Origin of the sequence: Ectopseudomonas alcaliphila, from assembly GCF_900101755.1 — a bacterium.
Taxonomy (GTDB): domain Bacteria; phylum Pseudomonadota; class Gammaproteobacteria; order Pseudomonadales; family Pseudomonadaceae; genus Aquipseudomonas; species Aquipseudomonas alcaliphila.
Window position 1 is genome coordinate 55466 of record NZ_FNAE01000001.1, and the last position, 115343, is coordinate 170808.

A 115343-nucleotide genomic window follows, 5' to 3' on the forward strand; every position below is an offset into this window, starting at 1 on the left:
TGTCCAGATAAGGCGGGAAGTGATAACCGCCGACACGCACCTCCTGCACCGCAACGGCAGCAGGTACATGCAACAGTGAAAGACAGCACAACAGGCAAAAGGCTAGCGCGCGCAAACTCGACCTCTCGTCACGGATCACCACCTGGGTGCACCCCAGCGCCCGTGTTCGAGCCGAAAACCGGCAGTTGCTCCTATCCTAGCCGAATTCGCTCAGGCTTCCTTGCACACCAATGACAGCGCCTCCTCGGCCAACTGATCCAGCGTCATCGGTCCCTGCGAACGGAACCAGGTATTGGTCCAGCTCAGCGCACCGGTGAGAAAGCGCCGCTGGATGAAAGGGTCGCCCTTGAAGTAACCGGCATCACGCGCCTCACTCAGCACCGCCAGCCAGATCTGCTCGTAGGTATCACGCAAGGCCAGTACCTGCGCCTGGCCGTCTTCTGACAGCGAGCGCCATTCGTAGACCAGCACCGCCATGGCCTCGCCAGTACCGCCCATGATCGATTGCAGCTCGCAGCGGATCAGCGCCAGCAACCGCTCACGGGTGCCCTGCGCCTCGGCCAGCGCGGAGCGCATCAGGGCGGTGTTGTAGATGATGGTTTCCTCCATCACCGAGCGCAGGATTTCGTCCTTGCTCTTGAAATGATGAAAGATGCTGCCCGACTGAATACCAATGGCCGCAGCCAGATCACGCACCGTGGTGCGCTCGTAACCCTTGCTGCGGAACAGGTGGGCGGCCATCTGCAACAGCTTGCCACGGGCGCTTTGCGGATCGGTGACCTGGCCGTTGTCGACCAGCTCCTGCATCACGGCCTGGGCTCTGTGTTCGTCCACGCTGACTTCTCCCCTGATTGCCCTGCACGGCGATTGTTCTAATGAATTCTCTATGCTGCCGGCAAGTGCTTGTCTTGCTTGACGAAATGTATGCGGCAGCAGCTGACCAAGCAAGCGCTTGGCCGCACTTTTGGCTGAATTGCCCTCTTGCGCCACTTTTCAACCAAGCGCTTGCTTGGTAATGTCGACCTACCTTCTCAATGTGTGACGGGCCAATTCCAATGAGCAAAACCGTACGCATCGGCTGCGCCTCCGCGTTCTGGGGCGACACCTCCACCGCTGCCGCCCAGCTTGTCCGGGGAATCGAACTGGATTACCTGGTGTTCGACTACCTGGCCGAAATCACCATGTCGATCATGGCCGGCGCCCGCATGAAGAAGCCTGACGACGGCTACGCCCGTGACTTCGTCGAAGTGCTCGCCCCGCTGCTGGGTGACATCGCCACGAAGAAGATCCGCGTCATCAGCAACGCCGGCGGGGTCAATCCGATGGCCTGCGCCGCCGCACTGAGCGCCGCCTGCGAGCAGGCCAACGTGCAACTGAAGATCGCCGTACTGCACGGTGACAACCTGCAGCCCAAGCTCGGCGAGCTGGTCAAGGCCGGCACCCGCGAGATGTTCACGGGCGCCGCGCTGCCGCCCTTCTGCGTCTCGGTCAACGCCTACCTGGGCGCGCCGGGCATCGTCGCCGCACTCGAGCAAGGCGCCGACATCGTCATCACTGGCCGTGTGGTCGACAGCGCAGTGGTCAGCGCCGCGCTGGGACACGAATTCGGCTGGGCCTGGAACGACTACGACAAGCTGGCCCAGGCCGCGCTGGCCGGGCACATCATCGAATGCGGCGCACAGTGCACCGGCGGCAACTTCACCGACTGGCGCGATGTGCCGGACTACGAACACATCGGCTTTCCCATCGTCGAGGTCGAGGACGACGGCCGCTTCGTCGTGACCAAGCCGGAGGGTTCCGGCGGTTTGGTCACGCCTTTTACCGTCGGCGAGCAGATGCTCTACGAAATCGGTGACCCACGCGCCTACTTGCTGCCGGATGTGGTCTGCGATTTCACCCAGGTCGAGCTGAGCCAGGTCGGCGACAACCGCGTGCAGCTGCAGGGCGCTCGCGGCCTGCCGCCCACCGACCAATACAAGGTCAGCGCCACGCACCCTGACGGCTTTCGCTGCACCGCCAGCTTCCTGCTCGCCGGCATCGATGCGGTGGCCAAGGCCGAGCGCGTCAGCGAGGCGATCATCAACAAGACCGAAGAGATGTTCGCCGAGCGCGGCTGGGGTCGTTACCAGGAGGTCAGTGTCGAGCTGCTCGGCAGCGAAGCCACTTATGGCACCCGCGCCCAGCGCAATGACTGCCGCGAGGTGGTGGTGAAGATCGCTGCACGCCATGCCAAGAAAGAGGCGTTGATCCTCTTCTCCCGCGAGATCGCTCAGGCCGCCACCGGCATGGCGCCTGGCCTGACCGGCATTGTCGGTGGCCGCCCCACCGTCTACCCGGTGATCCGTCTATTCAGTTTCCTGGTGGACAAGAGCGTCTGCACTCTGGAGGTGGAGATCGATGGCGAGCGCCAGCCAGTCGTCCTGCCCCAGGTCGATGCCTTCGACCCCGAGCGACTTCTTGCGCCAGCAGCGCTGCCCGTACCGATGGGTGAAGCGGACGCTGCCGTGCCGCTGATCCGCCTGGCCGTGGCCCGCTCCGGCGACAAGGGTAACCACAGCAATATCGGCGTAATGGCCAGAAAGCCCGAATACCTGGCGTGGATAGCCGCTGCGCTGACGCCCGAAGCCGTGGCCAACTGGATGACGCATACCCTGGACGCCGAACAGGGCCGCGTCAGCCGCTGGTACCTGCCGGCCAGCCACAGCCTCAACTTCCTGTTGGAGAACGCGCTCGGCGGCGGAGGCGTCGCCAGCCTGCGCATCGACCCACAGGGCAAGGCCTTCGCCCAGCAACTGCTGGAGTTTCCGGTGCCGGTGCCCAGGGCGCTGGCGGATCAACTGCACGACTGATTTATGTGGGAGCGGTCGGGCGGCGTAGCGCTTCAGCCGCGATGCTCTTGCCCTAGCCCAATCGCGGCTGAAGCCGCTCCTACGGCAACCGATAAGGACAATAAGAACAATGAGCTACGACTCCGTATTCAAACCTGGCCTTTTCGCTGACCAGACCATTCTGGTCACCGGCGGTGGCAGCGGCATCGGCCGCTGCGTGGCCCACGAACTGGCCCATCTGGGCGCCCATGTGGTGCTGGTCGGGCGCAAGCAGGAGAAGCTGGAGAAGACCTGCGCCGAGATCATCGAAGACGGCGGCAGCGCCAGCTTCCAGGTCTGCGACATCCGTGACGAAGAAGTTGTAAAGGCCATGGTGGGCGCGGTGATTGCGCAGCGCGGACGCATCCATCACCTGGTCAACAACGCCGGCGGCCAGTTCCCCGCACCGCTGATCGGCATCAACCAGAAAGGCTTCGAGACCGTGGTGCGCACCAACCTGGTGGGCGGCTTCCTGGTGGCCAAGGAAGTCTTCCTGCAGAGCATGAGCAAACATGGCGGCGCCATCGTCAACATGCTCGCCGACATGTGGGGCGGCATGCCCGGCATGGGCCACTCCGGCGCGGCGCGGGCCGGCATGGAGAACTTCACCAAGACCGCTGCCTACGAGTGGGGCCACGCCGGCGTGCGGGTCAACGCCGTGGCGCCCGGCTGGATTGCCTCCAGCGGCATGGACACTTACCCCGAGTCGATGAAAAACATGATCCGCAACCTCAAGGATCACGTGCCCCTGCAACGCATCGGCAGCGAGTCCGAGGTGGCGGCGGCCATCGTCTTCCTGCTCAGCCCCGGCGCCAACTTCATCAGCGGCAACACCATCCGCATCGATGGCGCCGCCAGCCAGGGCACCCGTGCCTGGACGCTGGGCAAGGCGAAAAACAGCGAGCCCTACAATGGTTTTCACCGGGCCTATGTGCCCGACGTCTTGAAAGATCAGGAGTAAGGCGATGCCCGTGATTCAATCGGAAATCGACGTGCATGGTGACGCCTTCGCGCAGAACCGCGAGGCCATGCTGGCGGCTATCGCGGCCTTCCGTGATGTCGAGCAGAAGGTCCTGGACAAGGCGTTTGAGGCCAAGGCCAAGTTCGACAAGCGCGGCCAGTTGCTGCCACGTGAGCGCATCAACCTGCTGCTCGATGCCGGCGCGCCCTTCCTCGAGCTGGCCTCGCTGGCCGGCTACAAGCTGCACGACGACAAGGACGGCAGCCAGGCCGGCGGCGGCCTGATCGCCGGCATCGGCTACATCGCCGGCGTGCGCTGCCTGGTGATCGCCAACAACAGCGCGATCAAGGGCGGCACCATCTCCCCCAGCGGCCTGAAGAAATCCCTGCGCCTGCAGCAGATCGCCTTCGAGAACAAGCTGCCGGTGGTGACCCTGGCCGAGAGCGGCGGCGCCAACCTCAACTACGCTGCCGACATCTTCGTCGAGGGCGCGCGCGGCTTCGCCAACCAGGCGCGCATGTCCGCCATGGGCCTGCCGCAGATCACCGTGGTGCATGGTTCCAGCACCGCTGGCGGGGCTTACCAGCCAGGGCTGTCAGACTATGTGGTGGTGGTGCGCGGCAAGGCCAAGATGTTCCTGGCCGGCCCGCCTCTGCTCAAGGCCGCCACCGGTGAGATCGCCACCGATGAGCAACTCGGCGGCGCCGAGATGCACGCCCAGGTCGCCGGCACCGCCGAGTACCTGGCTGAGAACGACGCCGACGGCGTGCGCCTGGCGCGCGAAATCGTCGGTATGCTGCCGTGGAACCAGCAGTTGCCGGCACGTGAGAAACGCACCTGGCGCGAGCCGCTGTACCCGGCCGAGGAACTGCTCGGCCTGGTACCGGCCGACGCCAAGAAACCCTACGACGTGCGCGAGATCATCGCGCGCATCGCCGATGGCTCGGCGTTTCTCGACTTCAAGAACGAGTTCGACAGCCAGACGGTCTGCGGTCACCTGCAGATCGAAGGCCAGGCCTGCGGTTTCATCGGCAACAACGGCCCGATCACCCCGCAAGGCGCGGCCAAGGCGGCGCAGTTCATCCAGCTGTGCGAGCAGAGCAACACACCGATCCTGTTCTTCCACAACACCACCGGCTTCATGGTCGGGACGGAATCGGAACGCAGCGGCGTGATCAAGCACGGCTCGAAGATGATCCAGGCGGTGGCCAACGCCACGGTACCCAAGCTCACCATCGTCGTCGGTGGCTCCTACGGTGCCGGCAACTATGCCATGTGCGGTCGTGGCCTCGACCCGCGTTTCATCTTCGCCTGGCCCAACAGCAAGACCGCTGTGATGGGCGGCGCGCAGGCCGGCAAGGTGCTGCGCATCGTCACCGAGGACAAGCACGCCAAGGAGGGCAAGGAGCCCGACCCGAAGATGCTCGACATGCTGGAAACCGTCACCGCGCAGAAGCTCGACAGCCAGTCCACCGCCCTCTACGGCACCGCCAGCCTGTGGGACGACGGCCTGATCGACCCGCGCGATACGCGCAAGCTGCTGGGCTTCTTGCTCGATATTTGCGCCGAAGCCAACCTGCGGCCGTTGAAGAAGAGCAGCTTCGGCGTCGCGCGTTTCTGACCTCAATACAAGATCTGGTGCACACAGCGCACCCTACGGAGAACAACAATGATCTTCACCCAGGAACACGAAGAACTCCGCCGTACCGTACGCAACTTCGTCGACAAGGAAATCAACCCGCACGTCGATGAGTGGGAAAAGGAAGGCCGCTTCCCCATCCATGACATCTTCAGGAAGGCCGGCGAGCTGGGCCTGCTGGGCATCTCCAAGCCGGAGAAATTCGGCGGCATGGGCCTGGATTACAGCTACTCGATCGTCGCCGCCGAAGAATTCGGCACCATCCATTGCGGCGGCATCCCCATGTCCATCGGCGTACAGACCGATATGTGCACCCCGGCACTGGCGCGCTTCGGCTCCGACGAGCTGCGCGAAGAGTTCCTGCGCCCGGCCATCACCGGCGAGATGGTCGGCTGCATCGGCGTCTCCGAAGTCGGTGCCGGCTCCGACGTGGCCGGCCTGAAGACCACCGCGCGCAAGGACGGTGATGACTACGTGATCAACGGCAGCAAGATGTGGATCACCAACTCGCCATCGGCCGACTTCATCTGCCTGCTGGCCAATACCAGCGACGACAAGCCACACGTCAACAAGTCGCTGATCGTGGTGCCGATGAAGACCCCGGGCATCAGCGTCAGCCCGCACCTGGACAAGCTCGGCATGCGCAGCTCGGAAACCGCCCAGGTGTTCTTCGACAACGTGCGCGTACCGCAGCGCTATCGCATCGGTCACGAAGGTGCCGGCTTCATGATGCAGATGCTGCAGTTCCAGGAAGAGCGCCTGTTCGGCGCGGCCAACATGATCAAGGGCCTGGAACACTGCGTCGACACCACCATCGACTACTGCAAGCAGCGCCACACCTTCGGCCAACCGCTGATCGACAACCAGGTCATCCACTTCCGCATGGCCGAGCTGCAGACCGAGATCGAGTGCCTGCGCGCGCTGGTCTACCAGGCCACCGAGCAATACGTGAAGGGCCGTGACGTGACCAAACTGGCGTCGATGGCCAAGCTCAAGGCCGGGCGCCTGGGTCGCGAAGTGTCCGACGCCTGCCTGCAGTACTGGGGCGGCATGGGCTTCATGTGGGACAACCCGGTATCACGCGCCTACCGCGACGTGCGCCTGGTCAGCATCGGCGGCGGCGCCGACGAAATCATGCTCGGCATCATCTGCAAGCTGATGGGCATCCTGCCGGGAAAGAAGAAGGGCTGAGATACGCTGATGGTTCCCACGTCGAGGCGTCGAACCGTCCGCGTGGGAACCCATAACGGGACGCAGAGCGTCGCCAAATGCATTCCCACGCGGAGCGTGGGAACGATCTAAAGGTGCCCCCATGAGCAACCTGCCTCATTGCGAAACCCTGCTGCTTAACCTCGATGCCGGCATGCTGCATATCACCCTCAACCGCCCGGACAGCCGCAATGCCATGAGCCTGGCCATGGTCACGGAACTGCGCGCAGTGCTGGAAGGCCTGCATGCAGACCCAAGCGTGCGCGCCATTGTGCTGCGCGGCGCCGGTGGGCATTTCTGCGCAGGTGGCGATATCAAGGATATGGCCGGCGCGCGTGCGGCGGGTGGTGACGCCTACCGCAGCCTTAACCGCGCCTTCGGCAGCCTGCTGGAGGAAGCGCAGAACACGCCGCAAGTGCTGATTGCCGTGCTCGAGGGCGCCGTGCTGGGCGGCGGTTTTGGCCTGGCCTGCGTCTCGGACATCGCCATCTGCCAGCAGGACGCCAAGTTCGGTCTGCCGGAGACCACCCTGGGGATTCTGCCGGCGCAGATCGCCCCCTTTGTGGTACGGCGCATCGGCCTGACCCAGACCCGGCGCCTGGCCCTGACCGCCGCCCGTTTCAATGGCAGCGAAGCCGAACGCCTGGGTCTGGTGCACTTCAGCGAACCCAGCAGCGAAGCCGTCGACGCCCGCTTGCAACAGCTAATCAGCCAGGTGCGCCTGTGCGCCCCCGGCGCCAACGCCCAGACCAAAGCCCTGCTGCTGGCGGCCGAAAGCGAAGCACTCGGGCCACTGCTGGACCGCGCCGCCGAGCAATTTGCCGCAGCGGTAACCGGCGCCGAAGGCGTCGAGGGCACCATGGCCTTTATGCAGAAACGCGCGCCGAAGTGGGCCCAATGATGGATTGGACGAACTGACACTACGGCCAAACCCGTAGGGTGGATGTCGTTTTTTTACATCCACCAATGTAATCAAGGACTCCAAGCGGTGGATCGATAAAGCGCGATCCACCCTACGTAACCAGAGACCGTAGCCCGGATGAAATCCGGGAATCGACTCACAGGAGCACATAGATGCCCGCCTTTAACAAGATTCTGATCGCCAACCGTGGGGAAATCGCCTGCAGGGTGATGCGTACCGCGCAAGATTTGGGCTACCGCACCGTCGCCGTTTACTCGCAGGCCGACGCCGACGCACGCCATGTGCAGCAAGCCGATGAAGCCGTGTGCATTGGCCCGGCCCAGGTGAATCAGTCCTACCTGCGCATCGACGCCATCATCGAGGCCGCGAGCAAGACCGGCGCCGATGCCATCCACCCCGGCTATGGTTTCCTCTCCGAGAACGCCGACTTCGCCCGCGCCTGCGAAGCGGCTGGCATCGTCTTTATCGGCCCGACCGTGGAAGCCATCCACCTGATGGGCAGCAAGCGCCTGTCGAAGATCGCCATGCTCGAAGCCGGCGTGCCCTGCATCCCCGGCTATGAGGGCGCCGCCCAGGATGACGAGACCCTGGCCAGCGAAGCCGAACGCATCGGCTACCCGCTGATGATCAAGGCCAGCGCCGGCGGTGGCGGCCGCGGCATGCGCCTGGTACAGGAATCCTCCGAACTGCTGGGACAGATCCGCACCGCCCGCTCGGAGGCGCAGAATGCCTTCGGCTCCGGCGAGCTGATCCTCGAGCGCGCCGTGATCCGCCCGCGCCATGTGGAGATCCAGGTATTCGGCGACCAGCAAGGCAATATCCTCTACCTCGGCGAGCGCGACTGCTCGGTGCAGCGTCGCCACCAGAAGGTGGTCGAGGAAGCACCCTGCCCGGTGATGACGCCCGAGCTGCGCCGCGCCATGGGCGAGGCGGCGGTGAAGGCAGCGGCTTCGGTCAACTACGTCGGCGCCGGCACCGTGGAGTTCCTGCTCGACGCCAGCGGCGAGTTCTTCTTCCTGGAAATGAACACCCGCCTGCAGGTGGAACACCCGGTCACCGAGCTGATCACCGGCCAGGATCTGGTGGCCTGGCAGATTCGCGTGGCTGAAGGTCAGCCGCTGCCGCTCAGGCAGGACGACATTCGCCTCACCGGCCATGCCATGGAAGTGCGTCTGTATGCCGAGGATTCGGCCGCCGGTTTCCTGCCGCAAACCGGCACCGCTCTGCGCTGGGAGCCGGCGCTGCGCGAGGGCATCCGCATCGACCACGGACTGGTCGAAGGTCAGGCCATCACCCCGTTCTACGACCCGATGCTGGCCAAGGTCATCGCCTATGGCGCCACCCGCGAAGAAGCGCGGCGCAAACTGGTGCGTGCGGTTGAGGATTGCGTGCTGCTGGGCGTCAACGGCAACCAGCGTTTTCTCGCCAACCTGCTTAGCCACCCCGAGTTTGCCGCCGGCAATGCCACCACCGCGTTTATCGCCGAGCATTTCGCCAGCGACCCGAGCCTAAGCCCGCAGGCACCCAAGGCCTGCGAACTGGCAGCCGCAGCCGCCCTGCTGTTCCAGCAATCGGCCAATGCCCGCGCGCACCAACCGGGCCTCTCCGGTTGGCGCAATGCCGGCAGCGCGCCCTGGCGTTTTCTGCTCAAGCTGGGTGAGCAACAGTTCGCGGCAGAGCTGGAAGTGCAAGCCGACGGCCCACAGCCCAGCCTGCTGGCCACGATTGGCGAGCAGCAGGTCAGCCTCAAGCTGCTGGCCAGCGATGGCCGCTGGGCCACCCTGGAGCTGGACGGCATTCGCCAGCGCCTGGCCTATCACCTGGCCGGCGACAACCTCTGGCTGTATGGCCATAACGGCAATCTGCAGCTGACTGATATCACCCATCTGCCGGTCAGCAGCGCCACCGGCGCCGGCTCGGGCAGCGTCAAGGCGCCCATGGACGGCGCGATTGTCGAGGTACTGGTCGAAGCCGGTAGCCAGGTCAGCAAGGGCCAACTGCTGGTGGTACTGGAAGCGATGAAGATGGAACACCCGCTCAAGGCCAGCATCAACGGTGTGGTACGGCGGATTGGCGTCAGCCGTGGCGATCAGGTGAAAAACCGCCAGCTATTGGTGGAGATCGAAGCCGCCGACGCGTAGTCGCATAAACGCTGATCGTTCCCACGTCGAGGCGTCGAACCGTCCGCGTGGGCATACAGGCAGAGACGCTCCGCGTCTCATGCGGCGCGGAGCGTCCCCGGGTCGGTTCCCACGCCGGAGCGTGGGAACCATCAAACGAATAACAACAAAATCACGGAGAACTCATATGTCACTGCAAGGCAAAACCCTGTTTATCACCGGCGCCAGCCGTGGCATCGGCCGTGAAATCGCCCTGCGCGCCGCCCGTGACGGCGCCAATATCGTGATTGCGGCGAAAAGCGCCGAGCCCCACGCCAAGCTGCCCGGCACCATCCACTCGGTGGCTGCTGAAGTTGAAGAAGTGGGCGGCAAGGCCCTGGCCCTGCAAGTCGATGTGCGTGACGAAAACGCGGTGAAAAACGCCATGGCCCAGGCGGCCGAACACTTTGGCGGCATCGACGTGCTGATCAACAACGCCGGGGCGATCAAGCTGGTGGGCGTGGAGAAGCTCGAACCCAAGCGCTTCGACCTGATGTACCAGATCAACACCCGCGCGGTGATGGTCTGCAGCCAGGCGGCCCTTGCCTATCTGAAAAAAAGCGCGGGCGGGCACATCCTCAACCTCTCCCCGCCGCTCAACCTCGACGCCAAATGGTTCGCCCAGCACGGCCCTTACACCGTCACCAAGTACGGCATGAGCATGCTCACCCTGGGCATGAGCGAGGAATTCAAGAAGTACGGCATCAGCGTCAATTCGCTGTGGCCGAAGACCATGATCGCCACCGCCGCGATCGAGTTCGAACTGGGCAGCCGCGACGCCTTCAAGCGGGCGCGCACCCCGGCCATCATGGCCGATGCCGCCCATGCGATCCTGGCGAGCGAAGGTCGCAGCATCACCGGGCGCCTGCTGATCGACGAGGACATCCTGCGCGAACAGGGCGTCACCGACTTCGAGCAGTACCGCTTCGATCCCGCGGGCGGCAGCCTGGTGCCGGATCTGTTCGTCGATTGAAGCCTCGGATGCGTTGGTTTCGTAGCCCGGATGCAATCCGGGTAAATTGGCGCGCGGGATCCCCGGATTGCATCCGAGCTACGGGCGCCTCGATCCGTAGGGTGCGCCGCGCGCACCAAGACGACCCGCGGATTTACGCCTGGCTCGGTGCGAACAGCGCAGCCTACGACATGCCGCGTATTTGCCGATCTGCCCGCCGCTGAGCGCACCAGAGCCATGGCTGGTACGCGCCGGTCTGACTAGAGTCAGGGCTCGCCTCCAATTCATAACATCCCAAGTGCGAGCCCCATGAGCCAAGCCGATCTGATTTCGCCCTTCCGCTTCCTGGCCCACCTGCCGCAACACCTGCCACGCGTGCCGCGCATGCTGCGTGGCCTCTACTACGCCGGCATCCGTAATCGCGAGAAGAACCTGTCGCTGGCCTGGGCCCTGCAGCGCGCAGCCGAACGCCATCCCGAGCGTCCGGCGCTGATGGATGAAAACCGCCAGCTCAGCTACCGCGCGTTCAATGCCTGGGCCAACCGCCTGGCCTGGGCGTTCAAGGCCGAGGGTGTCAGCCACGGCGACGTGGTTGCGGTAATGCTGGAGAACCGCCTGGAGCTGCTGGCGATCCTCGCCGCCCTGAGCAAACTGGGCGCGGTCGGCGCGCTGATCAACACCACCCAGCGCGGCAAGGTACTGGCGCACAGCTTCAACCTGGTCAAACCCGGATTCCTGGTAATCGGCGACGAACTGCTTGGTGCCTTCGACGAAATCGCCGATCAGTTGCATGACCTGCAGGCATGTCGCTACTGGATCGCCGACCAGGACTGCCTGGGCGATCCCGGCCAGGCGCCGCAGGGCTGGAGCAACCTCATGCAGCTGGCCGCCGGCCAGGCCCAGGACAACCCACCGGACAGCCAGCAGGTACGCATGAAGGACGCCTGCTTTCTGATTTACACCTCCGGCACCACCGGTCTGCCCAAGGCCTCGATCATGAGCCACGGCAAGTGGATCAAGGCCTACGGCGGCTTCGGCCACTCCGGCCTGACGCTGGGCGAGCGCGACGTGCTCTACCTCACCCTGCCCTGCTACCACAACAATGCCGTCACCGTGTGCTGGAGCGCAGCGCTGGCCGGCGGCGCGGCCATCGCCCTGCGCCGCAGGTTCTCCGCCAGCGCCTTCTGGAGCGACGTAGCACGCTATAACGCCACCTGCTTCGGCTACATCGGCGAACTGTGCCGCTACCTGCTCAACCAGCCCGTGCATCCTGCGGAACAGGGCAACAGCCTGCGCTGCATGATCGGCAACGGCTTGCGCCCGTCGATCTGGGCCGAGTTCAAGCAGCGCTTCGGCGTCGAGCAAATCACCGAGTTCTATGCCTCCAGTGAAGGCAATATCGGCTTCACCAACGTCTTCAACTTCGACAACACCGTCGGCTACACCCCCGCCACCTACGCCATCGTCCGCTACGACCTGGAGAATGACCGACCGATCCGTGGCAAGAAGGGCTTTGTACAGAAGGCAGACAAGGGTGAAGCGGGCCTGCTGATCAGCGAGATCAGTGCCAAATGGCCGTTCGACGGCTACACCGATCCGGCCAAGAGCGAATCGGTGATCCTGCGCGACGTGTTCAAGAAGGGCGACGCCTGGTTCAACAGCGGCGACCTGATGCGCGACATCGGTTGCAAGCATGCGCAGTTCGTCGACCGCCTCGGCGACACCTTTCGCTGGAAAGGCGAGAACGTTTCCACCACCGAGGTGGAAAACGTGCTCGGCGCCTTCCCCGGCGTGGAAGATGCCGTGGTCTATGGCGTGGAGATTCCCGGCACCAATGGCCGCTGCGGCATGGCCGCGCTGCGCCTGACGTCAGGTTGCGAACTGGACGGCACCGCCCTGGCCGCCCATCTCGACGCAGAACTGCCGGCCTACGCGGCGCCGCTGTTCGTGCGCCTGCTTGGCGAGGTGGAAACCACCGGTACCTTCAAGTACAAGAAGACGGATCTGAAGCAGGCCGGCTACGACCCGAGCCAGGTCGAGGGCCCGCTCTACGTGCGCCTACCCGGCTCGAACGGCTTCCAGAGGCTGGATGAGGATGTGCACAGGGCCATTGAGCTGCTGGCTTATCGTTTCTGACACAGAGTTCAGGCAGGCGAGTCGTCGCTCTCGATCGCTCGCCAGCTCTCAAGATGACGGCGGTCCAGACGCTGCCAGTGCACGGCATCGCTGAGTTGTTCGGCGGGCAACCAGATGCTGCCACTGCGGATCAGCATCTGCCTGGGCAACGCCAGCAGCGCCTCCATGCTGATCAACTGTGATTCCTGCTCCGGGCTGCTGACGTGCAACCCGGTCTCATCGAACGCCTCGAAGCACGGTATTGCAGCCAGAGGCTGTGCGCAATGACGCAGCGTATGTTCCTGGGTATCCAGCAGCAACAGGTGCCACTGCTGGGATTTTTCGTCGATCACCCGGCGACTCAGCGCCAGATAGCGCCCGCTCGCCGACCAGGCCATGGCAGGCGCCAGATTCGCCACGCCACAACCGGAAGCGGTGAGCACACAGCCGCCCCCTGGCGCCAGTTCCTGCCCTTCGCTCACGTCACGATCCAGCCCGAACAACCAGGCGGCGTCGTCTGCGCCAGGTGCGGCGAGCAGGTAATCACCCTCCTCACTGGCGGATACGGGGCGCCACTCCAGGCGCCAGTTGGGCAGCACGCGCAATGACCAGGCATCGACCGCCACCCGCGTGCTTCGATGCTGCAGCCGGCCAGCGGCGACGAAGGCATCGGCCTGCTCCGCCGCCGGCGCCAGTGCGTCGAGACGTGGCACTGGCCCGGTACCGGTAGCGCTGGCCTGTCTGCCGATTATCTGCTGCAGGCTGAGCACGCCACCCTCGAACGCCTGCAGCCCAGCGACCAGCAGAGGCTCATCGAGCTTCAGCAAGCGCCGCGCCAAAACGTCCGCAACCACCAACTGATGAGGCACGGCAGGCGCCTCGGCAAAGGCGATCAGCGCCAGGTAACGCCCACAATCGGAAAGACGCTGATCGAGACACCACAGCCCCGGCAGCTGCCAGGCATCGATGTGACAAGCCAAGGCATGGCGGCGACCATCGCGACTCTTGCGCACCAGGGTCATGCAGGGTTGCGCATCTCCCTGCATCGATGGCAGCTGCAGCGATATGGCGCCTGCCCGCTCCCCTTCCAGTTCGATGCATAGGGTCAGATTGATGCAACGCTCAGCTTGCGTCACGGACATCTGTGCCTGATAGAAGAGACGCCCACCTCCCAGTCGGCAGGGTGCGCCCCATTCAATCACGGGCTCATCGGCAAGCGGCTGCCAGGGTTCGTCCAGCGGACGCCAACCGGAGGTCGCTCGCCATAGCCAGCTTGCAGTTTCCCCCACGGATTGGCTCTCGGCACGCGCGCGACAGACGAGCATCTGGCCGTCCTCGCTCCAGAGCACCGAGGCGTCTTGCTCGAGCAGCAGCCCCGTGGGGTTGTCGTCCAACCACAGGCTGTAAGCGGACCCGGCCTTGCCGTCCGCCACGCTGAGAGGCTCGCCTCGAAGAATATGCTTGCCCTGCGGTGATGCGCAGATAAGGTGCCCGTTGCTGTCGACCTCGCCCCGAGATTGCTGCCCCTGAGCCACGGGACTGACGGCGGCTGGACGCTCGATTGGCGAAGATGCCTCGGCCGTGCGGATAACGAGACGTGGTGACGACCACTGATCGACTCCAACCTGGAGCTGTTGAGTCACTCGACCGTCTATGGCCCAGGCGAAACCATCGGTGGATCTGTCCTGCCAGGCAGTACCAAATTTCGGAAGGTAGCGTGAGCGAGGGGCGACCACTAACGGCGGTGCTTCCCCCTGAAAGCGCAGACTGAAACTGTGCTTGGCGCCGTAGCTATCGAACCCGAGAAACTGCGTCCACAGCATCAGGTGGATGCTGCCAAACAGGAAAACGAAAAGTCCGACGAAAAAGCCCAGCCAACCGGAAACCTCGCCCCATAGCTGACATCCGAAGCCAACAAGCAGCATGAACAGAGGTGCGGGCAACTGCTTGGCCACTTCCGGGTATCCCGAAAGCGCGATGATCGCGATGGCGAAGAACATCGACACGATCAGCCACAGCACGCTCCACCACGGCAGGAAGATGCCTGAGAGCAGGGGAACAATGAGCGCCAGCAAGGCGAACACCACCCTATCCTGGGCAGGGCAATCGTATTCATCGGTCTTGGCAGACATTCGGCACTCCTTTGCCAGTGGTTCAGGTCAGAGGCCGCCATCATAACAACACGCCGTGCGAGGAGATTTGAGGCAGCCTGCAATCCGCTTCAAGCATGGCTATCCGAGATGATCGCCGCCCTGGTGAGCTACTGCTTGAACTCGAACTGCAGCTCAGCCCCTTCGATGGAGTCCCAGTAGTCGTCCACCCGCTCATTGCTGATCAGCCGACCACTGATCTGGAACGGGCTCTGGACTTCGGATTTCTCACCGAACAACGGCGGCAACAGAGGCGAAAGATCCTCGCGGGTTTCGCTTTGCAGCGCCTGCTCGAACAACTCCTGCGGCACGCTCAGATCCAACGCCTGTTTCGGCTCGGGTTCTACCGGTTTGGGCTTTGGCGCCGCAGCAGGCTTGGGCTTGACGGCGACCGGCGGCTTGACGGGGGCAGCCACCGACTTGTCCTCGACAACGTTGATCGGCGTTGCCGGCTCAACAGGTTCTGGCTTGACCACAGGCACCTCGACAGGCGCGGCGACCGCTGCCGGCTCTGACGGAGGCTGCTGCGCGACAGACTCTGGTGCACGTTCGCAGGCACTCAACCAACCCAGGCACAGCAACAGGAAAAAAGACTTACGCATCATGGGGCATAGGTAACTCGATCAGTAACGCGCCCATGCTCCTCCGCCTGGGCGCGCCTGACAAGGCGACTTACACGACTTTTACCTGGTGCCTCATTCACTCGGCGGCTCGGTGGCCAGATGAGCGAGTTCGGCTTCGATATCCAGTTGCGGATAATCGGCCTTGAGCTGCTCCAGCAGCCGCTGCGCCTCTTCCTGCTCGCCCGCCTTGCGCAGCTCCAGCAGACGCAACAGCGCCTCGCGCGGCTCACTCTGGATCACCAGCTCGGCCATAGGTGCCAGCGCTGCGCTACTGGCCATCGGTGCCTCAGCCATATCGGCAGAGGGTGCCTGGCGTGCCATGGCCTGGCTTCTCATACGCTCCTGTGGGGCCGCCATGGGCGCAGCCGCCTGTTCCTCTGCGGCGCGTTTGGCCGCCATCGGCGCCGGTGCAGCCGGGCTCATGGCAACGCTGGGTGGTACAGCATCGAAGGCATCCGGCGTCTGCTCCAGCGTGCGCCAGGTCAGACTGACGCCAATGCCAACACAAGCCAGCCCGGCCACCGCCACCGACCAGCGCTGGCGACCGCTGCCGAACAGCCAGTGGTGCAGGCGCTGCGCCCAGCCAGGCTCGGCCTCGGTGGTGTCGGACTGGCGCGCTTCACGCGCTGCCATGCTCGCCGCCGCCAGGATGCGGGTATCCAGCTCGGCCGAGGGCTCGCCGCTGCCATGGGCACGGAAATGCGCCAGCAGCGCCTGTTCGTGCTCTAGAGGTTCTCGTTCATCTTTCATGCGGACAACTCCTCGGTGGCCAGCAGCCGGCGCAGTTTCTGCAAGGCATAGCGCAGACGGCTCTTGACCGTCTCGGCCGGCGTACGGGTCAGCTCGGCAATCTCGTTCAGTTCCAGATCACCATGGGCGCGCAGCAGGAATACTTCACGCTGGTCTTCCGGCAGATCGGCCAGCGCCGCCTGCAGCCGCTCACTGTCGCGACTCAGCCCCCAGTGCTGCTCCGGGCCAGGTTGCGGGTCGGCCTGGGCATGCAGGCCTTCATCGTATGGGTCATGCCCGGCCTGATGGCGCCCCGTCTTGCGCCAGTGGTCGATCAGACGATTACGAGCGATCTGGTACAACCAGGTCTTGAACAGCACAGCCTCGCGCTGCTCGCTCTGGCTACGCACCAGGCTCATCCAGGTTTCCTGAAACACTTCCTCGGCCAGGGCGTGATCGCCGCACAGGCCGAGCAGAAAGCGAAACAGGCCCAGCCGATGGCGCTGGTACAGCGTATTGAAGGCCGCGGCATCGCCGCGACGGTAACGCCGCAACAAGGCGGCGTCGTCATCCGTGAGAGGTGCGTTCACTGCTGAGCTCGTGCAGGGGTTGAAGCCGAAGTGTGCAGGCTCTGGGCAATTTCGGCCAGTTGGATGAACTCGCCACGTAGCCCGAAGCGATCCTCGCCCTTGGCCGAACGCGCCAGCGCGATGCTCTGCGCGAGGTCGAAGTCGCCCGTGTAACGTCCGTCCTTGAGCTGCTGGGCAAAGGCAGCTACCGCAGCGGCGAAACGCAGGTCCTCGCTCGCGGCCGCAATCGGTTTGGCCTCGGCGCGCGCGATGGGACGTTCCAGCAGACGGCTGCTCGCCTCCCCGGGGGCCTTATAGCGAATCCGCAGCCAGGCCAGCTCGCCGCTCTTGCTCGTGGGCTGGGCATTGGTCTGATAACGCAGTGGCTCCAGCCAGCCCTTGCCGCCCGCCGGAACGATCTCGTAAAGCGCGGTGACCGTGTGCCCGGCGCCGATATCACCGGCGTCGACCTTGTCGTTACTGAAGTCCTCGCGCTTGAGCGCCCGGTTCTCGTAGCCCAGCAGACGATACTCGCTGATTTCGCTCGGGTTGAACTCCAGTTGCAGCTTCACGTCGCTGGCCACGGTGGCGAGGGTGGACGCGAGCTGATCCACCAGCACCTTGCGCGCCTCGCGCAAGTTATCGATGTAGGCGTAGTTGCCGTTGCCAGCATCGGCCAGTTGCTCCATCAGGCGTTCGTTGTAGTTGTCCACGCCGAAACCCAGGGTGGTCAGCGAGACGCCTGTCTTGCGCTTGTCCGCCGCCAGTTGCTTGAGGCTGTCGAAGTCGCTGATGCCGACGTTGAAGTCGCCATCGGTGGCCAGCAGGATGCGATTGATGCCGCCGTCGATCAGGTACTTGCTCGCCTGCTGGTAGGCCAGCTGGATGCCCGACTCGCCAGCGGTGGAGCCACCAGCGCTCAGTTGATCGATGGCCGCGCGGATCTTCGCCTTGTCGCTGCCAGGCGTGGAATCCAGCACCACCTGGCTGTCACCGGCATAGGTGACCAGCGAGACGCGATCCTGCGGGCGCAACTGCTCGACCAGCAGCTTGAGGGTGCCCTGCACCATCGGCAGGCCTTCGCGGCGGTGCATGGAACCAGACACGTCGACCAGAAATACCAGGTTGGCCGGCGGCAGTTCCTCGACGCTGCGATCCGACGCCTTGATGGCGATGCGCAGCAAGCGGGTTTGCGGGTTCCAAGGGGTCACCGCCAGCTCGGTGCTGACACCGAAGGGCGCGTCACCCTGAGGCAGCGGATAGGCGTAAGGGAAGTAGTTGACCAGTTCCTCCAGGCGCACGGCATCCTTCGGTGGTAGTTGCCCACCGTTGAGGAAACGGCGGACGTTGGCGTAGCTGCCCGTGTCCACGTCGATGCTGAAGGTGGATACCGGCGTCTCGGCGACCGCGAACACCGGGTTATCGGCGTAGGTCTGATACTGCTCGCGCGATTCGTCACGGTAGCCCGGCGGCAGGACATCGGCGATGGGAGACGGCGCGTAGGCCAGGGTCGCCAGGCGCTTCTGGCTGGTCTCGGCACGCATCTCGGCGGCCGCAGGCGCGGCCAGGCGCTCACGTACGAGCGGTGACGCCGGTGCCGGGCTGGCCTGTACTTCCGGCTCCGGACCAGAGGCGCTGCAAGCGGCGAGCAGCAACAAGGCGCTGGCCGAAAAACCAACGGCGAAGGGACGAACGAGCAACAAGGAATAAGCGGACATGGTGCACCTCCTGAGCAATGGCAAGAAACCTTCACTCAGGTAGACGCTACCCTTCGAACAACCGGGTTAATCCATGACGCGTTTTTTCAGCCCTCCCACGAACCGCCCGCCTCCTGACACAGCTGGGTGGCCAGCATGCCCAGGGTCATCAGCGCCCTTTCGGCTTCGCGATTCCACGGGATGCCGCAGTTGAGCCGCACGCAATGGTTGAACTGCTCGGTGTTGCTGAAGATCAGCCCCGGCGCGATCGAGATGCCCTGCTGCAGCGCGCGAACGTGCAGATCCTTGGTATTGACCCGCGCCGGCAGGCTGACCCAGAGAATGAAGCCGCCCTTGGGCCGGGTCATCTGCGTACCGATCGGGAAATACTGCTGCACCGCCAGCTGGAAGGCGTTGAGGTTCTTGCGATACTCCTGACGGATATGCCGCAGATGGCGATCATAGCCGCCATTTTCCAGGTAGGCCGCCACCGCCATCTGGGTGACGCTGCACGCAGAATGGGTGGAAAACGTCTGCAGCCGCTGGATCTCGTCCTGATACTTGCCAGCGACGATCCAGCCGATGCGCACCCCCGGTGACAGCGTCTTGGAAAAGCTCGAGCAATAGATCACCCGGCTGTCACGATCATGCGACTTGAGCGCCTTGGTCGGCCCCTGCTCGAACATCAGTTCGCCGTAGATATCGTCTTCGACGATCTGGAAATCGTAATCACCGGCCAGACGCAACAACTGGCGCTGACGCTCCTCGGGGATGGTGCCGCCGAGCGGGTTGGACAACCGCGCGGTGAGCACCAGCGCCTTGATCGGCCACTGGTTGGCCGCCAGTTGCAGCGCTTCAAGGCTGATGCCGGTAGTCGGGTCGCAGGGAATCTCGATGACCTTGAGGCCAAGCAAGTCGGCCAATTGCAGCAGGCCGTAGTAGGTGGGCGACTCGACCGCGATCAGATCACCCGGCTTGGTCAGCACGCGCAGGCTCATCTGCAGCGCATCGACGCAGCCATGGGTGATCACCACCTCGGACGGATCGACCACCACGCCGGCATCGCGCATGCGGATCGCCACCTGGCGGCGCAATGGCTCGAAACCGGGGCTGAACATGTAGCTGAAGGCGCGCGGACTGTGAAAACGGGTGACCTTGGCCAACTGTTGGTGCAACGCACGCACTGGCAGGTAATCGACATGCGGCACCGCGGCGCCCAGTGGGAACACGCCTTCACGACGTGATTCGGTGAGCACCTGGTTGATGATGCTGGCGCGGGTGACCAGGCCTGGCCGCTCCACCTTGGCAATATCCGGCGTCGGCGCGGTCAGCGCCGGTGTCTGGTGCACGTAGAAACCCGATTGCGGCCGTGCACGAATCAACCCCTGATCTTCGAGGTTGGCGTAAGCCTGCAGCACCGTGGCGTGACTGACGTTGAGCTGCGCACTCATCTTGCGCACCGACGGCACGCGTTCGCCAGGCTGGTAGACACCGCGACGAATATCTTCGGCCAACTGCTGGGCGATACGTTGATAGAGCAGCAGGTTGGTCATGGCGATATCCTCCGGGGTCACTGGAGCATAACAGTAACCTATTGCTACACAATTGTACCGGCACAGATGCGATCTGTTTTTCCGTCCGGCATCACTTGCCAACCATGCACGGCATCGTCGCCGTTCTCAGGGCATAAAAAACCCCGGACGCTGCCGGGGCTTTATCAGGCATTCCACTCAGCGCTCGGCGCCGAGCTGACCTCGCTCGTCGGAAAAGACGATTTCCACCCGCCTATTCTGCGCTCGGCCACGTACTGATGCATTCTCCGCAACGGGGAAGTCGGCACCGTAACCGGCGACCTGAATCCGCTTGGCTTCCACGCCCAGGTCCACCAGCAGATCGGCCACAGCCTGCGCTCGCGCGCGGGACAGTTCGAGATTCTCGGCGGCATCACCCGTGTTGTCGGTGTAGCCCTCGATACGCACGCGACGCTGCGGATTGATCTGCAGGAACTGCACGAGCTTGAGCACCGTACGGTTGGCTGCCGGTTGCAGATCGGCACGACCGGCGTCGAACAGCATGTCGCCCAGGGTCATCACCAAGCCACGCTCGGTCTCGCTGGTGGCGAGGCTGACCATCTGCTCCTCCAGCCAGCCGTTGTGCTGCTGCACGCTGAGCAGTTTGGCTTCACGCAGAGTGAGTTGCAGGCGCTGGCGTTCCAGCTCGAGCTTGGCTGCGCGTTCCTGATTGAGGCTGATATCGCTATGTTGTCGAGCGATCTCGGCATAGCGCTGGCTGAGGTAGGCGTAATGACGCACATCGTCGCCACTGCCCCAGTAACTGGACAGGCGCTCGGCACGGGCCAGCGACTCGCCAGCGCGAATCACGTCCTTGGGTGCGGCGCGTAGCACGCTGGGATCTTCCTTGACCGACTGGAAGCTCAGGCGCGCCTCTTCCAGAGCCTGCTCACTCGCCAGCTGACTGGACGCACAACCACTCAACAGCGTACCGACCAACATCAGGCTGCCCAGATGACCAAAAGCCTTCATCACATGGCTCCCAGTTGCTGGCGCAGACGGCCGATACGCTGATTGAGCTCGGTCAGCTGTTCCCGCCCCTTGGCACTGAGGTGCTCGGCCTCGGCCAGACGCGCATCCAGTTCGGCCTGCTCGGCCAGCAGACGCGCCCGCTTGTTTTCACCGTCCTGCATGGCCGCTTGGGCCAGCGCGAACTTGTCTTCAGCCTGGCGCAGTGACACGGACTGTTCGCTGACCACACCCAGGGATTTGGTCTGCGCCAACGCCTGTTCGGTCAGCCGCATCTGCTCGGAGGGAGCAGGATCGCTTGCGCAGGCCGTCAGGCCCAGCGCCAGCAGCAAGGGAAGGGTTCGATTGATCACGAAAATTTCCTACTGAGTGACGTCGCCAACCGGATCGGGCTGCATCTGCTGCGCCTTCCACAGTTCCAGATTGCTTTGCAGGAGCTGCTCAGGCAGTCCGGCGGCGACCATTTCTGTCATCTTTCGCGCCAGCTGGCCGCGTAGCCAGGGCTCGTTGCACGCCGAATTATGCGACAGGGTAAGGTAGAGACCTTCGCTGGAAATCGGCGGGTCCAGCACCTCCAGATCATCTTCCATACCCAGCGTCTCGGCGAGCGCCAGGCCAGGGTAACGCTCGTAGAGCACATAGTCGGTGCGGCCGAGCAGCAACTTCTGGAACGCCTGGGTCAAGCTGGAAACGCCCTCGAGCTTCAGGTTCTGCTTGGCGAAGGTATCGAACTGCTGACCAAAACTGTTGCCAACCAGGGTGTCGCCGGTATGCCCCTGCAGGTCGATCCAGCTGCCATAGGGAAATGCTTCGCCCTTGCGCACCCAGACCACGCTGGGCGTGTAGAAGAACGCCGGGTGCACGTAATCCATGTGTTCCAACCGCGGCAGGGTGATGAAGGCCCCAGCAAGCAGATCGACGCGCCCGGTACGCACCTCATCCTGCGCTCGCGACCAGGGGCCGGTGTAGATCACGTCAACCACCACGCCGAGTTCTTTTGCCAGGTGCTTGAGCAGATCGGCATTAGCGCCGATCAACTGCTGTGGGTTCTGCGGATCACGCCAGAGATAGGGGGGATATTCCGGATTACCGGTCGCTACCAAGCGCTCGCATTTACCAACGGCCAGGGCCGCAGTTGGCATAACGACCAGGGCGCACCACAGCAACAGCGACTTAAACAGACAACGCTCAGGCATTGGCTACTCTCGGTTTATGCGTTGATTGGCAGGATGAGCTTGGCACCCCGGCATCCTCTGTGTTCATGCTAGCTTAGTGGCGCCGCCGGAATAACTCGCGATAAGGACGCGCCATGAAAAAACTGCTGCTCGCTTTGCTGCTACTGCTTCTCGCCGCCTCAGCAACGCTGTATTTCTTTCCCGCCGCTCAGTTGCTCAGCCTGCGCCTCATGGAACAACAGCGCGCCGGGCTCAGTCACGAGCGGCTATCTGTCGGCGATCTTAACATCCATTACTACCAGGGAGGACCGGCGAGTGGCGAAACCCTGGTGTTGCTCCACGGTTTCGCTGCAGACAAGGATAACTGGCTGCGCTTTTCTCGCCACCTGACCGAGGACTATCGCGTCATCGCATTGGACCTGCCCGGCTTCGGCGACAGCGACCTGCCACCTGGCAGCTATGATGTCGGCACCCAGGCAGAGCGCCTGGCGAACATCCTCGAGGCAATGGGCGTTCAGCGCGCGCATGTGCTCGGTAACTCGATGGGCGGACATATTGCCGCACTCTTCGCAGCACGCTACCCGGATCGCGTCCGCTCGCTGGCACTGTTCGCCAACGCCGGGATCGACAGCCCGCACAAGAGCGAGCTGTATCGATTGCTGACCAGTGGTGCGCCCAATCCACTGGTGGTCAAGCAGCCGCAGGATTTCGACAATCTGCTGCAGTTCATCTTCGTCGAACCACCCTATCTGCCCGAGTCGCTCAAGCGATATCTGGGCGAGCGCTCTGTGGCGAAGGCTGCGCACTATGAACTGGTATTCACGCAACTCGTGGAGCGCACCATCCCATTGGAGCCCGAACTGGCGAAAATCCAGGCGCCCACGCTGCTGCTCTGGGGCAGGCAGGACCGGGTGCTGGATGTCTCCAGCATCGATGTCATGCAACCACTGTTGCGCAAACCCAGCGTGGTGATCATGGATAACGTCGGTCACGCCCCCATGCTCGAGCGCCCCGAAGAAAGCGCCCTGCTCTACAGGCAGTTTCTGGAAGACCTGAAGTGACACCCGACTGGCAAGTTTGTGTGCGTCTTGCTTGCTGACTTAGCACTATCTATTACCGCGTGCGCTGAGCGTTTGGGTTGCGCCCCTTACGGGCGCCACACCTTGATTCGCTTTGCTCACCCTTCGGCCCAGCCTGCGGCTGTTACTGCGCTTCGCTACGTTTCTTTGTTTGCCCAAGAAAGGTGTGCCAAAGAAGGGCACCCCGACATCCGGGTTTCGCTGCGCGAAACTTCCCTCGCTCCGGTGCTGCTCCGGGGCCGGCTTACATGGGCCATCCCTGGCCCATTAAGCGGGGCCGCCATCGGTATCTCACCGCATCCATGCGGCTCGCTCCCCTACGCAAAACCTACACTCGGCCTCCTGAAGGGGACCAGGTCGCGAGCTTGCGTAATCTTTGCGGAATTGGAATTGGCGGCGTCTGGCCTTTGCCTTTGCTCTTCAACTGCGATGGTACAGGCGACGCCCAAATCCCCTTCAGGAGGCCGAGTGGAATCGCCGTGGAAGGGGTTGAGCGACATGGATGTCGCGAGAGCCACGATGGGCCAGGGATGGCCCTTCGTGGCGTGCCCCTGGAGTGGTGATGGAATGAGGGAACCCCGGCGCAGCCGGGGCCGGATGTCGGGGTGCCCTTCTCTTTGGTTACTTTCTCTTGGGCAAGCAAGAGAAAGTGACTCGCCCGTAGGGGGCGAAACCCATCAGACCAGACGACGCGCTAACGGATAGTGCCAACTCATCGACAGCTAACACGTAATTGCCAGTCCGGTATCAAGCGTATCTTCCCCGCGAGAATGCGAAGAACAATAAAAAACCCGCTCTGGTGAGCGGGTTTTTTCGGTGCGTGAAAAGCGGCTTAGACCGACTTCTCCAGCTCCGGTACGGCTTCGAACAGGTCGGCGACAAGACCGTAGTCGGCAACCTGGAAGATCGGCGCCTCTTCGTCCTTGTTGATCGCAACGATCACCTTGGAGTCCTTCATACCGGCCAGGTGCTGGATCGCGCCGGAGATACCGACGGCGATGTACAGCTGCGGCGCGACGATCTTGCCGGTCTGACCGACCTGCATGTCGTTCGGCACGAAACCGGCGTCGACAGCAGCGCGGGAAGCACCGACGGCAGCGCCCAGCTTGTCGGCCAGCGCATACAGGTGCTTGAAGTTGTCGCCATTGCCCATGCCACGGCCGCCGGAAACGACGATCTTGGCAGCGGTCAGTTCCGGACGGTCGGACTTGGCCAGTTCTTCGCCAACGAAGGCGGACTTGCCGGCATCGGCCGGGCCGGAAACGGCTTCAACGGCAGCGCTGCCGCCTTCGGCAGCAGCGGCGTCGAAACCGGTGCTACGCACGGTGATCACCTTGATGGCAGCCGAGGACTGCACGGTGGCGATGGCGTTACCGGCATAGATCGGACGCTTGAAGGTATCAGCGCTCTCGACGGCGATGATCTCGGAGATCTGGTCGACATCCAGGGCAGCGGCGACGCGCGGCAGGATGTTCTTGCCGTTGCTGGTGGCGGCAGCCAGGATATGGCTGTAGCCCTTGCCCAGCTCGGCTACCAGCGGCGCGACGTTCTCCGGCAGCTGGTTGGCATAGGCCGCGTTGTCGGCAACCAGGACCTTGGCCACGCCAGCGATCTTGGCGGCAGCTTCGGCAGCAGCGCCAGCGTTGGCACCGGCTACCAGAACGTGAATGTCGCCACCGATCTTCTGCGCAGCAGCAACGGTGTTCAGGGTAGCGGCAGCCAGAGCGGCATTGGTGTGTTCAGCGATAACCAGGATAGTCATTTAGATTACCTTCGCCTCGTTCTTCAGTTTCTCGACCAGTTCAGCCACGGACTTGACCTTGATGCCAGCGCTGCGAGCAGCCGGCGCTTCGACTTTCAGGGTCTTGACGGTGGAGGCGGTGGAAACGCCCAGAGCGTCCGGGGTAACGGTTTCCAGCGGCTTCTTCTTGGCCTTCATGATGTTCGGCAGCGACGCATAGCGCGGCTCGTTCAGGCGCAGGTCGGTGGTGACGATCGCCGGCAGGTTCAGCGCAACGGTCTGCAGACCGCCATCGATCTCACGGGTGACGTTGACCTTGTCACCAGCCACTTCGACCTTGGAGGCGAAGGTGCCTTGGCCGAAGCCAGTCAGGGCGCCCAGCATCTGGCCGGTCTGGTTGTTGTCGCTGTCGATGGCCTGCTTGCCCATGATCACCAGCTGCGGCTGCTCCTTGTCGACCACTGCCTTGAGCAGCTTGGCCACGGCCAGGGAGTTCAGCTCGTCATTGGACTCGACCAGGATGGCACGATCGGCACCCAGAGCCAGCGCGGTACGCAGTTGCTCCTGGGCGGTAGCCGGGCCGATGGTGACGACGACGATTTCGCTCGCCACGCCTTTCTCCTTCAGGCGTACGGCTTCTTCCACGGCGATTTCGCAGAAGGGGTTCATGGACATCTTGACGTTGGCGAGGTCGACGCCGCTGTTGTCCGCCTTGACGCGAACCTTGACGTTGTAGTCAACCACTCGTTTGACAGCTACAAGAACCTTCATGGATTCCTCGTTACTCTCCGGTGAATAAGAATCTCGCCAAGGCGAGCCTGGTCAGCGATACAAATTGGCAGGAGCCAACCTTTTAGCCCAGACGGCGAGCGCAAAACCGCCCGTATCTTGACCCCGCGGCCTGGCCCGGTCAATACAGCGAACTGGCCGGTCATCCGCGATGTAGTAGGATTCTAACAGGCCTACAGAAAATTCAAACAAACGTTTGTATTGGCCCGCTGAGAGGGTGTAGATATAATGCCCACGCCGTGCTTAGGGAGCGAGCCGCGCCCTCCAACATAAAATATCGAAGAGCCTTGAGTAGGAGATAGCCTGTGGAACGCGAATTTATGGAGTTCGACGTCGTCATCGTCGGCGCCGGCCCGTCCGGACTGTCCGCCGCCTGCCGACTGAAGCAGAAAGCCGCTGAAGCGGGTCAGGAGATCAGCGTCTGCGTGGTCGAGAAAGGCTCCGAAGTTGGCGCTCACATCCTCTCCGGTGCGGTGTTCGAACCGCGCGCCCTGAACGAACTCTTCCCCGACTGGAAAGAGCTTGGCGCTCCGCTGAACACCCCGGTCAAGCGCGATGACATCTACCTGCTGCGCGACGCTGACAAGGCTACCCGAATTCCTGACTTCTTTGTGCCGAAAACCATGCACAACGAAGGCAATTACATCATTTCTCTGGGCAATCTGTGCCGCTGGCTGGCTCAGCAGGCCGAGAACCTGGGCGTCGAGATCTATCCGGGCTTCGCCGCCCAGGAAGCGCTGATCGACGAGAACGGCGTGGTGCGCGGCATCGTCACCGGCGACCTGGGTGTCGACCGTGAAGGCAATCCCAAGGAAGGCTACTACACCCCCGGCATGGAACTGCGTGCCAAGTACACCCTGTTCGCCGAAGGCTGCCGTGGCCATATCGGCAAGCAGCTGATCAAGCAGTACAACCTCGACAGCGAAGCCGACGCTCAGCATTACGGCATCGGCATCAAGGAAATCTGGGACATCGACCCGGCCAAACACGAACAAGGCCTGGTGGTGCACACTGCCGGCTGGCCGATGGACATCATGGGCACCGAGAACACCGGCGGCTCCTTCCTCTATCACCTGGAAAACAACCAGGTGGTGGTGGGTCTGATCATCGACCTGTCCTACTCCAACCCGCACCTGTCGCCGTTCGACGAATTCCAGCGCTACAAGCACCACCCGGTGATTGCCCAGTACCTGGAAGGCGGCAAGCGCGTTGCCTACGGTGCTCGCGCCATCTGCAAGGGCGGCATCAACTCGCTGCCGAAGATGGTCTTCCCGGGCGGCGCCCTGATCGGCTGCGACCTCGGCACCCTGAACTTCGCCAAGATCAAGGGCAGCCACACCGCGATGAAATCCGGCATGCTGGCTGCCGACGCCATTGCTGAAGCCCTGGCGGCCGGCCGTGAAGGCGGCGACGAGCTGAGCAACTACGTCGATGGCTTCAAGGCCAGCTGGCTGTACGACGAACTGTTCCGCAGCCGCAACTTCGGTGCGGCCATCCACAAGTACGGCGCCATCGTCGGCGGCGGCATCAACTGGCTGGACCAGAATATCTTCGGCGGCAAGGCGCCCTTCACCCTGCACGACAACAAGCCGGATTACGCCTGCCTGAAGCCTGCAGCCGAGAGCGCGAAGATCGCCTACCCGAAACCGGACGGCAAACTGAGCTTCGACAAACTGAGCTCGGTGTTCCTCTCCAACACCAACCATGAAGAAGAGCAGCCCTGCCACCTGAAGCTCACCGACCCGAGCATCCCACTGGCGAAGAACCTGCCGCTGTACGACGAACCGGCGCAGCGCTACTGCCCGGCTGGCGTGTACGAAGTGGTAACGCAGGAAGACGGCGAGAAGAAGTTCCAGATCAACGCGCAGAACTGCGTGCACTGCAAGACCTGCGACATCAAGGACCCGGCCCAGAACATCACCTGGATCGCGCCGGAAGGCACCGGTGGCCCGAATTACCCCAACATGTAATTCGGCCAGACATGAAAAAGGCTCCTTCGGGAGCCTTTTTCGTTTGCGTCGAATCGGTAGGAGCGAGCTCTGCTCGCGAAGGTTTCAAGACCCCGCTTCGCGAGCAAAGCTCGCTCCCATGGGGAGTTCAATCCTGATAGATCATCTTGCGACTCATGCCGCCGTCGATGACGAATTCCTGCCCGGTGACGAAACCGGCCGCATCGGAGAGCAACCAGGCGACCTGCGCCGCGACATCTTCCACCGTGCCGACACGGCCGACCGGATGCTGCGCGTGATCGAACACCGACAGCGGCTCCAGGCGCTGCTGCGACGGGTCGCGGGCGTCGATCCAGCCCGGGCTGACGCAATTGACGCGCACCTCCGGCCCCAGGCTGATCGACAGCGCGTGAGTGAGCGCGACAAGACCGCCCTTGCTCGCGGCGTACGCCTCGCAATCGGCCTCGGACTGGCTGGCGCGGGTCGAGGCGATATTGACGATGGCGCCACGATGCCCGCGCAAATAAGGCGCGCAATGCTTGGCCAGCAGCATGGCGCCGGTCAGGTTGACCGCCAACAGGCGATTCCAGCGCTTGAGATCGAGCGACTCCAGCGGCGGCGTGTGCGGATCGGAGATAGCCGCATTGCACACCAGCGCATCGAGACGACCGAACTGCCCGAGCACCTCGGCGACGCCGACGCTCACCTGATCCTCCTTGGCCACGTCCATGGAGACGAACCAGGCGTTATTACCCAGAGCACGCGCTACTTTCGAGCCACGCTCGCGATCGACGTCGGCCAGCACCACCTGCCAACCCTCGGTGATCAGCCAGGCACTGATACCCAGGCCGATGCCACGCGCGGCTCCGGTGACCAGGGCGACACGCCCGTTGTTGGGCGTGTCATCGCTCCCCCACTGCAACATGCTCAGAGCGCAGCCAGGCCGCGCGCCAGGTCCGCCTTGAGGTCTTCTAGCTCTTCCAGGCCCACGGCGACGCGGATCAGGTTGTCGCGAATGCCAGCGTTAGCGCGCTCTTGCGGCGTCAGGCGACCGTGGGAGGTGGTAGCCGGATGGGCGACGGTGGTCTTGGTATCGCCGAGGTTGGTGGTGATGGAGATGACACGCGTGGCATCGATCACCTTCCAGGCGGCATCACGGCCGCCCTTGACCTCGAAGCTGACCACGGCACCGAAGGCGCTCTGCTGCTTCTTCGCCAGCTCATGCTGCGGATGGCTGGGCAGGCCGGCGTAATAAACGCGCTCGACCTGCGGCTGCTGCTCGAGCCACAACGCCAGCTGCAGGGCGCTCTCGCTCTGCGCGCGCATACGAATGCGCAGGGTTTCCAGGCCCTTGACGAACATCCAGGCATTGAACGGACTGAGGGTCGGCCCGGCGGTACGCAGGAAACCGACCACTTCCTTCATCTGCTCGCTACGCCCCGCCACCACACCGCCCAGGCCACGGCCCTGGCCGTCGATGTACTTGGTGGCCGAGTGCATGACCATATCGGCACCCAGCTTCAGCGGCTGCTGCAAGGCCGGCGTGCAGAAGCAATTGTCCACCGCCAGCAGTGCGCCGCGTGCGTGAGCGATCTCCGCCAGCGCGGCGATATCCACCAGCTCGGCCAGTGGGTTGGACGGCGACTCGACGAACAGCAGCCTGGTATTGGGCTTGAAGGCCCCTTGCCAGGCATCGAGATCGGCCAGCGGCACGTAATCGACCTCGATGCCGAAGCGCTTGAGGTACTTCTCGAACAGGCTGATGGTGGAGCCGAATACGCTGCGCGACACCAGCACGTGGTCGCCGCCACTGCAAAAGCTCATGACGATGGCGAGGATCGCCGACATGCCGGAAGCGGTCGCCACCGCCTGCTCGGCGCCTTCCAGCGCGGCGATGCGCTCCTCGAAGGTGCGTACGGTGGGGTTGGTGTAGCGCGAATAGACGTTGCCCGGCACTTCGCCGGCAAAACGTGCGGCGGCATCGGCAGCGGTGCGGAACACGTAACTGGACGTCAGGTACAACGCTTCGCCATGCTCGCCCTCAGGCGAACGGTGCTGGCCAGCACGCACCGCCAGGGTGTCGAAGCCGACCCCATCCAGGTCGCTGTCGAGCCTGCCGGCCTCCCATTCCAGAGTCATATCGCTACCTCACGAAAAACAGCCCGGATGCAATCCGGGAAATTCAGGGTGACATTCCCCCGGATTGCATCCGGGCTACGGACCGGGGTGCGCCGTGCGCACCATCGAAACGGGCAGAACCGCTGCCCTGCCCGCTCGAATCAGTTGTTATACAGATCGATGATCGCGCTGACTGCCTGCGATTTGACCTTGCTGGCATCGTTGCGCGCCTGCTCGATCTTGTCCAGGTACGCCTCGTCGACGTCGCCGGTGACGTACTTGCCATCGAACACCGCGCAGTCGAAGTTGTCGATCTTGATCTTCTTGCTGCCGCTGACCGCCTCGATCAGATCCGGCAGATCCTGGTAGATCAACCAGTCGGCACCGATCAGCTCGCAGACCTCCTCGGTGCTGCGGCCGTGAGCGATCAGCTCATGGGCGCTGGGCATGTCGATACCGTAGACGTTCGGGTAACGCACCGCCGGGGCTGCCGAGCAGAAGTAGACGTTCTTCGCACCAGCCTCGCGAGCCATCTGAATGATCTGCTTGCAGGTGGTGCCACGGACGATGGAGTCGTCCACCAGCATCACGTTCTTGCCGCGGAACTCCAGCTCGATGGCATTGAGCTTCTGCCGTACGGACTTCTTACGTGCCGCCTGGCCGGGCATGATGAAGGTGCGGCCGATGTAGCGGTTCTTGACGAAACCTTCGCGGAATTTCACGCCCAGGTGATTGGCCAGTTCCAGCGCCGCGGTACGGCTGGTGTCGGGGATCGGGATGACCACGTCGATGTCATGATCCGGACGCTCGCGGAGAATCTTGTCGGCCAGCTTCTCGCCCATGCGCAGACGCGCCTTGTACACCGAGATACCGTCCATGATCGAATCCGGGCGCGCCAGGTAAACGTGCTCGAAGATGCAGGGAGCGTACTGCGGGTTGGCTGCGCACTGACGGGTGAACAGCTTGCCCTCTTCGGTGATGTAGACCGCCTCGCCCGGCGCCAGGTCGCGGATCAGGGTGAAGCCGAGCACGTCCAGCGATACGCTCTCGGACGCGATCATGTACTCGACACCTTCATCGGTATGGCGCTGGCCGAAGACGATCGGGCGAATGCCGTTGGGGTCGCGGAAACCGACGATGCCATAGCCGGTGATCATCGCGACGACGGCGTAACCGCCCAGGCAGCGCTCGTGCACGTGGGTAACGGCGGCGAACACATCTTCCTCGGTCGGCTGCAGCTTGCCGCGCTGGGCCAGCTCATGGGCAAACACGTTGAGCAGCACTTCCGAATCGGAATTGGTGTTCACATGGCGCAAGTCGGACTCGTAGATTTCCTTGGCCAACTGCTCGACGTTGGTCAGGTTGCCGTTGTGCGCCAGGGTGATGCCATAAGGCGAGTTGACGTAGAACGGCTGAGCTTCGGCCGAGCTGGAGCTGCCAGCGGTCGGGTAGCGCACATGGCCGATGCCCATATGGCCGACCAGGCGCTGCATGTGACGCTGCTGGAACACGTCACGCACCAGGCCGTTGTCCTTGCGCAGGAACAGGCGGCCATCATGGCTGGTGACAATACCGGCAGCATCCTGGCCGCGGTGCTGGAGGACGGTGAGCCCGTCATACAGCGCCTGATTGACGTTCGATTTACCGACGATACCGACGATGCCACACATGTGCCACGACCCCTGCTAGATAGTTCAGGCTAATTCAGCGACCGATGCAGCGGTTACTCCGCAGCGGCCACTCTTTTAAAGCAGATCAGCTGGGTGAGCCGATCCACCGGTAAACCACTGATCGGACCACCCCAGAATGAGGTTCTTCGACCAGTCGGCGACCATCAGAAAATGCGGCACCAGTTGCGACTGTTGCCACCACGTATCCTGCTCCACTGGCGCCAGGCTGATCAGCCCGACCAGCAGCACCACCAACAAACCACCACGCGCGGCGCCGAATACCATGCCGAGAAAACGGTCGGTACCGGACAGGCCTGTCACGCGGATCAGCTCGCCAATGAGGAAATTGACCAGAGCGCCCACCAGCAAGGTGGCGATGAAGAGAATGGCACAGGCTGCAATGACCCGCGCGGAAGGCGTTTCGATAAACTCGACGAGATGCTGGGCCAATGCACCACCGAACATCCAGGCGACCACACCTGCGATGATCCAGGTCAGCAGCGACAGGGCTTCCTTGACGAAGCCGCGCTTCAGACTGATCAAACTAGAGATGGCGATGACGGCGATGATCGCCCAATCGACCCAGGTGAATACCACGGTGCGGCCTACCAGCGGAAAAGGCGGAGCATTTTAGCAGAGCCCGGCGCATCGGGTAACCAGGCGCTGCAAAGTCCCTTGCTTGCTTAGCCTGCTTCTGGCTGGAAACGCACGACAAAACCGCTGAGCTTGTGCTGGCGATTGAGCTGGTCACGCAGGCGCTCGGCCTCGGCACGCTCGATCAACGGACCTACGAACACCCGGTTCATGCCGTCGAAGGTGCGGATATAGGCGTTGTAACCCTGGCTGCGCAGGGTTTTCTGCAGATTTTCCGCCCCAGCGCGACTGGACAGACTGGCCAACTGCACCGACCAACTGATCGGCAGACTGTTGGCGTCCAGGCGCCCTTCCGGCTTGGCAGGAGCACTGCTCGCCGCTTGTGCGGCCTTGGCCGGATCGGGCTTGCTCTGCTGGGCAACGGGCGGCGGAGTCGGCTTGGGCTGCTCAGGCACCTCGACGATCTGAGGCTCCACCTCTTCGACGGGAACCGGCTCCTGCGGCAACTCCTTGGGCTCGACGACCTCGGCAGGCTGCACGATGATCTCCGCAGCAGCCGGCGCTTGCGGCATGGCCGGCGCATCCACCACCACGCGGCGCATCTCGTCCTCGCGCGACAGCAGCATAGGCAGGAAAATCACCGCCAGCGCCACCAGCACCAGAGCACCGACCATGCGCTGCTTGAGCCCACTGTCCAGCATTGCCATCCCCAATCCCCTTATCAAGCCGGGCGGGCCAGCCAATCCAGGGCCTCGGCCACGCAGAAAAACGATCCGAACAACAGTATCTCGTCACCCTCTGCCGCCTGTTCGCACTGCGCATCGAGCGCGGCACGTACAGCCGGATATTGCGTCACTGCCACGCCCAGCCCCCGCAGGTGCTCGGCCAGCTCGTCGGCAGAGCGTGATCGCGGCGTATCCAGCGGCGCCACGGCCCAGCCAGCAACCAGACTCAGAAGCGGCGCCACCACGCCAGGCAGATCCTTGTCGGCCAATAAACCGAACACTGCCCAACGCTTCCCGGCCAGCGAGCGACTCTCCAGGCGCTGCGCCAGATAATCGGCGGCATGAGGATTATGCCCAACATCGAGCAACAGTGTGAGTGACTTGCCTCGCCAATCCAGCGCGCGACGATCCAGGCGCCCGGTTACCCGCGTGGCGAGCAGGGCCTGAACGATCTGCTGGTGATTCCACGGCAACGGCAGCAGTGCATAGGCCTGCAACGCCAGCGCCGCGTTTTCCATCGGCAGATCGAGAAGCGGTAGGTGCTCGAGTCGCAGTACCTGGCCTTTTGCGTCGAGGCCATACCAGGACCAGTCCTGCGCTTGCACATTCAGGTCATAGTCACGACTGCGCAGGAAGAGCGGCGTATCCAGCGTGACTGCCTGCTGCAGCAATGGCTGCGGCGGGTCGAGATCACCGCACAATGCAGGCATGCCGGCGCGCATGATCCCGGCCTTTTCGAAAGCGACCGATTCACGGGTATCGCCCAGCCAGTCAGCATGATCCAGACCAATGCTGGTGATCAGGGCCAGATCGGCATCGACCAGGTTCACCGCATCCAGGCGCCCACCGAGGCCGACCTCGAGCACCACGGCATCCAGCTGGGCACGCTCGAACAACCAGAAGGCCGCCAGCGTTCCCATCTCGAAATAGGTCAGCGAGATCTCGCCACGGGCTGCTTCGACCGCGGCAAAAGCCTGGCATAGCTCTTCGTCGCTTGCTTCTCGCCCTTGCACAAGCACACGCTCGTTGTAACGCAGCAGGTGCGGCGAACTGTAGACACCGACACGCTGGCCCTGGGCTGCGATCAGGCTGGCTAGAAAGGCGCAGGTAGAACCCTTGCCATTGGTACCGGTGACGGTGACCACCAATGGCGCAGGTTTGCCCAGGCCGAGCCGCAGCGCCACCTCACGCGAGCGCTCCAGCCCCATGTCGATGGCCGAAGGATGCAACTGCTCGAGGTAGGCGAGCCACTCGCCCAGGCTACGTTCGGTCATGCAGTGGCCGGCAGGGAAACCGGAGAGGGACGATTCATCATTTGCGCAAGCAGACGCGCCAGGCGCGGACGCAGTTCATCGCGCGAAATGATCATGTCGATGGCGCCATGCTCCAGCAGGAACTCGCTACGCTGGAAGCCTTCCGGCAGCTTCTCGCGCACGGTCTGCTCGATCACGCGCGGGCCGGCGAAACCGATCAGCGCCTTCGGCTCGGCCACGATGACATCTCCAAGCATTGCCAGGCTGGCGGAAACACCGCCGTAGACCGGGTCGGTCAGCACGGAGATGAACGGCAGGCCTTCTTCACGCAGACGCGCCAGAGCGGCGGAAGTCTTGGCCATCTGCATCAGCGAGATCAGTGCTTCCTGCATGCGCGCGCCGCCCGAAGCGGAGAAGCACACCAGCGGGCAGCGTTTTTCCAGTGCGACATTGGCCGCACGGACGAAACGCTCGCCAACGATGGCACCCATGGAGCCCCCCATGAAGGAGAACTCGAACGCGCAAACGGCGATCGGCATGCCTTCGAGGGTGCCGCTCATGGAGATCAGTGCATCTTTCTCGCCAGTCTGCTTCTGCGCACCGGCCAGACGATCCTTGTACTTCTTGCTGTCGCGGAATTTCAGGCGGTCGACCGGCTCGAGATCGGCACCGATTTCCTCGCGCCCCTCGGCATCGAGGAAGAGGTCGATACGCGCACGAGCACCGATACGCATGTGGTGATTGCACTTGGGGCAGACATCGAGTGTCTTTTCCAGCTCAGGACGGTAGAGCACGGCATCACAGGACGGACATTTGTGCCACAGGCCCTCGGGCACAGAGCTCTTCTTCACCTCGGAACGCATGATCGAGGGAATGAGTTTGTCTACCAACCAGTTGCTCATGCTGTCATTTCTCCATAACCGTTGGTTCGGATGAACGCCTCATCGTGAAACGCCCATCTCCAGCAATTCTTTTCTGCCGCACCCAGCACCCGTCGAAACGAGCCATGGCGGCGTGACAGGCTAATTGACGGCCCTGCTTCAATCGCCGTCACATTGAGCATCATGCACCGCCCGCACGAATGCACGAATCTTGTCTACATCCTTTATGCCTTTACTGGCCTCTACCCCACCACTGACATCCACGGCATAGGGACGCACCTGGCAAATAGCCGCCGCGACATTACCTGCATCGAGGCCGCCGGCCAGGATGATTGGCTTGGCGGCACGTTCAGGCACCAGCGACCAGTCGAACGAAGCCCCGGTACCGCCCGGAACGCCTTCGACGAAGGTATCCAGCAGAATACCGCGCGCACCAGTGTAGGGCGCCATGGCTGCCGACACGTCCTCACCGGGGCGAACCCGCAGCGCCTTGATATAGGGGCGGCCATGGCCTTCACAGTCGGCCGGCGACTCGTCACCGTGAAACTGCAGCAGATCCAGCGGCAGGCGCTGCAACAACTGCTGCAACTCGTCGCGCGGCATGTCGACGAACAGCCCGACACTGGTCACGAACGGCGGCAAGGCCTGCAAGATCGCAGAGGCCTGCTCGACGCTGACCGCTCGCGGGCTTTTCCCGTAGAACACCAGACCAATGGCGTCGGCACCCGCCTCCACCGCCGCCAGAGCATCTTCGACGCGGGTGATCCCACAAATCTTGCTGCGTACGACCGTCACGTTCATACCTCTCGCCATCCGGGCTCGGATGGTAACAAAGGGTTATGGCTGTCGCACGTCCGGCAGACCGGAGAGAAAATGCGGCCCGAGATAGCGCTGCGGCAATTCGAACTCCTGCGGGTAATCGACCTGTATCAGATATAGACCGTAGGGATGCGCTGTCACCCCCCCGCTATGCCGATCGCCGCGCTCGAGCACCTCACGCGCCCACTCCGGCGGCCGCTCACCAGCACCAATGGTCATCAACACACCGGCGATGTTACGCACCATGTGATGCAGGAAAGCATTGGCGCGGATATCCAGCACGATGAAACGGCCGTGCTCGATCAACTGCAGGTGGTGCACGGTCTTGACCGGTGACTTGGCCTGGCAGCGCGTTGCCCGGAAGGCGCTGAAATCATGGGTGCCGACCAGCGCCAGGGCGGCTTCACGCATGCGCGCCACATCCAGCGGTCGATGATTCCAGGTCACTTCCTCGGCCATGTGCGCCGGGCGAATCGGATCGTTGTAGATCACGTAGCGGTAGCGTCGCGCCATGGCCGAGAAGCGCGCATGAAAGTGCGCCGGCATCACCTTCGCCCAGGTCACGCTGATGTCACCGGGCAAATTCATGTTGGCGCCCATGATCCAGGCGTGCAGCGAACGCTCGACAGTGGTGTCGAAATGCACAACTTGACCACTGGAATGCACAGAGGCATCGGTACGCCCCGCGCAGAGAATGCTCACCGGAGCGCCACCAGCGACCTTGGACAAGGCAGTTTCCAGGTGACCCTGGATCGAAGGCACGTTCGCGCCCTGGCGCTGGAACCCACGATAACGTGCGCCCTTGTATTCGAGGCCCAGGGCGATTCTGAAAAAGCCAGCGGCCGCCATTTCGGCGGCCGCTACAGGTACTGCGTCAGACATCTATCAATCAAACCATCTTGGCAATCATCTCGCGAGCTTCCTGCTGCTGAGCATCGCTGCCCTCGGCAATCACTTCATCAAGAATGTCGCGCGCACCTTCGGTGTCGCCCATGTCGATGTAGGCCCGAGCCAGATCCAGCTTGGTCGCGGTTTCATCGGTGCCGGACAGGAAGTCGAAGTCATCGTCGCCATCCAGATCAGTGGACAGACTGTCGGCCGGCGCCAGCGGAGCTGCTTGCGGCTCTTCGAAACCAGTCGACAGCTGATCCAGCTCGGCGGTCACCTCGTCCAGCTGCGCGGCGAAGCTGTCAGGTGCGATAGCAGGCTGAACCGGAGCTTCGTCCTCGAGCGACAGATCGAAGTCAGCCGGCAGATCGAGATCGGCAGACGGCGCTTCTTCCGGCAGATCAAGGCTCAGACCGGAGAGGTCGTCAGCGGACTGGCTCAGCGGTGCATCGTCATCGAGGCTCAGCAGGAAATCGTCGGCTTCGTCGCTGACAGCCGCAGCCGGCTCATCCAGATCCAGGCTGAAGGCGGACAGATCGTCGGTCGGCTGGGACAGTTCAACCTTGTCATCATCCAGGGCCAAATCGAAGCCCAGATCGTCGGCGGCAGAAGCAGCCGGCGCAGCGGGCTCATCGACCAGACCGAAGTCCAGATCATCGTCCAGCGACAGCGGCGCCTGCTCAGCCTTGGCCGACTGAATATCACTCTCCAGATCGGCCTCAAGGTCGTCGAGGCTCAGATCGAAGGCATCATCCAGATCGCCAGCAGTGGAAGCAGGTGCTTGTGCAGCCGGCTCATCCAGGCTGAGATCGTCCAGACTGAACTCGCCCATGTCGTCATCGACGGAGGCGGCGGCAGCCATGGCGCCCGCCCCTGCAAAGGCAGCGATTGCCGGGTACTTGGACTTCAGTTGCTCGGCTTCGGCATTCACGCCGCCGATTTCGCGCAGCTCGTTATCCTGACGGGCAAAACCTTCGCGATCACCCAGCTCGGCGTAGACTTCCATCAGCTTCAGACGCAGATCGGCACGATGTGGCTCGTCGTTGATCGCGTTCTGCAGCAGTTCGGCCGCCTGATTGAAGCGCCCGTAAGCAATGTAGATATCAGCCTCGCCCAGCGCGTCGCCAGTCTGCGCCGTAACACGCTCTTCGCCAGCGGTCTGAGCGCTCTGGACAGGCTCGTCATCGAGACCGGCGAAGCTGTCTTCAGGCATGTCCAGGTCGGAGGCGAAGGCCTGGTCTTGGGACAGGTCGTCGGCCAGTTCGTCTTGCAGCTCGGACTCTTTCATGGCGTTGCGGCGCGACAGTGCCATCAGGCCGACCAGCAGGAGCAGAAGCGCACCGCCACCGGCCAGACCCAACGTCATCGGGTTGGCCATCAGGTCATCGATGAAGCTCTGCGGGGCTGGGGCAGGAGCCGGCGCTGCTGGCTTGGCTGCTTCGACGGGTGTGGCCGGGGCAACTGGTTCAACGGCAGCAGCCGGCTCACTGGCCGGCTGTTGGGTTGCGGCGGCGCTGTCCTCGACAGGCGCAGCCGGTTCCTCGGAATAGTTGTAGTCGGGTGCCGCCTCCTCAGGCGGCGTAGTGGGCGGCGTTGCCGCCTCCTCAGCAGGCGGCGCGACCTCGGGCTCCGTAGCCGGGGCTTCCGGCGCCGACTCGTCGGAGGCCGCCGACAGGTCGGCTTGCAACTTGGCCAACTGACTATCTTTCAATTCGACCAGGCGCTGCAATTTGTCCAGCTGACTCTGCAGATCACCAACACGGCCTTGCAACTCGGCGTTCTCGCGACGGGTCGAATCCAGGCTTTCCTGAGTCACTGCCAGCTTGTCGGCCAGCGCTTTGCTGCCAGCCGAACCGGCATCGCTACCGCGAGTGGACTGACCTGCTTCAGCAGCAACCAGCTTCAGACTGTCACTCGCTTCTGCAGTCGCCGGTGCGGCGCCAGCGGTGGTACGGCGGGTGGCATCCAGTTGACGCGAGGCAACAGCACGGCCTTCACGCCAAGCTGCATTCTGCTCGGCGACCTGAGCGATCGCCTCGGCATTGCTGCGACTGCGAATCTGCTGTTCATCCGGCAGACGCAGTACCTGACCGCTCTTCATACGGTTGATATTGCCGCCGATGAAGGCATCCGGATTCAGATCCTGGATAGCCAGCATGGCCTGATTGACCGAGCCACCGCTGACACGCTGGGCGATTTCCCAGAGCGTATCGTTGGCAGTGGTTCTGTATTCGTTACCGGAAATGGCGCGCGACGCGGGTGCCGGCGCGACAGGACGCGGGGCCGCAGCAGGTGCAGCACTGGCCGGTGCGGGAGCAGGCGCAGCAGACGGACGCGGCGCGGGCGCGGCAACCGGCAGCTGCGGGGCAGCGGCTACGGACGGTTGCGGCGAGTAAAGTGGCGGGTCGAGCAGCAGGGTGTATTCGCGCAGCAAGCGACCGTTCGGCCAGAGCACTTCAACCAGGAAGTTGAGGTAAGGCTCACGCACGGTCTTGCTCGACGTGATGCGGATAACGCTCTTGCCATTCGGCTTCAATACCGGAGTGAACTTGAGATCGGTCAGAAAATACTGACGATCAACGCCAGCTTTGACGAACTCCTCAGGGGACGCGAGGCTGGGAATTACCTCGTTGGAAGCAAGATCACGCACCTCCAGCAATTCGATTTCCGCTACCAACGGCTGATTCAGCGACGATTGCAGGGTAACCTCACCCAATCCCAGCGCATGCGCCATACCGGAAGACAGCGCGGAAGCGGCTGCGATTGCCAGCACCAGTTTGCGAACCCGAACCATAGCGTTATCCCTTGTTTTATCTTTTTCTCGGCATGCGAGAGGGTCTTGAGAACTGCTGCCTGCCTCCGCTCCACGAGCGGCTCCCCATTCAGCAATCAACTCAGCCAGTATTGCCAAGCTAGAAAGATTCTTCAAATTTCTAGGTAAGTATCTTTTACAGATAGTGTTTTATCAATAACTCAGCTATCTGCACAGCATTCAGGGCGGCGCCTTTTCTTACATTATCAGACGCAATCCACAAATTGAGTTGCCTTGGATCGCTCACGCCACGACGGACACGTCCTACATAGACCTGATCCTGCCCCACCGCATCGCCCACTGCAGTCGGATAGTCGCCAGCCTCTACCAACTCGATGCCTTGCGCGACCTCGAGCAACTGCTGCACTGCACTGATATCGATAGCCGAATCAGCATACACGCCCAGCGCGAGACTATCGCCAAAGAACACCGGCACCAAGGCGCAGGTCGCTGCCACCGGAAGTTCAGGCAGGCTCAATAATTGCTGAATCTCGGCTGCCAGACGTTTCTCCAACTGAGCATGGCCCTGATCGTCCACCTCGCCGACCTGCGCCAGCAGGTTGAACGCGATCTGTCGATCCACTGTCTTGGGCTCCAGTGGCCGCCCATTGAGCAGCTCAGCGGTCTGCCGTGCCAACTCCTGCACACCACTGCGCCCCAGCGTCGATATGGACAGCATGGCAGTCACCTGCAGCTGCTCGGGGCGCAGTACAGGGCTCAACGTCGCCAGCACCAGCGCACAGGCAACCGCCGAAGGCGTCGGCGCACTGACGCGCCACGGCGTGGTCAATGCCGGCAAACCCTCGGCGCCAAGCTCGGGCAATACACATGGCGCCTGCTCCAGCGGCAAAGCGGCGCTCAGGTCTATGACCGAGCAACCGGCTGCGACCACGCGCTCATGGTGAGCGCGTGTGACCTCAGAGCCCGCGGCAAAGAACGCCAGTTGCACCTGGGTGAAATCGAAAGCGTCGAGCGATCTGACCCGCACCTGCCGACCGCGAAAGGAAAGGCTCTGCCCAGCCGATTCGCTACTGGCCAGCAGATGCAGATCCTTCACCGGGAACTCACGCTCTTCGAGCAATTCGACCAGTGCTTCGCCGACATTACTGGTGGCGCCGATCACGGCGATATTGATGGACTGACTCATGAGCTGACCTACGACACAGAAGGAGCGGCACTGTAACTGCGCCCCATCGCCCAGGCAATCGGCTTGCGCAGCCCCCGAAAAGACAAAGCCCCCCTGCCGAAGCAGAGGGGCTTTGTTTGACGCTGGATGCCAGCCTCGCTGTTAGCGCTCCAGCAGGATCCGCAGCATGCGCCGCAGCGGCTCGGCAGCGCCCCACAACAGCTGGTCGCCCACGGTGAAAGCCCCCAGGAACTGCGAACCCATGTTGAGCTTGCGCAGACGACCGACCGGAACACTGAGGGTGCCAGTGACGGCTGTCGGGCCGAGGTCGCGAATGGAATCCTCACGATGATTCGGCACCAGCTTGACCCAGGGGTTGTGCTGGCTGATCAGGCCTTCGATATCGGCCATCGGCACATCCTTGTTCAGCTTGATGGTCAGCGCCTGGCTGTGGCAACGCATGGCGCCGATGCGCACGCAAATGCCGTCGACCGGGATCGGGTTCTTGAAGCGACCGAGGATCTTGTTGGTTTCGGCCTGAGCCTTCCACTCTTCACGGCTCTGCCCGTTCGGCAGTTCCTTGTCGATGTACGGAATCAGGCTGCCGGCCAGTGGTACACCGAAGTTGTCGACCGGGAAACCTTCGCCACGCATGGCTTCGGCAACCTTGCGATCGATGTCGAGGATGGCACTGGCCGGGTCGGCCAATTCATCGGCGACGGCGCCGTTGATCGCGCCCATCTGCTTGATCAGTTCACGCATGTTCTGCGCACCAGCGCCGGAAGCGGCCTGGTAGGTCATGGCGCTCATCCACTCCACCAGACCGGCTTCGTACAGGCCGCCGAGCGCCATCAGCATCAGGCTGACAGTGCAGTTGCCGCCGATGTAGTTCTTGGTTCCAGCGTCCAGCGCCTGGTCGATCACCTTGCGGTTGACCGGATCGAGCACGATGACCGAGTCGTCATCCATGCGCAGGCTGGAGGCGGCATCGATCCAGTAGCCCTGCCAACCGGCTTCACGCAGCTTGGGGAAGACTTCGCTGGTGTAGTCGCCACCCTGACAGGTCAGGATCACGTCCAGGCCTTTGAGGTCGTCAATGCTGTAGGCATCTTTCAGCGCAGCGATGTCCTTGCCAATGACAGGGCCTTGGCCACCCACATTGGAAGTGGTGAAGAACACCGGCTCGATCAGGTCGAAGTCCCGCTCTTCCAGCATGCGCTGCATGAGCACGGAACCGACCATGCCACGCCAACCGATCAGACCTACACGTTTCATAACGACTACACCTATATAAACAGCCCGCCGGAACCACCCCGGCGGGGCTGGGAAGATTACAGACTACGCAGCGCTTCGACTACTGCATCACCCATCGCAGCGGTACCGACCTTGGTCTTGCCCTCGGACCAGATGTCGCCGGTACGCAGGCCTTGATCCAGCACCAGACTCACGGCCTTCTCGATGGCATCGGCGGCAGCGACCTGGCCGAAGCTGTAACGCAGCATCATGGACACCGAGAGAATGGTGGCCAGCGGGTTGGCGATGCCCTTGCCGGCGATGTCCGGCGCGGAGCCATGGCACGGCTCGTACATGCCCTTGTTGTTGGCATCCAGGGATGCCGACGGCAGCATGCCGATGGAGCCGGTCAGCATCGAAGCTTCATCAGACAAAATGTCACCAAACATGTTGTCGGTGACCATCACGTCGAACTGCTTGGGCGCACGCACCAGCTGCATGGCGGCGTTGTCGACGTACATGTGGCTCAGCTCGACGTCCGGATAGTCCTTGGCCACTTCCTCGACCACCGCACGCCACAGCTGGCTGGAGGCCAGGACGTTGGCCTTGTCCACCGAGCACAGCTTCTTGCCGCGTACACGGGCCATGTCGAAACCGACCTTGGCGATGCGGCGGATTTCGCTCTCGCTGTACGGCAGAGTGTCGTAAGCCATGCGCTCGCCGTTTTCCAGCACCTTGCTCTCGCGCGGCTGGCCGAAGTAGATGCCGCCGGTCAGCTCACGGACGATAAGGATGTCCAGGCCCGCGACCACTTCCGGCTTGAGGCTGGAGGCCTCGGCCAGTTGCGGATAGAGGATGGCCGGACGCAGGTTGCCGAACAGGCCCAGTTGCGAACGGATCTTCAGCAGGCCGCGCTCGGGGCGGATGGCCGGGTCGATGGTGTCCCACTTCGGCCCGCCGACGGCGCCGAGCAGCACGGCATCGGCAGCCTTGGCGCGCGCCAGGGTCTCGTCAGCCAGCGGCACACCGTAGCGGTCGATGGCGGCGCCGCCCAGGTCATCGAAGCTCAGTTCGAAACCCAGGGTGTACTTGTCGTTGGCCAGGTTCAGCACCTTGACCGCCTCGGCCATGATTTCCGGGCCGATACCGTCGCCAGGAAGAACCAGAATCTGCTTGCTCATTGCATCCTCAATACGCAGTAGGGTGCGCCGTGCGCACCATTTAAACAGTGAGTCAGTCGGTGCGCACAGCGCACCCTACTTGATTGCGCCGAACAGCCAGGGGCTGCTCTGCTGATAACCGACCTCGAACGCCTTGATCGCATCCTGATCCTGCAGGGTCAGGCCGATGTCGTCGAGGCCATTGAGCAGGCAATGCTTGCGGAAGGCATCGACCTCGAAGGCGTACTGCACGCCATCCGGACGAGTCACGGTCTGCGCCTGGAGGTCGACGGTCAGTTGGTAACCCTCGGTGGCCTCGGCCTGCTCGAACAGAGCATCGACCTCTTCGTCCTTGAGGACGATCGGCAGCAGGCCGTTCTTGAAGCTGTTGTTGAAGAAGATATCAGCGAAGCTCGGCGCGATCACCGCACGGAAACCGTACTCGTCCAGCGCCCACGGCGCGTGCTCGCGCGAGGAGCCGCAGCCGAAGTTCTCACGGGCCAGCAGCACGCTGGCGCCCTGGTAGCGCGGGAAATTGAGCACGAAATCCTTGTTGATCGGGCGCTTGGAGTTGTCCTGGTTCGGCTGGCCGATGTCCAGATAGCGCCACTCGTCGAACAGGTTGGGGCCAAAGCCGGTGCGCTTGATCGACTTCAAGAACTGCTTGGGAATGATCTGGTCGGTGTCGACGTTGGCGCGGTCGAGCGGGCAGACCAGGCCGGTGTGTTGGGTGAAGGCTTTCATCATCTAACTCCTCAGGCCTGGATCAATTCGCGAACGTCGATGAAACGACCGGTCACTGCCGCAGCGGCAGCCATGGCTGGGCTTACCAGATGGGTACGACCACCGGCGCCCTGACGGCCTTCGAAGTTGCGGTTGGAGGTGGAAGCGCAATGCTCGCCGCTGCCCAGCTTGTCCGGGTTCATCGCCAGGCACATGGAGCAGCCCGGCTCACGCCATTCGAAACCTGCCTCGATGAAGATCTTGTCCAGCCCCTCGGCCTCGGCCTGCTGTTTCACCAGGCCAGAACCCGGCACCACCATGGCTTGCTTGACGGTACTGGCGACCTTGCGCCCCTTGGCCACCTCGGCGGCAGCACGCAGGTCTTCGATACGCGAATTGGTGCAGGAGCCAATGAATACGCGGTCCAGCTGGATATCGGTGATCGGCTGATTGGCGCTCAGGCCCATGTACTTGAGTGCGCGGATGATCGAGTCCTTCTTCACCGGGTCGGCTTCGACGGCCGGGTCCGGCACGTTCTGGTCGACGGCCAGGACCATTTCCGGCGAAGTGCCCCAGCTCACCTGCGGCTTGACGTCCTCGGCCCTGAGCTCGACAACGGTATCGAACACCGCATCGGCGTCAGACACCAGGCCCTGCCACTGCGCCACGGCCTTGTCCCAGTCGCTGCCCTTGGGCGCGAACGGGCGATCCTTGACGTAGGCGATGGTCTTTTCGTCCACAGCCACCAGGCCGACACGGGCACCGGCCTCGATGGACATGTTGCAGATGGTCATGCGGCCTTCCAGCGACAGATCGCGAATCGCGCTGCCGGCGAATTCCAGGGCATGGCCGTTGCCGCCGGCGGTGCCGATCTTGCCGATCACAGCAAGCACGATGTCCTTGGCGGTGACGCCGAACGGCAGCTTGCCTTCGACGCGCACCTGCATGTTCTTCATTTTCTTGGCCACCAGGCACTGGGTAGCGAGCACGTGCTCGACTTCCGAGGTGCCAATGCCGTGGGCCAGCGCACCGAAGGCGCCATGGGTGGAAGTGTGCGAATCGCCGCAGACCACGGTCATGCCCGGCAAGGTAGCGCCCTGCTCCGGCCCGACCACGTGGACGATGCCCTGGCGCACGTCGTTCATCTTGAACTCGAGGATGCCGAAGTCATCGCAGTTCTCGTCCAGGGTCTGCACCTGAATGCGCGAGACTTCGTCGGCGATGGCCTCGAGACCACCCTGACGCTCGGCCTTGGTGGTCGGCACGTTGTGATCCGGGGTGGCGATGTTGGCGTCGATGCGCCACGGCTTGCGTCCGGCCAGGCGCAGCCCCTCGAAGGCCTGCGGCGAGGTCACTTCGTGAAGGATGTGACGATCGATGTAGATCAACGAAGAACCGTCGTCGCGACGTTTCACTTCGTGCATTTCCCAGAGCTTGTCGTAGAGCGTCTTGCCAGTCATCAGCCTTACCTCATCAGCGCCTTTTGAGCACATCCGGAAACTGCCTGCGTTATCACCGCCCGGCGTCAGAAGTGCACTTTTCTATGCCTGGGCGAAAATGGCCCTTCGGCTTATGGGGAGAATGCTATTGCCAGGCACGAAATAACTCAAATTCATATTTTTTATTCAAAGGATTCCACAAAGGAATGTAAGCTCAGGGCATCTTTGCATCCCCGGAGCGCCCCATGGATCTGGCCAACCTCAATGCCTTTATCGCCATCGCCGAAACCGGCAGCTTTTCCGAAGCGGGCGAGCGCCTGCACCTGACTCAACCCGCCGTGAGCAAGCGCATCGCAGGCCTGGAACAGCAACTGGGCGTGCGCCTGTTCGATCGCCTCGGCCGCGAGATTGGCCTGACCCAGGCCGGCCGGGCTCTGCTGCCGCGCGCCTACCAGATTCTCAACGTGCTGGACGATACCCGTCGCGCCCTGACCAACCTGTCCGGTGAAGTCAGCGGCCGCCTGACCCTGGCTACCAGTCACCACATCGGCCTGCATCGCCTGCCCGCCCTGCTGCGTGCTTTTACCCGCGCGCACCCACAGGTGGCACTGGATATCCAGTTCCTCGACTCGGAGGTGGCATACGAAGAAGTCCTGCATGGCCGCGCCGAACTGGCGGTGATCACCCTCGCTCCGGAAACCCGTGAACCGATCCGCGCCGTCGCCGTGTGGGACGATCCGCTGGATTTCGTCGCCGCACCGGAACACCCCCTGGCCCGCAGCCAGGTGATCAGCCTGGCCGACGTGGCACAGCACCCAGCCGTCTTCCCTGGCGGCAACACCTTCACCCACCACATCGTCCAGCGCCTGTTCGAGGCTCAGGGCCTGACACCCAACATCGCCATGAGCACCAATTACCTGGAAACCATCAAGATGATGGTGTCCATCGGCCTGGCCTGGAGCGTGCTGCCGCGCACCATGCTCGACGAACAGGTCGCGCGCCTGCCGATACCGGGCATCCAGCTGACCCGCCAGCTGGGCTACATCCTGCATACCGAACGTACGCTATCGAATGCCGCGCGGGCATTCATGGATCTGCTCGATAGCCAACGCGACGATCTTGCATAGGCGACTAGCCTGCGACTAACGTGGCGACATAACGATAAGAAACGTGTCTACATGCCACTCACGACCGCCCCGCGCATCGCGCATTCCGGAGGAAGGTTCGGCCATGGCCAGATCGACTGACCAGACCCCGCCCCTGCCACACATACCGGCGATGGACCCCGCCGAGTTCGAGCAGACCTGGCAAGACGCGCCGCGTTTGCTGGCCGCGCTCAACGGTGCTCATCTCGGCACCTGGTACTGGGACATTCGCAGTGGCCAGGTGAACTGGTCACGCGGCGCCCAGGCACTGTTCGGCCTCGACCCCAAGCGCCCGATGACACGAGAACTGCACTACATCGAGCTGATCCCCGAAGAGGAACGTGCCGAGGTTCTGGCGAAGTTCAATGCCATCCTCAAAGGCGAACAGATCAGCAACGCCCTGCGCCACCGCATCCGCTGGCCAGACGGCAGCCTGCACTGGCTGGAGATCACCGGCAGCCTGCAACGCGAGGCCGACGGCCGGTCGCGCATGTTCGGTGTGATCCGCGATATCAGCGCCCAGCAAGAGCGCGCCGAGGCCCTGCGCGCCTCCGAGGAACGCTTCGCCAGCCTGTTTCGCCTGAGCCCCGACATCATGATGCTGGTGCGCTACGACAACAGCGAGATCGTCGAGGTCAACCAGCACTTCACCCAGGCCTTCGGCTGGACTGCCAGCGAAATTCTCGGCCGCCCCACCCATGAACTGAATCTCTGGGTCCACGCCAGTCAGCGCGACCAACTGCGCCAACAGGCGCCGCTGAGCCAGGAGCCGGTGATTCAGGAAGTCCAATTGCGCACCCGTGGCGGCGATATTCTCGACGGCATACTGTCGAGCCAGTACATCGAACTGCAGGGCGAACGCCTGATGCTCTGCACCTTCCTCGATACCAGCGAACGCAAGCGTGCGGAAAACGCGCTGCGCGCCAGCGAGGAGAAGTTTGCCAAGGCCTTCATGCACACCCCCGACGCGGTAGCCATCACTGACCGCGCGACCGGCCGCTTCATCGAGGTCAATCCCAGCTTCGAGCAGCAATTTGGCTGGAGCAGCGCCGAAGCCGTGGGCCGCACCTCACTGGAGCTGGGCATCTGGGCTGACCCCAGCGACCGTCAACGTATGCTCGAAGCCGTGCAGACCGGGCGTCTGAACAACCTTGAGGTACGGCTGTTCAGCCGTGATGGCAGCGTCACCAGCAACTTGCTGTTCGGTGGCGAAATCGAGCTGAACGGCACCACCTGCCTGGTGCTCACCGTGCGCAACATCACCGAGCAGCGCAGGCAGGAGCTGGCATTGAACGAGAGCAGGCAACGCCTGCGCCTGGCCCTGGAGTCCGCCGACCTGGGGACCTGGGACTGGCACATTCCCAGTAGCCGGTTGTTTGCCAGCGCCCGCGCAGCGCAACTGCAAGGGCTGGAAGCAGCACCTTTTGAAGGCGCCTTCCTCGATTTTTTCCGCCAGGTGCCAATGGAGGATCGACACAGCCTGCGCCAGAACTACCAGCAACTGGTCGAAGAGCGCCGCAGTCACTATCAGGTCACCTATCGCGTGCAGCTGGAAAATGGCGGCCTGCGCTTTCTTGAGAGCACCGCCAAACTGCAGCTCGACGATGCCGGCCAACCGCAGCGCATGGTCGGCACGCTGGTCGATATCAGCGAGCGACTGCTGCGCGAGCAGCGCCTGCAAGCCTCGGAAGAGAAATTCGCCAAGGCCTTCCACTCCAGCCCGGACGCCATCACCATCACCGAACGTGACAGCGGCCGCTACATCGAGGTCAACGAAGGCTTCACTCGCATCACCGGCTATCTGCCGGACGAAGTCGTCGGGCGCACGTCCTTCGAGCTGGACATCTGGGCCTACCCCGAAGAGCGCGCACGGATGATCGAGCACCTGACCCAGCAGGGCCAGGTGCTGCACATGGAAATGCACGGCCGACATCGCGACGGCGAGGTGCACCTGGTCGACGTTTCCGTGCAGCCCATCGAGCTCAATGGCGCGCCCTGCCTGCTGCTCACCGCACGCGACATCAGTGAACTGAAGCAGGCGCAGGCACAGGTACAGCACCTGGCCTACCACGACGCGCTGACCAACCTGCCCAACCGCGCCCTGCTGATGGACCGCCTGACGCAACAGATCGCCCTGCTCAAGCGTCATGATCTGCGCGGCGCCCTGTTGTTTCTCGATCTCGACCACTTCAAGCACATCAACGACTCACTCGGCCACCCCGTCGGCGACTCCGTGCTGCGTCTGGTCACCGCGCGCCTGGAAGCCAGCGTGCGCCTGGAGGACACCGTGGCCCGCCTCGGCGGCGACGAATTCGTGGTGCTGCTCTCCGGCCTGGAAGGCAAACGCTCGGAGGTCACCCGTCACGTACGTCAGGTCGCCGACAAGCTGCGCCAGCTACTCGCCGAACCGATGCTGCTGGACGGTCACCGCCTGCAGGTGACCCCGAGCATCGGCGTCGCCCTGATTCCCGATCACGGTAATACTCCGGCGGATCTGCTCAAGCGCGCCGATATCGCCCTCTACCGCGCCAAGGACTCCGGGCGTAACGCCATCCAATTGTTTCGCACCACCATGCAGGAAGCCGCCAGCGCACGTCTGCGCCTGGAGAACGATCTGCGCCTGGCCCTGGCGCGCGGCGAGTTCGAACTGCACTTCCAGCCGCAGGTGGACGCCCGTGATGGCAAGGTGGTCGGCGCCGAAGCACTGCTGCGCTGGCAGCATCCGCAGTTGGGTCCACAATCGCCCGCGCAGTTCATCCAGGTGCTGGAGGAGAGCGGGCTGATCGTCGAGGTCGGCGGCTGGGTACTGGCCGAGGCCTGCCATTTCTGCGCCCAACTGCTGGCTGACGGCCTGGTCGACGGCGAGCGTTTCAGCCTGTGCGTCAACATCAGCCCGCGGCAGTTCCGCCAGCACGACTTCGTCGAACGGGTCGCAGGTAGCCTGCGCGACAGCCAACTGCCCAACGCCATGCTCAAGCTGGAGATCACCGAAGGTATCGTCATTCAGAACATCGACGACACCGTCGGCAAGATGCTGCGTCTGAAAAAGCACGGCGTCAGCTTCGCCATGGACGACTTCGGCACTGGCTACAGTTCGCTGACTTATCTCAAACGCCTGCCGGTGGACATGCTGAAGATCGACCAGTCGTTCGTGCGGGACGCGACCAACGACCCCAACGATGCCGAGATCATCCGCGCCATCGTCGCCATGGCTCGCAGCCTGGGCCTGGCACTGATCGCCGAGGGTGTCGAGCAGCAGGACCAACTGGATTTTCTGCAAGCGCAGGGCTGCCATCTCTACCAGGGCTATCTGTTCAGCAGACCGCTGCCGCAGGAGGCCTTTCGCGACCTGCTGGGGATCCAGCACGGCTGAAGTCGAGCGCAACGAAAAAGGCGCCCCGCAGGGCGCCTTCTTCATCTGCCGCCGGCTCAGCTTTCCAGAGCGGGACGCTGATTGCCGATGGGAATGCGCTTGGCCTTGGCCTCTTCCGGCACGATGCGCTCCAGCTCGACATGGAGCAGGCCATTGACCAGATTGGCGCCCTTGACCTCGATATGATCGGCCAGGCGGAAGGACAGCTTGAACGCGCGCTGGGCGATGCCCTGATGCAGGTAGCTGATGCTCTCGGCGCTGCGATCACGCTTGTTGCCGACCACGGTCAGCACGCCACGCTCGACCTGCAGCTCCAGGTCGTCTTCCTCGAAGCCGGCAGCCGCGACCACGATGCGGTAGTGGTCTTCGCCGTGCTTCTCGACGTTATAGGGCGGGTAGGAACTGCCGGCGTCATTGCTGCGCAGGGCAGATTCGAAAAGATCGTTGAAACGGTCAAAACCGACGGACTGGCGAAACAGAGGGGCCAGGGACAGTACGTTGCTCATGAGTATTCTCCTGAAGAGTCAGCAAGTGTCATATCGCGGGACCCGACTTCGGCATCCCGCAGTCACTTATCTGAGGTCGGTCGGAGGAATTTCAAGCCATGCATTCATCATCGAGCGCAAGGACGAGGATGGCGTAGGAGCGAGCTCTGTTCGCGAACGCACTTTCGCGAGCAGAGCTCGCTCTTATCGAGTTTGTTCAGTCAGCAACTGATCGATGCGCTCGCAATCCTGCTCGCGGCGCACCTCGGCGAACAGCGCGACAGCTTCCGGGTAGGTACGGGTAAGCATCGCCAGCCACTGCTTCAGGCGCCCCGGCGCATAGCGTGGCGCCAGCTTGCGCCGTGCCTGCTGCCAGAAGTCGAGCAGCAGCGGCTGCAGTTCGGCCCAGCTCATTTCCTCAGGCTCTTCACCGGCCCTGACTGCCGCGATCTGCCGCGCCAGCCCTGGGCGAGAAACCAGGCCGCGTCCCAGCATGATGTCATCCACGCCGCTGATCTCGCGGCAGCGGCGCCAATCGTCCAGCGTCCACACCTCGCCATTGGCGAACACCGGCACACCGACCACCTCCTGCACCCGCGCCACCCACTCCCAGTGCGCCGGCGGCTTGTAGCCCTCCACCTTGGTCCGCGCATGCACGACGATCTGACTCGCCCCGCCCTCGGCAAGCGCCCGCGCGCAGTCCAGCGCGCCCTCCTTGCCCTCGAAACCCAGGCGCATCTTCGCCGTCACCGGAATCTCGGCCGGCACCGTGCGCCGCACCTCACGGACGATGGCGTGCAGTAGCTCAGGCTCCTTGAGCAATACCGCGCCACCGCGCGACTTGTTCACCGTCTTGGCCGGGCAACCGAAATTGAGGTCGATCACCGGCGCGCCAAGCGTGCAGGCGAAGGCGGCGTTGTCCGCCAGGCACTGCGGATCGGAGCCGAGAAACTGCACGCGCATCGGCGTGCCGGCCCGGGTCCTAGCGTCCGTGAAGAGCTCAGGGGCGAGCTTGTGATAGGTGGCAGCCGGCAACAGTCGTTCGCTGACGCGAATGAACTCGGTGACGCACCAGTCGATGCCGCCAATGCGAGTCAGTACGTCGCGCAGAATCTCGTCGACCAGCCCCTCCATGGGCGCCAGGGCGATTTGCATGAGGTTGTCCGGGAAAAGGGGGCGCACAGTTTAAGGGGTCGCGCGCGGCGCGCAAGATGGGCGACACTGGCTCCTCGCCAAACAGGGAGGCTCGCCATGCGTTATCTCGCGCTGATCGTTCTAGGTATGTGCTGTTTGGGCGCGCAGGCCAGCGATGCCTTGCCTGGCGGCATCGAACGAATGCCGGCAGACCCGGTTGCCGACGCGCCGGCTCGCCTGATATTCAGCCGCGACAACAACGCGCCGAATGCCTGCGACGTGGAGCTTTATGTCAACCAGCAGGTAGTGGCGAAACTCGGCCCGGGCGAACGCACCAGTCTGGATCTGCCCAGCGGCGAACTGAGCGTCGCCGTGGCCATGTCACCGGATGGCTACTGCGCCGGTCGCGGGCCGGATGTCGCGCAATCGGTACTGCTGCTGCCCGGTGAAACCCGCCAGTTCGCCGTCATGGTCGAACCGGAGCAGGTATTTCTCGCGCCGATGATCGACTGAGCGGCCTTACAGCTCCAGCGGATAGGGCTGCATCAGCGCCTTGCCATAACCTTCGACGAATTCCGCCGGCATGCGCTTGGGGCGCCCGCTGGACAGCTCGATGCAGACAAAGGTGGTCTTGGCGCGCAACAAGGTGGCGCCATCTTCCGGGCGCATCAGCTGGAAGCGCCGATCCATCTTCAGCCGCTGGTCGGACTCGACGATCCAGGTCGCCATCTGCAGATGCTGCCCGTCATAGGCGCTAGCCAGATAATCGATCTCGTGACGCACCACGGCCATGGCCCGATCCAGACGACGATACTCGACCAGATCCAGCCCCAGGAACTGCGAATGCCGCCAGGCACAGCGCTCCAGCCAACTGACGTACACCGCGTTGTTGGCATGGCCGAGACCATCGATATCCTCTGCCGTCACTTCGATATCGATGACGAAGGGGCTGGGTAGCTCCCAGTTCATGACTGTACCTCCAGGTTTGCAGCCAGCACGCGGCAAGCTGATCGATCCGATTCAAGAGCGTGGCCGCCAGCATCCTCGACGACCGTTCGGCCAGGTGCCGCATAATACGCCGCGCAGCCTTTCCATGCAGTGCCGAGCTTTCATCGCGTCATCGCCGCGCGCCATAATGCTGCGCACTCGCCTGAGAGCCCGAGAACGAGCAATTGACTGCCATCCTGCGCCTATTGATGCTTTTGCTGCTGCCAGCGCTGACCTGGGCAGAAAGCCTGCCATTGCCGATTGGTCCGGCGCAGACGCTGCCCGGTCCCTACATGCACTTCTGGGAAGACCCGGACGGCCAGGCCGACTTCATGGATGTCCGCGCACTCCCCGACTCCGCCTGGCAGGCCGTAGCCCGGCGAGATGCCAGTTTCGGCTACAGCGGCAGCACCTATTGGCTGCGCCTGGACGTGCACAACCCACATAATCGCTCGCTTGGCTGGGTTCTGCTGATCGGCAATCCCCTGCTGGATCAACTCGACGCCTACGGCCTGGACGGCAAACGCATCTACCGTGCCGGCGACCAGCGCCCCTTTGACTGGCGCTGGGTCGATCACCGGCAGTTGGTACTCCCCCTCAATCTGCAGCCCGGCGAGCAGCAGCGCATCTGGCTACGCATGCAAACCGATGGCTCGGCCAACCTCAGCGCCAGCCTGATGACCCGCGATGCCTTCGATCACCAGGAACAGCGCAGCCTGTTGCTGCAGGGCCTGTTCTTCGGCGCCCTTGTAGCGATGCTGATCTACAACCTGTCCATTTTCTGCATCACTCGCGACCGCAATTACCTCTGGTACAGCCTGTTCGTCGCCAGCTTCACGCTCTACCAGTTCATTCAGCTCGGTTTCGCCCTGCAATGGCTATGGCCCAACGCCCTGACCTGGCATCAACTGAGCTTTCCGCTCAGCTCGGCAATGGCCACCCTGTTCGGCATTCACTTCACCTACGGCGTGCTGGAGCTGGACAAGGCCGCGAAGCCTTACCGCTGGGTCACCAATACACTGAAGATCTGCGCCTGGCTGGTGCTGGGGATGGCACTGTTTGGCCCGTACGCACCCGCCCTGATCGGTAGCTTCGTGCTGGTGGTGGCCTGCGCCATAGCCGCCTTCATCATCACCCTGCTGCGCTGGCGTGGCGGTTACGCAGCCGCGCGCCTGTTCGCCCTGGGCTGGTTCGTGCTGATTGCTGCCAGCCTTGCCAGCATCCTCACCGGCACGGGGCTGCTGCCCTACTCGCTGCTGACCCTGCATGCCCAGCAGATTGGCGGCCTGATCGAAATGACGGTGTTCTCCATCGCCCTGGCTTCACGGATCCGCCACGTGCAGGAGGCCGAACGCCTGGCCCAGGCCAAGCTGATCGACCAGGAACGCCGCCTGCGCACCGAACAAACCAAGCACCTGGAACTGCAGACGCAGATCAGCGACAGCCTGGAACAGCGCGTACAGGAGCGTACCGCGACCCTGCAGGACACCTTGCAACAGCTGTCCAACGCCAACCTGCGCCTGGCCGAACTGAATCGTCGCGACGGCCTCACAGCCCTGTTCAATCGGCAGACACTCAGCGAAGAGCTGGCTCGCGCCTGCGCCCGCGCCGAGCGCAGCCGACAGTCGCTGGCGATATTGATGATGGATCTGGATCACTTCAAACAGGTCAACGATCGCTACGGCCATCTGGCTGGCGATGCCTGTCTGTGCCATGCGGCCCAGCGCATCCAGCAACGCCTGCGCAGCAGCGATCTGCTGGCGCGCTTCGGCGGCGAAGAATTCGTTGCCCTGCTCGACAGTACCGACCTTACCGGCGCACTCGACCTGGCCGAACAACTGCGCGAAGACCTCGCGCAGAACCCTTGCATCTATCAACAGCAGTCGATATCGCTGAGCCTGAGCATCGGCCTGCACGCCGGAGTGCCGAGCGACCCCAACTGCGGTGAGCAATGGCTAGAACTGGCAGACCGCGCCCTGTATCGCGCCAAGGCGAGCGGTCGTAACCGCGTGGTCAGCTACGAAGCCAAAGCCTTCAACGACGCCTGAGGCACCTGTTCCAGCAGGTCGAGCACTGCCTGCAGGATCGACGGATCACTCAGCAGGCGCTGATGCCCACCTGCCGGCAGACGCAGCAGCTGGCTGTCGAACCAGGCCTTGTGGATCAGATCGGCCTCGCTCACCGCTACCACCTGATCATCCTCGGCATGCACGATCAGGCCTGGCAATTCCAGCTGATAGCGCTGCACGTCGAGATGGGCAGCCGGGATACCGGCGGTCTTTTCCACCTGACGCACGAAATGCGCACGCGCCTCGGCAGGCAACCCCATGAACCGGGCAAAGCCACGTAACAGACCGAGAATCCGGCTCGGCGCAGCGATGGTCACCAGGGTCTCGCTGCGCAAGCCCATCTGCGTGGCCAGCAGCGCACTGGCGCCGCCCATCGAGTGACCAATCACGGCGCGTAGCGGCGGCAGCTCACTGGCCGCCTCGAGCAGCGCGCGTGCGAACAACACCACGTTGGCCTCACGCCCTGGCGAGCGACCATGGGCAGGTGCATCCAGTGCGACGACACCATAACCCGCATCGACCAGGCCACGGATCAGCAGCGCGAACTGGGTCGGGCGCCCTTCCCAGCCATGCATCAGCAACACCGTAGGGCCGCTGCCCCAACGTAGCGCGGAGAGACCGAAACGCAGGGTGATGCGCTCGGCACTGGCCAGCAGCGGCAGCTCCCAATCTCGCGGCGGCAGCGTGCGCGGCGTCATGAAGCGTTCGCGCAAACGGCTGGCGACCAGTTGCGGCGCCACTCTGCCCAGCGTTGCATTGACGCCACGTACCCAGGTCATCTGGTTCATCACCCTCTCCTTCGTGCTCAGTTTCACACCACTGCCGACTTGGCAGCACGCAACACCCGATCGGACAATTCGCCGGGCCCCAATGCCCGCGCCAGCGCCAGACCACCGATCATCAGCACCAGGTCAGCCAGCGCCACATCGCCCTCTTCCGGCGTCCCGCTCATCTGCGCGGTCATCAGCTCAATGTGTTCAGCCAGGGCCTGACGAAAGCCATCCGGTAACCGCGTAATTTCCTCCAGCGAACTCGGCAGCGGACAACGCTCGTCAGGGTCATCACGGTGCCTGCGCGAAAGGTAGAACGCGGCCAGGAGCACCCTGCGCTCCCTGCCCTTCAGCCCCTGATCCACCTGCGCCACGCGCTCACGTCGCACCTTGAGCAACTGACGAAAAGCCTCGAGCATCAGCGCGTCCTTGCTGGCGAAGTGTGCATAGAAGCCGCCGACCGTCAGCCCCGCTGCAGCCATGACCTCAGCCACCGCCGGGTCGCCAGGTCCACGCTCTGCGAGTACACGCCCAGCCGCAGCGAGAATGCGCTTACGGGTTTCACTTTTGCGCTCGCTCATGACTGCACCCTTAATATGATGAATGAAATATTACGACCATCATATTAATTTGCAAGCCTTCACATCGACCGCCGGTCAGCGTCACAAGGCCGGCGCACAAGCATCAGAAAAAGAAGGGGCGAAAACAAAAAGGGGCCACTTCCGAAGAAGTGACCCCTGGGTCCCGCAAATGCGGCAAGAAAAATGGCGTCCCCTAGGGGACTCGAACCCCTGTTACCGCCGTGAAAGGGCGGTGTCCTAGGCCACTAGACGAAGGGGACGAAACCTTCGAACGACAAGGCCAGCACTAGGCTGGCCTTGAGTGTGATTGGTGGAGCTAAACGGGATCGAACCGTTGACCTCTTGCATGCCATGCAAGCGCTCTCCCAGCTGAGCTATAGCCCCGTAACCTTGCGGTCGGTTCGCAGCACCTGCGCGCTGCGACTGGAAAATGGCGTCCCCTAGGGGACTCGAACCCCTGTTACCGCCGTGAAAGGGCGGTGTCCTAGGCCACTAGACGAAGGGGACAAAACCTTCGAACAACAAGGCCAGCACTAGGCTGGCCTTGACAGTGATTGGTGGAGCTAAACGGGATCGAACCGTTGACCTCTTGCATGCCATGCAAGCGCTCTCCCAGCTGAGCTATAGCCCCATCTCGAGGACGGGGCGCATGTTAAGAGCGCCCCGATTGGCTGTCAACAACATTTTTCCTGCCAGCCAAAAGTTTTTGCCACTAGAACAATTACTTAGAGCCAACACGACAATCAAACGCCGACCTAACCGTAGGGTGCGCCGCGCGCACCGCCGCAACCGAGGATACCCCGGTGCGCGCGGCGCACCCTACGTCAGGCGATGCTCGCCAGCAGCTTCTCCCACTCCTTGGTCTCTTTCTTCGAGGTGCCGCCCAGCAGCTCCAGCGCCTGACGCAGACGGAAGCGGGTCAGATCCGGGCCGAGGATTTCCATGGCGTCGAGCACCGACACCGAGCTGGCCTGACCGGTGATCGCAGCGAACATCAGCGGCATGGCGTCACGCAGCTTCAGCTCCAGATGCTCGACCACCGCCTGGATGCAGCCGGTGATGCGCTCCTTTTCCCACTGGCGCAACGACTCGAGCTTCCACAGGATCAGTTGCATCAGCTGGCGCACCTGATCGGCCGAGAGTTTCTTGTGCTCGAACAGCTTGGCGTCCAGATTCAGTGCGCCGGAGAAGAAGAAGCCGGCCAACGGCGCGATCTGGCTGAAGGTCTCTACCCTGCCCTGCACGTGCGGGGCGATCTTCATCAGGTACTCGGGATTGAGCGCCCACTTCTGCACTTCGGCGGCGAAGGTTTCCACCGGCAGCTCGCGCAGCCACTGGCCGTTGAGCCAGGACAGCTTCTCCAGGTCGAAGATCGGCCCGCCCAGCGACACGCGATTGATGTCGAAGTGCTCGATCATCTCACCCAGCGAGAACTTCTCGCGCTCGTCCGGCATCGACCAGCCCATGCGCCCCAGGTAGTTGAGCATGGCCTGCGGCAGGTAGCCCATGCGCTCGTAGAAGGTGATGCTGGTGGGGTTCTTGCGCTTGGACAGCTTGCTCTTGTCCGGATTGCGCAGCAGTGGCATGTAGCACAGCGCCGGCTGCTCCCAGCCAAAGTACTCGTACAGTTTGATCAGCTTGGGCGCCGACGGCAGCCACTCTTCGCCACGCAGCACATGGGTGATGCCCATCAGGTGGTCATCGACCACGTTGGCCAGGAAGTAGGTGGGCAGGCCATCGGCCTTCATCAGCACCTGCATGTCCATGCGATCCCACGGGATCTCGACATTGCCACGCAGCATGTCCGGCACCACGCACACGCCCTCGCTCGGCACCTTCATGCGCACCACGTGCGATTCGCCTGCGGCGATGCGGCGCTGCGCTTCGGCTGGGTCCATGTGCATGCAGTGACCGTCGTAACGCGGGGTTTCCTTGTTGGCCATCTGCTGCGCGCGCACTTCATCAAGGCGCTCACTGGAGCAGAAGCACGGGAAGGCGTGGCCTTTGCCGACCAGCTCGTCCGAATACTTCTTGTAGATCTCGCCGCGCTCGCTCTGCCGGTAAGGGCCATGCGGGCCACCGACGTCCGGGCCTTCGTCCCACTCGATACCCAGCCAGCGCAGGGCATCGAAGATCTGCTGCTCGGACTCGCGGGTCGAGCGCAGCTGGTCGGTGTCTTCGATGCGCAGGATGAACTGACCACCGTGCTGACGAGCGAAGCACAGGTTGAACAGCGCGATATAGGCGGTGCCGACATGGGGGTCGCCGGTTGGCGATGGCGCGATACGGGTACGGACGGTGGTCATGAATGCTCTCGGAAGGAAGACACGAGGTTTGAATCAAGCGGGCGATGTTAGCAGGCCGGCGGCCCCTGGCTCCAGCAGCCCGCCACGGGTAATCGGCAAGCTGATGATCAGGAAGTCGAGGAAGGTCTTGACCTTCATCGCCTGGAAGCGCCGCGACGGGTAGATCGCATAGACCTCCCCCACCGGCAGTCGCGCTTCCGGCAGCAGCTCGACCAGGCGCCCACTGCGCACCGCCTCTTCGCTGATCATCACCGGCAGGCCGGCAATCCCGGCACCTGCCAGCGTCGCCTCACGGGCGAAGGTGATGTTGTTGCAGGTCATCACCCGCTGGCACGGCAGATGCTCGCCCAGCAGCGGCCAGTAACGCGGCGCATCCTGCTGCAGGAGGATCGCTCGATGCCCCTCCAGCTCGGCAACGCTGCGCGGCGTACCGTGCGCCGCCAGGTAGGCAGGGCTCGCACACAGGCGCCGACCGCTTTCGAACAACTTGCGCGCGATCAGCGTGGAATCCTGCGGCTGACCGACCTGGATGGCGATGTCCACGCCCTCCTCCAGCGGGTCCACCAAGCGCGAGGTCAGTTCCACCTCGGCGTCGATCTGCGGGTACTGGCGCATGAACTCGCCCAGCACCCGCCCGAGAAACAGCTGGCCGAACTCGATGGGCGACGTGATGCGCAACAGCCCCGATGGCTCACGCTGCAGTTGCATCACCGCCTGCTCGGCCTCGGCGAAGTCGAGCATGATCTGCCGGCAACGCTCGTAGTAAGCCTGCCCCACCTCGGTCAGGCGCAACTTGCGCGTGGTGCGATTGAGCAGACGTACACCCAAGCGCTCTTCGAGCAGCGCGATGCGCCGGCTCACCGTCGACTTCTGCATCCCCAGGCTGGTCGCCGCCTGAGTGAAACTGTGGCATTCCACCACCCGGGTAAAAATCAAAGCGTCATCCAGCCCCATGATTGTTCCTCATACGCAACAAAGCATGCCAAACCTAGAGTCTACTAGCGCAAAGGGAACGCTGTTAAATTTACTTACACTTCTCTGCCGCATCCCGAGCCTCAAGCATGCCCGCCAAACTGCAACGTCGCCTCCTCATCTTCATGATCCTGCTGGCGTTGATCGCCGGCGCCCTGCTCGCTCGGTGGCTACTGGTCGGTCGCTACCACGAGAGCACGGACAATGCGTACGTGCAGGGCGAGATCACCCGCGTCTCCAGCCAATTGAACGCACGCATCGAAAAGGTACTGGTGCGTGACAACCAACACGTGGAGGCCGGCCAACTGCTGGCCGTACTGGAAGACGCCGACTTCCGCCTTGCTCGCCAGCGCGCCCTCGCCGCCCTGCAAACCCACCAGGCCGAGCGCGCCCAGGCGCAGAGCAAGCTCGACCAGCAGGCCAGCCTGATTGCTGCCAGCCAGGCCGACGTCGCCGCCAGCCAGGCAACCCTTGATCGCTCCAAGCTGGATCTCGGCCGTGCCCAGACCCTGCGCAAGCCGGGTTACGTCTCCGAAGAACGCGTCACCACCCTGGCCGCCGACAACCGCGTCGCCCGCTCGCAGGTGGCCAAGGCCCTGGCAGATCTGCAGGCGCAGCGCCAGCAGGTCGCCAGCCTGGAAGCCGAGCTCAAGCGCCTGGACGCGCTGATCCTGTCCGCCCAGGCCGACCTGAAACAGGCCGACCTCAACCTGTCACGCACACACATCCATGCGCCGATCAGCGGCCTCGTCGGCCAACGCTCAGCGCGCGAAGGCCAGGTGGTGCAGAGCGGCGCCTATCTACTGTCGCTGGTGCCGGATCAGGACATCTGGATTCAGGCCAACTTCAAGGAAACCCAGATCGGCCGCATGCGTCCCGGGCAGAAAGCCGAGCTGCTGTTCGACAGTTACCCCGATACGCCCATCGAAGGCCACATCGACAGCCTGTTTGCCGCCTCCGGCGCGCAGTTCAGCCTGTTGCCGCCGGACAACGCCACCGGCAACTTCACCAAGGTGGTGCAGCGCATTCCGGTGAAGCTGACCTTCGCCGCCGACAACCCGCTGCACGGCCTGATCCGCCCCGGCATGTCGGTAGAGGTCACGGTCGACCTGCGCAGCGACGAAAGCCATGGCGGCTGATGCACTGACCCGCCCCACGGCGGAACCCAGCCGCCGCGACTGGATCGCGGTGATGAGCGCCATGCTCGGCGCCTTCATGGCAGTGCTGGACATCCAGATCACCAACTCCTCGCTCAAGGACATCCAGGGAGCGCTGTCCGCCACGCTGGAAGAAGGCTCGTGGATATCCACCTCCTACCTGGTCGCCGAGATCATCATGATCCCGCTGACCGCCTGGCTGGTGCAGTTGCTCTCGGCACGGCGCCTGGCGGTATGGGTGTCGGTGGGTTTCCTGATCGCCTCGCTGCTCTGTTCCCTGGCCTGGAGCCTGGAGAGCATGATCCTGTTCCGCGCCCTGCAGGGCTTCACCGGCGGCGCGCTGATCCCGCTGGCGTTCAGCATGACGCTGATCAAGCTGCCGGAGCACCGCCGCGCCAAGGGCATGGCCCTGTTCGCCATCACTGCGACCTTCGCCCCCTCCATCGGCCCAACCCTCGGCGGCTGGCTCACGGAAAACTGGGGTTGGGAATACATCTTCTACATCAACGTGCCGCCCGGCCTGATCATGATCGCCGGCCTGCTCTATGGCCTGGAAAAGAAGGCGCCGCACTGGGAGCTGCTGAAGACCACCGACTACGCTGGCATCGTCACCCTCGGCATGGGCCTGGGCTGCCTGCAGGTCTTTCTCGAGGAAGGCCATCGCAAGGACTGGCTGGAGTCGAGCCTGATCCAGGGCTTGGGCAGCATCGCTGCGATCAGCCTGGTGCTGTTCGTCATTCTCCAACTGTCCAGACCCAACCCGCTGATCAACCTTGGTGTCTTGCGAGAACGAAATTTCGGCCTGGCCAGCATTGCCAGCCTGGGTCTTGGCGTGGGCCTCTACGGCTCGATCTATGTACTGCCGCTGTACCTGGCGCAGATCCAGGGCTACAACGCCCTGCAGATCGGCGAAGTGATCATGTGGATGGGTGTACCGCAGCTGTTTCTGATTCCGCTGGTGCCCAAGCTGATGAAGGTCATCTCGCCGAAATGGCTGTGCGCCCTGGGTTTCGCCCTGTTCGGCGCCGCGAGTTTCTTCTCCGGCGTGCTCAATCCGGACTTCGCGGGCGAGCAGTTCCAGCATATCCAGATCATCCGCGCGCTGGGCCAGCCCTTGGTGATGGTCACCGTCTCGCTGATCGCAACGGCCTACATCCTGCCGCAGGATGCCGGCTCGGCCTCGAGCCTGTTCAACATCCTGCGCAACCTCGGCGGCGCTATCGGCATCGCCCTGCTCGCCACCCTGCTCGACGCCCGCGCCAAGGTCTATTTCGACTACCTGCGCGAATCCGTCGTGCCGACCAATCCACAAGTCGATGAGCGCCTGCAGTTGCTGACGCAGACACTCGGCAGCGAGCAGGCGGCCCTGGCCAAAATCAGCGAAATCGCCCACCAGCAGGCGGTGATCATGGCCTACAACGACGCATTTCATTTCATTGGCATTGCCCTGGGCGTGAGCATGCTGGCGATCCTGCTGACGCGAAAGCTGCCGCAGAACATGGCAGGTGGTGGAGCGGCGCATTGAGGCGCCTTTCACGTAGGGTGGATGTCGCTCTTTACATCCACCGCAGCGGTGGATCGGTGAAGCGTGTTCCACCCAACTCGACGCGGGCAGGTAAACCTGTGGGAGGGGCTTCAGCCGCGACCGTCGCCGCTACGACTGCATAGATGCAGGAGGCAGAACGAAGCAGGATGCCAGAGTCGAAAGCGCCTCCCAGAGTAGCCCGGATGCAATCCGGGAATCGGTTTCCGGCCGCTGGCGTTACACCTGCAACAGCCGATCCCGCAACTTCTGAATCTCGTCGCGCATTTGCGCCGCGGCCTCGAACTCCAGATCGCGCGCCAGGGCGTACATCTTCTCTTCCAGCTGACGGATACGCTTGGTGATCTCACTCGGCGAGCGCAGTTCGTTCTCGTAACGCGCACTCTCCTCCGCCGCCTTGGCCATACCCTTGCGCTTGCTGCTGCGCGCCCCTGGCACGACGGCGCCTTCGAGGATGTCCTTGACGTCCTTCTGTACGCCCTTGGGCACGATGCCGTTGGCTTCGTTGAAGGCGATCTGCTTGGCGCGGCGCCGCTCGGTCTCGCCGATGGCGCGCTGCATCGAGCCGGTCATGTTATCGGCGTAGAGAATCGCCCGACCATTGAGGTTACGTGCCGCGCGGCCGATGGTCTGGATCAGTGAACGCTCACTACGCAGGAAGCCTTCCTTGTCCGCATCGAGAATCGCCACCAGCGACACCTCAGGCATGTCCAGGCCCTCGCGCAGCAGGTTGATGCCCACCAGTACGTCGAAGGCGCCCAGGCGCAGGTCGCGAATGATCTCCACCCGCTCGACGGTATCGATGTCCGAGTGCAGGTAACGCACCTTGACGTCATGGTCCCCCAGGTAATCGGTCAAGTCCTCGGCCATGCGCTTGGTCAGGGTGGTGACCAACACGCGGTCGCCCGCTGCCACACGCAAACGGATCTCCGAGAGCAGATCATCGACCTGAGTGCGCGCCGGGCGCACCTCGATCTGCGGGTCGACCAAACCTGTCGGTCGCACCAACTGCTCCACCACGCGCCCGGCATGCTCGCCCTCGTAAGGCCCAGGCGTAGCGGAGACGAAAATGGTCTGCGGGCTGGCCGCCTCCCACTCCTCGAAGCGCATCGGCCGGTTATCCAGTGCAGAAGGCAGGCGGAAGCCGTATTCCACCAGCGTCTCCTTGCGCGAGCGGTCGCCCTTGTACATGGCGCCGACCTGCGGCACCGAGACGTGGGACTCGTCGATCACCAGCAGCGCTTCGTCCGGCAGGTAGTCATAGAGAGTGGGTGGCGGCGCGCCGGATGGACGACCCGACAGGTAGCGCGAGTAGTTCTCGATGCCGTTGCAATAGCCCAGCTCGAGGATCATCTCCAGGTCGAAGCGCGTGCGCTGTTCCAGGCGCTGCGCCTCCACCAGTTTGTTCGCCCCGCGCAGGTACTCCAGCCGCTGCTGCAGTTCGACCTTGATGTGCTCCACCGCCTCCAGCAGCGTTTCGCGCGGCGTGACGTAGTGGCTCTTGGGGTAGAAGGTGAAGCGTGGCAGCTTCTGGATCACCTCGCCGGTCAGCGGGTCGAAGGCGCTGATGCTCTCCACTTCGTCATCGAACAGCTCGACGCGAATGGCTTCGAGATCCGATTCCGCCGGGAAGACGTCGATCACATCGCCACGCACACGGAAGGTGGCACGGGCGAAGTCCATGTCGTTGCGCGTGTACTGCAACTCGGCCAGCCGGCGCAGCAGCGCGCGCTGATCCATCTTGTCGCCACGGTCGAGGTGCAGCACCATTTTCAGGTACTCCTCGGGGCTGCCCAGGCCGTAGATCGAGGACACGGTGCAGACCACGATGACGTCCTTGCGCTCGATCAGCGCCTTGGTCGCCGACAGGCGCATCTGCTCGATGTGATCGTTGATCGAGGCATCCTTCTCGATGAAGGTGTCCGACGACGGCACATAGGCTTCCGGCTGGTAGTAGTCGTAGTAGGAGACGAAATACTCCACCGAGTTGTTCGGGAAGAACGCCTTGAACTCGCCATAGAGCTGCGCGGCCAGGGTCTTGTTCGGCGCCAGCACAAGGGTCGGGCGCTGCACCTGAGCAATCACGTTGGCGATGGAAAAGGTCTTGCCCGAGCCGGTCACGCCCAGCAGGGTCTGGTGCGAAAGACCGGCCTCCAGCCCCTCGACCATCTGCCGGATCGCCTCGGGCTGATCGCCGGCCGGCTTGAAGCGAGTCACCAACTGAAATTCGGACATGCAGCACCTCGACAAATGGCTGTGACGCATCCTTTCGGACTGCGTCAAAAGCCATGAATTGCGGGGCGATTCGGCGATAGGTCCAGGTAGAGTCGAATTACCTGGCAAAAGGCCTTAATTCAGGGCTTTGCGCTGTCGCCCCCTGGATTCAGGGTCGTTATACTAACGCCCCGTTTACGCGCCCCCTAGCGCTTTTGTCGGGGACGCCTGGCCACCCACCCCTCACTCGAGTTGCCACACCCATCATGAGTCTCTTCTCTGCCGTCGAAATGGCTCCGCGCGATCCCATCCTGGGCCTCAACGAAGCATTCAACGCGGACACCCGCACCACCAAGGTCAACCTTGGCGTGGGCGTCTACTACAACGAGGAGGGGCGAATTCCGCTGCTGCGCGCCGTCGCAGAAGCCGAAAAGGCACGTATCGAGGCCCATGCGCCGCGTGGCTACTTGCCGATCGAAGGCATTGCCGCTTACGACAAGGCCGTGCAGGAACTGCTGTTCGGCAAGGGCGCAGCCCTGATCGAAGCCGGCCGCGTGATCACCACCCAGGCCCTGGGCGGCACCGGCGCCTTGAAGATCGGCGCCGACTTCCTCAAGCGCCTGCTGCCGGACGCCACCGTGGCCATCAGCGACCCGAGCTGGGAAAACCACCGCGCCCTGTTCGAATCCGCCGGTTTCCCGGTGCACAACTACCGCTACTACGATCCGTTCAGCAACGGCGTGAACCGTGGCGGGATGCTCGAAGACCTGCGCAACCTGCCGGCCCGCTCCATCGTCGTGCTGCACGCCTGCTGCCACAACCCGACTGGCGTCGACCTGCAACTGGAAGACTGGAAAGCCGTGCTGGACGTGCTGCGCGAGCGCGAGCACGTGCCCTTCCTCGACATCGCCTACCAGGGTTTCGGTGACGGCATCGAGCAGGACGCCGAAGCCGTGCGCCTGTTCGCCGAGTCGGGCCTGGAGTTCTTCGTCTCCAGCTCCTTCTCCAAGTCGTTCTCGCTGTACGGCGAGCGCGTCGGCGCACTGTCGCTGGTCACCAGCAGCCGTGAAGAGTCGCCCCGCGTGCTGTCGCAGCTCAAGCGCGTTATCCGTACCAACTACTCAAACCCGCCGACCCATGGCGCCACCGTGGTCGCCAGCGTGCTCAACAGCCCCGAACTGCGCGCCATGTGGGAAGCCGAACTGGGCGAAATGCGCGACCGTATTCGCAGCATGCGCCTGGCCATGGTCGAGCAACTGGCTGCCCTGGGCGCCAAACGCGACTTCGGCTTCGTCGCCGAGCAACGCGGCATGTTCTCTTACTCCGGCCTCACCGTGGAGCAAGTGGAACGCCTGAAGGAAGAGTTCGGCATCTACGCAGTCGGCACTGGCCGCATCTGCGTCGCCGCACTGAACAAAGGCAACCTGGACAGCGTTACCCGAGCGATTCACGCTGTGCTCTAAGCTTCAGTAGCAACCCCCAAAAACGCCGGCTCGAAGCCGGCGTTTTTTATGCGCCACACAACAATGCAACTGTAGGAGCGGCTTCAGCCGCGATCTGCCACTACTGTCGCGGCTAACGCCCCTCCCACGCACACGTCATCTCACCGCCGTACATAAGTCATCACTAAATGTTGACTTCTCTTTTTTAATCAGTAACATACGCGCCGTTGTTCCGCGATAGCTCAGTCGGTAGAGCAAATGACTGTTAATCATTGGGTCCCTGGTTCGAGTCCAGGTCGCGGAGCCAAATTCAAGAACCCAGCCTAGTGCTGGGTTTTTTATTGCCTGCGGACCCTAACCAGGGACCATATCCAGGTTATTCGCTTCGCTCACCCCTTCGGGGCCGCGCTGAAGCGCGTTCAGCTGCGCTGTCGAGTCCAGGTCGCGGAGCCAGACTCAAGAACCCAGCCTAGTGCTGGTTTTTTTATTGCCTGAAGACTCTCACCAGGGACCATGTCCCAGGTTATTCGCCTCCCTAAAGGAGCCCACCCCACCGGTAGGAGCCGCGCCCCGCGGCGAAAAGCTTCGCCCCGAGGCGGGGCTCCTACAAAAACGAAAAAGGCCGGTCAAAAGACCGGCCCAGACAGCAACGCCGCCAGGCGTCAGTTAACACTCAACTTGTCGCGGTTCTTCTCCAGCGTCGCCTCGCCAATACCTTTCACCTCCAACAACTCGTCGACCGAGGCGAAATTACCGTGCTCCTCACGGTAAGCCACAATCGCCTGCGCCTTGGTCGCACCAATCCCCGCCAGCTCACGCTGCAGGGTTGCAGCATCGGCGGTATTCAGATTGACCGCGGCAACCTGCGCTACCTGAGCGGCAGCCGGTTTGGCGCTTTCGGTTTTTGGGGCTTCAGCTGCGGCGGCAGCCAGAGAGAAGGAAGCGAGAACAGCGAACAGAAGCGAAGATAGACGGAGTTTTTGCATGATGTGCATTCCTTGTCGTAAGTAGATCCAAGTGAGGTTTGCAACCCCACAAGAATCAACCTAGACGCTATCTTCCAGCTGTCAAATCCCTGATTCAGCGCTCCCGGTTTCTAAGATGAATCCAGTCCACGATCTCACCTTCCGGCACATAACCATGTACTGTTTCGCGCAGCAGCACTCGCACGCGAGCGTAATCATCCTCACTGACCGCAGCCAGTAATTCCTGCAAACGAGCCTTGAGCTCGTCCCAGGGCAACATGTCCTCTTCCGCGCGCATGATCATCGGATGCTCGGTCGGCTTCACATCCTCGCCGATCAGCAACTCCTCGTAGAGTTTCTCACCCGGACGCAACCCGGTGAACTCGATGGAGATATCGCCATGAGGATGAAGCTCATCGCACACACTCAGGCCGGACAGACGAATCATCTTCTCTGCAAGATCGGCGATCTTCACTGGCTCGCCCATATCCAGCACGAACACATCACCGCCCTGCCCCAACGAACCGGCCTGAATGACGAGCTGCGCCGCCTCGGGGATCGTCATGAAATAGCGAGTGATGTTCGGATGCGTCACCGTCACCGGCCCACCCTGCTTGATCTGCTCCCTGAACAACGGAATCACCGAGCCGGAAGAGCCCAGCACATTACCGAAACGCACCATGGTGAAACGGGTCTTATTGACGCGATGAACGCCTGAATCATCACCGAACAACACGGGCGCAGACTCACGACTCAGCGCCTGCAGCACCATCTCTGCCAAGCGCTTGGTGCTGCCCATCACATTGGTAGGCCGCACAGCCTTGTCGGTTGAGATCAGCACGAAGTTGGCGACACCCGCCTTGATCGAGGCCTGCGCTGCATTGAGCGTACCGACCAGGTTATTGAGCACGCCCTCGGCAACGTTATGCTCGACCATCGGCACATGCTTGTATGCAGCAGCGTGATAGACAGTGTTGACGCGCCAGGTCTGCAGAATGTCGAACAAACGCTCGAAATTACGGATAGACCCAAGAATCGGCACCAGCTTGATCGGCAACGACTCCCGCTCGATTCGCTGCTGCAATTCAGCATGGATGCTGTAGAGGTTGAATTCGCTATGCTCGAAAAGCAGCAAGGTTCGCGCGCCGCTGGCGAGAATCTGCCTGCATAGCTCCGAACCGATGGAGCCGCCAGCGCCGGTTATCAGAACCACCTGATTCTTGATACAGCGTTCGAACAAATCCTGCCGAGGCGGCACCGCATCACGCCCGAGAAGATCGGCTATGTCGACCTCCTGAATGTCCTCGACCTTCACTCGCCCGCTGGCCAGGTCAGTGAAGCCAGGCACGCTGCGAACATGCAATGCATAGGGCTCTAGCGCATCGAGGATCTCGCGCCGTCGCGCTCGAGAAATAGACGGCATCGCAAGAAGAATCTCGTCAGCCCCCGTCTCATCGATCATCTGCTTAATATGCTTGGGTCTATAGACTTTCACACCAGCTATAACACGGTTAGCAACGCCAGGATCATCGTCCACAAAAGCGATCACCCGCATTGCTTTGCTCAAGCGCAATGCTGCAACTAACTGGTTACCTGCGGTCCCTGCACCGTATACCGCAACCCGCGAAACACCATGTCCAACTTCAGCCCGACGCCCCAGTGGATCCAACCAATCCCCCATAAAGTACTGTCGCATGGTCAGGCGCAACCCACCAACCAGCATCAAGCTGAGCCACCAGTAGTTGAAAACCATGGAACGAGGTATCAGCACGTCAGGATCCCGATACCAGTACACCATCAGCGCTAACAATAGAGCAGAAAGAGAAACGGCTTTGAAAATGCTCTTGAGAGCATCATTGCCGAAGTAACGCATCACCGCACGATACATGCCCATACGGATAAAAACCGGGATGGCCAACGCCGGCGCACAAGCGAACAGCCAAGCATGATCACCGAACGGCTGAGCACCTTCGAGATCTCCCAAGCGGACCACAAAGGCAAGCCATAAGGCGACCCAGATAATAATGATATCCGCAGCGACCTGCAGCAGTCGCTTCGAGCGTCGAGACAACCCAATCAAACGCCCACGCAAGCGATCAGCAGCCTTAAACATAATAATCTCTCAAGCCTTCACTTCCTTTGAAGCTCCACACAGCAACAGGCGCCATTGCAAAGCAGTTAGAGCACACTCACAACGACGAGCGCACTCGATCTCCGGCCCCCTTGCCCAAGACAGTCATCAAAATGTATTTGAAATAATGCACCAACGTTAGCTCACGGATCATGCGCTGGTCAGTTTCCGCCAGCAACTGCGGCGTGGACATGTCGATATTACTTACCTGAGCCAGCCCCGTTATGCCCGGTCGCACCTCGAATACACCACAACTGGCCCGCGCTGCCGTTAACTCCTGTTGATTGAACAGTCCAGGACGCGGCCCTACCAGACTCATTTCCCCCTTAAGCACGTTCCAGAGCTGCGGCAACTCGTCGAGCTTGGACTTACGCAAAAAGGCGCCGAGTCGCGTGATGGACGCACTGGATGCCAGGTGACTGGCAACAGAGGCCGTATCAACCGTCATGGTACGAAATTTGACAAGAATGAAAGGTTTCTGGTGACGACCTACCCTCTCCTGGCGGAACAGCGGTGAACCTGTATCGAAAAGGCCCAGCACATAGATCAGGAGCAGGACAGGGAAACCGAACACCAACCCCAGCGAGGCAAACAGAACATCAAACAGACGAATCACGAACGCACCTTCTTAATCCTTCTTTGACAGACACGGGAGGTTCCCAGCCCAATAATTCTCGTGCCTTGCTTATATCCACTTGCAGTGACCCCAGCAAACGCTGAGCAACGGCACGCTTACCCAGTAGGGTTGCACCCAGACTGAGCAAAGCAGCAGGTACGGGAATCAAATGCGCAGGTCGCCCAATCGCCTCGGCCACACCACGCAGCAGCTCGGTCGTTGATAGGTCCTCACCGTCGCCAGCCAGAAACACCTGGTTGGCAGCGGCAGGATGGTCAATGCAACGGATAATCAGGTCAACCAGATTGTCTATACCAACCAAGGAGCGTTTGTTGTCAATAGCTCCCAAAGGCAGGGGTAATCCTTTGCTCATAAGCTTGATCAGACTGGCGAAGTTACCCTTGACGCCAGGGCCATAAACCAAGGGAGGACGGATGATGACAACTTCCAACCCGGTCTCCCCCGCCAACTTCATGAGACCCTGCTCAGCCTCCAGCTTTGACATACCATACGGATCATCAGGCATCAGGGTGTCAGAAGCTCGGTAAGGTGAACCCAAGGCAGTCGCCTCGCCATGTACCTTTATAGAGCTAATGAAAATAAAACGTCGCACGCCTGCCGCGACAGCAGCCTTGGCCAAGTCCAAAGTAATTTGAGTGTTGACGCGACGATACTCGGCAATAGGGTCGCTAACCGAGTCTTGCATCACGTGGGCGCGAGCGGCAGTGTGGATAACCACTGAATAGCCACTCAAAGCAGCTTTCATGGCATCTACATTGCCCAACGACTCAATCGTGAGAATGGGGTAATCTGCAGTGCAACTGACCCGAGAAAGAGCCAGGAAATCAAATCCTCGAAACATTAAAGTATCGGCCAAATGACGCCCCACAAAACCATTCGCACCAGTCAATACAACCCGTGACTCAAGCCCCATAACCACACCCCAAAACAATAGAGCCAAGCCTAAAAATGAAAGAGTCAAAGTGCAGTGTTTTTTTAAGCCGCACTCTTTCCATATCAATATTTAAAGAGGCATAATTAGATCGTTCAACTTCCTGAAACGCAGAAACGACCGCATCGATATCGGGAGGCACGGCAACGCCTAGATTATTATCTAAAACCCAACGAGAAACACTGGTCTCCCTGCCACTGATCGCAAGAATTTTCGCCCCCGAAAAAACATATGAAGATGACTTACTGGGAAAGGCAAATTGCGTCACCTCATCTGCGATAGGCAAGATTGCCCACTCATAATCAACATTAATTTGAGCTGCATCTCTGGCACTCACCAAGCCATGATAGTCGACATTCACATATCTTTCAGAAAGAGCCCTTAGCTGGCCGCTGTAAACTCCACCTCCAGCAAAAGCGAACTTCAAAGATCCGCCACTCGACAAATACTTTTCTATAGCGTCAATTAGAAGCGGTATCCGCTGCAGCCTTCCAGCGTTACCGCAGAAAGAAAAACCAGGTAATTTGGTTTTTTTTAATTCAATAGAATCAAATGAAACGGCAGGATTTTCGAGCACATGAATGGGGGCCCGGGTGGATGATCGCACACGAATATATTCAGCCATCTGCTCAGTTATAGTAATGAGCTGAGTGGCATTTTTCATAACCAGCACATCAGCCCACCGGAGCAATTTAAATATCCACCGCTGAACGGGGACGACGACATCAGCAGCTTCCGGATGAATATCCTGAAGATGGTAAATATAATCTGCCCTAAAAATCTTGCAATAAACCATAACAATAAAAGGCACAACCACCGGAGGGTCGGTTGAAACATAGACTTTATTCGGCCGTAGCCTCAGCAACGTACACAACACCCATAACATAAAAAAAATCGCATCAGCAATTCTTGCCAGCACCGAGCTGGACGAGCTTGTCCATGCTTTTACCGGAAAAAAGCGAACACCTTTGCCGCGATTTTCTTCTGCCAGTCTGGAACGAATATCTGCATGATCTTGCAGGATTACCGAAACCGAAACGTTATTGGCGGCAGCCTGCTCCGCAAAGCGCAGAAGAGCTTCACCAACCACCGGATATACAGGCCAAAAACTACGGTTAACGATTACTAATTTTTCGCCTGGCATCAGTACCTCTTCCAGACCGTACGCATGACGTAGTCGCGATAGCTGTGAACGATCCGAACTACCTTGTCCGACACATTGGGCATGCTGTAGTCGGCCACCAACCTCAGGCTACGCAGTTCACCACGATCTTGCGACTCGAGCACCTGGAGCGCCTGCATCACGCGTTCCACTTCAAGGCCGACCATCATCACGGCAGCTTCTTCCATCCCCTCAGGCCGCTCATGGGCCTCACGGATATTCAGGGCTGGGAAGTTCAGAATCGAGGACTCTTCGGAGATCGTACCGCTATCGGACAATACCGCTTTGGCGCACGCCTGCAACTTATTGTAGTCCTTGAAGCCCAGCGGCTTGAGCAGTCTTACGTTGGGGTGAAAGGTCACGCCCAGCACATCCACACGCTTTTGGGTTCGCGGGTGGGTGGAAACGATTACCGGCAGGTCGTAGTGTGCAGCAACTTGATTCAAAGTCTCGACCAACTTGCGAAAGTTCTTCTCCGAGTCGATGTTCTCTTCACGGTGCGCACTGACTACGAAGAACTTGCCCTCCTCCAACTCAAGACGCTGAAGGACATCGGACGCGTCAATACCTGCACGGTAATGAGTCAACACTTCAAACATCGGGCTGCCGGTCTTGATAACCATATCCGGCGATAGGCCTTCACGCAGCAGGTAGTCGCGGGCAATGGTGCTGTAAGTCAGGTTGATATCCGCCGTGTGATCAACGATTCGCCGGTTGATCTCTTCCGGGACTCGCATGTCGAAACAGCGGTTGCCTGCTTCCATATGAAAGGTAGGGATCTTGCGTCGCTTGGCTGGAATCACCGCCATGCAACTATTCGTATCGCCCAGTACCAGCAAGGCATCAGGCTGGACTTCAGCCAACACCTTGTCGACTGCGATGATCACGTTACCGATGGTCTCTGCCCCCGTAGCACCTGCGGCATTGAGAAAATGATCCGGACGACGAATGCCCAGATCATCAAAAAAGATCTCGTTGAGCTCGTAATCATAATTTTGCCCGGTATGGATCAGTACATGATCACAATGCTCGTCCAGCTTGGCCATCACTCGCGCCAGGCGGATGATTTCCGGGCGGGTGCCAACGACCGTGGCAACTTTCAGTTTTTTCATGGTTTCACCTGGCAGGCATAGGTATCAGGGCGTACACGGTCGAAGATCTCGTTGGCCCATAACATCACGATCATCTCGTCATCACCGATATTGGTGATGTCATGTGTCCAGCCGGGTACAGTTTCGACGATCTGCGGTTTATCGCCCTCGGTGACCACCTCATAAAACTCACCAGAGGTCATATGACGAAAACCAAAGCGGGCACGCCCTTTGATGACCAGAAATTTCTCGGTTTTGGTGTGGTGATAATGACCGCCACGGGTGATACCAGGGTGCGCGGTGAAGAAGGAGAACTGGCCACAGTCGGGCGTTTTCAGCATCTCAACGAACACACCACGGGGATCACCATATTTCGGTACTTCATAGCTGAATCGCTCTGGCGGCAGATAGCTTAAATACGTCGAGTACAGTGCGCGCACGAAACCGTCACCCACCCGATCCGTGACCAGAGTGCTGCGGCTTTCCTTGAAGCCATGCAAACGATCGGCAATCTCGCCTACACTGACCTGATATTGCGGCTGCACTTCAACACCGACGTCCTCTCCCTCCATCAAGGCGAGGAAATGGGCAATCACATCATCGATATACACCAGGCTGATGACAGCGGCCGGGTCGTTGATCTGGATGGGTAAATCCCGGGCGATATTGTGGCAGAAGGTGGCTACCGCCGAGTTGTAGTTAGGCCTGGCCCATTTGCCGAATACGTTCGGCAACCGCAGAACACGCACCGTGCTGCCGTGCTGTATCGAGAAAGCCTGCAGTGCCTCCTCGGCGCCACGCTTGCTGGCACCATAGGGATTGTCCAGCAAAGCCTGGCTAGACGAGGTATACACAACCGAAATCTGCCTGCCACTGGCTTCGATAGCCTTGCACAACTCAACGGTCAGCTCGGTATTGCCCTGACCGAATTCTGCTGGATCCTGGGGGCGGTTCACACCTGCCAGATGGAAGATGAAATCTGCCTGGGCAACACGCTCAACAAGCGCCTCTAAATCGTCGGAGCGACCGAATGTGAGAATCTCGACATCCTGACGCTCTTTGAGATGGGCAATGAGGTTCTTGCCCACGAAACCGTTGGCACCAGTGATCAGAACCCTCATTTTTACTCCTCTGGCGCAGCATCTTCGCCACGCTGAATAGCACGCATGAAGTTCAGCTTGAGCAACAGCTCCTGCATGCACTGCACATCCAAACGTTCAGTGTTGTGCGAGTTGTAATCCTGCATATGGGATATGCGCTCTTCGCCCTGCTCCACGAACTTGCTGTAGTTCAGGTCGCGCAGATCCGGCGGCACGCGATAGTACTGGCCATGATCCTCGGCGCAGGCCATCTCCTCACGACTCAGCAACGCCTCATAGAGTTTCTCGCCATGACGAGTACCTATCACCTGGATGGGATGGTCGGGCTTGCCCAGTAAGGAGGTCAGCGCTTGCGCAAGCACTTCGACAGTTGCAGCAGGCGCCTTCTGCACGAACAGATCGCCGTTACGGCCATGCTCGAATGCATACAGCACCAAGTCGACCGCATCAGCCAGGGTCATCATAAAACGGGTCATGTTCGGATCGGTGATCGAAAGCGGCTTACCCGCACGAATCTGATCGATGAACAGCGGAATCACCGAACCGCGGGAAGCCATGACGTTGCCATAGCGGGTGCCACAGATGACTGTACCGGTATCATCAAGGTTACGTGACTTGGCCACCATGACCTTTTCCATCATCGCCTTGGAAATACCCATGGCATTGATCGGGTAAACGGCTTTGTCGGTGCTCAGGCAGACAACTCGCTTGACGCCATTCTGGATAGCAGCTTCAAGCAGATTCTCGGTGCCCAGCACGTTAGTCTTGACCGCTTCCATGGGGTGGAATTCGCAAGATGGCACCTGCTTGAGGGCTGCCGCGTGAAAAATGTAATCGACACCACGGGTCGCATTCAGGATGCTCTGGTAGTCGCGCACGTCGCCGATGTAGAACTTCAGCTTGGGGCTGGCGTAATGCTTACGCATATCATCCTGCTTCTTCTCATCCCGGCTAAAAATACGAATTTCAGCGATATCGGTATCGAGAAAGCGCTTGAGTACGGCATTACCGAAGGAACCAGTGCCACCGGAGATGAGCAATTTCTTTCCGTTGAACATATGCAATCCTGAAATCTGAATGCAAGGCAACCTAGCGTCGACCTTGCAGGGCTGAATAAATAGAGTCAAGTTTCTGCTGTGCGGTGGGGTAGCTAATCAGTACCGCACGATAAGGGCCTTTGAACACGAAAAAACTACCCGCTGCCACACCTACCACACCACAGGCTGCGACCACCTTGTGCATATCGTCGAGGCTGCCTCCTCCGCCAAGCACGGTGAGTGGCACCGTAAGCGCCTCACGCAATTGAGAAGCAAGGGCCAGGTCGTAGCCTTTCATCTTGCCGTCGTTATCGATGGAATTGATAACGATCTCGCCCGCCCCGAGCTTTTCCATTTCCAGCGCCACATCGATGACGCTGCGCTTGGTATTGCGCGTTCCGTTATGCGTCCAGACGTCCTGGTTCTTACCCAACAACCGCTGCTTATGATCCAACACCACGACAACGCTTTGCCGGCCGATCTCAGCGGCGATTTCGCTGATAAGGCCGGGGTTGGCGAGCGCAGCGGAGCTGATCGCGACCTTCTCGACGCCCAGGGCGATGATGCGTTTAGCTTGCTCGGCAGTACGTACCCCCCCGCCGTAACAAAGCGGCATTCTGCACTCAGAGGCAAGATGGGCAATCTTCTGATAGTCAGGCTCACGCTCATGGGCACTGGCATCAATGTCGATGACGATCAGCTCGTCCGCTTCCTTCTCATTAAAGATTTTAACGGCATTGATCGGATCACCGACGTATTTGGGATCCTTGAACCGCACGGTCTTCACCAGACCGCTATCCTGGATCAACAAGCAGGGGATGATGCGTGGTCTCAGCATTTCACAATTCCGCGAAGTTCTTCAGCAAGGCGACACCGTAGTGGTGGCTCTTCTCGGGATGGAACTGCACCCCATAAACATTCTTCGAAGCCACTGAACAACTGAAGCTGACGCCATAGGTCGCGGTGGCTGCGATATGCGCAGATTCAGTACACTCGAAAAAATACGAGTGAAGGAAGTAGAACAGCCAGCTCTCCTGTTGCCCCTGAAACAACGGGCTGTCGGCGGCAGGCAACACATCGTTCCAGCCCATATGTGGCAGCGCCAATTCGCTGGCTTCAGCTACGGAATGGAAATTGCGCACTCGGCCCGGAATCCAACCCAGGCCCGGCAGCACGCCTTCATCACTGGAGTCGGCGAGCATTTGCATACCAACGCAGATGCCGAGCACGGGAACACCTTGATCTTGAACCATGTCATCGAGCGCTTGCCGCATTCCCGATGCATTCAGGCGCTGCATGGCATGGTCGAATGCACCCACGCCCGGCAGGATCAGTTTGCTGGCATCAGCCAGTTGATCAGCGCTCGTGGCGACCGCGACTGGTATATGCAGACGCTTGTAGACGTTCACGAAGGCCTGAATGTTACCCAGGCCATAATCGATGATGGTGATCATCTGAAAAGTCTTCTCTCCAATCCAAGGGCGCTCATTACACGCGAACCGATGCCAATGAGAAAGCGCTTGTTCTTGTAATCCCGATACGTCTTGTTTTCGCCTTCGAAAATCGTCTGCAGCTCAGCGACCGACAGCCCCAGCTTGTTGGCCACGAACTCAAATTCTGTTTTCAGGAACTGCTCGTCCATCTCGGGCTTGGCGATACGTGCCAGCGCCTCGTCGCGAGTCATCTGCCCCGTCATGATCAGGCTGGAGAAATGCGCACGGCGCTTCTCGTAGCCGAATTTGCGCGGCATCCAATAATCTTCGTAGAAGCGCGTGAAACGAGACTCGTGATGCTTGTGCTGGAACTTCTGCCAACCGAAACGCTGTTCAAGCTCCGCCTCGGCGTCCTTCTTGACGTAAGGCACCAGGTTGAGCGGCTTGACGATCTCCATCCCCAACACACGCTGGTAGAGGATCTTGTAGGTCATGATGTCGACCAAGGGGAAGGTCTTCAGCGGCCGCTTGCCAAAGCGTTTGTGGATGTCCGCGAACAAGGTCTTGTCGATGCCCGGGTAGCCGCCCCACTCTTCAGGCTCGCGGCAGCACTCCGTGGAATAGTTGCCGCCAGTGAGCACGTACTTGATGCCATGCTTGCGCGCGAACTTGTACAGGCCGGAGAAAAAGGCAGCATCCTGGGGCAAGTCCTGGTCTGCAATCTGCGAGCGTAAAAAGGCCACTTGCAGATCCTTCATTTCTTCCCAGTTGATCACCTCGGTGTAAAGATCAAGACCGAGGCCATCCACCAGCTTCTCGATATTGCCCACCGCCTGATCGGTATTCCAGCCCGCATCCACGTGGAAAAGCAAAGGGCGCAGCCCCATCTTTTCCTTCGCGATATAAGCCGCGTAAGAACTGTCAAGGCCGCCGCTCAAGCCAATGATGCAATCGAAATCCTTACCCTCACCTTGCTTCTTGATTTTAGCAGCGAGTGCTGCAAGCTCCGCCTCACCGCGGGAGTCAGAATGCCAATTTGGCTTGATACTTGTATCGAAATTCTCACAATACTCGCAATGACCAACATCACTGAAGCTAATCTTTGGATCTGAAGTATCCATAATGCATCGCGTGCAAATGCGATAGGAAACCGACTGTTTCACACAACCTCCTTTTCATTGGGCGACCGCGGTGCTAACGCTCCAATAAACGTATCCACATCATTGAAAATGCTACCCAGCTCGCTCAGGCGCTCGTCTGAAAAACACCACCACTCAGAAGCCAGTAATGCTTCAATTATAGGCTCTTCGAATCGCAAACGAATAAGGTGAGCTGGGTTGCCTGCAACAATAGAATAGGGAGGTACGTCCTTTACCACCACAGCGCCAGCCCCCACAACCGCTCCATGTCCAATTACAACACCATCTAAAATAGTAGCAGAACGCCCGATCCACACATCGCTACCTATCACAACGCCCTTGGGACCCGGCAATATATGCTCAGCAAACTTCGTTCTTATGCTATCTCGTCCTGCATAGAACACTGGCGACATACTTACCCATTCCATGGGGTGGCGCGCACCACCAATAACCACACCGTTTGCGATCGAGGTAAACGCACCTATGCGAGCATGATGAACTTCACAGTCATATCCACAAAAGCTATGACGATCCATACTGGACTCGAAAAAGAATGTACCAGACTCAAGTTTCGACGAGGGATGTACGAAGGAGTTCTTCACAGCGGCCAAGCGTGCCTTTTTTAGAAACTTTGCCACAAAGTATTTAACAAAAGTAAACATACGCCTTACCTTTTCGCAACCGCGTGAACTTTAAAAAAAATAAAAAAGATATATAGATAGAAAAAGTCCAGCAACGTAGGAAAAAGAATTGGTTCAGTTAGCGCCCTGACAAGCAACAAACACAAAAAAGAAAAGCCGACCACCCTAAAGCGCAAAGGTCGACGGGCAAAAAACAATATAAAAGGACTGAACAACACCAACAGCAATCCAGGTAGGCCGTAAAAAGCATGCGTGCGAATGAAAGCTACATGAGGATTGCCATCATACTTCAAATCAATGACAGTACCCTCGTAGCTGCCACCAAATAGAACACCCAGAAAATCTAGCCTATCCAAATATTCGCTCAAGATAAGAGCACGATAGGGATCCATCAACCCAGATGAAAATTTTGAACGCTCTATATAGGCAGATAAAAAATCACCTAATACATAAAACCCAACAATCAAAGAAATCACCGACACCAGGGAAAGCAAAGAACAGAGCGCACCTCTAACCAGGATAGATCGTCCATAAAAAAACAAAAAATTAAAAGCCAAGCTGGCCATCAATAGCGCGAGCGCAACAACTATAGACCCACGCCCAAGCCCCAAAAAAGCAACAACAAGCGTAGCAATGGGTGTCAAAATAGGTAGACGCGAATGACACAAAAGAAATGCCAACGATACTGCGACTTGAAGAACAATAAAATAAGAAGGTATACCATTTGTGCTAGAGCCTGAAATAATCTCACCCAGAGGCTCAGCAGAGTTTCGATGCACACCCCACAAACAAAGAGTAACACCCCAAAAGAACCAAAAGACTATATGCAATGACTTCAAGGATCTTGCAATTGAAAGCCTAGAAAAACTAAATGCTGCCCCAGCGACAAATAACGTGGAACACACATAAAATAGCGGACTCAATCCATGATGAAGAAAAACAGAGGGTAGCGAAACAATGACAACAGATAACGATAAGAGCAGCAACGAAACCAGACTGAAAGTTTTAGCCCCCCCCAAAAAAAAGAAATAGAGCACACTGAAAGCAAACCCCATGAAAAGAGAGTACGGCTGCTGCAGCGCAAACAAAAAAATCACCCCTCCCACAAACAGAGAAGCAATATAGACGTTATCACGCACAGCATCGCGACGACTTAATTCAATACTCCCCAAATCACTCACCACGACTGAACGCAATCCTGAAAACTTTTTCGAGGATACGCATCCAAAAGACTTCCCGGTGTCAAGTTCACAACTTTAACCCCCTTCTCCATGGCGAGTCTTGCAATCAAATAGTGAAACTCTGTAGTGAGATGATAGTACTTCAAATAAAATGCCAAGCTGTATTCATACTGCGAAACCTCATGACCATCATCATAACAATGCCCATGGCCTTGCGTACAAAAAGCATTGTAATCACATCCAAGTAGATAAATTTCCTTAAAGCCCAAATAAATGGCAGCAAGAATACTATTACTAACCACATTCATAGTTGCAAAGACATTGCGCGACAAATCACTATCCACACGAGCAACAGGATATTTTTTTGCATGAACGTACAAGGCTGCTTGAGCATCTGTCGTAGCTGCCAAAATATGCCTAGCACGCGGATCCGTAATAAAAACTGGAGGTGAACTCTTATAAACCTCTAAAACATCGGCAAATGCCCCTGACCAACTTCCCCAATACAAATTATCAACCAAGGTATAATAACGAGGCGCGACCAACTTGCCGACCCTTGACTTATATAAAGAATTCACTCCGAATACAACATTCTCATTCACCACCGACAACTCGGCTTCTTCTAGTCCATTTAGCGAAGGCCCCGTACCAAGAATGAAGCATCGCTCGCCTTCGTGTATATTCTCGAAAATAGAATTTCCCGAGACAATTTTTTTCAAATCCGCACTCAGATTAAAGAGAACATCAGAAAGTAAGTTATAAGCGCGATAGAGTACATTATCGAGCCGATCCTTAACATCAAACTTGCTCACCCAAAACTCCTCCGCTACCTAACAGCTCTAATTTGAATAAAAGCTTCAGCTGCCATCAAGCCATTTATCGCACCGGTATAGCGAGCTAACGCCATGACATTCTCAATGCTTCTAGAGTGTGGAAAAGGTCGCATTTCAAGAGCATAAGCCTGTAACGCGGCCTCCTTAATGGAAAGATAATTGGTAATATCAACAGCACAATTAGGTACAAATGTTGCAACACCTGGAGTGTTCCACTCAGTGCTAGATAAAATTTGAAAACTGTAAATCTCCTTAACGCTTGATCCTGGCGTAGGCCGGCAGGCAGTCATAACAGCCTGATGAGCAATACGATGGTCGACATTAAGGTCGCCATAATGGTGAGTATAAATAACCTGCGGCCTTACCTCAGAAATAATTTGTTCCAGCGGCTGGATAACATCAATCAAAGGAAGGCTGTCCAAACGATTATCAGGAAGCCCAAGAAAATAGGTCTTCGATATTCCTAAAATCTGACGCGCTGACTCTGCAGCTTGCTTTCGCAGATTTAGCTCCTCACTACCTGCTCCCAATCTAGAGCTAACACCATCGGCAATAAATACTGCATGCACTGAATCTCCCTCAGCCACATACCGGGCAATAGTGCCGCCGCAGCCAAGAGCTTCATCATCGGAATGCGCCGCGACAACTAGGACAGTTTTAGTCACAAATGAGCTCCCAACTGGTAGCCGTGCCACGCACTACATTTTGATTCACACGCTTGCCTAACAATTGGTCGTAATATTTCGGTGGCAAACCGAACCCAGGACGAATACGCCTAATGTGTAATGGGGTAATTATCTCACCAGTCTTCATATCATTTACAAAATATACCGAACGGCGAAAATGTTTATTGCCTTCCTCGGCCTTTTGACGCTCAAAGCCAGCTTTTCCAAGCGCAGACCAAGCGTCAAACGTATCCTTACATAAGCGCTTAAGTTCATCGGGCTCAATGGAAAACTCGCTATCCGGCCCCTTGTCATTACGACTCAGCGTAAAATGCTTTTCAATCAGACATGCCCCAAGAGTAACCGCAGCTACCGAGGCGGTAGTTCCCAAGGTGTGATCAGACAGCCCCGGTATGGTGCCAAAACGCTCACTTAGACAAGGCATTTGTAAAAGATTCGCCTGATCCATCGGCGCAGGATAACTGCTTATGCAATGCAGCAAAATCAAGTTCTTACAACCTGCTTCGTATGCAGCTGAAACCGCTTCGCTGATTTCCTCTTCCGAACACATGCCAGTTGACATAATCATCGGTTTCCCTTTACTGGCCACATAGCGGATCAAAGGTAGATCAGTGGCTTCAAAGGAGGCAATCTTGTAAGCAGGCGTATTCAGAGACTCGAGTAGATCAACTGCTGACTCATCGAAAGGCGTGGAGAAAATAGTAACACCAAGACTAGCAGCGTACTCGAAAATTGCCTTGTGCCACTCGAAAGGGGTTTCAGCCCACTTATATAAATCATAGAGCTTATAACCATCCCATAAGCCACCGTGAATTTGAAAGTCTTCCAAATCACAATCAATGGTCATAGTATCAGCAGTATAAGTCTGAATCTTTACTGCATGAGCACCGCTTTCATGAGCAGCCTTGATCGTCTCGAATGCTCGCTCCAGCGAACCATTATGATTGGCTGATAATTCAGCGATAATATAAGGTGGATGACCTTTACCAATTTTTCGCCCATTGATTTCTGCAATCATTTTCAAGCCTCGTTCTTTCGCTTGTATATCTTAACTTGAGCACTCAATTCCATGTCCCCCTGCTGAGCCTTTCTGAACTCCACCCTAAAGTCCCCATAGTCGAGGAAGGCATGTGGATAACCATCTGCATCCAACATTCTAATGAAATCGTATAGATGGGCCACATCTCCAGACTCAGGCAATCTGCTTTGCTCCGGAATTCGGCGCCGAAATGTGACAGGCTCTCCGCACTGCGGAACAGGCTCAGGATCGACAGAAACCATCCAACGGATGATCTCAGTGCTCAAAGCGCCCGCTCGAACATAAATCTCCTGCGCAGTACCCGAAAGATCCAGATCTTTTTTCGTATATACCGGGCCCGCATCCATTTCCTCGACCATTTGTAGGGCTGTCAACTTAGTCTGCCTATGACCGGCAGCGATCAGGTTCTGAAGAGGGCTCCCGCCCCTACCATAGGGTACATCGGTCATATGAAAGCAAACGCATTCGTGACGCTCCCAGATAGACTTGGGAACAAGCCAATTCCAATGTAGAAAAAATATGTAGCGTGGATTTCTCAGCTCGAGACTGCTTACCAATTCCGATGGCTGCGATACCCAAATCCACTCGGCATTCTCCTCTTGGGCCAAGGCGTCGAAATAAGGTATATGCCATACTTTGCAACTGGCAAATATATAAGTAGCCTTCCCTATTTCATGCACCGCTATCTCCCCCTCTAGCCTTGAATATCTGCAGCGTATAAAGCTGGCCATCAACTTCAAAATAGGCAGGGTATCTTTCGTTATCCACGATCCTAAGCAGATTGAACTGATCTCGCATCGACTTATCGATATCTAAACGACTATCGACAGGGCGTCGGCGCACATACCAAGAAGGCGCTCCTTCTTGTTTTAGGGGAGCAAGCACTTTGTATTCATTAACAAACCTCAGACAAAGCTGGATGGTTTTTTCCCCCTGCAGAACCCGCCACTCGTCACACAGCTCGGTCCCATCCAACGCTATCATATCCCTGATCCAGACATCACCAGCATCAACTGCGTCCGATGCTTCCAAAAGACATATTGGAATCTGCCGTTTACCTTCTAGAATTTGCCAAGCCATAGGGGCAAACCCACGCCCCTCCGGTAGGTTGCTTTCATGCACGACCAAGTTATGCTTGTTGCGCTGCAACACGTCATCATCCACGATCCGCGTACAACCGAGCATGAAATTGATCCAACCGACTCGTACTTTGTCAGCGCTATCCGCAAACGCCGCGTCCAAACCCTTTTCTCTCAGGATCTCCACCAGCTTTCTGGCATAGGGAATTATCCAAGAATCATTATCAACAAGGACTGTGATTGAGTTACTTTCCAAGCAACACTCTCCCGATTCGCTCGACACCTGCTCCGTCACAAACCGAAGCCGCTCTTTTGGAAGCTTCCTTGAGGTAAGCCGATGCCTGGTATCTATCGATCAATTTCTTCAGTTGAGCTTCAAGATCGCCCTCATCCAGACCGATCGCCTTGGCCGCCCCGGCTTTGTCCAGTTCGAAAGAAATGAAGCGTTGGTTTTCAGCCAATACCAAAATGATGCTCGGCACCCCCAGACAGCAGCGTTCCCATGAGGTACTTCCAGCAGCACCTATGGACAGGTCACTACTCATCATCAAAGCCCCCATATCAGTTACATTAACCAATACCTCCGTTTGACAAGACATTGCACTCGCGGCATCACGAACTTGTTGAAGCCATGGCGCCTTGGGCCCCATCACTACCGTCAACTGGCAACCATCCGGGAGCACGCATTCTCTCAACGCTTCCAGAACTCGACTGGTGGCGTTGGGTGCATCCACGCCCCCCATAGAGATAAGTATGTTCCGCAAACGGGGCTCGTCCCGACGCTTGAGGCTGCCCCCTCTCAAAGCAGCAAACTCCGGTCGCAACAAAGCATATTGCGGCCCCGCGAGCACGGTGCAGGCTCCTGGAACCAACCCGGCATAATCCACCAGCTTCCGCCCCAGGTTCTGATCGAGCAGCAAGTCACATTGATGGCCTCGATCAGCCAGATCATCTATGACCATCAACCGTCGACAGAACGGCCGCAAACGCTCTTCCCAACGAATGCCCAAAGCATAGTGGTCGACGATCAGCCAATCTGGCTGGAGTTCTTGCAGGTTAGGCAAACAGGCCTGCGCATCCTGATCCTGAGAAGCGCCCAGCCAGGCTGCATGAACCAGTTCGCCCCTGTCTATTGGGCTCTCCGTTTCACAAGGCAAGACATGAACGACATGGCCCTTACCGCGAACCAGTTCGATGAGGTGTCCTGGGTGCTCTCGGCAAAAGAAATGGCATTGTGCGCCTTTCTGCTTTAACGCGTCAGCTAGGGTCACGCAGCGCATAATGTGCCCGCTGCCCATCTGCAACGAGGCGTCAGCACGGAAAGCGATTTTCATCTTTTATCGCTCTACCTGAGCTTGCATAGCCTTGAACAGCCAGCCAGCCCGCTCCCAGTCTTCCAGGGTATCGATGTCCTGAACGCGATGACGAGGTAGCAGAACCGGTACGGCGTGCGTCCCAAACAGGATCTTGCCTTCCAACCAGGCACCAGCGCGCCCCCAGTAGAACTGGCCTGCATCGTGATATGCTTCTTCGAGATCCTGGGAGCGCGTGTTGAAGTGCTCGGGATTGAACATTTCGACACGATCTGCCGGCGTGATGCGGATCGCTCTCTGGATGGGAAAGGCATAGCTGGTGACGGAGAAGGCGTAGTCACAATCGTTTCCGGTCAGTATCTCTAACCCCCTACGAATATCCTCGCCTGTCACAAAGGGGGCGGTAGCGTAAATGCAGCATACCTGCTCCGGGGCCTCACCATTGGCGATGAACCACTCAACTGCGTGCCGGATTACCGGAACGGTTCCGGCATAGTCGTCCGACAGTTCCGCTGGACGCATGAAGGGGACATCGGCGCCGTAATGACGAGCGACCTCGGCGATTTCCGTATCGTCGGTCGAGACGATCACAGCATCAAAGCAACCGCTGGCCAGCGCCGCCTCGATCGACCAGACAATCATCGGCTTACCGCAGAAAAGCTTAATGTTCTTGCGCGGTATGCGCTTGCTGCCGCCACGGGCGGGAATTACAGCAACTCTCATGTCAGAAGCAATTCCTTTAGCGATTCTACGACGTAATCCTGCTCACTTTCTTTGAGCGCAGGAAACAGTGGAATACTTATGGCCTCGGTGTAGTATTTTTCAGCCTCCGGAAAATCCCCGACCGCAAAGCCCATGGCCTGATAGTAAGGCTGGGTATGAACCGGGATGTAGTGGAGGTTCACCAATATTTCTCGCGCCCTCAGCGCCTCAAAGACCTCTCCGTGGTTACGCTCTATCTGGTCCAGTTTCAAGCGAATGACATAGAGGTGATAGGCAGAGTGTCCATCTTTACTCTGCCAAGGAGTGATCAACGGCAGCTCGGCAAGTAGTTTATTGTAGCGATTAGCGAGTTCATGCCTGCGCGCCACGTAGTGGAGTAATCGACTCATCTGACTACTACCCAGCGCTGCCTGCAAATCGGTCATGCGATAATTGAATCCAAGATCAACCTGCTGGTAGTACCAGGAGCCCTCCATGGGCTTGGTCATCAGGCTAGGCGTACGGGTTATTCCATGACTCCGCAAAAGCGCCATTTTCTCGGCATACTTCTCACTATTAGTAACGGCCATCCCGCCCTCAGCAGAGGTGATAATCTTGACGGGATGAAAGCTGAAAACTGTAATGTCGCTGTAGCGGCAGTTCCCAATAGGCTCATTCAAATAAAGACCGCCGATGGCATGGGAAGCATCCTCGATGATCTTGAAACCATATTTCTGAGAGAGTGCATGGATTGAACGCATGTCACAAGGCTGCCCGGCAAAGTGTACAGGCACCACCACCTTGGGCAGCAGCCCCTCTCGCTCAGCCTTGATCAGTTTTTGTTCCAGCGCCACAGGACACAGGTTATAGGTGAGCGGATTAATATCGACGAAGTCGACTCTCCCTCCGCAATACAGCGCACAGTTTGCAGAAGCTACGAAAGTATTGGGCGTCGTCCATAACCAGTCGCCCTCCCCCAGCCCCATTGCCAAGCAGGCTATATGCAGAGCAGATGTCGCGCTGTTAACTGCGATAGCATACTTGGCATTTGAATGCCTTATAATATCCTGCTCAAACTTCGGCACTGCAGGCCCTTGAGTCAGATGCGAGGAACCGAGAACATCCAATACCGCCTTGATATCACTCTCAGTAATGTCTTGCCGACCGTAAGGTATCATAGCTTCCCCAATAATTGATTAAATCAGTTCCAGCCAAATCCAAGGAGCGCCCTAGGCGTAACCGCCCGATAGGCCAGAAAGTTCCATACAAGAATAACAAACTGCGACAAACACAACCCAATAAAAATTGAATCACGCGGATAAGGAAAATAGAAAATATAGCTTGCAATCAAAAAAACAAAAAACGCCAACAAACGGGACCCTATGATATGCCCATCACACCGCTGAGAATAGAGTGCATAGTGAAAAATCAGCCACAGGGCATTAATGACAACTGCCAACAAAACCCAATAAAAGACATGATAACTTTCAAGATAAATCTCTCTCTCAATCCAAACAAGCAAATAAGGAAAAACCAAAAGACTACATACCGTAAAAACCATAGAAAATAAAACTACCGAAACCAGCATCATTCTCATAGTTCTCCTGAAAATATCCGCCTGCTGCATCTTACAAGCTTCAATCAAACCAGGATAGGCGAACGAGAAAACAGCAGCATCCAAAAAGGCTAGTAATGTTCCAGCCACACCGATGAACAATACATAAACGGCTACCTGCTCAAGACCCAACACCTCACCGACCAAATAGCGATCAAAGGTAAAAATTCCCCTTAAGGCCAACGTCGCTATTAGCATGGGTACCGCGACCTTGATACCTAGCCAAACCCAACTCCAATCGATCCGCGAGCGCCACCCCCCCAATTGCATTCGCTTCAACTTGAGACAGGCTAAGACCAGTGCAATCGCTGAACCACCAATCCAGAATGAGAGAACCCACTCTAGCCCCCTGAAGTATTCGCCTGACACCATCAAAAGGATAACAGCGACAGCCCAGCAAGCCTGATTGAAGAACAGCACGAGACTTGCAGAAAGCTGCTCAGACGCCGCGATAAAGAAGCGCATCATCTCAAGGCACGCATGCTCAAAAATCAGAATAACGAAGAACCAACCAACCAATGACCAAGGCAACCAAGCTATCGCAAAAATAATGAGAAAGGATGGAAAAAATACAAAGTACAGAAACCCTGACAAAGCAATCTGAGATTTTATATATCGCCCCCACAGAGAACGATCACCACCAGCCACCTGCCTACTTGTGTAGCTATAAAAATCGAGACCTATAAAATATATCGAATACCCTACCGCAGCCACTAGAAGGCCGTATTGACCTACCTGCGAAGGCTCTAACAACTTAGCCAACGCAAACATAAACATAAATCTACTGATCAGAACCAGTACGCGAATGGATACATTTAATAGCCTTACATTCAATACTTAGCTTCCCCATGAACCAGCGCCGACAGAATTTTACTTCACAAGCATGCAAACCTGCGCAAGCACAATCAAGCACGAACCTCATGCAAATTGACACAGCTAAAATTAGGCCGATTTCTTCCAAATACAAAATCTAGATCTGCGAAGCAGTAAATCCGTAGCATGGATGAATGCCAGCACATATTAGGACAACCTCCTCCACCATGAATGCCTTGTTTTCACCAAATTAAGCAGCTTGTGAAGGGCGTCCACCCAATACTAACCGGATCAAAGCAACACATACCCCCAGCATCCCACCAAACATGACACCCAGAGTAAGAATAAAGACTTTCATAGGCGTCACTTTAGTACTTGGCAGGGACTCGACACTGTAAAGCTCACTTGCCTGTATTGACTTCTCGACACCAACAGCCATCATCAGCGCGTGAAACTCTTTAGCCGTCATTTTCGACGCATACTTGATATATTCATCAAGGGCAAGCAATGACGCCACCTCATCCGCGCAGGTAACTGACACAGTAACTTTACTGAGATTACTTTTATTTTGATTAGCCACAATAGTACAACCTGCAAAGCTCGGCCTCTCCAAAATAAAAGCAGCGCGCGTAGTTGGTGCGAGCAGGCGTCTACTGAAAAGTATCATCACGTTATCACTTAACTTTAGTGCCACACCCAAAAGATCAACCGTTGAATTTGAACTAACTTTTACATCCTGCACTAATGGCGCAAAAGCAGTGATCGATGGCGGAGCCAACACAGTTGTCGATTCAAACTTGGGGGGAGTGAGGTAAACGTAGCCCGCAGCACTGGCAAGCCCAAATAGGGTCAGGGATATAATTATAACTTTCTGAGCCCACAGTTTTTGCAACAACTCGAACAGATCTACCTCATCATCATGTTTTCCTGACCTTGAAGGAGATACTTGAATTTCACTCATTAAATAACTGCCTTATTAAAGTAATTCTGGCACAGCAACACTCACGCACCGGCCTTGAGCCTGATAGCACTTGCACAAAAACTCGGCCAACAGTGCTTTGGCCTGAGGCTCACCATGCACGATACGAATCTCTGACGGCCAGTGCGTCATCCGGGTAACAAAGCTAACCAGGCCCTTCTGATCTGCATGAGCAGAATAGCCGCCTATGGTATGCACATGAGGACGAATATCATAGCGCTGCCCGTCAAATTCCACATAGCCACTACGCGAGCCAAAACGCTGTATCTGTCTCCCGGGCGTACCTTCAGCCTGGTAGCCGACAAAGAGCACATCATGCCGCTCATCACCGAGCATGGCTTTGAGGTAGTTGACGATACGCCCACTGGAGCACATGCCGTTGCCAGCAATAACGATAGCCGGCTGAGTGGTTTGAACCAGGCGATTGACCATGGCCAGATGGGCCTGGTGGCTATCGACCGTTAGCAGATTACGAAAAGCCAGTGGGTTACGGCCTTTGACCAAGCGCGCCCTCGCCTCTGCATCCCAAAACTGGTCAAGCTCGCGATAAACCGAAGTGAAACGACTGGCCAGCGGAGAGTCGAGAATGATCGGCAAATTTGCCCAGTCGAGGACTGGAGCTTTGCTTGCTTTCGGCATGGAAGCACTTGGCTGAGTCTTTGCCGACGCCCTCAACGCTCTGCGATGAATGATGTCCTCAAGTTCGTAGAGCAGCTCCTGAGTGCGACCAATACTGAAGGCAGGGATCAGCACCGTGCCCTGGTTGCTCAGCGCGTGCTCGAGCACCTTCTCCAGACGTGCACGACGACTGCGGCGATCTTCATGCAGGCGGTCGCCGTAGGTACTCTCGATGACCAGAACATCGGCTTTATATGGGGCTTTAGGCGCCGGGAGGATTGGCGCATGGGGCGCCCCCAGGTCGCCGGAAAATACGATCCGCTTCTTCTCACCCGTCTCGGGGTACTGCAGGTCCACTTCAACATAGGCGGAGCCGAGGATATGGCCAGCGCGCTGTAGACGAATGCGCGCGCTGAGCTGTTTCGTGTCGATCAGGGTGAACCACTGCTTGTAGGGTAAGGCGACAATGCGCTGCTCGATCAGTTTGAGGTAGCGCTCGACTTGCTTCTGGTCACGGCTGAAACCGAGCTTGAAGGCATCCTCAAGGACGATGGGCAACAACTTGGCCGACGGCTCACTGCAGAGGATCGGGCCTTTGAAGCCAGCCGCTAACAAATAGGGAATGCGACCCACGTGGTCGATATGGACATGAGTCGCGACCAGCGCCTTGATGCCGTCCAGAGAAAAGTCGATTGCGAGCTTAGCGGCGCCTGCCCGGCCTTCAGGGGAAGTTTCAGCACCTTGAAAAAGGCCACAGTCAATCAGCAGCGCATGCTCATCATCCATCTGCAGTTGATGGCATGAGCCCGTAACGCCTGTTACGGCGCCGTGATGAATAATGGAGGGGTACCGCACGAGTCAATCCCTTAACACTGGCGAAATCTAAAGGGACTCGGCCCAGTAGTGCGGATGACGGTTCAGAAAATCGCAACTAACTGAACCAGTTGGAAAGCTGGAAACGGAGCAGCCTGTGAAAGCCCGCACATTTTGCCGGTTTTCCATGATTTCGCAAGCATGACAAAAGTATGACGCCAGGCGACCACCTAATCAGGAGAATTGCATCAGCGGGAAAGACAAAGCGTAGTCACTCGTCCTCATTGACCCGGTCGCGCAACTCCTTGCCCGGCTTGAAATGCGGCACGAACTTGCCGTCCAGACGGACCGACTGGCCGGTTTTCGGGTTACGCCCAACGCGCGGTGCGCGGTAGTGCAGCGAGAAGCTGCCAAAGCCGCGAATTTCGATGCGGTCCCCCGTGGCCAATGCCTGGGACATTTGCTCCAGCATGGTCTTGATGGCCAACTCGACATCCTTGGAGGACAGCTGACCCTGATGAGTGACAATTCTTTCGATCAACTCCGACTTGGTCATGGTTTTCCCTTCTTTTTCAAGCGGCTAGAAGACTCGACGGTTCGGTTGTAGCACGCGGGTCATCTTTTGAACAGTCTAAAAAACAAGGTGTTAGCGAGTTTTGCGGTTAGTTGTGATAACGGGGGCTTTGTGTAGGAGGCTTGTTTCGGGGCGAAGCTTTTGGGTATTGGTTCAATATTGCGGGATGGCCACCATTCGCCGCGGGGCGCAGCTCCTACAGAGAGAGTGTCGACTGGCGCATTCGCGTAGGAGCCCCGCCTCGGGGCGAAGCTTTTGGGCATGGGCTCGGTATTGCTGGATGGCCGCTATTCGCTGCGGGGAGGAGGGGGGGCGCAGCTCCTACAGGGGTGTGTAGTTTTGGGATGCATGAACGAAAAAGGGCGGCCCGAGGGCCGCCCTTTTCCTGGATGGATTAACCGAACTTAGTTCTGTTTTTCCATTTGAGCACGGAGCAGATCACCAATGGTGGTCGGGCCGGTGTTCTCAACGTCTTGCTTGCTACGCAGTTCCTTCATCGCGTCTTTCTCGTCTTCAACGTCTTTCGACTTGACGGACAGGCTGATGACGCGGGACTTGCGGTCGACGCTGATGATCTTGGCTTCTACTTCGTCGCCTTCCTTCAGGACGTTGCGCGCGTCTTCAACGCGGTCACGGCTGATTTCGGAGGCTTTCAGGGTAGCTTCGATCTCGTTGCCCAGGTCGATGATGGCGCCCTTGGCGTCTACTTCTTTCACAACGCCACGGACGATAGTGCCCTTGTCGTTGATCGAGACGTAGTTGCTGAACGGATCGTCTTCCAGCTGCTTGATGCCCAGGGAGATGCGCTCGCGCTCCGGGTCAACCGACAGGATGACGGTTTCCAGCTCGTCGCCCTTCTTGAAGCGACGCACGGCTTCTTCGCCGGCTTCGTTCCAGGAGATGTCGGACAGGTGAACCAGGCCGTCGATGCCGCCGTCCAGACCAATGAAGATACCGAAATCGGTGATCGACTTGATGGTGCCGGAGATCTTGTCACCCTTGTTGAACTGGCCGGAGAAGTCTTCCCACGGGTTGGTCTTGCACTGCTTGATACCCAGGGAGATACGACGACGCTCTTCGTCGATGTCCAGAACCATGACTTCCACTTCGTCGCCGACGTTGACGACTTTCGACGGGTGGATGTTCTTGTTGGTCCAGTCCATTTCGGAAACGTGTACCAGGCCTTCCACGCCCTCTTCCAGCTCGGCGAAGCAGCCGTAGTCGGTGAGGTTGGTGACGCGGGCAACAACGCGGGTGTTTTCCGGGTAGCGAGCCTTGATGGCAACCCATGGGTCTTCGCCCAGTTGCTTCAGGCCCAGGGATACGCGGTTACGCTCGCGATCGTACTTCAGAACCTTGACGTCGATCTCGTCGCCAACGTTGACGATCTCGGACGGGTGCTTGATGCGCTTCCAAGCCATGTCGGTGATGTGCAGCAGGCCGTCTACGCCGCCCAGGTCAACGAACGCACCGTAGTCGGTGAGGTTCTTGACGATACCTTTGACTTGCTGGCCTTCCTGCAGGGATTCCAGCAGAGCTTCGCGCTCGGCGCTGTTCTCGGCTTCCAGGACGCTGCGACGGGAAACGACAACGTTGTTGCGCTTCTGGTCCAGTTTGATGACCTTGAACTCGAGCTCTTTGCCTTCCAGGTGAGTGGTATCACGCACCGGACGGACGTCAACCAGGGAACCCGGCAGGAACGCGCGGATGCCGTTGACGTCAACGGTGAAGCCGCCTTTGACCTTACCGTTGATAACACCCTTGACCACTTCTTCAGCGTTGAACGCAGCTTCCAGAACCAGCCAGGACTCAGCGCGCTTGGCTTTCTCGCGGGACAGCTTGGTTTCACCGAAGCCATCTTCAACCGCGTCCAGCGCGACGTGAACTTCGTCACCGACCTTGATGGTCAGCTCGCCTTGTTCGTTGAAGAACTGGTCGAGCGGGATGACGCCCTCGGACTTCAGACCGGCGTGAACGGTGACCCAGTCACCGTCGATGTCGACCACGATACCGGTGATGATGGCGCCCGGCTGCATGTCGAGGGATTTCAGGCTTTCTTCAAATAGTTCTGCAAAGCTTTCGCTCATGTTGATTCCTGTTGATCAAGGGCGGGGATTCGCCCAAACCACATTCCAGACCATGTGGGTTCGTTCATGTAAAAAGAGGCCTACGGGACAAGGACTGGTCTCCCGCATGCCTCCTTGCGAGTCCGTCAGCTTATAGCAGCTGCGACTCTTTACCCGGCGAGATCGCGATCAGCGACTTCGCTCAGAATTCGTTCAAGTACCTGCTCGATGGAAAGCTCGGTGGAATCCAGCACTATCGCGTCGGCTGCCGGCTTGAGCGGAGCCACCACGCGCTGGGTATCGCGCTCGTCGCGCGCCCGTATCTCGTCGAGAAGACTCGCGAGATTAACATCATCGCCCTTGGCCTTCAACTGCAAGTAGCGGCGACGCGCACGCTCCTCGGCGCTGGCCGTCAGGAAAATCTTCAGCGGCGCGTCGGCGAATACCACGGTGCCCATGTCGCGACCGTCGGCCACCAGGCCCGGCATCTCCTGAAATGCGCGCTGACGCTGCAGCAGCGCTTCACGCACGGCAGGCAGCGAGGCGACCATGGAAGCGCCCGCCCCTACCTGCTCGTTACGGATGGCGTCGGTCACCTCCTCGCCCTCGAGGATGATGCGCTTGTCGATGAACTGTACATCCAGATGCGCGGCCAGTTGCTTGAGCGATTCTTCGTTGGTCAGGTCGATGCCGTGGTTGCCAGCGGCGAAGGCCAGCAGACGATAGAGCGCACCGGAGTCGAGCAGATTCCAACCCAATTGCTTGGCCAGCAAGGCGCAAAGCGTGCCCTTGCCCGACCCGCTCGGCCCGTCGACGGTGATTACCGGGGCACTCATGCGTTGCCCTCTACGGCCACATTGATCCCCACTTCAGCCGCCAGGGCGAGGAAGTTGGGGAAGGAGGTGGCGACGTTGGCGCAGTCGTGAATACGGATTGGCGCACTGGCACGCAGCGAGGCGACGCTGAAGGACATGGCAATACGGTGATCACCATGCGCCCAGACTTCACCACCGCCAATGGCACCGCCTTCGATGATGATGCCGTCCGGGGTCGGCTCTGCCTTGACGCCCAGCGCGATCAGGCCGTCGGCCATGACCTGGATGCGGTCGGACTCCTTGACCCGCAGCTCTTCGGCGCCGCGCAACACGGTGCGACCTTCGGCGCAGGCAGCGGCGACGAACAGCACCGGAAATTCATCGATGGCCAGCGGCACCAGGTCCTCGGGGATGTCGATGCCTTTAAGCTTGGCCGCGCGCACGCGAATGTCGGCCACTGGCTCGCCGCCGACTTCGCGCTGGTTTTCCAGGGTGATGTCACCGCCCATCAGCTTGAGAATGTCGATCACGCCGGTGCGGGTCGGGTTGATGCCGACGTGTTCCAGCACCAGCTCGGAGCCTTCGGCGATGCTGGCAGCCACCAGGAAGAAAGCAGCCGAGGAAATATCCGCCGGTACTTCGATACGCGTAGCGCTCAGCTTGTGGCCGGCCTCGACACAGGCAGTGCTGCCCTCGACGCTGACCGGGTAGCCGAAGCCGCGCAGCATGCGCTCGGTGTGATCACGGGTCGGCGCCGGCTCGGTCACCGAGGTGCTGCCAGCCGCGTACAGACCGGCCAGCAGCAGGCAGGATTTGACCTGGGCGCTGGCCATGGGCATTTCGTAGGCCATGCCAGTCAGGCGCTGACCGCCCTTGATGGTCAGCGGCGGACGGCCTTCCGGAGCGGTCTCGATCACTGCGCCCATCTCGCGCAGCGGCTTGGCCACGCGATTCATCGGGCGCTTGGACAGCGAAGCATCACCGGTCAGCGTGGTGTCGAACGGCTGGGCAGCCAGCAGGCCGGAGAGCAGGCGCATGGAGGTGCCGGAATTGCCCATGTACAGCGGGCCGGCCGGCGCTTTCAGGCCATGCAGGCCAACACCATGGATGGTCACGCGGCCATGGTGCGGACCTTCGATGACCACGCCCATGTCGCGGAACGCCTGCAGCGTGGCCAGGGCGTCTTCGCCCTCGAGGAAGCCTTCGACCTCGGTAGTGCCTTCAGCCAGCGAACCCAGCATGATCGAGCGGTGCGAGATGGATTTGTCACCAGGTACGCGGATGCGTCCGGACAGGCTGCTACCGGGTTTTGCCAGGAAAATCAGATCGGTCGAGTGCATAGCGTCCACATAGGCCCTGCGGGCCAGAATTTTGCTGAAATGTTCGCGGGCCACGCGAGCGCGAGTGAACACGCCCAGCAGTTGATGCCCATCCCCGGCGTCGACCGCGTCGCGCAGGGCGTCGAGGTCGTCGCGAAACGTATCCAGTGTGCGCAGCACGGCCTCGCGGTTGGCGAGGAAGATATCGTGCCACATCACCGGGTCACTGCCGGCGATCCGCGTGAAGTCGCGGAAACCGCCAGCGGCATAGCGGAAAATTTCCAGGTTCTCGCTGCGCTTGGCCAGCGAGTCGACCAGGGTAAAGGCCAGCAGGTGCGGCAGGTGGCTGGTGGCAGCGAGCACTTGGTCGTGATGTTCGACCTCCATCGACTCGACATCCGCACCAAGCTCACGCCACAAGCCTTCGACCAGCGCCACAGCCGCTTCATCGCTGTGTTCACTGGGCGTCAGGATGACCTTGTGGCGACGGAACAGCTCCGCGTTGGCAGCCTCCACCCCGCTCTGCTCGGAACCCGCGATGGGGTGTCCGGGCACCAGGCGCACAGCCTTCCCGGAAAAGGCCAGGCGCGCCGCACGCACGACATTGCCCTTGGCGCTACCCACGTCGGTCAGCACTGTATTGCCGAGATCGATCCTGGCCAGTTGGGCAAGCACCTTCTCCATAGCCAGGATAGGCACTGCCAGTTGAATGACTTCAGCCCCCTGACAGGCGGCGGCCAGGTCGCTCTCGCAACGATCAACAACGCCCAACTGTACCGCCAGACGACATGATTCGGCGTCCAGATCGACCCCTACCACCTCTCGACACAGCCCTCGCTCACGCAGCCCCTTGGCGAAGGAACCACCGATCAGGCCGAGGCCAACCACCACCAGGCGGCCGATCTTAGGGGCATTCGATTGCACTGCAGTGACAGTCACGCCGACAGCACCTTGGCCAGAGCCTCGAGAAAGCGCGCATTCTCTTTCGGCAAACCGATGGAGACGCGCAGGAAATTCGGCATGCGATACCCCGCCATCGGCCGCACGATCACGCCTTCACGCAGCAGCGCCAGGTTGATCGCGGCGGTGTCGCGGCCAAAATCGACGGCGATGAAGTTGCCCTTGGAGGCAATCCAGCTCAGCCCCAGAGCACGCAAGCCCTCTTCCAGCTGCTGCATGCCGGCATCGTTCAAGCGACGACTCTCGGCCAGGTAGTCGGTATCGGCCAGCGCGGCGCAGGCTGCGGCCAGCGCAAGGCTGTTGACGTTGAACGGCTGACGCACGCGATTGAGCACATCGGCGATGGCCGGCGAGCTGATGGCGTAGCCGACACGCAGCGACGCCAGACCGTAGGCCTTGGAGAAGGTGCGCGAAACCAGCAGGTTCGGGTAGCGTGCCAGGTAATCCAGGCCGTCCGGCAACTCGTCGCCTTCGGCGTATTCGATATAGGCTTCGTCCAACACCACCAGCACCGACTCCGGCACCTTGGCCAGGAAATACTCCAGCGCATCCGGGCCGAACCAGGTACCGGTCGGGTTGTTGGGGTTGGCAATGAAGACCACGCGGGTGTTGTCATCGATGGCGGCAAGCATCGCTTGCAGGTCGTGACCATACTCCTTGGCCGGCACGATCTTGCCCTGCGCGCCGACCGCCTGGGTCGCAATGGGATAGACGGCGAAGGCGTAGTCACTGAACACCGCATTGAGACCGGGTGCCAGATAGGCACGGGCGACCAGTTCGAGGATGTCGTTGGAGCCATTGCCCAGGGTGACCTGCGCGGCATCGACGCCATAACGGGCAGCCAGGGCAGTCTTGAGGGTGAAGCCATTGCCGTCAGGGTAGCGGGTCAGCTCGTCCAGCTCGGCACGAATCGCCGCCAGCACCTTGTCGCTAGGACCGAGCGGGTTCTCGTTGCTGGCCAGCTTGACGATGCCGGCCGGGTCGAGCCCCAACTCACGGGCCAGCTCATCGACTGGCTTGCCTGGTACGTAGGGGGACAGCTTTTGCACGCCTGGCTGGGCCAGGGTAAGGAAATCGCAACTCATTACAAAACCTCATTGTCTCGACCGAGCACCACAGGCTTTGCAGGAGCGACCTCAGTCACGAATATCGCGGCTAAAGCCGCTCCCACAAGAGCTCGGGCTTACAGCACCGCCTTCGGATAGGAACCCAGCACCTTCAGCGCCACGGCTTCCTGAGCGAGCTTCTCCAGCACATCCTTGATCAGCGGATCGCGGTGGTGGCCGACGAAGTCGATGAAGAACACGTAGGTCCACTTGCCACTACGCGACGGCCGGGTTTCGATGCGAGTCAGGTCGATGCCGTTGTTGTGGAACGGCACCAGCAGTTCATGCAGCGCACCCGGTTTGTTGCGCATGGAGACGATGATCGAGGTCTTGTCGTCGCCGGTCGGCGGTACTTCCTGGCTGCCGATGATAAGGAAGCGCGTGGAGTTGTCCGGGCGATCCTCGATCTTTTCCGCCAGCTTGGTCAGACCGTACAGATTGGCCGCCATGTCACCAGCAATCGCCGCACTGTTCCACTCGCTCTTCACTCGCTTGGCAGCGTCGGCATTGCTGGAAACCGCCACGCGCTCGACGTTCGGGTAGTGCGCGTCCAGCCACTTGCGGCACTGCGCCAGCGACTGAGCATGGGAGTAGATACGGGTGATCTTGTCGGTCTTGGTGGTTTCACCGACCAGCAGGTGATGGTGAATGCGCAGCTCGACTTCGCCACAGATGACCATGTCGTGCTCGAGGAAACTGTCGAGGGTATGGTTGATCGCGCCTTCGGTAGAGTTTTCCACCGGTACCACGCCGAAATTGACCGCACCGGCAGCCACCTCGCGGAACACCTCGTCGATGGCCGCCATCGGCACGCTGATCACCGCGTGACCGAAGTGCTTCATCGCCGCCGCCTGGCTGAAGGTGCCCTCAGGACCGAGGTAGGCGACTTTCAGCGGGTTTTCCAGCGCCAGGCAGGAGGACATGATCTCGCGAAACAGCCGCGCCATCTCCTCGTTGCCCAGCGGGCCCTGGTTGCGTTCCATCACGCGCTTGAGCACCTGGGCTTCACGCTCGGGGCGGTAGAAGACGGGCGACTCGCCCTCCTTCAGCTCCTTCATCTTCACCCGCGCCACTTCTTCGGCGCAGCGCGCGCGATCGCTGATCAGCTCGAGGATGCGCTCATCGAGATTGTCGATGCGCACACGCAGCGCTTGCAGTTCCTGCTCCGACATATCAGGCATGCTCCTTCTCGAACTCGGCCATGTACGCCACCAGCGCCTCGACTGCATCCAGGCCCACCGCGTTGTAGATGGAGGCGCGCATGCCACCCACCGAACGATGCCCCTTCAGGTTGAGCAGACCGCGCTCATCGGCGCCAGCCAGGAAGGCCTTGTCCAGCTTCTCGTCGGCCAGGCGGAACGGCACGTTCATCCAGGAACGCGCGTTGTGGGCGATGGGGTTGCTGTAGAAATCGCTGTCGTCGATGGCCTTGTACAGCAGGTCCTTCTTCGCACGGTTGATGCGCTCCATGGCCTCGACGCCACCCTGCTCCTTCAGCCACTGGAAGACCAGGCCGGAGAGGTACCAGGAATAAGTCGCCGGGGTGTTGTACATCGAGCCGTTATCGGCGGAGATCTTGTAATCCAGCATGGTCGGGCAGCTGGAACGGGCGCGACCGAGCAGATCTTCACGGACGACGACCACCACCAGACCACTGGGGCCGATGTTCTTCTGCGCACCGGCGTAGATCAGACCGAACTGCGAAACATCCAGCGAGCGCGAGAGGATGTCCGAGGACATGTCCGCGACCAGCGGGGTATCGCCAACCTGCGGCACCCAGTCGAACTGCAGACCACCAATGGTCTCGTTGCTGCAGTAATGCACGTAAGCGGCGTCTTTCGACAGCTGCCAGTCGTTCTGACCGGGAATGGCGAAGTAGTCGTGCACCTTGGCGCTGGCGGCGACGTTGATGGCGCCGTAACGACGGGCTTCGTCGATGGCCTTCTTCGACCAGATGCCGGTCTCGACGTAATCCGCCACGCCATCTTCCGGCAGCAGGTTGAGCGGGATTTCGGCGAACTGCTGGCTGGCACCGCCCTGCAGGAACAGCACCTTGTAGTCACTGGGTACAGCGAGCAGATCGCGCAGGTCCTGTTCGGCCTGGCTGGCGATAGCCATGTACTCGTCGCTGCGATGGCTCATCTCCATCACCGAGAGGCCCTTGCCTTGCCAGTCGAGCATCTCGGCCTGGGCGCGTTGCAGTACAGCGGTCGGCAGCGCGGCCGGGCCGGCGCAGAAGTTAAAAGCTCGCTTGCTCACGTCTGTCTCTCTCAGATTCACAGAACGCCACCACCAGGCGATGGCATGTCCACACTGCTTGCCGATGGGTATCGCTGCGCTCAACCCACCTTACGCCCTGTGGGAGGCGCTTTAGCGGCGACAGTCGCGGCTAAAGCCCCTCCCACGGAGCCCGGCTTTATTCCTCGCTGCCTTCCTCGGCGTCGGCGACTGGCGCTTCGGCGCTTTCGGCGACTTCAGCGCCCTCTTCGCCTTCGACCAGCTCGTCCTCTTCCACCGGAGTCGGCTCCTGCACACGCTCCAGGCCAACCAGGGTCTCGTCCTTGGCCAGCTTGATCAGGGTCACACCCTGAGTGTTACGGCCGGAGCTGGAGACTTCGTCGACACGGGTACGCACCAGGGTGCCCTGGTCGGAAATCAGCATGATTTCCTCACCATCCTGCACCTGGATGGCGCCGACCAGCTTGCCGTTACGCTCGCTGGTGACCATGGCGATAACGCCCTGACCGCCGCGACCGCGACGCGGGAACTTGCCCAGACCGGTACGCTTGCCAAAGCCGCGCTCGGAAGCGGTGAGGATCTGCGCACCGGACTCAGGAATCAGCATGGAGATCAGTTGCTGATCCTTGCCCAGGCGCATGCCGCGCACACCACGGGCGGTACGGCCCATGGTGCGCACCTTGCTCTCGGCGAAGCGCAGTACCTTGCCGGCGTCGGAGAACAGCATGACTTCCTTGGCGCCGTCGGTGATGGCGGCGGCGATAAGGGTGTCGCCCTCTTCCAGCTTCAGGGCAATCAGACCGGCGCTGCGCGGACGGCTGAACTGCACCAGCGGGGTCTTCTTCACGGTGCCGAATGCGGTGGCCATGAAGATGAAAGCGCCAGTCGGCTCGGCAACCAGCTCAGGGGTTTCACCCTCGATTTCTTCGACTTCCTCGGCCTCGACCACCTCGACGGCTTCGCCTTCGATCAGCACACCTTCGTCGTCCAGGTCTTCGTCGGCGCCGGCGCTCTGCTGCAGGGCTTCGAGGTCGATCTGCAGCATCGCGGTGATGCGCTCACCCTCATCCAGCGGCAACAGGTTGACCAGCGGGCGACCGCGCGCGGCACGCGAGGCCTCGGGGATCTCGAAGGTACGCAGCCAGTACACCTTGCCCTTGCTGGAGAACAGCAGCAGGGTGGCGTGACTGTTGGCGACCAGCAGGTGCTCGACGTAGTCCTCGTCCTTCACCCCGGTGGCGGATTTACCCTTGCCGCCGCGACGCTGCGCCTCGTAGGCGGCCAGCGGCTGACTCTTGGCGTAGCCGCCGTGGGAGATGGTGACAACGCGCTCTTCTTCGGTGATCAGGTCGGCGATGGTCAGATCCAGACGCGAGGCGACGATCTCGGTGCGACGAGCATCGCCGAACTCGGCCTTGACCTTCTCCAGCTCCTCGCGGATGACTTCCATCAAGCGCTCGGGGCTGGTCAGGATGCGGATCAGCTCGCCGATCAGGCTGAGGATTTCCTGGTACTCGGCCAGCAGCTTCTCGTGCTCCAGGCCGGTCAGGCGGTGCAGGCGCAATTCGAGGATGGCCTGGGCCTGTTCCGGCGACAGGTAGTACTTGCCGTCACGCAGACCGAATTGTGCATCCAGACCTTCCGGACGGCAGGAGTCGGCGCCAGCGCGCTCGACCATGGCCTCCACGGCGGATGATTCCCAGGCAGTGGCGATCAGACGTTCCTTGGCCTCGGCCGGAGTCGGCGAGGCCTTGATCAGCTCGATCACCGGATCGATGTTGGACAGGGCTACCGCCTGACCTTCAAGGATGTGCCCGCGCTCACGCGCCTTGCGCAGCTCGTAGACGGTACGACGGGTCACCACTTCGCGGCGGTGACGGATGAACACCTCGAGCATGTCCTTGAGGTTCATGATCTTCGGCTGACCGTCGACCAGCGCCACGACGTTGATACCGAACACACTCTGCATCTGGGTCTGGGCGTACAGGTTGTTCAGCACCACGTCCGGCACTTCGCCACGACGCAGTTCGATCACCACGCGCATGCCGTCCTTGTCGGACTCGTCACGCAGCTCGGTGATGCCTTCGATCTTCTTCTCTTTGACCAGCTCGGCGATCTTCTCGATCAGACGCGCCTTGTTCAGCTGGTACGGCAGCTCGGTGACCACCAGTTGCTGGCGACCGCCGACCTTGTCGATGTCCTCGACCTCGACGCGGGCGCGGATGTAGATGCGCCCACGGCCGGTACGGTAGGCCTCGATGATGCCGGCACGGCCGTTGATGATGCCCGCGGTGGGGAAATCAGGGCCGGGGATGTACTGCATCAGGTCATCGACGGTCAGCTCGGTGTTGTCCATCAGCGCCAGGCAGCCGTCGATTACCTCGGAGAGGTTGTGCGGCGGGATGTTGGTGGCCATGCCCACGGCGATACCGCTGGAGCCGTTGACCAGCAGGTTCGGCACCTTGGTCGGCATGACAGCCGGGATCTGCTCGGTGCCGTCGTAGTTGGGCACCCAGTCGACGGTTTCCTTCTCCAGATCGGCCAGCAGCTCATGCGCCAGCTTGGTCATGCGCACCTCGGTGTATCGCATGGCCGCGGCGTTGTCGCCGTCAACCGAACCGAAGTTGCCCTGGCCGTCCACCAGCAGGTAGCGCAGGGAGAAGTCCTGTGCCATACGCACGATGGTGTCGTACACCGCGGTGTCGCCGTGCGGGTGGTACTTACCGATCACGTCACCGACCACACGGGCGGATTTCTTGTAGGGCTTGTTCCAGTCGTTGCCCAGCTCGCTCATGGCGTAAAGCACACGACGGTGTACCGGCTTCAAGCCATCGCGCGCATCCGGCAGCGCACGCCCGACGATTACGCTCATCGCGTAGTCGAGGTAGGACTGTTTCAGCTCGTCTTCGATATTGACCGGGAGGATTTCTTTGGCCAGTTCGCCCATGAGAAGCCTGGTTCCTTTTTTCTGGTGAAACTCCGCGTCATTCTTCCTGAACGCTACGGAGCTCGTCGCGATAGCCTGAAGCCATCAGCGACTCACGACAAATCAACGAGTTATGTCACGATTCGATGCAGTGAAGGTGGCTGTAGTCAGCCCCCTTGAAAACTGCCGGAGATTACCACAAAGCGCGCCACACACCTACCCCGCGCGCCCTCATGGAGAAGCGGAGCAGGCGAGACGGAAACAGGCGAAACGACCAGCCTGCTGGAGCTGCTGCACGACCAATGCAAGCAAAGGCTTCGCCCCGGGGCGGGGCTCCTACAAGGAGTAAGCCGCGCTCGACCAGCTCAATGCAGGCGCTTGCGGCACATCAACTGCGCCAGCTTGGCGCTATCAGGGCGTTCCACAACCCCTTTCTCGGTCACGATGTAGTCGACCAGATCAGCCGGCGTCACATCGAATACCGGATTGACCGCGTGCACGTCGGCCGCCACCCGATGCCCCGCCACCTCCAGCAGTTCGCGACCATCGCGCTCTTCGAGCAGGATGTCTTCGCCGCTTTCCAGGCTCATGTCGATGGTCGAGCTGGGCGCCACCACCATCAGGCGCACGCCGTGGTGCATGGCGTTCACCGCCAGCTGATAGGTGCCGATCTTGTTGGCCACGTCGCCGTTGGCGGTAATGCGGTCAGCCCCGACTATGACCCAGGTGATGCCCTTGGTTTTCATCAGGTGAGCGGCAGCTGCATCGGCATTGAGGCTGACCGGCACGCCGTCGCCAGCCAATTCCCAGGCAGTCAGCCGCGCGCCCTGCAGCCAGGGACGGGTTTCATCGACATAGACCTGCTCGACCAGGCCTTCCAGATACGCCGCACGGATCACCCCGAGCGCCGTGCCAAAGCCGCCGGTCGCCAGCGCACCAGCATTGCAGTGAGTCAGCAGCACCTGCGGATTGCCCTGATGCTTGCGGATCAGCTCCATGCCCAGTTGCGCCATGGTCAGGTTGGCCTCGCGGTCGCTGAGATGGATCCCCACCGCCTCGGCCTCCAGCAGCGCCAGGATGTCGTCGCCATCCTTGAGTCGCGCCAGGCGCTCACGCATGCGCTGCAGGGCCCAGAACAGGTTTACCGCGGTGGGGCGAGAGCGCTCGAGACAGGCATAATCCGCCTCCAGCGCCTCGCGCCAGTCACCCCCGGCCTGCAGCCGAGCGCGGGCGCCCAGCACCAGACCATAGGCAGCGGCGATACCTATAGCCGGCGCGCCGCGCACCACCATGTCGCGAATCGCATCAGCCACCTCTGCGGCAGAATCGAAGCGCAGCCAGGTCTGCCGATGCGGCAGCAGGCGCTGATCGAGCAGGTATAACGCACCATCGCGCCACTCGATTGCCTGGACCTTCTCCACCGCCAGCAATTGCTCGCGCATCGCGCACTCCATCTGTCACCGCCAAAAAATCGCGGATTATACGCAGACCGGCTGAGGCCAGCCGAACAATCCAGCACGCCCTCACGACTTCAAGCTACGCGCGTTCATCTATACACTGGCGCCCTTCCCTGCATCGATCAAGCCAGACGGACAACCGCCCATGCCCGAAGCCCCTCTCGACCTGCTGCTCCTGCCCACCTGGCTGGTGCCCGTTGAGCCGGCCGGGGTGGTGCTACGCGACCACGGCCTGGGCATACGCGATGGCCGCATCGCGCTGATCGCGCCGCGCACCGAGGCACTGCGCCATCCGGCAACGCAGGTGCGAGAGCTGCCGGAATGCCTGCTCGCCCCAGGCCTGATCAACGCCCACGGCCATGCCGCCATGAGCCTGCTGCGCGGCATAGCCGACGACCTGCCGCTGATGACCTGGCTGCACGAACATATCTGGCCCGCCGAGGGTAAGTGGGTCGACGAAGATTTCGTCCGCGACGGCACCGATCTGGCCATCGCCGAACAGATCAAGGGCGGTATCAGCTGCTTCTCCGACATGTACTTCTACCCGCAGACCGCCGCCGAATGCGTGCACAATGCCGGCGTGCGGGCGCAGATCACCGTTCCCGTGCTGGATTTCCCGGTCCCCGGCGCACTCAACGCTGCCGAGGCGCTACGTACGGGCCTGCAACTGTTCGATGACCTCAAGCAACACCCGCGCATCCGCATCGCTTTCGGCCCCCACGCGCCGTACACCGTCAGCGACGACAAGCTGGAACAGATTCGCGTACTGGCTGACGAGCTGGATGCCGGCATTCATATGCATGTGCACGAAACCGCGCAGGAAGTGGCCGAAGCCGTCAGCAAGCATGGTGAACGCCCACTGGCGCGCCTGGCTCGCCTCGGCCTGCTCGGCCCGCGCTTCCAGGCGGTGCACATGACGCAGATCGATGACGAAGATCTGGCCCTGCTGGTAGAACACAACTGCAGCATCGTGCATTGCCCCGAATCCAACCTGAAACTGGCCAGCGGCTTCTGCCCGGTCGAACGCCTGTGGCAGGCTGGCGTCAACGTCGCCATCGGCACCGACGGCGCCGCCAGCAACAACGATCTCGATCTGCTTGGCGAAACCCGCACCGCCGCCCTGCTGGCCAAGGCCGTCGCCGGTTCTGCCACCGCCCTGAATGCACACAGCGCCTTGCGCATGGCCACCTTGAACGGCGCCCGCGCCCTGGGCCTGGAAACACAGACCGGCTCGCTGGAACTGGGCAAGCTGGCCGACGTGGTCGCCTTCGACCTTTCCGGCCTGGCCCAGCAGCCGATCTACGACCCGGTATCGCAGCTCATCTACGCCAGCGGCCGCGACTGCGTGAAGCATTTGTGGGTGGGCGGCAAGCAGCTGCTGGACGACGGCCGCCTGACGCGCATGGACGAAAGCGCACTGATCGCCAAGGCCAGGGAATGGGGAGCCAGGATTGCCAAAAGGTAGCCCGGATGAAATCCGGGAAGAATGCAGCCGCCCCGGATTGCATCCGGGCTACGCTCACGGAACGACTGCGACAAACTGACATACATTGAACGAATCCACGCCGCCCCACGCCCGTTATTAAACTGGCAACATAGCGGCGATACGCTTTCCCTGCTTTGAATAGAGATGCTTATGAGCAACGTCGACCGCGCCGAAATCGCCAAATTCGAGGCCCTGGCACACCGCTGGTGGGACCGCGAAAGCGAGTTCAAACCTCTGCACGACATCAACCCGCTGCGAGTCAACTGGATCGACGAGCGCGTCGGTCTGGCCGGCAAGCGCGTACTGGACGTCGGTTGTGGCGGCGGCATCCTCAGTGAAGCCATGGCCCAACGCGGCGCAACGGTAATGGGCATCGACATGGGCGAAGCGCCGCTTTCGGTCGCCCAACTGCACCAGTTGGAGTCCGGCGTCGAAGTCGACTACCGGCAGATCACCGCCGAAGCGCTGGCCGAAGAAATGCCGGAACAGTTCGACGTGGTCACCTGCCTGGAGATGCTCGAGCACGTGCCCGATCCGTCTTCGGTCATCCGCGCCTGCCACAAGCTGGTCAAGCCGGGCGGCCAGGTGTTCTTCTCCACCATCAACCGCAACCCCAAGGCCTACCTGTTCGCGGTGATCGGCGCCGAATACATCCTGCGCCTGCTGCCGCGCGGGACCCATGACTTCAAGAAGTTCATCCGCCCCTCCGAACTGGGCGCCTGGAGCCGCGCAGCCGGGCTGGAGGTCAAGGACATCATCGGCCTGACCTACAACCCGCTGACCAAGCACTACAAGCTGGAAGCCGACGTCGACGTCAACTACATGATCCAGACGCTGAGGAAAGGCTGATGCGTTTGCGCGCTGTACTGTTCGACATGGACGGCACCCTGCTCGACTCGGCGCCGGACTTCATCGCCATCACCCAGGCCATGCGCGCCGCCCGCGGCCTGCCGCCACTGGCAGACAAAGCCATTCGTGACCAGGTATCCGGCGGCGCACGCGCCATGGTCGCCTGCGCCTTCGATGAAGACCCGGACTCGGTCGCGTTCGAAGCCCTGCGCCAGGAGTTCCTGGAGCGCTACCAGCAGCACTGCGCAGTCCTCACCCGCCCGTTCGACGGCATCGAAGCCCTGCTCGACGACATCGAGCAGGCTCGCCTGCTGTGGGGCGTCGCCACCAACAAGCCGGCGCGTTACGCCGAGCCGATCATGCAAGGCCTGAATCTGGCCGCGCGCTCGGCAGTGCTGGTCTGCCCCGACCATGTCGAGCACAGCAAGCCCGCGCCGGACATGCTGCTGCTCGCCTGCCAGCAGATGGGCGTCAAACCCGAGGAAGTGCTGTTCATCGGCGACGACGCGCGCGACATCGAATCGGGCCGCGCTGCCGGCTGCCGCACGGCAGCGGTGACCTACGGCTATATCCACCCCGAGGACAACCCACGCAACTGGGGCGCCGACGTGGTCGTGGACCACCCCCAGGAACTGCGTGCGGTGCTCGATCGCGCCCTGTGCAGTTGCTGATCGAGCAGACCGCCATTCTCCAATTCGGCGGGTTTCACCCGCCCTACCCTCAAGAGTTCTCCGAAGGATCACCACATGTTCGACTACACCGCCCGCCCAGACCTGCTCAAGGATCGTGTCATCCTGATCACCGGTGCCGGCCGCGGTATCGGCGCAGCTGCCGCCAAGAGCTTCGCCGCCCATGGCGCCACGGTGCTGCTGCTGGGCAAGACCGAGGCCAACCTGAGCCAGGTTTATGACGAGATCGAGGCCGCCGGTCATCCACAGCCGGTGGTGATCCCCTTCAACCTGGAAACCGCCCTGCCGCACCAGTACGACGAACTGGCGGTGATGATCGAGAACGAGTTCGGCCGCCTCGATGGCCTGCTGCACAATGCCTCGATCCTCGGCCCGCGCACGCCGCTGGAGCAGCTCTCCGGGGACAACTTCATGCGCGTGATGCACGTCAACGTCAACGCCATGTTCATGCTCAGCAGCACCCTGCTGCCGCTGCTCAAACTGTCGCAGGACGCCTCCGTCGCCTTCACCTCCAGCAGCGTCGGCCGCAAGGGTCGTGCCTACTGGGGCGCCTACGCGGTATCGAAATTCGCCACCGAGGGCCTGATGCAGGTCATGGCGGACGAACTGGACGGTATCGCCAACGTACGCGCCAACAGCATCAACCCGGGCGCGACCCGTACCGCTATGCGCGCCCAGGCCTATCCGGGGGAAAACCCTGCGACCCGCCCGCTGCCGGACGAGATCATGCCGCTCTACCTCTATCTGATGGGCCCGGACAGCAAGGGCGTCAACGGCCAGGCGTTCGACGCTCAGTGATGACCTGCCATGGCCCGCCGTCAGTCAGCGGGCCATGGCACGACAAGAATCCGCCACTCCCCTTGCCAAACGGCAGCACATTGCCAGTATCTCCGTCAGGCAACCGGCAACCCCTTGCCGATCCGCGTTTTAAAAAAACATCTAAGTGACTGACTTCACAAGACTTTAAGCTCACTTGAACCACCTGGCACGAAATTCGCTCTAACCCTCTCGTCGCACCTTCGCGCCCGAGGTTCAGCTCCATGGTCCCCCCCAGCCAGTCCAATACCATCGATTTCGATGCCGCCAAGCTGCAGCGTCTCGGCTTTACCGGCAGTCGCAACCTGCCGGTAAAGCCCGCCAGCCTGGTAGAGCTGCGTCACCAATTAAGCCTGCAACTGCAGACCAGCCTGGACGTGGAACGAATCCTCAATCTGTTCTTTCGCGAAGTGCAGCGTCTGGTGCCGCTCGATGCGCTGGCCTTCCAGCACCCGTCGCACGACCTGCGCCTCGAGCTGGGCGAACGCGCTCCACACTCGGCCGGCTATCGCCTGAGCCATGAGGGGCAATACCTGGGCGAGCTGATTTTCCGTCGCAAGCAGCGCTTTGCCGAAGACGAACTGAACCAGCTGGAGTCGCTGCTGGCCAGCCTGCTGTTCCCGCTGCGCAATGCCCTGCTCTACCGCACGGCACTGCAAAGTGCGCTGCGTGACCCACTGACCGACACCGGCAATCGCATCGCCATGGACCAGGTACTGCAGCGCGAGGTGGATCTGGCCCGCCGCAACCTGCAACCGCTGTCACTGCTGATGCTCGACATCGATCACTTCAAGAGCATCAACGACAACCATGGCCACACGCTTGGCGACGAAGTGCTGAAAGCGGTCGCCCAGACCCTGAAGAACCAGTTGCGCAACATCGATATGGTCTTTCGCTACGGTGGCGAGGAGTTTCTGGTGATTCTCTCCGGCACCAACCGCGAGGGCGCGGCGCTGGTGGGCGAGCGCTTGCGCTTTGCGGTGATGGAACTGCAATGCCTGGATGCCGGTCGTCCCATCGACGTTTCCATCAGCCTGGGCTGTTCCAGCCTGCTGCCGGGCGAGTCCGCCGAAAGCCTGCTGCGCCGTGCCGATAACGCGCTCTACGTGGCCAAACGCGAAGGCCGCAATCGGCTGTCCATGGCCGGCTGAGAGGCTGCTCTGCGTAGCCCGGATGAAATCCGGGACGCGCTCAAGATATGGCTCAGGTCATGTCCGGGCCAGAATGAAAAAAGGGACTCCGCAGAGTCCCTTTTTCGTTTATCAGCGCTTGCGGCCGAAACCGGGGCGCTGACCATCGCCGGCTGGCGGGCGCTTGCCTGGCGTTGCCGGGCGCGGCTTGCGCGCCGGACGCTCGGACAACTCGACGGCCGGACGTGGCTGACGCTTCTTCACATCGCTCGGACGCTCCGCAACCGGCGTGCCGCGACCGTTTTCACGACGCTCACCACTGTCTTTACGCGGGCCACGCGGCGCGCGCTGCTCGCCATCCTCACGGCGCGGCGCACGGCTCGGGCGAGCATTTTCTGCGCCTGCCTGGTCCTTCGCCGGGCGCAGCACACGCTTGCCGCGCACCTCCACCGGCTTGGCCGACTTGCGCTGCAGGCGGTCGAGTTTCTCGCGGGTCTTTTCCTTCATCGCTGGCAGCGCCTGCGGAGTCAGGCCCACTTCGGCGCTGAGAATGTCCACTTCACGCTGATCCATTTCGCGCCAGCGGCCCATGGTCAACTCGGAGGTGAGGAACACCGGTCCGAAGCGCACACGCTTCAGGCGGCTGACAACCAGCCCCTGGGACTCCCACAGGCGACGCACTTCGCGGTTACGCCCCTCCATCACCACGCAGTGGTACCAGTGGTTGAAGCCCTCACCGCCGGGCGCTTCCTTGATGTCGGTGAACTTGGCCGGACCATCCTCGAGCATCACACCGTTCTTGAGGTTCTCCAGCATTTCCTCGGTGACCTCACCCCGCACACGCACCGCGTATTCGCGGTCCATCTGATAGGACGGGTGCATCAGGCGGTTGGCCAACTCACCGTCGGTGGTGAACAGCAGCAGACCGGTGGTGTTGATATCGAGGCGACCGATATTGATCCAGCGGCCCTCTTTCGGACGCGGCAGACGATCGAATACGGTGGGGCGGCCTTCCGGGTCATCACGGGTGCAGATCTCGCCATCCGGCTTGTTGTAGATCAGCACGCGACGCACCGAACCGGTGATTTCTTCGCGCTTGAGCAAGCGACCGTCGAGGGCGATGGCGTCGTTGGCGTCGACACGCTGCCCCAGGGTCGCCGCAGCGCCGTTGACCTTGACCCTACCCTCGGCGATCCAGGTCTCGATCTCGCGACGCGAAGCCAGCCCGAGGCGGGCCAGGACTTTCTGCAGTTTCTCGCCTGCAGGACGCGGTTGTTCGTGCTCAGTCATCTTGGGCACCTCCCGGTGTAATAGTTGATGATCGAAGGGCGCGCATCATACGCGCTGTAGAGCCCATAGGGTAGACGATGCTGCGGCGGTCGAACCAAGAACACGACACTGAAGTGTAGGAGCCCCGCCCCAGGGCGAAGCTTTTGCGCATAATCGACGCCCCCACCATTCGCCGCGAGGCGCGGCTCCTACACGGATGGGCGGTCAATACTTGCGCCTTCCGGTCGCCTCCAGCGCCAGCAACCGCATATCGGCCTCGGCCAACAGCGCCAGGCGCTCGCCCTTGTCCAGGCGTTTCCAGCCTTTGATTTCCTCACGGCTACGACCGCAGCCCAGGCAGATATCGCGCTCGAACTCGCAGACCTTGATACAGGGGCTCTTGCTCATGACGGCACCTTGCGCAAATGGGATCGAATGCAGGCAAGGATAAAGACAACAGCCTCCCAGGCGGGATTGAGGAATTCCATGACCCCGATTTAAAGAGGCAAACCGCACGCAGCACGTCCTTCTATCTGAAGCATGAAAGCGAAAGGTCACACGCTTTTCTGCTCCATCCAACGCTCACTGCCAACAGCTCCAAGCAATCAGAACCGATAGGACATGCCAATCGACAATGTCTGAGTCTTGAATTGCGCAGAACTCTTCAACGTATTGGCGAATACAGGGAAGACAGGGTTGGTTACGGTGTAAGAGGTATCCACCTTGCCGTAGTCGGCATATAGATAATCCCCTCTGATCGACCAATTTTCGTTCAACGCATACTCACCACCCAAGCCGACAATCCAGCCCAGTTTGGTCTCCTTGGTAGAATTGCCACCCCTAGCACCTACTCCGAGAAAATCGTCACTGAACGCTGCATCCAGCTGAATCCGGGCGACTGCAGCACCGCCTGTCAGATACACCAGCCAACGGTCCTGCGCCCAGCCCAGACGGGCACGCATCGTCGCCTGCCAATCAGCCTTCACGGACAACTCCTGAGTGAACGCCCCCGCTGCATTTGAGAGATAGACCGCACCAGAAGTACGCGTTTCGTCGAAACCTAGCGTATTGGCACTGGCTTCGAGTCCCAGATACAGGTTGCCGAACTGCCGTCCAAAACCACCGAATATCCCACCGGAAAGACTTGAGTGGGAAAGAGAGCCGTCGGCCTCCCCGGCAATCTGCTGAGGATCTGGCGGCGTGAAGTAGGAGCCTGGGAAACCATCTGCTGTAGAGGCATCGGTAGTTGCACGACTCTCCACCACCCCGACGCTGCCACCCAAATAAGCGCCGGACCAATCGCGCACAGCGCCTGTTTGGGCCTGGGCGCAGGTTGCGACGCTGATCAGGCCAAAAATACCCAAAGCCCCAACAGTGAATGTGCGCATTTCCATCTCCCTATCATTGTTATTGGATACCGCCGAAAGAGACGTCGATTACAAACAGCAGTCGTTGTAGCAATCGACACCACCATGCCAAAGGCAATCTATCCCGCCGCACTCAATGCAATGACTCGTCGGCATCCTGATCGACGACATGCGCCTCGTCCTGCTCATCGTCGGCATCGTCGGCCAGGCGCAGATCATCGAAATCGGTCTTGAGCCCTTGTTCCATGTCGTCCAGCTCGGCCAGCAGGCTGCGGAAGCTGGTTTCTTCGCGAGGTTCGGCAGCTTCGCCGTCTTCCTGCAAGGCCAGGTCGGCACGCGCCTGCAGGCCTGCCGGCACCTCGGCATCGTCATCCAGCGCCAACTCGGGCTCCGGTTCCAACTCACGCAGGGCGGCCAAGGGCGGCAGTTCGTCGAGGCTCTTCAGGTTGAAATGATCGAGAAAGCCTTTGGTGGTGGCGAACATCGCCGGGCGTCCCGGCACGTCGCGATAGCCCACCACGCGAATCCATTCACGCTCGAGCAGGGTCTTGGTGATGTTGCTGTTGACCGCCACGCCGCGCACGTCCTCGATCTCGCCACGCGTGATCGGCTGGCGGTAGGCGATCAGCGCAAGGGTTTCCAGCAGCGCACGGGAATAACGCTGCGGGCGCTCTTCCCATAGCCTGCCAACCCAGGGCGCGAAGCGCTCGCGTACCTGCAGGCGGTAGCCCGAGGCCACCTCCTTCAGCTCGAAGGCGCGGCCCTCGCAAGAGCGCGCCAGGATGCTCAGCGCATCACGAAAGACACCGATGTCAGGGCGCTCGGCCTCCTCGAACAGCTCGCACAGGCGTTCCAGGGACATAGGCTTGCCCGACGCCAGGAGCAGGCCTTCGAGCACGGTGGCAAGCTGATGCGGATCGGACAGCGTCATCGTCTGGCAAACCTGGAGCAATGAATGGAAAGGGCCGCATTGGACGCGGCCTTGCAGTCTAGCAAATGCCTAAAGCCGCTTCAGGCCTGATTGATCTCGTGCCCCTCGATGATCTCCGCAACCAGCAACTGGTCCGGTCCATCGAGGAAATACTCCTCGGCCAGCGGCGCACGCAGGCGCATGAAAGCCGTCTCGCCGATCTGCATGGTGTGTCCGGGCGCCATCTGCGCACCGCTCTGCAGCAGGTAGCTCATCACCTGGTCGAACAGCTCCGAGTAACGCTCGCCCTCATGATGCCCTTCAGCCAGCACGGCCAGGTCGGGGATACCGAACACGCCGCCGCCATAGGTGCGCATCCAGGTGCCCTGCACGCCCTCGACGTCGTATTTGACGAAGCCACAGTACAGCGCGGTCAGCGGCAGGTTACGCAACACCTCCAGACTTTCTCGCACCAGCCCCGGGTCATTGAAGATCGCCGCTGGCAAGGATGTTCTGCCACTTTCGTTGAGCACGGCGATGGCGCCGAATTGCGCCAGTGCACCGGCCACCGCCGCCAGCACCACGTATTGCTCCAGCGGGTCGCTGTCGTGGCCCGCGTAATACAGCAGGATATGGCTGGCGTTCGCGCGCACTTCGTCCTTGAGTGCTTGCGGGTAATGCGCCGGAGCGACGCAGGCCTCGACCGACTCCGCCGGAAAGGGCGCATCGAAGCCCACCAGCCGAACCACGTGAGCGCCCCATCCTGCCAGCGCGAAGAACTGCTCGACCTCGTCGGAGACCTCGCAACTCGCCTCGGCCATTTCCGGGTGATAGGCCCGCAAGGCACTGATCAGCCCATCCTGGGTCACCTGCAGCGCAGCGGGGAACAACACCTGCAGGCTCACTCGCCCCTCGCACTCGGGATTGGCGACCAAACCGGTCAGCTCTGCCGTGTCGTCGTCCTTGCGACCGAAGAAACGCGAAAAAATACTCACCTGAAACTCCCTTTAAAAAATGCTCCCAGAGACTGCTCACCCTATTGTGGAGACGGTTGCGACTCCTCCACTTCCTGCTCGATACGAGCTCGAACATGGATGGCGGCAAACGGCGCATTCTGCACCAGTTCGACCAGCGATTCCTTGATCAACTCGAGAATTGCCATGAAGGTCACCACCACGCCTAGCCGGCCTTCTTCAGCGGCGAACAACTCGACGAAAGGCACGAACGCCCCACCCTTGAGGCGCTCCAGCACTTCACTCATGCGCTCGCGGGTGGACAGTGCCTCGCGGGTAACCTGGTGGCTTTCGAACATGTCGGCGCGACGCAGCACCTCGGCCATCGACAGCAGCACCTCTTCCAGACTGACATCCGGCAACAGCTTGCGCGCCCGGGCTTCGGGAGCATCCAGTTTTGGGACGGTCACATCGCGACCAACGCGCGGCAGTTCGTCGATACCTTCGGCAGCGGCCTTGAAGCGCTCGTACTCCTGCAGACGGCGGATCAGCTCGGCACGCGGGTCGTCTTCTTCCTCCTCGGCCTCGGACGAGCGCGGCAGCAGCATGCGCGACTTGATCTCGGCGAGCATGGCGGCCATGACCAGGTATTCGGCGGCCAACTCCAGACGCACCGTATGCATGAGTTCGACATAGCCCATGTACTGCTTGGTGATCTCGGCAACGGGAATATCGAGGATGTCGATGTTCTGCTTACGAATCAGATACAGCAGCAGGTCCAGCGGCCCCTCGAAGGCTTCGAGGAAGACTTCCAGGGCATCCGGGGGAATGTAAAGATCCAGCGGCAGCTCGGTGACCGCCTCGCCATAAACCAGGGCGAACGGCAGCTCCTGCTGGGCGCCGGCCTGGCTGTCCACCGTTGGCGTGGCGGGCTCACTCATCGACTGGCGCTCCTTCAACGATAATTCAGGCCCATGGCCATGCGTACTTCGGCCAGGGTTTCGCGCGCTTCGTCACGCGCGCGCTCGGCGCCTTCGGCGAGGATGCTGCGCACCAGGTCGGGGTTTTCCTCATAGTCGACGGCCCGCTGCTGCAGGGGCGTCAGCTCAGCCTGCAAGGACGAGCACAGTGCGCTCTTGCAGTCGAGGCAACCAATCGAGGCGCTACGGCAGCCCTCGATCACCCAATGCAGTTGCTCGGCACTGGAATGCAACTGATGCAGCGACCAGACCGGGCAACGCTGCGGCTCACCCGGATCGTCACGGTGTACGCGTGCCGGATCGGTGGGCATGCGACGCAGTTTTTCTTCGAGCTCGGCATCGCTGTCGCGCAGGAATATCGCGTTGCCGCTGGACTTGGCCATCTTCTGGCCATCCAGGCCAGGCACCCGCGAAAACTCGGCAAGAATCGGCTGCGGCTCGCTCAGAATCACCTTGCCGCCGCCTTCCAGATAGCCGTACAGGCGCTCCTGATCGCCGAGGGTGATGCTGGTCTGTTCCTTGAGCAAGGCCCGCGCCGTCTCCAGCGCCTGGGCATCTCCCTGCTCCTGATAGGCCTTGCGCAGGTTGCTGTAGAGCTTGCCCACCTTCTTGCCCAGCTTGCCGATGGCCGCTTCGGCCTTCAGCTCGAAATCCGGCTCGCTGCCGTACAGGTGGTTGAAGCGGCGCGCCACTTCACGGGCAAATTCGATGTGCGGAAGCTGATCAGCGCCGACTGGCACCTGTCCGGCCCGGTACAGAAGGATGTCTGCAGCCTGCAGCAGCGGATAGCCGAGAAAACCGTAGGTGGAGAGGTCCTTGCCACCCTGATGCTCCTGCTGCTCCTTATACGACGGCACGCGCTCGAGCCAGCTGAGCGGGCAGATCATCGACAGCAGCAGATGCAGCTCGGCATGTTCCGGCACCTGCGACTGCACGAACAGCGTTGCGGAGCTGGGGCTTACGCCTGTAGCCAGCCAATCCACCGCCATATCCATGACGTGCTGGGAAAGCTGGCCGGTATCGGCGTATTCGGTGGTCAGGGCATGCCAGTCGACGATGCAGAAGAAGCAGTCGTACTCGTGCTGCAACTTGACCCAGTTTTTCAGTACACCGTGGTAGTGCCCGAGGTGAAGACGACCGCTCGGACGCATCCCTGACAGCACCCGACGCTCGGAGTCGTTAAGGCTCAAACCGTTCTATCCAAAATCCAGACAAGGCCAAGGAGTATAGGGTAGCTGCGCCCACAACGGAAAAGCCGGCGTCAGGGTTGTTCTGAAAAAGCGATTTATCGTCACTCCCGCGAAGCGGGAGTCCAGGTCATTCGAAGGGTCCGGATGCCCGCCTGCGTGGGCATGACGGCTTTTTTCGGTGTTACCTCAAAGATCGTCGAACGGCGTCGGGTCGCCGCAGCCAACGCGCAGAACTTCCGGGCTGTCGTCAGCAAGATTGACCACGGTGGACGCCTCCAGCCCGCCAAAACCGCCGTCTATGATCAGGTCGACATGGTGCTCGAGAATCTGGCGCATTTCGTAGGGGTCGGACATCGGCAGCTCGTCGTCCGGCATGATCAGACTGACGCTCATGAGCGGCTCGCCCAACTGCTCCAGCAACGCCAGGGCAATCGGGTGGCTGGGCACGCGAATGCCGATGGTGCGACGCTTGGGGTGCAGCAACATGCGCGGCACTTCGCGGGTGGCGTTGAGGATGAAGGTGTAAGGGCCCGGGGTGTGATTCTTCAACAGACGGAAGGCCGCCGTGTCGACCTTGGCGAACAGGCCGATCTGCGAAAGATCCCGGCAGACCAGGGTGAAGTTGTGCTTGTCGTCCAGCTGCCGCAGGCGACGAATGCGCTCTACCGCATTCTTGTCACCGATCATGCAGCCCAGCGCATAGGAGGAGTCGGTCGGATAGACCACCACGCCGCCGCCACGAATGATTTCCACGGCCTGTTTTATCAGGCGTGCCTGTGGGTTTTCCGGGTGAACCTGGAAAAATTGACTCACACTTGCTC

The 115343-nt window shown here is 60.4% G+C and carries 99 protein-coding genes and 5 tRNA genes (1 of these 104 cut by a window edge); 23 read left to right on the top strand and 81 right to left on the bottom strand.

Annotation, left to right across the window (positions count from 1 at the left end; genetic code table 11):
* Together BLR77_RS00280 and BLR77_RS00285 are read right to left on the bottom strand one after the other, a co-directional pair.
* Positions 1-115, bottom strand: partial view of a substrate-binding periplasmic protein gene (locus tag BLR77_RS00280; protein WP_074674911.1) — the start only. The gene continues 671 nt to the left of window position 1, outside the view; the window shows 115 of its 786 coding nt (coding positions 1-115); its start codon is at positions 113-115; the stop codon falls past the left edge of the window.
* A 95-nt stretch (positions 116-210) separates the two neighbouring features.
* Positions 211-834, bottom strand: a complete 624-nt coding sequence (locus BLR77_RS00285) for a TetR/AcrR family transcriptional regulator (protein WP_074674912.1) — start codon at positions 832-834, stop codon at positions 211-213.
* Between the two features lie 221 nt (positions 835-1055).
* Here BLR77_RS00285 and BLR77_RS00290 point away from each other — a divergent pair, with 221 nt between their 5' ends.
* From BLR77_RS00290 to BLR77_RS00325, 8 genes are all read left to right on the top strand, one after another.
* Complete coding sequence (locus BLR77_RS00290; protein WP_074674913.1) at positions 1056-2849, top strand: acyclic terpene utilization AtuA family protein; 1794 nt, start codon at positions 1056-1058, stop codon at positions 2847-2849.
* Positions 2850-2958: 109 nt separating this feature from the next.
* Entirely contained in the window at positions 2959-3828 is an 870-nt protein-coding gene (locus BLR77_RS00295) for an SDR family oxidoreductase (protein ID WP_074674914.1), read from the top strand.
* 4 nt (positions 3829-3832) lie between these two features.
* Positions 3833-5449 (top strand): geranyl-CoA carboxylase subunit beta, encoded by a 1617-nt coding sequence (gene atuC, locus BLR77_RS00300; RefSeq protein ID WP_074674915.1) that lies wholly within the window; start codon positions 3833-3835, stop codon positions 5447-5449.
* Positions 5450-5497: 48 nt separating this feature from the next.
* Positions 5498-6658 (top strand): citronellyl-CoA dehydrogenase, encoded by a 1161-nt coding sequence (atuD, locus tag BLR77_RS00305; protein WP_074674916.1) that lies wholly within the window; start codon positions 5498-5500, stop codon positions 6656-6658.
* 121 nt (positions 6659-6779) lie between these two features.
* Positions 6780-7577 carry an enoyl-CoA hydratase/isomerase family protein gene (locus BLR77_RS00310; protein ID WP_074674917.1) on the top strand — a complete coding sequence of 266 codons (798 nt, stop codon included), beginning with the start codon at positions 6780-6782 and terminating at the stop codon, positions 7575-7577.
* Between the two features lie 173 nt (positions 7578-7750).
* A complete protein-coding gene (locus BLR77_RS00315; RefSeq protein WP_074674918.1) occupies positions 7751-9739 on the top strand; it encodes an acetyl/propionyl/methylcrotonyl-CoA carboxylase subunit alpha in 1989 nt (662 codons plus the stop codon).
* A gap of 166 nt (positions 9740-9905) precedes the next feature.
* The gene (locus tag BLR77_RS00320; RefSeq protein ID WP_074674919.1) at positions 9906-10730 is read left to right on the top strand and encodes an SDR family oxidoreductase; all 825 of its coding nucleotides are present in this window, start codon (positions 9906-9908) and stop codon (positions 10728-10730) included.
* A 288-nt stretch (positions 10731-11018) separates the two neighbouring features.
* Positions 11019-12845, top strand: coding sequence for a long-chain-acyl-CoA synthetase (locus BLR77_RS00325; RefSeq protein ID WP_074674920.1), 1827 nt, complete (start codon positions 11019-11021; stop codon positions 12843-12845).
* Between the two features lie 8 nt (positions 12846-12853).
* Here BLR77_RS00325 and BLR77_RS00330 read toward each other — a convergent pair whose 3' ends face one another.
* The 9 genes from BLR77_RS00330 to BLR77_RS00370 all read right to left on the bottom strand — a co-directional run bounded on the left by BLR77_RS00330 (position 12854) and on the right by BLR77_RS00370 (position 22328).
* Positions 12854-14956 carry a hypothetical protein gene (locus tag BLR77_RS00330; RefSeq protein WP_074674921.1) on the bottom strand — a complete coding sequence of 701 codons (2103 nt, stop codon included), beginning with the start codon at positions 14954-14956 and terminating at the stop codon, positions 12854-12856.
* A gap of 128 nt (positions 14957-15084) precedes the next feature.
* On the bottom strand, positions 15085-15450 hold the full coding sequence (locus BLR77_RS00335; RefSeq protein WP_394328034.1) for a hypothetical protein: 366 nt from the start codon (positions 15448-15450) through the stop codon (positions 15085-15087).
* Between the two features lie 219 nt (positions 15451-15669).
* The gene (locus BLR77_RS00340) at positions 15670-16347 is read right to left on the bottom strand and encodes a hypothetical protein (RefSeq protein WP_074674923.1); all 678 of its coding nucleotides are present in this window, start codon (positions 16345-16347) and stop codon (positions 15670-15672) included.
* Positions 16344-16916, bottom strand: coding sequence for an RNA polymerase sigma factor (locus BLR77_RS00345; RefSeq protein WP_074674924.1), 573 nt, complete (start codon positions 16914-16916; stop codon positions 16344-16346). The genes BLR77_RS00340 and BLR77_RS00345 overlap by 4 nt, the downstream gene beginning before the upstream one ends.
* Positions 16913-18613 carry a vWA domain-containing protein gene (locus BLR77_RS00350; RefSeq protein WP_074674925.1) on the bottom strand — a complete coding sequence of 567 codons (1701 nt, stop codon included), beginning with the start codon at positions 18611-18613 and terminating at the stop codon, positions 16913-16915. The genes BLR77_RS00345 and BLR77_RS00350 overlap by 4 nt, the downstream gene beginning before the upstream one ends.
* A gap of 86 nt (positions 18614-18699) precedes the next feature.
* Entirely contained in the window at positions 18700-20145 is a 1446-nt protein-coding gene (locus BLR77_RS00355; RefSeq protein WP_074674926.1) for an aminotransferase-like domain-containing protein, read from the bottom strand.
* A gap of 177 nt (positions 20146-20322) precedes the next feature.
* Entirely contained in the window at positions 20323-21135 is an 813-nt protein-coding gene (locus tag BLR77_RS00360) for an OmpA family protein (protein ID WP_074674927.1), read from the bottom strand.
* Positions 21135-21485, bottom strand: a complete 351-nt coding sequence (locus tag BLR77_RS00365) for a DUF4398 domain-containing protein (protein WP_074674928.1) — start codon at positions 21483-21485, stop codon at positions 21135-21137. Before BLR77_RS00365 ends, BLR77_RS00360 begins: the two co-directional genes overlap by 1 nt.
* A gap of 9 nt (positions 21486-21494) precedes the next feature.
* Positions 21495-22328 (bottom strand): substrate-binding periplasmic protein, encoded by an 834-nt coding sequence (locus BLR77_RS00370; RefSeq protein ID WP_074674929.1) that lies wholly within the window; start codon positions 22326-22328, stop codon positions 21495-21497.
* Between the two features lie 113 nt (positions 22329-22441).
* Here BLR77_RS00370 and BLR77_RS00375 point away from each other — a divergent pair, with 113 nt between their 5' ends.
* The gene (locus BLR77_RS00375; RefSeq protein WP_074674930.1) at positions 22442-23368 is read left to right on the top strand and encodes an alpha/beta fold hydrolase; all 927 of its coding nucleotides are present in this window, start codon (positions 22442-22444) and stop codon (positions 23366-23368) included.
* A gap of 850 nt (positions 23369-24218) precedes the next feature.
* Here BLR77_RS00375 and BLR77_RS00380 read toward each other — a convergent pair.
* Together BLR77_RS00380 and BLR77_RS00385 are read right to left on the bottom strand one after the other, a co-directional pair.
* On the bottom strand, positions 24219-25148 hold the full coding sequence (locus BLR77_RS00380) for an electron transfer flavoprotein subunit alpha/FixB family protein (protein WP_017677310.1): 930 nt from the start codon (positions 25146-25148) through the stop codon (positions 24219-24221).
* Entirely contained in the window at positions 25149-25898 is a 750-nt protein-coding gene (locus tag BLR77_RS00385) for an electron transfer flavoprotein subunit beta/FixA family protein (protein ID WP_024307880.1), read from the bottom strand.
* A 323-nt stretch (positions 25899-26221) separates the two neighbouring features.
* Here BLR77_RS00385 and BLR77_RS00390 point away from each other — a divergent pair, with 323 nt between their 5' ends.
* Positions 26222-27886 (top strand): electron transfer flavoprotein-ubiquinone oxidoreductase, encoded by a 1665-nt coding sequence (locus tag BLR77_RS00390; RefSeq protein WP_074674931.1) that lies wholly within the window; start codon positions 26222-26224, stop codon positions 27884-27886.
* A gap of 127 nt (positions 27887-28013) precedes the next feature.
* Here the strand turns inward: BLR77_RS00390 and BLR77_RS00395 are convergent, their stop codons facing one another.
* The 15 genes from BLR77_RS00395 to leuC all read right to left on the bottom strand — a co-directional run bounded on the left by BLR77_RS00395 (position 28014) and on the right by leuC (position 45327).
* Complete coding sequence (locus BLR77_RS00395; RefSeq protein ID WP_074674932.1) at positions 28014-28790, bottom strand: SDR family oxidoreductase; 777 nt, start codon at positions 28788-28790, stop codon at positions 28014-28016.
* A 2-nt stretch (positions 28791-28792) separates the two neighbouring features.
* Positions 28793-30004, bottom strand: a complete 1212-nt coding sequence (locus BLR77_RS00400) for an O-succinylhomoserine sulfhydrylase (RefSeq protein ID WP_074674933.1) — start codon at positions 30002-30004, stop codon at positions 28793-28795.
* Between the two features lie 140 nt (positions 30005-30144).
* Complete coding sequence (purF, locus tag BLR77_RS00405; RefSeq protein ID WP_074674934.1) at positions 30145-31653, bottom strand: amidophosphoribosyltransferase; 1509 nt, start codon at positions 31651-31653, stop codon at positions 30145-30147.
* Between the two features lie 75 nt (positions 31654-31728).
* On the bottom strand, positions 31729-32250 hold the full coding sequence (locus BLR77_RS00410; RefSeq protein WP_003461125.1) for a CvpA family protein: 522 nt from the start codon (positions 32248-32250) through the stop codon (positions 31729-31731).
* 86 nt (positions 32251-32336) lie between these two features.
* Positions 32337-32954 carry an SPOR domain-containing protein gene (locus tag BLR77_RS00415; RefSeq protein ID WP_074674935.1) on the bottom strand — a complete coding sequence of 206 codons (618 nt, stop codon included), beginning with the start codon at positions 32952-32954 and terminating at the stop codon, positions 32337-32339.
* Between the two features lie 14 nt (positions 32955-32968).
* Positions 32969-34246, bottom strand: coding sequence for a bifunctional tetrahydrofolate synthase/dihydrofolate synthase (gene folC, locus BLR77_RS00420; RefSeq protein ID WP_074674936.1), 1278 nt, complete (start codon positions 34244-34246; stop codon positions 32969-32971).
* Positions 34243-35127, bottom strand: coding sequence for an acetyl-CoA carboxylase, carboxyltransferase subunit beta (gene accD / locus BLR77_RS00425; protein WP_074674937.1), 885 nt, complete (start codon positions 35125-35127; stop codon positions 34243-34245). Before accD ends, folC begins: the two co-directional genes overlap by 4 nt.
* 138 nt (positions 35128-35265) lie before the next feature.
* Complete coding sequence (locus BLR77_RS00430) at positions 35266-35919, bottom strand: phosphoribosylanthranilate isomerase (RefSeq protein ID WP_074674938.1); 654 nt, start codon at positions 35917-35919, stop codon at positions 35266-35268.
* Positions 35920-35943: 24 nt separating this feature from the next.
* Complete coding sequence (gene truA / locus BLR77_RS00435; protein ID WP_074674939.1) at positions 35944-36807, bottom strand: tRNA pseudouridine(38-40) synthase TruA; 864 nt, start codon at positions 36805-36807, stop codon at positions 35944-35946.
* Positions 36808-36814: 7 nt separating this feature from the next.
* Positions 36815-39607: a motility hub landmark protein FimV gene (locus BLR77_RS00440; RefSeq protein WP_074674940.1), complete on the bottom strand. Its 2793-nt coding sequence runs from the start codon at positions 39605-39607 to the stop codon at positions 36815-36817.
* Positions 39608-39761: 154 nt separating this feature from the next.
* Positions 39762-40772 (bottom strand): aspartate-semialdehyde dehydrogenase, encoded by a 1011-nt coding sequence (locus BLR77_RS00445; RefSeq protein ID WP_074674941.1) that lies wholly within the window; start codon positions 40770-40772, stop codon positions 39762-39764.
* A gap of 141 nt (positions 40773-40913) precedes the next feature.
* Positions 40914-42026 carry an aspartate-semialdehyde dehydrogenase gene (asd, locus tag BLR77_RS00450; RefSeq protein ID WP_074674942.1) on the bottom strand — a complete coding sequence of 371 codons (1113 nt, stop codon included), beginning with the start codon at positions 42024-42026 and terminating at the stop codon, positions 40914-40916.
* A 56-nt stretch (positions 42027-42082) separates the two neighbouring features.
* The gene (gene leuB, locus BLR77_RS00455) at positions 42083-43165 is read right to left on the bottom strand and encodes a 3-isopropylmalate dehydrogenase (protein WP_074674943.1); all 1083 of its coding nucleotides are present in this window, start codon (positions 43163-43165) and stop codon (positions 42083-42085) included.
* A gap of 75 nt (positions 43166-43240) precedes the next feature.
* Complete coding sequence (gene leuD / locus BLR77_RS00460; protein WP_074674944.1) at positions 43241-43888, bottom strand: 3-isopropylmalate dehydratase small subunit; 648 nt, start codon at positions 43886-43888, stop codon at positions 43241-43243.
* Positions 43889-43899: 11 nt separating this feature from the next.
* The gene (gene leuC / locus BLR77_RS00465; RefSeq protein WP_074674945.1) at positions 43900-45327 is read right to left on the bottom strand and encodes a 3-isopropylmalate dehydratase large subunit; all 1428 of its coding nucleotides are present in this window, start codon (positions 45325-45327) and stop codon (positions 43900-43902) included.
* Between the two features lie 224 nt (positions 45328-45551).
* Between leuC and BLR77_RS00470 the strand changes: the two genes are divergently transcribed.
* Together BLR77_RS00470 and BLR77_RS00475 are read left to right on the top strand one after the other, a co-directional pair.
* Positions 45552-46433: a LysR family transcriptional regulator gene (locus BLR77_RS00470; RefSeq protein WP_013715120.1), complete on the top strand. Its 882-nt coding sequence runs from the start codon at positions 45552-45554 to the stop codon at positions 46431-46433.
* Between the two features lie 103 nt (positions 46434-46536).
* Entirely contained in the window at positions 46537-49824 is a 3288-nt protein-coding gene (locus tag BLR77_RS00475) for a sensor domain-containing protein (RefSeq protein ID WP_074674946.1), read from the top strand.
* 56 nt (positions 49825-49880) lie between these two features.
* On the opposite strand, the gene BLR77_RS00480 is transcribed toward BLR77_RS00475, so the two are convergent.
* Positions 49881-50330: an Hsp20 family protein gene (locus BLR77_RS00480; protein WP_074674947.1), complete on the bottom strand. Its 450-nt coding sequence runs from the start codon at positions 50328-50330 to the stop codon at positions 49881-49883.
* A gap of 183 nt (positions 50331-50513) precedes the next feature.
* Entirely contained in the window at positions 50514-51464 is a 951-nt protein-coding gene (locus BLR77_RS00485; RefSeq protein WP_074674948.1) for a tRNA dihydrouridine synthase, read from the bottom strand.
* Between the two features lie 96 nt (positions 51465-51560).
* Between BLR77_RS00485 and BLR77_RS00490 the strand changes: the two genes are divergently transcribed.
* Positions 51561-51956, top strand: coding sequence for a hypothetical protein (locus BLR77_RS00490; protein WP_074674949.1), 396 nt, complete (start codon positions 51561-51563; stop codon positions 51954-51956).
* A gap of 6 nt (positions 51957-51962) precedes the next feature.
* Here BLR77_RS00490 and BLR77_RS00495 read toward each other — a convergent pair whose 3' ends face one another.
* A complete protein-coding gene (locus tag BLR77_RS00495; RefSeq protein ID WP_074674950.1) occupies positions 51963-52412 on the bottom strand; it encodes an acyl-CoA thioesterase in 450 nt (149 codons plus the stop codon).
* A 203-nt stretch (positions 52413-52615) separates the two neighbouring features.
* Between BLR77_RS00495 and BLR77_RS00500 the strand changes: the two genes are divergently transcribed.
* Complete coding sequence (locus tag BLR77_RS00500; protein ID WP_238380527.1) at positions 52616-54478, top strand: sensor domain-containing diguanylate cyclase; 1863 nt, start codon at positions 52616-52618, stop codon at positions 54476-54478.
* Here BLR77_RS00500 and BLR77_RS00505 read toward each other — a convergent pair.
* The 8 genes from BLR77_RS00505 to BLR77_RS00540 all read right to left on the bottom strand — a co-directional run bounded on the left by BLR77_RS00505 (position 54448) and on the right by BLR77_RS00540 (position 59110).
* Positions 54448-55287, bottom strand: a complete 840-nt coding sequence (locus BLR77_RS00505; RefSeq protein WP_074674952.1) for an alpha/beta hydrolase — start codon at positions 55285-55287, stop codon at positions 54448-54450. The two genes, BLR77_RS00500 and BLR77_RS00505, sit on opposite strands and share 31 nt — an antisense overlap.
* A 23-nt stretch (positions 55288-55310) precedes the next feature.
* Entirely contained in the window at positions 55311-55850 is a 540-nt protein-coding gene (locus BLR77_RS00510; protein WP_074674953.1) for a TetR/AcrR family transcriptional regulator, read from the bottom strand.
* 184 nt (positions 55851-56034) lie between these two features.
* Positions 56035-56110 (bottom strand) — tRNA-Glu (locus BLR77_RS00515).
* Positions 56111-56158: 48 nt separating this feature from the next.
* Positions 56159-56234: transfer RNA gene (locus BLR77_RS00520), tRNA-Ala, on the bottom strand.
* Positions 56235-56281: 47 nt separating this feature from the next.
* A tRNA-Glu gene (locus tag BLR77_RS00525) sits at positions 56282-56357 on the bottom strand.
* 48 nt (positions 56358-56405) lie between these two features.
* Positions 56406-56481, bottom strand: a tRNA-Ala gene (locus tag BLR77_RS00530).
* Positions 56482-56674: 193 nt separating this feature from the next.
* Entirely contained in the window at positions 56675-58156 is a 1482-nt protein-coding gene (gltX, locus tag BLR77_RS00535) for a glutamate--tRNA ligase (protein ID WP_074674954.1), read from the bottom strand.
* Between the two features lie 33 nt (positions 58157-58189).
* Positions 58190-59110 carry a LysR family transcriptional regulator gene (locus BLR77_RS00540; protein ID WP_074674955.1) on the bottom strand — a complete coding sequence of 307 codons (921 nt, stop codon included), beginning with the start codon at positions 59108-59110 and terminating at the stop codon, positions 58190-58192.
* A gap of 107 nt (positions 59111-59217) precedes the next feature.
* On the opposite strand from BLR77_RS00540, the gene BLR77_RS00545 reads away from it, so the two are divergent.
* Both BLR77_RS00545 and BLR77_RS00550 read left to right on the top strand, forming a co-directional pair.
* Complete coding sequence (locus BLR77_RS00545) at positions 59218-60267, top strand: HlyD family secretion protein (RefSeq protein ID WP_074674956.1); 1050 nt, start codon at positions 59218-59220, stop codon at positions 60265-60267.
* The gene (locus BLR77_RS00550; RefSeq protein ID WP_074674957.1) at positions 60257-61810 is read left to right on the top strand and encodes an MDR family MFS transporter; all 1554 of its coding nucleotides are present in this window, start codon (positions 60257-60259) and stop codon (positions 61808-61810) included. The genes BLR77_RS00545 and BLR77_RS00550 overlap by 11 nt, the downstream gene beginning before the upstream one ends.
* A 237-nt stretch (positions 61811-62047) precedes the next feature.
* Here BLR77_RS00550 and uvrB read toward each other — a convergent pair whose 3' ends face one another.
* Positions 62048-64063: an excinuclease ABC subunit UvrB gene (gene uvrB, locus BLR77_RS00555; RefSeq protein WP_074674958.1), complete on the bottom strand. Its 2016-nt coding sequence runs from the start codon at positions 64061-64063 to the stop codon at positions 62048-62050.
* 245 nt (positions 64064-64308) lie between these two features.
* Between uvrB and BLR77_RS00560 the strand changes: the two genes are divergently transcribed.
* Both BLR77_RS00560 and BLR77_RS00565 read left to right on the top strand, forming a co-directional pair.
* Entirely contained in the window at positions 64309-65505 is a 1197-nt protein-coding gene (locus BLR77_RS00560) for an amino acid aminotransferase (RefSeq protein WP_074674959.1), read from the top strand.
* Positions 65506-65715: 210 nt separating this feature from the next.
* Positions 65716-65791, top strand: a tRNA-Asn gene (locus BLR77_RS00565).
* Between the two features lie 355 nt (positions 65792-66146).
* Here the strand turns inward: BLR77_RS00565 and BLR77_RS00570 are convergent.
* The 33 genes from BLR77_RS00570 to mtnA all read right to left on the bottom strand — a co-directional run bounded on the left by BLR77_RS00570 (position 66147) and on the right by mtnA (position 102868).
* Positions 66147-66470: a ComEA family DNA-binding protein gene (locus BLR77_RS00570; protein WP_074674960.1), complete on the bottom strand. Its 324-nt coding sequence runs from the start codon at positions 66468-66470 to the stop codon at positions 66147-66149.
* Between the two features lie 94 nt (positions 66471-66564).
* Positions 66565-68562, bottom strand: coding sequence for a polysaccharide biosynthesis protein (locus tag BLR77_RS00575; RefSeq protein WP_074674961.1), 1998 nt, complete (start codon positions 68560-68562; stop codon positions 66565-66567).
* A 76-nt stretch (positions 68563-68638) separates the two neighbouring features.
* Positions 68639-69196 carry a sugar transferase gene (locus BLR77_RS00580; protein ID WP_074674962.1) on the bottom strand — a complete coding sequence of 186 codons (558 nt, stop codon included), beginning with the start codon at positions 69194-69196 and terminating at the stop codon, positions 68639-68641.
* Positions 69180-70130 (bottom strand): UDP-glucose 4-epimerase family protein, encoded by a 951-nt coding sequence (locus BLR77_RS00585; protein ID WP_074674963.1) that lies wholly within the window; start codon positions 70128-70130, stop codon positions 69180-69182. Before BLR77_RS00585 ends, BLR77_RS00580 begins: the two co-directional genes overlap by 17 nt.
* A complete protein-coding gene (locus BLR77_RS00590; RefSeq protein ID WP_074674964.1) occupies positions 70120-71292 on the bottom strand; it encodes a glycosyltransferase in 1173 nt (390 codons plus the stop codon). Before BLR77_RS00590 ends, BLR77_RS00585 begins: the two co-directional genes overlap by 11 nt.
* Positions 71292-72422 carry a non-hydrolyzing UDP-N-acetylglucosamine 2-epimerase gene (gene wecB, locus BLR77_RS00595; protein WP_074674965.1) on the bottom strand — a complete coding sequence of 377 codons (1131 nt, stop codon included), beginning with the start codon at positions 72420-72422 and terminating at the stop codon, positions 71292-71294. Before wecB ends, BLR77_RS00590 begins: the two co-directional genes overlap by 1 nt.
* Positions 72419-73522 (bottom strand): UDP-2-acetamido-2,6-beta-L-arabino-hexul-4-ose reductase, encoded by a 1104-nt coding sequence (wbjC, locus tag BLR77_RS00600; RefSeq protein WP_074674966.1) that lies wholly within the window; start codon positions 73520-73522, stop codon positions 72419-72421. The genes wecB and wbjC overlap by 4 nt, the downstream gene beginning before the upstream one ends.
* A 2-nt stretch (positions 73523-73524) precedes the next feature.
* Positions 73525-74559 (bottom strand): polysaccharide biosynthesis protein, encoded by a 1035-nt coding sequence (locus BLR77_RS00605; RefSeq protein ID WP_074674967.1) that lies wholly within the window; start codon positions 74557-74559, stop codon positions 73525-73527.
* A 31-nt stretch (positions 74560-74590) separates the two neighbouring features.
* Complete coding sequence (locus BLR77_RS00610; RefSeq protein ID WP_074674968.1) at positions 74591-75376, bottom strand: AglZ/HisF2 family acetamidino modification protein; 786 nt, start codon at positions 75374-75376, stop codon at positions 74591-74593.
* Between the two features lies 1 nt (position 75377).
* A complete protein-coding gene (hisH, locus tag BLR77_RS00615) occupies positions 75378-75992 on the bottom strand; it encodes an imidazole glycerol phosphate synthase subunit HisH (protein ID WP_074674969.1) in 615 nt (204 codons plus the stop codon).
* Entirely contained in the window at positions 75989-77134 is a 1146-nt protein-coding gene (locus BLR77_RS00620) for an N-acetyl sugar amidotransferase (protein WP_074674970.1), read from the bottom strand. Before BLR77_RS00620 ends, hisH begins: the two co-directional genes overlap by 4 nt.
* Positions 77131-77772 carry a CatB-related O-acetyltransferase gene (locus tag BLR77_RS25775; protein WP_074674971.1) on the bottom strand — a complete coding sequence of 214 codons (642 nt, stop codon included), beginning with the start codon at positions 77770-77772 and terminating at the stop codon, positions 77131-77133. Before BLR77_RS25775 ends, BLR77_RS00620 begins: the two co-directional genes overlap by 4 nt.
* Before the next feature lie 5 nt (positions 77773-77777).
* Entirely contained in the window at positions 77778-78935 is a 1158-nt protein-coding gene (locus tag BLR77_RS24925) for a hypothetical protein (RefSeq protein ID WP_139202841.1), read from the bottom strand.
* On the bottom strand, positions 78929-79744 hold the full coding sequence (locus BLR77_RS00635) for a 6-hydroxymethylpterin diphosphokinase MptE-like protein (RefSeq protein ID WP_074674973.1): 816 nt from the start codon (positions 79742-79744) through the stop codon (positions 78929-78931). The genes BLR77_RS24925 and BLR77_RS00635 overlap by 7 nt, the downstream gene beginning before the upstream one ends.
* Positions 79745-79758: 14 nt before the next feature.
* Positions 79759-80430: a PIG-L deacetylase family protein gene (locus BLR77_RS00640; RefSeq protein ID WP_074674974.1), complete on the bottom strand. Its 672-nt coding sequence runs from the start codon at positions 80428-80430 to the stop codon at positions 79759-79761.
* The gene (gene pseI / locus BLR77_RS00645; RefSeq protein ID WP_074674975.1) at positions 80423-81469 is read right to left on the bottom strand and encodes a pseudaminic acid synthase; all 1047 of its coding nucleotides are present in this window, start codon (positions 81467-81469) and stop codon (positions 80423-80425) included. Before pseI ends, BLR77_RS00640 begins: the two co-directional genes overlap by 8 nt.
* Before the next feature lie 2 nt (positions 81470-81471).
* A complete protein-coding gene (locus tag BLR77_RS00650; protein ID WP_139202842.1) occupies positions 81472-81939 on the bottom strand; it encodes a formyl transferase in 468 nt (155 codons plus the stop codon).
* Between the two features lie 223 nt (positions 81940-82162).
* Positions 82163-82825 (bottom strand): formyltransferase family protein, encoded by a 663-nt coding sequence (locus tag BLR77_RS00655; protein WP_074674976.1) that lies wholly within the window; start codon positions 82823-82825, stop codon positions 82163-82165.
* Entirely contained in the window at positions 82815-83903 is a 1089-nt protein-coding gene (gene pseG, locus BLR77_RS00660; protein WP_074674977.1) for a UDP-2,4-diacetamido-2,4,6-trideoxy-beta-L-altropyranose hydrolase, read from the bottom strand. The genes BLR77_RS00655 and pseG overlap by 11 nt, the downstream gene beginning before the upstream one ends.
* A 3-nt stretch (positions 83904-83906) precedes the next feature.
* Positions 83907-84605 carry a pseudaminic acid cytidylyltransferase gene (pseF, locus tag BLR77_RS00665; RefSeq protein ID WP_074674978.1) on the bottom strand — a complete coding sequence of 233 codons (699 nt, stop codon included), beginning with the start codon at positions 84603-84605 and terminating at the stop codon, positions 83907-83909.
* Positions 84602-85762 (bottom strand): UDP-4-amino-4,6-dideoxy-N-acetyl-beta-L-altrosamine transaminase, encoded by a 1161-nt coding sequence (pseC, locus tag BLR77_RS00670; RefSeq protein WP_074674979.1) that lies wholly within the window; start codon positions 85760-85762, stop codon positions 84602-84604. The genes pseF and pseC overlap by 4 nt, the downstream gene beginning before the upstream one ends.
* 23 nt (positions 85763-85785) lie before the next feature.
* Positions 85786-86970: a lipopolysaccharide biosynthesis protein gene (locus BLR77_RS00675; RefSeq protein ID WP_139202843.1), complete on the bottom strand. Its 1185-nt coding sequence runs from the start codon at positions 86968-86970 to the stop codon at positions 85786-85788.
* A 292-nt stretch (positions 86971-87262) separates the two neighbouring features.
* Positions 87263-87973: a Wzz/FepE/Etk N-terminal domain-containing protein gene (locus tag BLR77_RS00680; protein WP_074674981.1), complete on the bottom strand. Its 711-nt coding sequence runs from the start codon at positions 87971-87973 to the stop codon at positions 87263-87265.
* 15 nt (positions 87974-87988) lie between these two features.
* Positions 87989-89464, bottom strand: coding sequence for an MBL fold metallo-hydrolase (locus tag BLR77_RS00685; protein WP_074674982.1), 1476 nt, complete (start codon positions 89462-89464; stop codon positions 87989-87991).
* 229 nt (positions 89465-89693) lie between these two features.
* A complete protein-coding gene (ihfB, locus tag BLR77_RS00690) occupies positions 89694-89978 on the bottom strand; it encodes an integration host factor subunit beta (RefSeq protein WP_003243558.1) in 285 nt (94 codons plus the stop codon).
* Between the two features lie 422 nt (positions 89979-90400).
* Positions 90401-92083 carry a 30S ribosomal protein S1 gene (gene rpsA / locus BLR77_RS00695; RefSeq protein ID WP_074674983.1) on the bottom strand — a complete coding sequence of 561 codons (1683 nt, stop codon included), beginning with the start codon at positions 92081-92083 and terminating at the stop codon, positions 90401-90403.
* Positions 92084-92232: 149 nt separating this feature from the next.
* Positions 92233-92898, bottom strand: a complete 666-nt coding sequence (gene cmk, locus BLR77_RS00700) for a (d)CMP kinase (protein ID WP_074674984.1) — start codon at positions 92896-92898, stop codon at positions 92233-92235.
* Positions 92895-95135: a bifunctional prephenate dehydrogenase/3-phosphoshikimate 1-carboxyvinyltransferase gene (locus tag BLR77_RS00705; RefSeq protein ID WP_074674985.1), complete on the bottom strand. Its 2241-nt coding sequence runs from the start codon at positions 95133-95135 to the stop codon at positions 92895-92897. The genes cmk and BLR77_RS00705 overlap by 4 nt, the downstream gene beginning before the upstream one ends.
* Positions 95132-96241: a histidinol-phosphate transaminase gene (gene hisC, locus BLR77_RS00710; protein ID WP_074674986.1), complete on the bottom strand. Its 1110-nt coding sequence runs from the start codon at positions 96239-96241 to the stop codon at positions 95132-95134. Before hisC ends, BLR77_RS00705 begins: the two co-directional genes overlap by 4 nt.
* A gap of 98 nt (positions 96242-96339) precedes the next feature.
* The gene (gene pheA, locus BLR77_RS00715; protein WP_061240049.1) at positions 96340-97434 is read right to left on the bottom strand and encodes a prephenate dehydratase; all 1095 of its coding nucleotides are present in this window, start codon (positions 97432-97434) and stop codon (positions 96340-96342) included.
* A gap of 1 nt (position 97435) precedes the next feature.
* On the bottom strand, positions 97436-98521 hold the full coding sequence (gene serC / locus BLR77_RS00720) for a 3-phosphoserine/phosphohydroxythreonine transaminase (RefSeq protein WP_074674987.1): 1086 nt from the start codon (positions 98519-98521) through the stop codon (positions 97436-97438).
* Between the two features lie 157 nt (positions 98522-98678).
* On the bottom strand, positions 98679-101447 hold the full coding sequence (gene gyrA, locus BLR77_RS00725; RefSeq protein WP_074674988.1) for a DNA gyrase subunit A: 2769 nt from the start codon (positions 101445-101447) through the stop codon (positions 98679-98681).
* Between the two features lie 344 nt (positions 101448-101791).
* On the bottom strand, positions 101792-102868 hold the full coding sequence (gene mtnA / locus BLR77_RS00730) for an S-methyl-5-thioribose-1-phosphate isomerase (protein WP_074674989.1): 1077 nt from the start codon (positions 102866-102868) through the stop codon (positions 101792-101794).
* Between the two features lie 160 nt (positions 102869-103028).
* Here mtnA and BLR77_RS00735 point away from each other — a divergent pair, with 160 nt between their 5' ends.
* From BLR77_RS00735 to BLR77_RS00755, 5 genes are all read left to right on the top strand, one after another.
* A complete protein-coding gene (locus BLR77_RS00735) occupies positions 103029-104348 on the top strand; it encodes a TRZ/ATZ family hydrolase (RefSeq protein ID WP_074674990.1) in 1320 nt (439 codons plus the stop codon).
* 171 nt (positions 104349-104519) lie between these two features.
* Positions 104520-105218, top strand: coding sequence for a bifunctional 2-polyprenyl-6-hydroxyphenol methylase/3-demethylubiquinol 3-O-methyltransferase UbiG (ubiG, locus tag BLR77_RS00740; RefSeq protein WP_074674991.1), 699 nt, complete (start codon positions 104520-104522; stop codon positions 105216-105218).
* On the top strand, positions 105218-105889 hold the full coding sequence (mupP, locus tag BLR77_RS00745) for an N-acetylmuramic acid 6-phosphate phosphatase MupP (protein WP_074674992.1): 672 nt from the start codon (positions 105218-105220) through the stop codon (positions 105887-105889). The genes ubiG and mupP overlap by 1 nt, the downstream gene beginning before the upstream one ends.
* Positions 105890-105964: 75 nt before the next feature.
* Positions 105965-106705: a YciK family oxidoreductase gene (locus BLR77_RS00750; protein ID WP_074674993.1), complete on the top strand. Its 741-nt coding sequence runs from the start codon at positions 105965-105967 to the stop codon at positions 106703-106705.
* Positions 106706-106947: 242 nt separating this feature from the next.
* Positions 106948-107874 (top strand): GGDEF domain-containing protein, encoded by a 927-nt coding sequence (locus BLR77_RS00755; protein WP_074674994.1) that lies wholly within the window; start codon positions 106948-106950, stop codon positions 107872-107874.
* Between the two features lie 111 nt (positions 107875-107985).
* On the opposite strand, the gene rluB is transcribed toward BLR77_RS00755, so the two are convergent.
* From rluB to BLR77_RS00795, 8 genes are all read right to left on the bottom strand, one after another.
* Positions 107986-109143: a 23S rRNA pseudouridine(2605) synthase RluB gene (gene rluB / locus BLR77_RS00760; protein ID WP_074674995.1), complete on the bottom strand. Its 1158-nt coding sequence runs from the start codon at positions 109141-109143 to the stop codon at positions 107986-107988.
* Positions 109144-109347: 204 nt separating this feature from the next.
* The gene (locus tag BLR77_RS00765; RefSeq protein WP_074674996.1) at positions 109348-109530 is read right to left on the bottom strand and encodes a DUF1289 domain-containing protein; all 183 of its coding nucleotides are present in this window, start codon (positions 109528-109530) and stop codon (positions 109348-109350) included.
* Between the two features lie 197 nt (positions 109531-109727).
* Entirely contained in the window at positions 109728-110510 is a 783-nt protein-coding gene (locus tag BLR77_RS00770; protein ID WP_162274995.1) for an outer membrane protein, read from the bottom strand.
* A 112-nt stretch (positions 110511-110622) separates the two neighbouring features.
* Positions 110623-111420: an SMC-Scp complex subunit ScpB gene (scpB, locus tag BLR77_RS00775; RefSeq protein ID WP_074674998.1), complete on the bottom strand. Its 798-nt coding sequence runs from the start codon at positions 111418-111420 to the stop codon at positions 110623-110625.
* A gap of 80 nt (positions 111421-111500) precedes the next feature.
* The gene (locus BLR77_RS00780; protein WP_074674999.1) at positions 111501-112394 is read right to left on the bottom strand and encodes a DUF4261 domain-containing protein; all 894 of its coding nucleotides are present in this window, start codon (positions 112392-112394) and stop codon (positions 111501-111503) included.
* A gap of 41 nt (positions 112395-112435) precedes the next feature.
* Positions 112436-113293, bottom strand: a complete 858-nt coding sequence (locus BLR77_RS00785; protein WP_074675000.1) for a segregation and condensation protein A — start codon at positions 113291-113293, stop codon at positions 112436-112438.
* Between the two features lie 14 nt (positions 113294-113307).
* Entirely contained in the window at positions 113308-114522 is a 1215-nt protein-coding gene (locus BLR77_RS00790; RefSeq protein ID WP_074675001.1) for a tryptophan--tRNA ligase, read from the bottom strand.
* Between the two features lie 186 nt (positions 114523-114708).
* A complete protein-coding gene (locus BLR77_RS00795; protein ID WP_074675002.1) occupies positions 114709-115335 on the bottom strand; it encodes an L-threonylcarbamoyladenylate synthase in 627 nt (208 codons plus the stop codon).
* Between the last annotated feature and the right edge of the window lie 8 nt (positions 115336-115343).

Coding starts and splice junctions, on each gene's coding strand:
- BLR77_RS00315 (WP_074674918.1), top strand. CDS start 7,751: ATGCCCGCCTTTAACAAGATTCTGATCGCCAACCGTGGGGAAATCGCC.
- BLR77_RS00755 (WP_074674994.1), top strand. CDS start 106,948: ATGGTCCCCCCCAGCCAGTCCAATACCATCGATTTCGATGCCGCCAAG.
- BLR77_RS00605 (WP_074674967.1), bottom strand. CDS start 74,559: ATGTTCAACGGAAAGAAATTGCTCATCTCCGGTGGCACTGGTTCCTTC.
- leuC (WP_074674945.1), bottom strand. CDS start 45,327: ATGACTGGCAAGACGCTCTACGACAAGCTCTGGGAAATGCACGAAGTG.
- BLR77_RS00680 (WP_074674981.1), bottom strand. CDS start 87,973: ATGAGTGAAATTCAAGTATCTCCTTCAAGGTCAGGAAAACATGATGAT.
- BLR77_RS25775 (WP_074674971.1), bottom strand. CDS start 77,772: ATGTTTACTTTTGTTAAATACTTTGTGGCAAAGTTTCTAAAAAAGGCA.
- BLR77_RS00610 (WP_074674968.1), bottom strand. CDS start 75,376: ATGCTGAGACCACGCATCATCCCCTGCTTGTTGATCCAGGATAGCGGT.
- BLR77_RS00735 (WP_074674990.1), top strand. CDS start 103,029: ATGCCCGAAGCCCCTCTCGACCTGCTGCTCCTGCCCACCTGGCTGGTG.
- cmk (WP_074674984.1), bottom strand. CDS start 92,898: ATGAGTGCCCCGGTAATCACCGTCGACGGGCCGAGCGGGTCGGGCAAG.
- accD (WP_074674937.1), bottom strand. CDS start 35,127: ATGAGCAACTGGTTGGTAGACAAACTCATTCCCTCGATCATGCGTTCC.
- BLR77_RS00485 (WP_074674948.1), bottom strand. CDS start 51,464: ATGCAAATCGCCCTGGCGCCCATGGAGGGGCTGGTCGACGAGATTCTG.
- BLR77_RS00750 (WP_074674993.1), top strand. CDS start 105,965: ATGTTCGACTACACCGCCCGCCCAGACCTGCTCAAGGATCGTGTCATC.
- BLR77_RS00575 (WP_074674961.1), bottom strand. CDS start 68,562: ATGTTTAAGGCTGCTGATCGCTTGCGTGGGCGTTTGATTGGGTTGTCT.
- pseI (WP_074674975.1), bottom strand. CDS start 81,469: ATGATTGCAGAAATCAATGGGCGAAAAATTGGTAAAGGTCATCCACCT.
- pseG (WP_074674977.1), bottom strand. CDS start 83,903: ATGAAAATCGCTTTCCGTGCTGACGCCTCGTTGCAGATGGGCAGCGGG.
- BLR77_RS00370 (WP_074674929.1), bottom strand. CDS start 22,328: ATGCCTGAGCGTTGTCTGTTTAAGTCGCTGTTGCTGTGGTGCGCCCTG.
- leuD (WP_074674944.1), bottom strand. CDS start 43,888: ATGAAAGCCTTCACCCAACACACCGGCCTGGTCTGCCCGCTCGACCGC.
- BLR77_RS00495 (WP_074674950.1), bottom strand. CDS start 52,412: ATGAACTGGGAGCTACCCAGCCCCTTCGTCATCGATATCGAAGTGACG.
- BLR77_RS00325 (WP_074674920.1), top strand. CDS start 11,019: ATGAGCCAAGCCGATCTGATTTCGCCCTTCCGCTTCCTGGCCCACCTG.
- ihfB (WP_003243558.1), bottom strand. CDS start 89,978: ATGACCAAGTCGGAGTTGATCGAAAGAATTGTCACTCATCAGGGTCAG.
- uvrB (WP_074674958.1), bottom strand. CDS start 64,063: ATGTCCGAATTTCAGTTGGTGACTCGCTTCAAGCCGGCCGGCGATCAG.
- BLR77_RS00395 (WP_074674932.1), bottom strand. CDS start 28,790: ATGTTGCAGTGGGGGAGCGATGACACGCCCAACAACGGGCGTGTCGCC.
- BLR77_RS00330 (WP_074674921.1), bottom strand. CDS start 14,956: ATGTCTGCCAAGACCGATGAATACGATTGCCCTGCCCAGGATAGGGTG.
- BLR77_RS00560 (WP_074674959.1), top strand. CDS start 64,309: ATGAGTCTCTTCTCTGCCGTCGAAATGGCTCCGCGCGATCCCATCCTG.
- BLR77_RS00480 (WP_074674947.1), bottom strand. CDS start 50,330: ATGAGCAACGTACTGTCCCTGGCCCCTCTGTTTCGCCAGTCCGTCGGT.
- BLR77_RS00290 (WP_074674913.1), top strand. CDS start 1,056: ATGAGCAAAACCGTACGCATCGGCTGCGCCTCCGCGTTCTGGGGCGAC.
- rluB (WP_074674995.1), bottom strand. CDS start 109,143: ATGACTGAGCACGAACAACCGCGTCCTGCAGGCGAGAAACTGCAGAAA.
- truA (WP_074674939.1), bottom strand. CDS start 36,807: ATGTCTGACGCAGTACCTGTAGCGGCCGCCGAAATGGCGGCCGCTGGC.
- hisH (WP_074674969.1), bottom strand. CDS start 75,992: ATGATCACCATCATCGATTATGGCCTGGGTAACATTCAGGCCTTCGTG.
- BLR77_RS00585 (WP_074674963.1), bottom strand. CDS start 70,130: ATGGGGCTTGAGTCACGGGTTGTATTGACTGGTGCGAATGGTTTTGTG.
- scpB (WP_074674998.1), bottom strand. CDS start 111,420: ATGACGCTGTCCGATCCGCATCAGCTTGCCACCGTGCTCGAAGGCCTG.
- BLR77_RS00770 (WP_162274995.1), bottom strand. CDS start 110,510: ATGCGCACATTCACTGTTGGGGCTTTGGGTATTTTTGGCCTGATCAGC.
- BLR77_RS00375 (WP_074674930.1), top strand. CDS start 22,442: ATGAAAAAACTGCTGCTCGCTTTGCTGCTACTGCTTCTCGCCGCCTCA.
- BLR77_RS00570 (WP_074674960.1), bottom strand. CDS start 66,470: ATGCAAAAACTCCGTCTATCTTCGCTTCTGTTCGCTGTTCTCGCTTCC.
- BLR77_RS00355 (WP_074674926.1), bottom strand. CDS start 20,145: ATGACCAACCTGCTGCTCTATCAACGTATCGCCCAGCAGTTGGCCGAA.
- BLR77_RS00380 (WP_017677310.1), bottom strand. CDS start 25,148: ATGACTATCCTGGTTATCGCTGAACACACCAATGCCGCTCTGGCTGCC.
- BLR77_RS00440 (WP_074674940.1), bottom strand. CDS start 39,607: ATGGTTCGGGTTCGCAAACTGGTGCTGGCAATCGCAGCCGCTTCCGCG.
- asd (WP_074674942.1), bottom strand. CDS start 42,026: ATGAAACGTGTAGGTCTGATCGGTTGGCGTGGCATGGTCGGTTCCGTG.
- BLR77_RS00545 (WP_074674956.1), top strand. CDS start 59,218: ATGCCCGCCAAACTGCAACGTCGCCTCCTCATCTTCATGATCCTGCTG.
- BLR77_RS00785 (WP_074675000.1), bottom strand. CDS start 113,293: ATGAGTGAGCCCGCCACGCCAACGGTGGACAGCCAGGCCGGCGCCCAG.
- BLR77_RS00505 (WP_074674952.1), bottom strand. CDS start 55,287: ATGAACCAGATGACCTGGGTACGTGGCGTCAATGCAACGCTGGGCAGA.
- atuD (WP_074674916.1), top strand. CDS start 5,498: ATGATCTTCACCCAGGAACACGAAGAACTCCGCCGTACCGTACGCAAC.
- BLR77_RS00550 (WP_074674957.1), top strand. CDS start 60,257: ATGGCGGCTGATGCACTGACCCGCCCCACGGCGGAACCCAGCCGCCGC.
- mtnA (WP_074674989.1), bottom strand. CDS start 102,868: ATGCGCGAGCAATTGCTGGCGGTGGAGAAGGTCCAGGCAATCGAGTGG.
- leuB (WP_074674943.1), bottom strand. CDS start 43,165: ATGAGCAAGCAGATTCTGGTTCTTCCTGGCGACGGTATCGGCCCGGAA.
- hisC (WP_074674986.1), bottom strand. CDS start 96,241: ATGAGTTGCGATTTCCTTACCCTGGCCCAGCCAGGCGTGCAAAAGCTG.
- BLR77_RS00445 (WP_074674941.1), bottom strand. CDS start 40,772: ATGAGTCAGTCCATCAATATCGCCGTGATCGGCGCCACCAGTAATGTC.
- BLR77_RS00400 (WP_074674933.1), bottom strand. CDS start 30,004: ATGACTCTGGAATGGGAGGCCGGCAGGCTCGACAGCGACCTGGATGGG.
- BLR77_RS00475 (WP_074674946.1), top strand. CDS start 46,537: ATGGCCAGATCGACTGACCAGACCCCGCCCCTGCCACACATACCGGCG.
- BLR77_RS00675 (WP_139202843.1), bottom strand. CDS start 86,970: ATGTTTGCGTTGGCTAAGTTGTTAGAGCCTTCGCAGGTAGGTCAATAC.
- BLR77_RS00295 (WP_074674914.1), top strand. CDS start 2,959: ATGAGCTACGACTCCGTATTCAAACCTGGCCTTTTCGCTGACCAGACC.
- mupP (WP_074674992.1), top strand. CDS start 105,218: ATGCGTTTGCGCGCTGTACTGTTCGACATGGACGGCACCCTGCTCGAC.
- BLR77_RS00490 (WP_074674949.1), top strand. CDS start 51,561: ATGCGTTATCTCGCGCTGATCGTTCTAGGTATGTGCTGTTTGGGCGCG.
- wecB (WP_074674965.1), bottom strand. CDS start 72,422: ATGAAAAAACTGAAAGTTGCCACGGTCGTTGGCACCCGCCCGGAAATC.
- BLR77_RS00310 (WP_074674917.1), top strand. CDS start 6,780: ATGAGCAACCTGCCTCATTGCGAAACCCTGCTGCTTAACCTCGATGCC.
- atuC (WP_074674915.1), top strand. CDS start 3,833: ATGCCCGTGATTCAATCGGAAATCGACGTGCATGGTGACGCCTTCGCG.
- pseC (WP_074674979.1), bottom strand. CDS start 85,762: ATGATACCTTACGGTCGGCAAGACATTACTGAGAGTGATATCAAGGCG.
- BLR77_RS00320 (WP_074674919.1), top strand. CDS start 9,906: ATGTCACTGCAAGGCAAAACCCTGTTTATCACCGGCGCCAGCCGTGGC.
- pseF (WP_074674978.1), bottom strand. CDS start 84,605: ATGAGAGTTGCTGTAATTCCCGCCCGTGGCGGCAGCAAGCGCATACCG.
- BLR77_RS00385 (WP_024307880.1), bottom strand. CDS start 25,898: ATGAAGGTTCTTGTAGCTGTCAAACGAGTGGTTGACTACAACGTCAAG.
- BLR77_RS00510 (WP_074674953.1), bottom strand. CDS start 55,850: ATGAGCGAGCGCAAAAGTGAAACCCGTAAGCGCATTCTCGCTGCGGCT.
- rpsA (WP_074674983.1), bottom strand. CDS start 92,083: ATGAGCGAAAGCTTTGCAGAACTATTTGAAGAAAGCCTGAAATCCCTC.
- BLR77_RS00350 (WP_074674925.1), bottom strand. CDS start 18,613: ATGTCCGCTTATTCCTTGTTGCTCGTTCGTCCCTTCGCCGTTGGTTTT.
- BLR77_RS00430 (WP_074674938.1), bottom strand. CDS start 35,919: ATGGCGAGAGGTATGAACGTGACGGTCGTACGCAGCAAGATTTGTGGG.
- ubiG (WP_074674991.1), top strand. CDS start 104,520: ATGAGCAACGTCGACCGCGCCGAAATCGCCAAATTCGAGGCCCTGGCA.
- BLR77_RS00590 (WP_074674964.1), bottom strand. CDS start 71,292: ATGCCAGGCGAAAAATTAGTAATCGTTAACCGTAGTTTTTGGCCTGTA.
- BLR77_RS00340 (WP_074674923.1), bottom strand. CDS start 16,347: ATGAAAGATGAACGAGAACCTCTAGAGCACGAACAGGCGCTGCTGGCG.
- BLR77_RS00650 (WP_139202842.1), bottom strand. CDS start 81,939: ATGACCGATGTACCCTATGGTAGGGGCGGGAGCCCTCTTCAGAACCTG.
- BLR77_RS00415 (WP_074674935.1), bottom strand. CDS start 32,954: ATGGCAATGCTGGACAGTGGGCTCAAGCAGCGCATGGTCGGTGCTCTG.
- pheA (WP_061240049.1), bottom strand. CDS start 97,434: ATGTCGGAGCAGGAACTGCAAGCGCTGCGTGTGCGCATCGACAATCTC.
- BLR77_RS00765 (WP_074674996.1), bottom strand. CDS start 109,530: ATGAGCAAGAGCCCCTGTATCAAGGTCTGCGAGTTCGAGCGCGATATC.
- BLR77_RS00470 (WP_013715120.1), top strand. CDS start 45,552: ATGGATCTGGCCAACCTCAATGCCTTTATCGCCATCGCCGAAACCGGC.
- wbjC (WP_074674966.1), bottom strand. CDS start 73,522: ATGAGGGTTCTGATCACTGGTGCCAACGGTTTCGTGGGCAAGAACCTC.
- folC (WP_074674936.1), bottom strand. CDS start 34,246: ATGACCGAACGTAGCCTGGGCGAGTGGCTCGCCTACCTCGAGCAGTTG.
- BLR77_RS00360 (WP_074674927.1), bottom strand. CDS start 21,135: ATGAAGGCTTTTGGTCATCTGGGCAGCCTGATGTTGGTCGGTACGCTG.
- gltX (WP_074674954.1), bottom strand. CDS start 58,156: ATGACCACCGTCCGTACCCGTATCGCGCCATCGCCAACCGGCGACCCC.
- gyrA (WP_074674988.1), bottom strand. CDS start 101,447: ATGGGCGAACTGGCCAAAGAAATCCTCCCGGTCAATATCGAAGACGAG.
- purF (WP_074674934.1), bottom strand. CDS start 31,653: ATGTGTGGCATCGTCGGTATCGTCGGTAAATCGAACGTCAATCAGGCG.
- BLR77_RS00540 (WP_074674955.1), bottom strand. CDS start 59,110: ATGGGGCTGGATGACGCTTTGATTTTTACCCGGGTGGTGGAATGCCAC.